This is a genomic window from Halomarina pelagica (assembly GCF_024228315.1).
Lineage (GTDB): Archaea > Halobacteriota > Halobacteria > Halobacteriales > Haloarculaceae > Halomarina > Halomarina pelagica.
The window spans coordinates 1,936,601-2,045,352 of the sequence record NZ_CP100454.1; the positions used below are offsets into that span (position 1 = coordinate 1,936,601).

General features: G+C 68.8%; 118 protein-coding genes and 1 tRNA gene (2 of these 119 running past the window's edge). 52 read left to right on the plus strand and 67 right to left on the minus strand.

Annotation, left to right across the window (positions count from 1 at the left end; genetic code table 11):
• From phoU to NKI68_RS10060, 9 genes are all read right to left on the minus strand, one after another.
• On the minus strand, positions 1 to 306 hold the 5' portion of the coding sequence (gene phoU / locus NKI68_RS10020) for a phosphate signaling complex protein PhoU (protein WP_254542913.1). The gene continues 381 nt to the left of window position 1, outside the view; only the first 306 of its 687 coding nucleotides appear in the window; its start codon is at positions 304 to 306; the stop codon falls past the left edge of the window.
• Positions 275 to 1,048: a phosphate signaling complex PhoU family protein gene (locus NKI68_RS23795; RefSeq protein ID WP_368410945.1), complete on the minus strand. Its 774-nt coding sequence runs from the start codon at positions 1,046 to 1,048 to the stop codon at positions 275 to 277. The genes phoU and NKI68_RS23795 overlap by 32 nt, the downstream gene beginning before the upstream one ends.
• On the minus strand, positions 930 to 1,808 hold the full coding sequence (gene pstB / locus NKI68_RS10030) for a phosphate ABC transporter ATP-binding protein PstB (protein ID WP_254546418.1): 879 nt from the start codon (positions 1,806 to 1,808) through the stop codon (positions 930 to 932). The genes NKI68_RS23795 and pstB overlap by 119 nt, the downstream gene beginning before the upstream one ends.
• A 22-nt stretch (positions 1,809 to 1,830) precedes the next feature.
• Entirely contained in the window at positions 1,831 to 3,435 is a 1,605-nt protein-coding gene (gene pstA, locus NKI68_RS10035) for a phosphate ABC transporter permease PstA (protein WP_254542915.1), read from the minus strand.
• A complete protein-coding gene (pstC, locus tag NKI68_RS10040) occupies positions 3,435 to 4,415 on the minus strand; it encodes a phosphate ABC transporter permease subunit PstC (protein WP_254542916.1) in 981 nt (326 codons plus the stop codon). The genes pstA and pstC overlap by 1 nt, the downstream gene beginning before the upstream one ends.
• A gap of 60 nt (positions 4,416 to 4,475) precedes the next feature.
• Positions 4,476 to 5,504, minus strand: a complete 1,029-nt coding sequence (locus tag NKI68_RS10045; protein ID WP_254542917.1) for a PstS family phosphate ABC transporter substrate-binding protein — start codon at positions 5,502 to 5,504, stop codon at positions 4,476 to 4,478.
• Between the two features lie 177 nt (positions 5,505 to 5,681).
• Positions 5,682 to 7,511 carry an alkaline phosphatase PhoX gene (locus NKI68_RS10050; RefSeq protein ID WP_254542918.1) on the minus strand — a complete coding sequence of 610 codons (1,830 nt, stop codon included), beginning with the start codon at positions 7,509 to 7,511 and terminating at the stop codon, positions 5,682 to 5,684.
• A 133-nt stretch (positions 7,512 to 7,644) separates the two neighbouring features.
• Positions 7,645 to 8,364, minus strand: a complete 720-nt coding sequence (locus tag NKI68_RS10055) for a metallophosphoesterase family protein (protein ID WP_254542919.1) — start codon at positions 8,362 to 8,364, stop codon at positions 7,645 to 7,647.
• 2 nt (positions 8,365 to 8,366) lie between these two features.
• Positions 8,367 to 8,936 (minus strand): IMP cyclohydrolase, encoded by a 570-nt coding sequence (locus NKI68_RS10060; protein WP_254542920.1) that lies wholly within the window; start codon positions 8,934 to 8,936, stop codon positions 8,367 to 8,369.
• A 116-nt stretch (positions 8,937 to 9,052) separates the two neighbouring features.
• On the opposite strand from NKI68_RS10060, the gene NKI68_RS10065 reads away from it, so the two are divergent.
• The 4 genes from NKI68_RS10065 (at position 9,053) to NKI68_RS10080 (ending at position 12,496) form a co-directional block, all read left to right on the plus strand.
• Positions 9,053 to 9,125, plus strand: a tRNA-Gln gene (locus NKI68_RS10065).
• A 140-nt stretch (positions 9,126 to 9,265) separates the two neighbouring features.
• Positions 9,266 to 9,793 (plus strand): zinc finger Ran-binding domain-containing protein, encoded by a 528-nt coding sequence (locus NKI68_RS10070; protein WP_254542921.1) that lies wholly within the window; start codon positions 9,266 to 9,268, stop codon positions 9,791 to 9,793.
• Between the two features lie 49 nt (positions 9,794 to 9,842).
• Entirely contained in the window at positions 9,843 to 11,345 is a 1,503-nt protein-coding gene (locus tag NKI68_RS10075) for a glutamate-cysteine ligase family protein (RefSeq protein WP_254542922.1), read from the plus strand.
• Positions 11,346 to 11,395: 50 nt separating this feature from the next.
• Positions 11,396 to 12,496, plus strand: coding sequence for a flippase-like domain-containing protein (locus NKI68_RS10080; protein ID WP_254542923.1), 1,101 nt, complete (start codon positions 11,396 to 11,398; stop codon positions 12,494 to 12,496).
• A 13-nt stretch (positions 12,497 to 12,509) separates the two neighbouring features.
• Here the strand turns inward: NKI68_RS10080 and NKI68_RS10085 are convergent, their stop codons facing one another.
• The 6 genes from NKI68_RS10085 to NKI68_RS10110 all read right to left on the minus strand — a co-directional run bounded on the left by NKI68_RS10085 (position 12,510) and on the right by NKI68_RS10110 (position 19,225).
• Positions 12,510 to 13,388 (minus strand): SDR family oxidoreductase, encoded by an 879-nt coding sequence (locus NKI68_RS10085; RefSeq protein WP_254542924.1) that lies wholly within the window; start codon positions 13,386 to 13,388, stop codon positions 12,510 to 12,512.
• Positions 13,389 to 13,452: 64 nt separating this feature from the next.
• Positions 13,453 to 14,316 carry an ABC transporter ATP-binding protein gene (locus tag NKI68_RS10090; RefSeq protein ID WP_368410946.1) on the minus strand — a complete coding sequence of 288 codons (864 nt, stop codon included), beginning with the start codon at positions 14,314 to 14,316 and terminating at the stop codon, positions 13,453 to 13,455.
• A 59-nt stretch (positions 14,317 to 14,375) separates the two neighbouring features.
• A complete protein-coding gene (locus tag NKI68_RS10095) occupies positions 14,376 to 15,500 on the minus strand; it encodes a FecCD family ABC transporter permease (protein WP_254542926.1) in 1,125 nt (374 codons plus the stop codon).
• Between the two features lie 118 nt (positions 15,501 to 15,618).
• Entirely contained in the window at positions 15,619 to 16,803 is a 1,185-nt protein-coding gene (locus tag NKI68_RS10100; protein WP_254542927.1) for an ABC transporter substrate-binding protein, read from the minus strand.
• A 122-nt stretch (positions 16,804 to 16,925) separates the two neighbouring features.
• Positions 16,926 to 17,969: a HEAT repeat domain-containing protein gene (locus NKI68_RS10105; protein WP_254542928.1), complete on the minus strand. Its 1,044-nt coding sequence runs from the start codon at positions 17,967 to 17,969 to the stop codon at positions 16,926 to 16,928.
• A gap of 77 nt (positions 17,970 to 18,046) precedes the next feature.
• The gene (locus NKI68_RS10110) at positions 18,047 to 19,225 is read right to left on the minus strand and encodes an ABC transporter substrate-binding protein (RefSeq protein WP_254542929.1); all 1,179 of its coding nucleotides are present in this window, start codon (positions 19,223 to 19,225) and stop codon (positions 18,047 to 18,049) included.
• A 212-nt stretch (positions 19,226 to 19,437) separates the two neighbouring features.
• Between NKI68_RS10110 and NKI68_RS10115 the strand changes: the two genes are divergently transcribed.
• Positions 19,438 to 19,986 carry a Rieske (2Fe-2S) protein gene (locus NKI68_RS10115; RefSeq protein ID WP_254542930.1) on the plus strand — a complete coding sequence of 183 codons (549 nt, stop codon included), beginning with the start codon at positions 19,438 to 19,440 and terminating at the stop codon, positions 19,984 to 19,986.
• Positions 19,987 to 20,044: 58 nt separating this feature from the next.
• Here NKI68_RS10115 and NKI68_RS10120 read toward each other — a convergent pair whose 3' ends face one another.
• From NKI68_RS10120 to NKI68_RS10155, 8 genes are all read right to left on the minus strand, one after another.
• A complete protein-coding gene (locus NKI68_RS10120; RefSeq protein WP_254542931.1) occupies positions 20,045 to 20,590 on the minus strand; it encodes an SLOG cluster 4 domain-containing protein in 546 nt (181 codons plus the stop codon).
• A 1-nt stretch (position 20,591) separates the two neighbouring features.
• A complete protein-coding gene (locus NKI68_RS10125; protein ID WP_254542932.1) occupies positions 20,592 to 21,332 on the minus strand; it encodes a beta-ketoacyl-ACP reductase in 741 nt (246 codons plus the stop codon).
• Between the two features lie 244 nt (positions 21,333 to 21,576).
• Positions 21,577 to 21,963 carry a PIN domain-containing protein gene (locus NKI68_RS10130; protein WP_254542933.1) on the minus strand — a complete coding sequence of 129 codons (387 nt, stop codon included), beginning with the start codon at positions 21,961 to 21,963 and terminating at the stop codon, positions 21,577 to 21,579.
• Complete coding sequence (locus NKI68_RS10135) at positions 21,960 to 22,235, minus strand: AbrB/MazE/SpoVT family DNA-binding domain-containing protein (protein WP_254542934.1); 276 nt, start codon at positions 22,233 to 22,235, stop codon at positions 21,960 to 21,962. The genes NKI68_RS10130 and NKI68_RS10135 overlap by 4 nt, the downstream gene beginning before the upstream one ends.
• 391 nt (positions 22,236 to 22,626) lie before the next feature.
• Entirely contained in the window at positions 22,627 to 24,381 is a 1,755-nt protein-coding gene (gene phaC / locus NKI68_RS10140) for a class III poly(R)-hydroxyalkanoic acid synthase subunit PhaC (protein WP_254542935.1), read from the minus strand.
• 9 nt (positions 24,382 to 24,390) lie between these two features.
• Entirely contained in the window at positions 24,391 to 24,969 is a 579-nt protein-coding gene (locus tag NKI68_RS10145) for a poly(R)-hydroxyalkanoic acid synthase subunit PhaE (protein WP_438267774.1), read from the minus strand.
• 30 nt (positions 24,970 to 24,999) lie between these two features.
• Positions 25,000 to 25,647, minus strand: coding sequence for a hypothetical protein (locus NKI68_RS10150; protein WP_254542936.1), 648 nt, complete (start codon positions 25,645 to 25,647; stop codon positions 25,000 to 25,002).
• On the minus strand, positions 25,640 to 25,948 hold the full coding sequence (locus NKI68_RS10155) for an AbrB/MazE/SpoVT family DNA-binding domain-containing protein (protein ID WP_254542937.1): 309 nt from the start codon (positions 25,946 to 25,948) through the stop codon (positions 25,640 to 25,642). Before NKI68_RS10155 ends, NKI68_RS10150 begins: the two co-directional genes overlap by 8 nt.
• 197 nt (positions 25,949 to 26,145) lie before the next feature.
• Here NKI68_RS10155 and NKI68_RS10160 point away from each other — a divergent pair, with 197 nt between their 5' ends.
• Positions 26,146 to 26,754 (plus strand): MaoC family dehydratase, encoded by a 609-nt coding sequence (locus NKI68_RS10160; protein ID WP_254542938.1) that lies wholly within the window; start codon positions 26,146 to 26,148, stop codon positions 26,752 to 26,754.
• 65 nt (positions 26,755 to 26,819) lie between these two features.
• Here the strand turns inward: NKI68_RS10160 and cgi121 are convergent, their stop codons facing one another.
• Together cgi121 and NKI68_RS10170 are read right to left on the minus strand one after the other, a co-directional pair.
• Positions 26,820 to 27,320: a KEOPS complex subunit Cgi121 gene (cgi121, locus tag NKI68_RS10165; RefSeq protein WP_254542939.1), complete on the minus strand. Its 501-nt coding sequence runs from the start codon at positions 27,318 to 27,320 to the stop codon at positions 26,820 to 26,822.
• The gene (locus tag NKI68_RS10170) at positions 27,320 to 29,572 is read right to left on the minus strand and encodes an ATP-dependent DNA helicase (protein ID WP_254542940.1); all 2,253 of its coding nucleotides are present in this window, start codon (positions 29,570 to 29,572) and stop codon (positions 27,320 to 27,322) included. Before NKI68_RS10170 ends, cgi121 begins: the two co-directional genes overlap by 1 nt.
• Positions 29,573 to 29,676: 104 nt before the next feature.
• Between NKI68_RS10170 and NKI68_RS10175 the strand changes: the two genes are divergently transcribed.
• Positions 29,677 to 29,922: a ferredoxin gene (locus NKI68_RS10175; protein WP_254542941.1), complete on the plus strand. Its 246-nt coding sequence runs from the start codon at positions 29,677 to 29,679 to the stop codon at positions 29,920 to 29,922.
• Between the two features lie 54 nt (positions 29,923 to 29,976).
• On the opposite strand, the gene NKI68_RS10180 is transcribed toward NKI68_RS10175, so the two are convergent.
• Entirely contained in the window at positions 29,977 to 31,053 is a 1,077-nt protein-coding gene (locus NKI68_RS10180) for a phosphotransferase family protein (protein ID WP_254542942.1), read from the minus strand.
• Positions 31,054 to 31,744: 691 nt separating this feature from the next.
• On the opposite strand from NKI68_RS10180, the gene NKI68_RS10185 reads away from it, so the two are divergent.
• Complete coding sequence (locus NKI68_RS10185) at positions 31,745 to 32,389, plus strand: class I SAM-dependent methyltransferase (protein ID WP_254542943.1); 645 nt, start codon at positions 31,745 to 31,747, stop codon at positions 32,387 to 32,389.
• Positions 32,390 to 32,496: 107 nt separating this feature from the next.
• Here NKI68_RS10185 and mdh read toward each other — a convergent pair whose 3' ends face one another.
• Positions 32,497 to 33,411, minus strand: a complete 915-nt coding sequence (gene mdh / locus NKI68_RS10190) for a malate dehydrogenase (protein WP_254542944.1) — start codon at positions 33,409 to 33,411, stop codon at positions 32,497 to 32,499.
• Positions 33,412 to 33,621: 210 nt separating this feature from the next.
• Between mdh and NKI68_RS10195 the strand changes: the two genes are divergently transcribed.
• Positions 33,622 to 34,332 carry an Sjogren's syndrome/scleroderma autoantigen 1 family protein gene (locus tag NKI68_RS10195; protein ID WP_254542945.1) on the plus strand — a complete coding sequence of 237 codons (711 nt, stop codon included), beginning with the start codon at positions 33,622 to 33,624 and terminating at the stop codon, positions 34,330 to 34,332.
• A 37-nt stretch (positions 34,333 to 34,369) separates the two neighbouring features.
• Entirely contained in the window at positions 34,370 to 35,302 is a 933-nt protein-coding gene (locus tag NKI68_RS10200) for an alpha/beta hydrolase (protein WP_254542946.1), read from the plus strand.
• On the opposite strand, the gene NKI68_RS10205 is transcribed toward NKI68_RS10200, so the two are convergent.
• The 3 genes from NKI68_RS10205 to NKI68_RS10215 all read right to left on the minus strand — a co-directional run bounded on the left by NKI68_RS10205 (position 35,303) and on the right by NKI68_RS10215 (position 39,602).
• The gene (locus tag NKI68_RS10205) at positions 35,303 to 37,783 is read right to left on the minus strand and encodes a DEAD/DEAH box helicase (RefSeq protein WP_254542947.1); all 2,481 of its coding nucleotides are present in this window, start codon (positions 37,781 to 37,783) and stop codon (positions 35,303 to 35,305) included.
• A 138-nt stretch (positions 37,784 to 37,921) separates the two neighbouring features.
• Positions 37,922 to 39,109, minus strand: coding sequence for a cation:proton antiporter (locus NKI68_RS10210; protein ID WP_254542948.1), 1,188 nt, complete (start codon positions 39,107 to 39,109; stop codon positions 37,922 to 37,924).
• A complete protein-coding gene (locus tag NKI68_RS10215; protein ID WP_254542949.1) occupies positions 39,102 to 39,602 on the minus strand; it encodes a cation:proton antiporter regulatory subunit in 501 nt (166 codons plus the stop codon). The genes NKI68_RS10210 and NKI68_RS10215 overlap by 8 nt, the downstream gene beginning before the upstream one ends.
• Positions 39,603 to 39,728: 126 nt before the next feature.
• Here NKI68_RS10215 and NKI68_RS10220 point away from each other — a divergent pair, with 126 nt between their 5' ends.
• On the plus strand, positions 39,729 to 40,508 hold the full coding sequence (locus tag NKI68_RS10220) for an SDR family oxidoreductase (protein ID WP_254542950.1): 780 nt from the start codon (positions 39,729 to 39,731) through the stop codon (positions 40,506 to 40,508).
• A 19-nt stretch (positions 40,509 to 40,527) separates the two neighbouring features.
• Here NKI68_RS10220 and NKI68_RS10225 read toward each other — a convergent pair whose 3' ends face one another.
• The 13 genes from NKI68_RS10225 to NKI68_RS23565 all read right to left on the minus strand — a co-directional run bounded on the left by NKI68_RS10225 (position 40,528) and on the right by NKI68_RS23565 (position 53,631).
• Entirely contained in the window at positions 40,528 to 41,103 is a 576-nt protein-coding gene (locus tag NKI68_RS10225) for a dolichol kinase (protein ID WP_254542951.1), read from the minus strand.
• A gap of 4 nt (positions 41,104 to 41,107) precedes the next feature.
• The gene (gene glyS, locus NKI68_RS10230; protein ID WP_254542952.1) at positions 41,108 to 42,886 is read right to left on the minus strand and encodes a glycine--tRNA ligase; all 1,779 of its coding nucleotides are present in this window, start codon (positions 42,884 to 42,886) and stop codon (positions 41,108 to 41,110) included.
• The gene (locus NKI68_RS10235) at positions 42,883 to 43,731 is read right to left on the minus strand and encodes a CBS domain-containing protein (RefSeq protein ID WP_254542953.1); all 849 of its coding nucleotides are present in this window, start codon (positions 43,729 to 43,731) and stop codon (positions 42,883 to 42,885) included. The genes glyS and NKI68_RS10235 overlap by 4 nt, the downstream gene beginning before the upstream one ends.
• A gap of 193 nt (positions 43,732 to 43,924) precedes the next feature.
• Positions 43,925 to 44,248 carry a hypothetical protein gene (locus NKI68_RS10240; protein ID WP_254542954.1) on the minus strand — a complete coding sequence of 108 codons (324 nt, stop codon included), beginning with the start codon at positions 44,246 to 44,248 and terminating at the stop codon, positions 43,925 to 43,927.
• 2 nt (positions 44,249 to 44,250) lie between these two features.
• On the minus strand, positions 44,251 to 44,649 hold the full coding sequence (locus NKI68_RS10245; RefSeq protein ID WP_254542955.1) for a MarR family transcriptional regulator: 399 nt from the start codon (positions 44,647 to 44,649) through the stop codon (positions 44,251 to 44,253).
• Positions 44,650 to 44,862: 213 nt separating this feature from the next.
• Positions 44,863 to 45,456 carry a DUF7529 family protein gene (locus tag NKI68_RS10250; RefSeq protein WP_254542956.1) on the minus strand — a complete coding sequence of 198 codons (594 nt, stop codon included), beginning with the start codon at positions 45,454 to 45,456 and terminating at the stop codon, positions 44,863 to 44,865.
• 51 nt (positions 45,457 to 45,507) lie between these two features.
• Positions 45,508 to 45,963: a DUF7555 family protein gene (locus NKI68_RS10255; RefSeq protein ID WP_254542957.1), complete on the minus strand. Its 456-nt coding sequence runs from the start codon at positions 45,961 to 45,963 to the stop codon at positions 45,508 to 45,510.
• Between the two features lie 3 nt (positions 45,964 to 45,966).
• The gene (locus tag NKI68_RS10260; RefSeq protein WP_254542958.1) at positions 45,967 to 47,547 is read right to left on the minus strand and encodes an ABC transporter ATP-binding protein; all 1,581 of its coding nucleotides are present in this window, start codon (positions 47,545 to 47,547) and stop codon (positions 45,967 to 45,969) included.
• On the minus strand, positions 47,544 to 48,893 hold the full coding sequence (locus NKI68_RS10265; protein WP_254542959.1) for an ABC transporter ATP-binding protein: 1,350 nt from the start codon (positions 48,891 to 48,893) through the stop codon (positions 47,544 to 47,546). The genes NKI68_RS10260 and NKI68_RS10265 overlap by 4 nt, the downstream gene beginning before the upstream one ends.
• Complete coding sequence (locus tag NKI68_RS10270) at positions 48,890 to 50,392, minus strand: ABC transporter permease (protein WP_254542960.1); 1,503 nt, start codon at positions 50,390 to 50,392, stop codon at positions 48,890 to 48,892. Before NKI68_RS10270 ends, NKI68_RS10265 begins: the two co-directional genes overlap by 4 nt.
• A 2-nt stretch (positions 50,393 to 50,394) precedes the next feature.
• Positions 50,395 to 51,465 (minus strand): ABC transporter permease, encoded by a 1,071-nt coding sequence (locus NKI68_RS10275; protein ID WP_254542961.1) that lies wholly within the window; start codon positions 51,463 to 51,465, stop codon positions 50,395 to 50,397.
• A 163-nt stretch (positions 51,466 to 51,628) separates the two neighbouring features.
• Positions 51,629 to 53,500, minus strand: a complete 1,872-nt coding sequence (locus NKI68_RS10280; protein WP_254542962.1) for an ABC transporter substrate-binding protein — start codon at positions 53,498 to 53,500, stop codon at positions 51,629 to 51,631.
• A complete protein-coding gene (locus NKI68_RS23565) occupies positions 53,497 to 53,631 on the minus strand; it encodes a hypothetical protein (protein WP_256562580.1) in 135 nt (44 codons plus the stop codon). The genes NKI68_RS10280 and NKI68_RS23565 overlap by 4 nt, the downstream gene beginning before the upstream one ends.
• 198 nt (positions 53,632 to 53,829) lie before the next feature.
• Between NKI68_RS23565 and NKI68_RS10285 the strand changes: the two genes are divergently transcribed.
• Both NKI68_RS10285 and NKI68_RS10290 read left to right on the plus strand, forming a co-directional pair.
• Positions 53,830 to 53,988, plus strand: coding sequence for a DUF7556 family protein (locus tag NKI68_RS10285; protein ID WP_254542963.1), 159 nt, complete (start codon positions 53,830 to 53,832; stop codon positions 53,986 to 53,988).
• 51 nt (positions 53,989 to 54,039) lie between these two features.
• Entirely contained in the window at positions 54,040 to 54,687 is a 648-nt protein-coding gene (locus tag NKI68_RS10290; protein ID WP_254542964.1) for a DUF502 domain-containing protein, read from the plus strand.
• A 3-nt stretch (positions 54,688 to 54,690) separates the two neighbouring features.
• Here NKI68_RS10290 and NKI68_RS10295 read toward each other — a convergent pair whose 3' ends face one another.
• Entirely contained in the window at positions 54,691 to 55,524 is an 834-nt protein-coding gene (locus NKI68_RS10295; protein WP_254542965.1) for a proline dehydrogenase family protein, read from the minus strand.
• 48 nt (positions 55,525 to 55,572) lie between these two features.
• The gene (locus tag NKI68_RS10300) at positions 55,573 to 56,925 is read right to left on the minus strand and encodes a cytochrome P450 (RefSeq protein ID WP_254542966.1); all 1,353 of its coding nucleotides are present in this window, start codon (positions 56,923 to 56,925) and stop codon (positions 55,573 to 55,575) included.
• Positions 56,926 to 57,042: 117 nt separating this feature from the next.
• Between NKI68_RS10300 and NKI68_RS10305 the strand changes: the two genes are divergently transcribed.
• Together NKI68_RS10305 and NKI68_RS10310 are read left to right on the plus strand one after the other, a co-directional pair.
• A complete protein-coding gene (locus NKI68_RS10305) occupies positions 57,043 to 57,582 on the plus strand; it encodes a CDP-2,3-bis-(O-geranylgeranyl)-sn-glycerol synthase (RefSeq protein WP_254542967.1) in 540 nt (179 codons plus the stop codon).
• A gap of 910 nt (positions 57,583 to 58,492) precedes the next feature.
• Positions 58,493 to 58,681, plus strand: coding sequence for a DUF7470 family protein (locus tag NKI68_RS10310; protein WP_254542968.1), 189 nt, complete (start codon positions 58,493 to 58,495; stop codon positions 58,679 to 58,681).
• On the opposite strand, the gene NKI68_RS10315 is transcribed toward NKI68_RS10310, so the two are convergent.
• The 3 genes from NKI68_RS10315 to rnz are packed head-to-tail and all read right to left on the minus strand — an operon-like array spanning position 58,678 to position 61,901.
• The gene (locus NKI68_RS10315) at positions 58,678 to 60,681 is read right to left on the minus strand and encodes a DUF460 domain-containing protein (protein ID WP_254542969.1); all 2,004 of its coding nucleotides are present in this window, start codon (positions 60,679 to 60,681) and stop codon (positions 58,678 to 58,680) included. The genes NKI68_RS10310 and NKI68_RS10315 overlap by 4 nt on opposite strands.
• Before the next feature lie 42 nt (positions 60,682 to 60,723).
• Entirely contained in the window at positions 60,724 to 60,912 is a 189-nt protein-coding gene (locus tag NKI68_RS10320) for a hypothetical protein (RefSeq protein WP_254542970.1), read from the minus strand.
• 53 nt (positions 60,913 to 60,965) lie between these two features.
• The gene (gene rnz / locus NKI68_RS10325) at positions 60,966 to 61,901 is read right to left on the minus strand and encodes a ribonuclease Z (RefSeq protein WP_254542971.1); all 936 of its coding nucleotides are present in this window, start codon (positions 61,899 to 61,901) and stop codon (positions 60,966 to 60,968) included.
• Between the two features lie 79 nt (positions 61,902 to 61,980).
• On the opposite strand from rnz, the gene NKI68_RS10330 reads away from it, so the two are divergent.
• From NKI68_RS10330 to NKI68_RS10340, 3 genes are all read left to right on the plus strand, one after another.
• Entirely contained in the window at positions 61,981 to 62,484 is a 504-nt protein-coding gene (locus NKI68_RS10330) for an SHOCT domain-containing protein (RefSeq protein ID WP_254542972.1), read from the plus strand.
• A gap of 111 nt (positions 62,485 to 62,595) precedes the next feature.
• On the plus strand, positions 62,596 to 63,828 hold the full coding sequence (locus tag NKI68_RS10335) for a DUF4382 domain-containing protein (protein ID WP_254542973.1): 1,233 nt from the start codon (positions 62,596 to 62,598) through the stop codon (positions 63,826 to 63,828).
• A 72-nt stretch (positions 63,829 to 63,900) separates the two neighbouring features.
• On the plus strand, positions 63,901 to 64,896 hold the full coding sequence (locus NKI68_RS10340; RefSeq protein ID WP_254542974.1) for an AAA family ATPase: 996 nt from the start codon (positions 63,901 to 63,903) through the stop codon (positions 64,894 to 64,896).
• A 7-nt stretch (positions 64,897 to 64,903) separates the two neighbouring features.
• Here NKI68_RS10340 and NKI68_RS10345 read toward each other — a convergent pair whose 3' ends face one another.
• On the minus strand, positions 64,904 to 65,047 hold the full coding sequence (locus NKI68_RS10345; protein ID WP_254542975.1) for a rubrerythrin-like domain-containing protein: 144 nt from the start codon (positions 65,045 to 65,047) through the stop codon (positions 64,904 to 64,906).
• Between the two features lie 110 nt (positions 65,048 to 65,157).
• Complete coding sequence (locus tag NKI68_RS10350; protein ID WP_254542976.1) at positions 65,158 to 66,120, minus strand: methyltransferase domain-containing protein; 963 nt, start codon at positions 66,118 to 66,120, stop codon at positions 65,158 to 65,160.
• A gap of 118 nt (positions 66,121 to 66,238) precedes the next feature.
• Between NKI68_RS10350 and NKI68_RS10355 the strand changes: the two genes are divergently transcribed.
• Entirely contained in the window at positions 66,239 to 66,799 is a 561-nt protein-coding gene (locus NKI68_RS10355) for a TATA-box-binding protein (protein WP_254542977.1), read from the plus strand.
• Positions 66,800 to 66,838: 39 nt separating this feature from the next.
• The gene (locus NKI68_RS10360; RefSeq protein WP_254542978.1) at positions 66,839 to 67,201 is read left to right on the plus strand and encodes a DUF7473 family protein; all 363 of its coding nucleotides are present in this window, start codon (positions 66,839 to 66,841) and stop codon (positions 67,199 to 67,201) included.
• Between the two features lies 1 nt (position 67,202).
• On the opposite strand, the gene hisG is transcribed toward NKI68_RS10360, so the two are convergent.
• Both hisG and NKI68_RS10370 read right to left on the minus strand, forming a co-directional pair.
• Positions 67,203 to 68,048 carry an ATP phosphoribosyltransferase gene (gene hisG / locus NKI68_RS10365; RefSeq protein ID WP_254542979.1) on the minus strand — a complete coding sequence of 282 codons (846 nt, stop codon included), beginning with the start codon at positions 68,046 to 68,048 and terminating at the stop codon, positions 67,203 to 67,205.
• A 91-nt stretch (positions 68,049 to 68,139) separates the two neighbouring features.
• Positions 68,140 to 68,301 carry a DUF1059 domain-containing protein gene (locus NKI68_RS10370; protein ID WP_254542980.1) on the minus strand — a complete coding sequence of 54 codons (162 nt, stop codon included), beginning with the start codon at positions 68,299 to 68,301 and terminating at the stop codon, positions 68,140 to 68,142.
• Between the two features lie 185 nt (positions 68,302 to 68,486).
• On the opposite strand from NKI68_RS10370, the gene NKI68_RS10375 reads away from it, so the two are divergent.
• The 3 genes from NKI68_RS10375 to hjc all read left to right on the plus strand — a co-directional run bounded on the left by NKI68_RS10375 (position 68,487) and on the right by hjc (position 72,047).
• Positions 68,487 to 69,785, plus strand: coding sequence for an amidohydrolase (locus NKI68_RS10375; RefSeq protein ID WP_368410823.1), 1,299 nt, complete (start codon positions 68,487 to 68,489; stop codon positions 69,783 to 69,785).
• 220 nt (positions 69,786 to 70,005) lie between these two features.
• Entirely contained in the window at positions 70,006 to 71,367 is a 1,362-nt protein-coding gene (locus tag NKI68_RS10380; protein ID WP_254542981.1) for an adenosylhomocysteinase, read from the plus strand.
• A gap of 194 nt (positions 71,368 to 71,561) precedes the next feature.
• The gene (gene hjc / locus NKI68_RS10385; RefSeq protein WP_254542982.1) at positions 71,562 to 72,047 is read left to right on the plus strand and encodes a Holliday junction resolvase Hjc; all 486 of its coding nucleotides are present in this window, start codon (positions 71,562 to 71,564) and stop codon (positions 72,045 to 72,047) included.
• Here hjc and NKI68_RS10390 read toward each other — a convergent pair whose 3' ends face one another.
• Positions 72,048 to 72,764 (minus strand): SWIM zinc finger family protein, encoded by a 717-nt coding sequence (locus tag NKI68_RS10390; protein WP_254542983.1) that lies wholly within the window; start codon positions 72,762 to 72,764, stop codon positions 72,048 to 72,050.
• A 240-nt stretch (positions 72,765 to 73,004) separates the two neighbouring features.
• Between NKI68_RS10390 and NKI68_RS10395 the strand changes: the two genes are divergently transcribed.
• The gene (locus NKI68_RS10395; protein WP_254542984.1) at positions 73,005 to 73,208 is read left to right on the plus strand and encodes a DUF7472 family protein; all 204 of its coding nucleotides are present in this window, start codon (positions 73,005 to 73,007) and stop codon (positions 73,206 to 73,208) included.
• Between the two features lie 143 nt (positions 73,209 to 73,351).
• Here the strand turns inward: NKI68_RS10395 and NKI68_RS10400 are convergent, their stop codons facing one another.
• Positions 73,352 to 74,338, minus strand: coding sequence for a DNA primase large subunit PriL (locus NKI68_RS10400; protein WP_254542985.1), 987 nt, complete (start codon positions 74,336 to 74,338; stop codon positions 73,352 to 73,354).
• A 159-nt stretch (positions 74,339 to 74,497) separates the two neighbouring features.
• On the opposite strand from NKI68_RS10400, the gene NKI68_RS10405 reads away from it, so the two are divergent.
• On the plus strand, positions 74,498 to 75,091 hold the full coding sequence (locus tag NKI68_RS10405) for a DUF7474 family protein (protein WP_254542986.1): 594 nt from the start codon (positions 74,498 to 74,500) through the stop codon (positions 75,089 to 75,091).
• 18 nt (positions 75,092 to 75,109) lie between these two features.
• On the opposite strand, the gene NKI68_RS10410 is transcribed toward NKI68_RS10405, so the two are convergent.
• Together NKI68_RS10410 and NKI68_RS10415 are read right to left on the minus strand one after the other, a co-directional pair.
• Positions 75,110 to 75,346 carry a hypothetical protein gene (locus tag NKI68_RS10410; RefSeq protein WP_254542987.1) on the minus strand — a complete coding sequence of 79 codons (237 nt, stop codon included), beginning with the start codon at positions 75,344 to 75,346 and terminating at the stop codon, positions 75,110 to 75,112.
• 264 nt (positions 75,347 to 75,610) lie between these two features.
• On the minus strand, positions 75,611 to 76,354 hold the full coding sequence (locus NKI68_RS10415) for a DNA polymerase sliding clamp (RefSeq protein ID WP_254542988.1): 744 nt from the start codon (positions 76,352 to 76,354) through the stop codon (positions 75,611 to 75,613).
• Positions 76,355 to 76,576: 222 nt separating this feature from the next.
• Between NKI68_RS10415 and NKI68_RS10420 the strand changes: the two genes are divergently transcribed.
• Together NKI68_RS10420 and NKI68_RS10425 are read left to right on the plus strand one after the other, a co-directional pair.
• Positions 76,577 to 77,206: a hypothetical protein gene (locus tag NKI68_RS10420; protein WP_254542989.1), complete on the plus strand. Its 630-nt coding sequence runs from the start codon at positions 76,577 to 76,579 to the stop codon at positions 77,204 to 77,206.
• A gap of 72 nt (positions 77,207 to 77,278) precedes the next feature.
• The gene (locus tag NKI68_RS10425; protein ID WP_254542990.1) at positions 77,279 to 78,043 is read left to right on the plus strand and encodes a 23S rRNA (uridine(2552)-2'-O)-methyltransferase; all 765 of its coding nucleotides are present in this window, start codon (positions 77,279 to 77,281) and stop codon (positions 78,041 to 78,043) included.
• A 12-nt stretch (positions 78,044 to 78,055) separates the two neighbouring features.
• Here the strand turns inward: NKI68_RS10425 and NKI68_RS10430 are convergent, their stop codons facing one another.
• The 5 genes from NKI68_RS10430 to tatC (NKI68_RS10450) form a co-directional block, all read right to left on the minus strand.
• Positions 78,056 to 78,256: a hypothetical protein gene (locus NKI68_RS10430; RefSeq protein WP_254542991.1), complete on the minus strand. Its 201-nt coding sequence runs from the start codon at positions 78,254 to 78,256 to the stop codon at positions 78,056 to 78,058.
• 101 nt (positions 78,257 to 78,357) lie between these two features.
• A complete protein-coding gene (locus tag NKI68_RS10435) occupies positions 78,358 to 79,083 on the minus strand; it encodes a queuosine precursor transporter (protein WP_254542992.1) in 726 nt (241 codons plus the stop codon).
• Positions 79,070 to 79,252 carry a ribbon-helix-helix domain-containing protein gene (locus NKI68_RS10440; RefSeq protein WP_254542993.1) on the minus strand — a complete coding sequence of 61 codons (183 nt, stop codon included), beginning with the start codon at positions 79,250 to 79,252 and terminating at the stop codon, positions 79,070 to 79,072. The genes NKI68_RS10435 and NKI68_RS10440 overlap by 14 nt, the downstream gene beginning before the upstream one ends.
• Before the next feature lie 144 nt (positions 79,253 to 79,396).
• A complete protein-coding gene (locus NKI68_RS10445; RefSeq protein ID WP_254542994.1) occupies positions 79,397 to 79,792 on the minus strand; it encodes a hypothetical protein in 396 nt (131 codons plus the stop codon).
• A gap of 170 nt (positions 79,793 to 79,962) precedes the next feature.
• On the minus strand, positions 79,963 to 81,897 hold the full coding sequence (tatC, locus tag NKI68_RS10450) for a twin-arginine translocase subunit TatC (RefSeq protein ID WP_254542995.1): 1,935 nt from the start codon (positions 81,895 to 81,897) through the stop codon (positions 79,963 to 79,965).
• Between the two features lie 210 nt (positions 81,898 to 82,107).
• Here tatC (NKI68_RS10450) and tatC (NKI68_RS10455) point away from each other — a divergent pair, with 210 nt between their 5' ends.
• Together tatC (NKI68_RS10455) and NKI68_RS10460 are read left to right on the plus strand one after the other, a co-directional pair.
• The gene (tatC, locus tag NKI68_RS10455) at positions 82,108 to 82,995 is read left to right on the plus strand and encodes a twin-arginine translocase subunit TatC (RefSeq protein ID WP_303657478.1); all 888 of its coding nucleotides are present in this window, start codon (positions 82,108 to 82,110) and stop codon (positions 82,993 to 82,995) included.
• Between the two features lie 107 nt (positions 82,996 to 83,102).
• Positions 83,103 to 83,717, plus strand: coding sequence for a histidine phosphatase family protein (locus NKI68_RS10460; protein ID WP_254542996.1), 615 nt, complete (start codon positions 83,103 to 83,105; stop codon positions 83,715 to 83,717).
• Here NKI68_RS10460 and larE read toward each other — a convergent pair whose 3' ends face one another.
• Positions 83,718 to 84,566, minus strand: a complete 849-nt coding sequence (larE, locus tag NKI68_RS10465; RefSeq protein WP_254542997.1) for an ATP-dependent sacrificial sulfur transferase LarE — start codon at positions 84,564 to 84,566, stop codon at positions 83,718 to 83,720.
• Positions 84,567 to 84,750: 184 nt separating this feature from the next.
• On the opposite strand from larE, the gene NKI68_RS10470 reads away from it, so the two are divergent.
• From NKI68_RS10470 to NKI68_RS10530, 13 genes are all read left to right on the plus strand, one after another.
• Positions 84,751 to 86,724 carry a MutS-related protein gene (locus tag NKI68_RS10470; RefSeq protein WP_254542998.1) on the plus strand — a complete coding sequence of 658 codons (1,974 nt, stop codon included), beginning with the start codon at positions 84,751 to 84,753 and terminating at the stop codon, positions 86,722 to 86,724.
• 100 nt (positions 86,725 to 86,824) lie between these two features.
• Positions 86,825 to 87,946, plus strand: a complete 1,122-nt coding sequence (locus NKI68_RS10475; RefSeq protein WP_254542999.1) for an ORC1-type DNA replication protein — start codon at positions 86,825 to 86,827, stop codon at positions 87,944 to 87,946.
• Positions 87,947 to 88,627: 681 nt separating this feature from the next.
• Complete coding sequence (gene eif1A, locus NKI68_RS10480) at positions 88,628 to 88,915, plus strand: translation initiation factor eIF-1A (protein WP_254543000.1); 288 nt, start codon at positions 88,628 to 88,630, stop codon at positions 88,913 to 88,915.
• Between the two features lie 72 nt (positions 88,916 to 88,987).
• A complete protein-coding gene (gene rio1 / locus NKI68_RS10485) occupies positions 88,988 to 89,845 on the plus strand; it encodes a serine/threonine-protein kinase Rio1 (RefSeq protein WP_254543001.1) in 858 nt (285 codons plus the stop codon).
• A 44-nt stretch (positions 89,846 to 89,889) separates the two neighbouring features.
• Entirely contained in the window at positions 89,890 to 90,768 is an 879-nt protein-coding gene (locus NKI68_RS10490; RefSeq protein WP_254543002.1) for a winged helix-turn-helix domain-containing protein, read from the plus strand.
• Positions 90,769 to 90,851: 83 nt separating this feature from the next.
• Positions 90,852 to 92,117: an MFS transporter gene (locus tag NKI68_RS10495; RefSeq protein WP_254543003.1), complete on the plus strand. Its 1,266-nt coding sequence runs from the start codon at positions 90,852 to 90,854 to the stop codon at positions 92,115 to 92,117.
• Between the two features lie 358 nt (positions 92,118 to 92,475).
• A complete protein-coding gene (locus tag NKI68_RS10500) occupies positions 92,476 to 93,726 on the plus strand; it encodes a tryptophan--tRNA ligase (RefSeq protein ID WP_254543004.1) in 1,251 nt (416 codons plus the stop codon).
• 53 nt (positions 93,727 to 93,779) lie between these two features.
• Complete coding sequence (locus NKI68_RS10505) at positions 93,780 to 94,475, plus strand: hypothetical protein (RefSeq protein ID WP_254543005.1); 696 nt, start codon at positions 93,780 to 93,782, stop codon at positions 94,473 to 94,475.
• 59 nt (positions 94,476 to 94,534) lie between these two features.
• Positions 94,535 to 94,714 (plus strand): hypothetical protein, encoded by a 180-nt coding sequence (locus tag NKI68_RS10510; protein WP_254543006.1) that lies wholly within the window; start codon positions 94,535 to 94,537, stop codon positions 94,712 to 94,714.
• 168 nt (positions 94,715 to 94,882) lie between these two features.
• Positions 94,883 to 95,377 carry a GNAT family N-acetyltransferase gene (locus NKI68_RS10515; RefSeq protein WP_254543007.1) on the plus strand — a complete coding sequence of 165 codons (495 nt, stop codon included), beginning with the start codon at positions 94,883 to 94,885 and terminating at the stop codon, positions 95,375 to 95,377.
• Positions 95,378 to 95,416: 39 nt separating this feature from the next.
• A complete protein-coding gene (locus NKI68_RS10520; RefSeq protein ID WP_254543008.1) occupies positions 95,417 to 95,965 on the plus strand; it encodes a KH domain-containing protein in 549 nt (182 codons plus the stop codon).
• 125 nt (positions 95,966 to 96,090) lie between these two features.
• Positions 96,091 to 97,386 carry a phenylacetate--CoA ligase PaaK gene (paaK, locus tag NKI68_RS10525; RefSeq protein ID WP_254543009.1) on the plus strand — a complete coding sequence of 432 codons (1,296 nt, stop codon included), beginning with the start codon at positions 96,091 to 96,093 and terminating at the stop codon, positions 97,384 to 97,386.
• Between the two features lie 109 nt (positions 97,387 to 97,495).
• The gene (locus NKI68_RS10530; protein WP_254543010.1) at positions 97,496 to 97,957 is read left to right on the plus strand and encodes a MaoC/PaaZ C-terminal domain-containing protein; all 462 of its coding nucleotides are present in this window, start codon (positions 97,496 to 97,498) and stop codon (positions 97,955 to 97,957) included.
• Between the two features lie 113 nt (positions 97,958 to 98,070).
• Here NKI68_RS10530 and NKI68_RS10535 read toward each other — a convergent pair whose 3' ends face one another.
• The 3 genes from NKI68_RS10535 to NKI68_RS10545 all read right to left on the minus strand — a co-directional run bounded on the left by NKI68_RS10535 (position 98,071) and on the right by NKI68_RS10545 (position 100,382).
• Positions 98,071 to 99,438: a hypothetical protein gene (locus NKI68_RS10535; RefSeq protein WP_254543011.1), complete on the minus strand. Its 1,368-nt coding sequence runs from the start codon at positions 99,436 to 99,438 to the stop codon at positions 98,071 to 98,073.
• A 401-nt stretch (positions 99,439 to 99,839) separates the two neighbouring features.
• A complete protein-coding gene (locus NKI68_RS10540; protein ID WP_254543012.1) occupies positions 99,840 to 100,031 on the minus strand; it encodes a hypothetical protein in 192 nt (63 codons plus the stop codon).
• Between the two features lie 135 nt (positions 100,032 to 100,166).
• Complete coding sequence (locus NKI68_RS10545; protein ID WP_254543013.1) at positions 100,167 to 100,382, minus strand: hypothetical protein; 216 nt, start codon at positions 100,380 to 100,382, stop codon at positions 100,167 to 100,169.
• 146 nt (positions 100,383 to 100,528) lie between these two features.
• On the opposite strand from NKI68_RS10545, the gene NKI68_RS10550 reads away from it, so the two are divergent.
• Entirely contained in the window at positions 100,529 to 101,404 is an 876-nt protein-coding gene (locus NKI68_RS10550; protein ID WP_254543014.1) for an amidohydrolase family protein, read from the plus strand.
• Between the two features lie 275 nt (positions 101,405 to 101,679).
• Here NKI68_RS10550 and NKI68_RS10555 read toward each other — a convergent pair whose 3' ends face one another.
• Positions 101,680 to 102,420, minus strand: coding sequence for a hypothetical protein (locus tag NKI68_RS10555; RefSeq protein WP_254543015.1), 741 nt, complete (start codon positions 102,418 to 102,420; stop codon positions 101,680 to 101,682).
• Between the two features lie 202 nt (positions 102,421 to 102,622).
• Here NKI68_RS10555 and NKI68_RS10560 point away from each other — a divergent pair, with 202 nt between their 5' ends.
• The 6 genes from NKI68_RS10560 (at position 102,623) to NKI68_RS10585 (ending at position 106,382) form a co-directional block, all read left to right on the plus strand.
• Positions 102,623 to 103,210, plus strand: coding sequence for a hypothetical protein (locus NKI68_RS10560; RefSeq protein ID WP_254543016.1), 588 nt, complete (start codon positions 102,623 to 102,625; stop codon positions 103,208 to 103,210).
• A gap of 193 nt (positions 103,211 to 103,403) precedes the next feature.
• Positions 103,404 to 104,006, plus strand: coding sequence for a hypothetical protein (locus tag NKI68_RS10565; RefSeq protein WP_254543017.1), 603 nt, complete (start codon positions 103,404 to 103,406; stop codon positions 104,004 to 104,006).
• On the plus strand, positions 104,003 to 104,347 hold the full coding sequence (locus NKI68_RS10570) for a hypothetical protein (RefSeq protein WP_254543018.1): 345 nt from the start codon (positions 104,003 to 104,005) through the stop codon (positions 104,345 to 104,347). Before NKI68_RS10565 ends, NKI68_RS10570 begins: the two co-directional genes overlap by 4 nt.
• Positions 104,348 to 104,353: 6 nt before the next feature.
• Positions 104,354 to 105,106, plus strand: coding sequence for a hypothetical protein (locus tag NKI68_RS10575; protein ID WP_254543019.1), 753 nt, complete (start codon positions 104,354 to 104,356; stop codon positions 105,104 to 105,106).
• A 34-nt stretch (positions 105,107 to 105,140) separates the two neighbouring features.
• Positions 105,141 to 105,944 (plus strand): hypothetical protein, encoded by an 804-nt coding sequence (locus tag NKI68_RS10580; protein WP_254543020.1) that lies wholly within the window; start codon positions 105,141 to 105,143, stop codon positions 105,942 to 105,944.
• A 54-nt stretch (positions 105,945 to 105,998) separates the two neighbouring features.
• A complete protein-coding gene (locus tag NKI68_RS10585) occupies positions 105,999 to 106,382 on the plus strand; it encodes a PaaI family thioesterase (RefSeq protein WP_254543021.1) in 384 nt (127 codons plus the stop codon).
• 6 nt (positions 106,383 to 106,388) lie between these two features.
• Here NKI68_RS10585 and NKI68_RS10590 read toward each other — a convergent pair whose 3' ends face one another.
• Entirely contained in the window at positions 106,389 to 107,027 is a 639-nt protein-coding gene (locus NKI68_RS10590) for a helix-turn-helix domain-containing protein (RefSeq protein ID WP_254543022.1), read from the minus strand.
• Positions 107,028 to 107,109: 82 nt separating this feature from the next.
• On the opposite strand from NKI68_RS10590, the gene NKI68_RS10595 reads away from it, so the two are divergent.
• The 3 genes in view from NKI68_RS10595 to paaC are tightly spaced (at most 2 nt apart) and all read left to right on the plus strand, a layout consistent with a single transcriptional unit that may run on beyond the window.
• Complete coding sequence (locus tag NKI68_RS10595; protein WP_254543023.1) at positions 107,110 to 108,048, plus strand: Phenylacetic acid catabolic protein; 939 nt, start codon at positions 107,110 to 107,112, stop codon at positions 108,046 to 108,048.
• A 2-nt stretch (positions 108,049 to 108,050) separates the two neighbouring features.
• Positions 108,051 to 108,380 carry a 1,2-phenylacetyl-CoA epoxidase subunit PaaB gene (gene paaB / locus NKI68_RS10600; protein WP_254543024.1) on the plus strand — a complete coding sequence of 110 codons (330 nt, stop codon included), beginning with the start codon at positions 108,051 to 108,053 and terminating at the stop codon, positions 108,378 to 108,380.
• A protein-coding gene (gene paaC / locus NKI68_RS10605; RefSeq protein ID WP_254543025.1) for a 1,2-phenylacetyl-CoA epoxidase subunit PaaC crosses the window boundary here: on the plus strand, positions 108,380 to 108,752 show its start. The gene runs 470 nt beyond the window's last position; 373 of the gene's 843 nt are visible here — the first part of the coding sequence; its start codon is at positions 108,380 to 108,382; its stop codon lies off the right edge, out of view. The genes paaB and paaC overlap by 1 nt, the downstream gene beginning before the upstream one ends.

The window sequence follows — 108,752 nt, forward strand, 5'->3', positions numbered from 1 at the left end:
CGCGAGGTTGGCCGCCAGGTCGGCGATGCGTTCGAGGTCGGTGATGATCTTGAACGAGGCCGCCACGAAGCGGAGGTCGCCCGCGACCGGTTGCCGGAGCGCGACGAGGTCGATGCACCGGCGCTCGATGTCGAGGTACTGCTCGTTCACCACGTCGTCGCCGTCGTGGACGACGCGTGCGCCGGTCTCGTCGCCCTCCGCCAGCGCGTCGAGCGCGAGTCCGAGGCGGTCGAGGACGAGGTCGGCCATCTCTTCGACGTCGGCGGCCAGTTCGTCAAGTTCGTGCTGAAGCCCGTCGCGTGTCATATCGATCGGTCAACCCGTCGTCGCTGGTCGCGGCGTATAGTACCCGCCCGGCGATGGTAACGGCGTGGATCCCGACCCGCCGAAGGTCGCCCACGGCGAGGGCGGTCGCGACGAGGCGGCCGCCCGCGTCGCGACCGCCCGGCGCGTCCCCCGACTCGCCCGACGCGCCCGACCGCGCGAGCGCCTCGGTCGCGTTCGCGCAGAACCGGTCGAGGCGCTCCCCGCGTCGCACCGTCCCGTAGCACGGCCCGTCGTCGTCGGCCAGGGCGGAGTCGCGACCGTCCGCCGCCGCGAGCCGTCGGTAGGCGTCGACCGCGGTTCCCAGCGTCCCGACGGCGAGTTCGCTCAGGGCGCGGACGTCGACCGGGCCGAACCTCCCGCCGTCGGTGGCGAGGGCGTACTGCCCGAAGCGGTCCGCGAGGGCGGACAGCCCCCGGCACTCGGCGGCGACGGCGAACGAGGAGAGGAGGAAGCGAAGGTCGCCGGCGACCGGGTTCTGGAGCGCGATCGTCCGGACGCACGCCCGCTCGACCTCGGCGCACCGCGCGTCGAGGTCGCGGCTTTTGACGACGCGGTCCGCGCGCTCGGCGTCGCCCTCGACGAACGCGTCGAGGGCCGTCCCGTCACCCGAACTTGCCGGTGATGTAGTCCTCGACGCGCTGGCTCTCCGGGTTCTCGAAGATCTTCTGCGTGTCGTCGAACTCGACGAGTTCGCCGCCGGTGAGGAAGACGGCGGTCTGATCGGAGATGCGCGCCGCCTGCTGCATGTTGTGCGTGACGATGATGACGGTGTACTCCTCGGCGAGTTCGTCGATGAGGTCCTCGATCTTCGAGGTGGCGATGGGATCGAGCGCGCTCGCCGGCTCGTCCATCAGCAGCACCTCCGGGTCGGGGGCGATGGCGCGGGCGATGCAGAGGCGCTGCTGCTGGCCGCCGGAGAGGTCGAGGCCGGACTCGTCGAGGCGGTCGCCGACCTCGTCCCAGAGCGCCGCCTTCTTCAGCGCCCACTCGACCTTCTCGTCGTAGTCGCCCCTGTAGCCCTGGATCTCGAGGCCGTAGGCGACGTTGTCGTAGATGCTCTTCGGGAAGGGATTGGGCTTCTGGAAGACCATTCCCACGCGGCGGCGCAGGGCCACCGGGTCCACGTCGTCGTCGTAGACGTTCTTCCCGCCGAGCGAGAGTTCGCCCTCGACGCGCGCGACGTCGATGAGGTCGTTCATGCGGTTGATGCAGCGAAGGAACGTCGACTTCCCGCAGCCGGAGGGGCCGATCATCGCGGTCACGCGCTTCTCGGGGATCGCGAGGCTGATGTCGTGGAGCGCCTGGTCGTCGCCGTACCAGACGTTGATGTCGCGCGCCTCGACGATGGTTCGGGTGGCGTCGCTCGGACGGTCCCGGTCGCGGTCGTCGAGTCCCGCCGTCGGTCCAGTCGCGACGAGGGTGTCGTCGGTCGTGGGGTCCTCGGTCACCGCCTCCGCGTTCGCCTCCTCGTTCGTGGTCATGTTCTCTTGGCTCATTGGTCTGTTACCCTCTTGTCTGATACCTGTTGCGCAGTACGATGGCGGCCCCGTTCATCGCCAACAGCACGACGAGCATGACGACCACGCCCGCGGCCACGGCCGTCTGGTAGAACACCGGATCGGCGTAGACGCCCGCCCACGTGTACACCATCAGCGGCATCGCGCTCGCCTTCGAGAACAGCCCCGAGGGGACGTACCCGCTGTTCGGGGCCAGGATCATGATGAGGGGGGCGGTCTCGCCGATGGCGCGGCCGAGCGCGAGGATGGTCCCCGTGAGGATCCCCGGCATCGCCCGCGGCAGGACGACGTTCCGGATGGTCTGCCACCGCGTCGCGCCCATCCCGTAGGACGCCTGCCGGAGGTCGTCGGGGACCGACCGCAGGGCCTCCTGCGTCGAGATGATGACGATCGGCAGGATGAGCAGCGAGAGCGTCATGCCGCCGACGATGAGCGACCCGGTCGGCAGCGCGACGATGTTGATGAACACGCCGAGTCCGAGCAGGCCGTACACGACCGAGGGGACGCCCGCGAGGTTCGAGATGTTCACCTGGATCAGCCGCGTCAAGCGGTTGTTCGGCGCGTACTCCTCCAGGTAGACGGCGGCCCCGACGCCGAGCGGGAACGAGAGGGCGACGACGACGAGCATCAACAGCACCGACCCGACGAGCCCGGGGTAGAGCCCGGCGGACTCGGGATCGGTGCTCCCGTCGCTCGTCAGGAACTGCCAGTCGACCCACGACTCCGGGCCGGCGAAGCCGAGCTGGTTGACCAGCACCGCGCCGACGAGCGCGCCGCCGAAGACGGCCGCGGGGAGCAGCAGCCCCGAGCGCCGCGCCGGACGCTCGTAGAGGGTCGTCCCGACGTAGAGACCGGTCGGCACGACCGTCGAGAGCGTCAGGACGACGCCGGGCATCGGATCGACCCCGACGAGCGGCGCGAGGACGCCCCCGACGGCGGCGGCGACGAAGACGACGAGCGCGGTCGCCCGCCCCGCTCGTTCGTTCTCGTAGCGGCGGGCGACGTACGCGCCGACGCCGAGCGCGGTCGGCGTCCCGAGCGCCAGGAGCATCATGATCCAGTCGGTCGGGATCACGGGGATCGACTGGACGAGCGGCGGGATCGTCGCCAGCGAGGCGACCGTGACGACGGCGGCGAGACCGAGTCGCTCGGCGTCGCCGGCGTCGCTCCGGAGGCGAGCGTACAGGAACGCGATCGCCGCCGGGATGGCCGCTCCGATCGCGTACGACAGCAACAGGAGCGGCGGGTAGATGTCGATGAACACCATCGCCACGACGGCACCGATCATCAGCCCGTACACCGGTATCGCGACGCTCGCGAGGGCGAACTCGCCGCTCTCCGGGCGGCTCCGCCAGAGGTACGCCGAGACCGCGCCGACCGGGAGCACGAACGTCAGGAAGAACGTGAGATACCACCCCGGCGCGGCGGTCGTCGGCTGGATGGCGTCGAGTCCGACGTAGACGAACAGCACGCTGAGGACGACCAGGCCGAACAGCGTCGCCGCGAGCAGCAGGTACCTGAACAGCGTCCCCTTGGTTCGGCTGATCTGTCCGAACGACTGGATCGTTCCCGTCTCCGATTCGGTCGCCATCAGTACTCCTCCCTGTAGTGCGCCGCGATGCGGTCGCTTACGATGTTCATGACGAGCGTGATCGCGAAGAGCGTGAACCCGATGGCGAAGAGGCTCTGGTACATCACTCCGCCGCCGGCGATGTCGCTGCCCGCGATGTCGACCATCGCGGCGGTCATCGTCTGGATGGACTTGAAGTAGATCGTCGGGTCGGGGTACGGGATCCCGACCGGCCCGAGGTCGATCGTCGCGACCTCGACCATCCGGGGGGTGTTACCCGCCGCGATGGTCACGGCCATCGTCTCGCCGATGGCCCGCGAGAGCGCGAGGATGAACGAGGAGGCGATGCCGGAGACGGCCGCCGGGACGACGATCCCCGTCGAGACGTCGAACTTCGTCGCGCCCATCCCGTAGCCCGCCTGTCGGAGTTCGTCGGGCACGGCGCTCATCGCGTCCTCGCTGATCGAGGAGACCATCGGGATGATCATGATGCCGACGACGATGCTCGCCGAGAGCGCGTTGAAGAAGCCGAGGTCCTCGCCCGTCAGCGACATCACGACGGGTTCGAGCGCCGGCGTGATGTACGCGACCGCGAGGAACCCGTAGACGACCGTCGGGACCCCCGCGAGGATCTCGAGCGCCGGTTTCAGCACGGACCGCGTCCGGGTGCTCGCGTACTCGCTCAGGTAGATCGCCGTCGCCACCCCGAGCGGCAGCGCGATCACCGCCGCGCCGACGGTGATCACCAGCGTCCCGACCACGAGCGGGAGGACGCCGAACTGGGGGTCCGCGCCGAGGTAGAACTCGGTCCCTGTCAGGAACCGCACGATCGAGACGTCCTCGAAGAAGATCGCGGCCTCCGTGGCGAGGAGGACGATGATGCTGACGGTCGTCGCTACGGAGAGCAGCGCACAGGACAGGAAGAACAGCCGAACGATGCGCTCTCGCGGCCCCTTCTCGGCGTTCCGCGTTATACTCTCCGTCAAACTCTCCGTGCCCATTTTGTGTGTGGTATTCGGTCAGATGCGAAAAAGCGCTTCGTTTGTGCGCCAGTTCGATCGTTACTGCTGGATTGCCTCGTTGAGCTGCTTGAGCTGCTCTTTCATCTCCTCCTCGCTGTTCGGGACGTAGCCGACGCGCTCGGCGACGAGTTCCTTGCTCGTGCTCTGCTCGACCCAGTAGCGGGCGAACGCGGCGATGTGCTCCTCCTTGAGCGACTCGATCTTCGGGTAAGTGAACAACGGCCGCGCGAGCGGCTTGTACTTGCCGGACTTGGCGGTCTCGATGGAGGGCTTCACCGGCTCGCCCGACCCGTTATCGATCGCGAGCGCCTTCACGCGCTCTTTGTTCTCGCTGTAGTACGCGAAGCCGAGGTAGCCCATCGCGTACTTGTCGCTCGCGACGCCCTGGATGATCTGGTTGTCCTTCTCGGTCTTCGAGTAGTCCTTGCGGGACTTGCCCTCCTCGCCGACGATGACCTCGGTGAAGTAGTCGAAGGTGCCGGAGGTCTCGGCCGCGCCGAAGAGGTTGAGCGGCTCGTCCGGCCAGTCGGGGTTGACGTCGCTCCACTTGTCCGCGCCGTTGGGCTTCCAGATCTGCTTGAGTTCGTCGACGGTGATGCTGTCGATCCAGTCGGCCTCGGGGTTGACGATGACCGTCACCGCGTCCGTCGCGACCTTGATCTCGTGCCAGTCGACGCCGTTCTCCTTACAGAGCTGCTTCTCGCTCTTCTGGATGGGCCGGCTGGCGTTGTTGAAGTCCGTCTTGCCGACGCAGAAGTAGTTCTGGAAGCCGCCGCCGCTCCCGGTGGAGCTGACGGCGATCTTCACGTCGGGGTGTTTCTTCGTGAAGGACTCCTTGAGGGCCTGCGCCAGCGGGAACACCGTCGAACTGCCGGCGATGTCGATGTTGCCCGAGAGCTTCCCGTCGCTGCCGCCGTCGGTGCCGTTCCCGGAGCCGTTGCCGCCGGAGCCGTTGTCGCCGCTGGGATCGTTCTGCTGGGTACACCCCGCGAGGGTCAGCGCACCGACCGTTCCCGACGCCGCGATGAACTTCCGCCGTGAGATGCCGCGAGTGGAGTCGTCTGCCATCACATCGACCTCTCGCCTTCCGCAATATGAAGCTTCCGAAGTCGGTATATATTTTATTCGTATTTATTGCTTTTTTCTCATAGCGCTATAGGCAACTACGTACCGCTACCGAGCTATCACTATGCGGGAGTATCGCAACGTTCACGAAAAAACTGGAATCGGCGGGAGTCCGTGCGGCTACGCGTCGCCGGGGTCGAAGACCCAGATCATGTTGTTCTCGTGGAGGTCCGTGTCCTCGCCGATGAGTACGCGGCCGTCCTTCATCACGACGATGTTGTCCGGGTTGGCGATGGTGTTGTCAGTGTCGAGTTCGGTCATCCCCGTCATCGCGAGCGCCTTCGCCATGCTCATCGTGCCCTTGATGAGGCCGCTCTCGCCCTCGTCCTCGTTCGTGGGGTTGTAGGGGCAGGACGTGCACGCCTTGCTGTTGGACTCGGGGTTCGCGTCGTAGGGACAGCCGCCGCAGATGTTGGCGTCCGGCCCGCCGGTCACGATCGGCTCCATCCGCGAGACGTCGTAGTCGCGCTCCAGCTTCATGCGGTAGACCGCGCCGTACTCGTTGCCCTCGAGCTGGATCTCGCCCTCGCCGTCGGCCATCGTCTCGGTGACAGCCGACATGGCCATGTACATGTAGTCGCCGGGCTCCGCGTTCGGCGCGATGTTGACGCCCTCCATCTTGCGGAACTCCATCGTCGCTCCCTTCGCCTCGGCCGCCTTGCGCGTCTCGAGGAACGCGACGCGGTCGTCGTCGGCCTCGCCGTTCGCCCACGCCTCGACCGCCGCGTCGGTGACGTAGGAGGTCTCGCCCTCCGTGTAGTCGGCCTGCGTGACGTCGTCGTACTCGGCGATCCACGAGGCGATCTCCGCCTCGTCGCCGTGCGCGAGTTCGACCCACTCGAGATCGAAACCGACGGTGCTGACGTCGGTGCCGGGTTCCTGCGCCGCGCGCGCGGCGTAGAGCGTCCCCGAGGAGAGGTCGCCCGCCTCGTCGGCGACGAACTTGTAGAAGCCCTTGCCCGTGCCGTCGGAACTCGCGTAGACGGTCCGCTCGTCGGGCATGACGACGGCGTTCTCGTGGGCGCTCCGCCCGAGCGTGAAGCGCTTGACGGGCGTCGGATCGTCGGTCCGGGGCTCGGTGATCTCGACGATGTAGCCGTAGCGGTAGGGGTTCGGGTAGTTCTCGGCGAAGACGCCCTCCCCGTTCGGCTCGTACCCGAGGTACTTCGCGAGGTTCTCGACGCCGCCGACGTAGTCCCACTCGGGGTCGTTCCAGACCTCCGTGTCGGTGTGCGCGTAGTTCTCCTCGGCGCTGAGCGGCGTGCCCCACGGCGAGACGGTGCCGAAGCAGTTCACCCAGGTCCCCTGCACGTCGCGGAAGTCGACGTTCGTCGACTCGGTCACCTTGTAGGGACCGTACTTGCCCACCTGCTCGACGCGGAGTCGGCTCATCAACCCGGGACGGCTCTCCCAGTTCGTGAAGACGTAGTAGCCGCCCTCGGCGTCGGGAATCACGCCGTTGAAGTCGGGGTCGGTCCCCTCCGTCAGGGGTTCGCCGTCCGGCGTCAGCGGAACGCCGAGCGGTTCGTCGTCGTCCGTGGGGTCGCCGCCCTCGGCGAGCACCTGGTAGCGCCCGTAGGCCGTCCAGACGCGCTCGGCCATCGGTTCGCTCTTCGGGAGCTGGACGCTCTCGAAGTCCTTCGGGAGGCGATCCATGTCCAGGCCGAAGACCGCGCCGACGGACCCGCGGTCGAACTGCGCGAACATGTTGTCCCGGGCCGGGTGCTGCACGTTGAAGAAGAAGTCGCCGTCGTCCGTGACGAACATCCCCGTGATCTCCGCGCCGGTCACCGTCGTCGCGAAGCGGTTGAGCGTCGCACCCTCCTGTTCGATACCGCGTCCGTCCTTCTCGTCCCTGTCCGCCGCCACCGCACCAGTCCCGGCCGCACCCGCCGCTGCCAGCGTCGCCAGCAGTTTGAGGGCACCGCGCCGGTTCATCTCTCCGGGCATCACACTCTGCTCGTACAACTAATCATATGAAGATACCGTAATTATTATCAATTAGACTCTGTATCTATCTATTCGACTCTGAACGGTCAGAGGTCTCGGTAGCTCTCGGGAGCCGGACGACCGCCGACGCGCCTCACCGTCCCCTCCGGAGGCGTCCGGCGATCGCGTCGGGGAGGTCCGCGTCGCGGACGGCGCGCTCGACGGCGTCCACGTCGTAGGCGACCCGCCGGAGGTCGACGCGCTCCCGGTCGAGATCGAGCACCGCGTAGGCGGCCCTGGGGTCGCCGTCGCGCGGCTGGCCGACGCTCCCCGGATTGACGACGAGCCCCGTCGGGAAGCGTCGGACTCCCTGGACGTGCGTGTGACCGAGCACGAGCACGCGCTCGTCGCCGAGGAGGTCCGCCGAGAACAGGTCGGGGTAGACGTAGCGGTCGGGGTCCGCCGGGTGCCCGTGGGCGACGCGGACCCGACCACCGAACGCCCGGCGGGTCTCCGGCAGGGCCGCCAGCCACGCCACCTGCTCGTCGGTCAACTCGTTCCGCGCGTGTTCCAGTCCCGCGCCGGCCATCCCGCCGCCGAACGAGGCTCCCGCGGCGAGCACCCGGTCGTGGTTCCCCCGAACGGAGACGAGCGGTTCCTCGGCCGGCCCCGGCTCGGATCCCCCGTCCGATCCGTCGGCTACCCTCGCGTCGGGCGTCCACTCGCGGAGCGCCTCGACGCACTCGGCGGGGTGCGGCCCGTAGCCGACGACGTCCCCCGCGCAGACCAGCGCCGCGACGGGCGGCAGGTCGGCGAGCACCGCCGCCAGCGCGACCGCGTTCGCGTGGACGTCCGAGAGGAGGCCGACGCGCACCGTCACTCGTCGACGATCGCCGTCTCGACGCCGTCGCCGACCGTCACGCCCGCGGCGCACACCGCGTGCTCGAAGTCGGCGTCGTAGACGGCGCGGGCGGCGTCCGCGGCGGAGTCGGCGTCGAGCGCGAACGGTTCCGGCGCGTCCCGCTCGTACGTGGCGACGAGCGTCGGCTCGTCGACGCGCTCGACGAGGAGCGCGTCGCGGCGCACCGTCGCGACGTGCGCCTCGTCCTCGGCGACGACCCCCGCGATGCGCGGCGTGTCGTAGTCGTCCTTCTCGAAGTCGAGCGCGAGCAGCGAGAGCGCCAGCGCGTCCCGCGCCGGGTAGCCCATCGCGCGCTTCTCCGCGATCGGGTCCACGTGCGAGCCGTTGCCGACGACGGCCTCCCCGCCGACCGTCCGCAGGCAGTTGTACGAGACGTAGGGGTTGTCCGTCCCCGGCGCGTCCGGCGTGGGCGCGACGGTGAGCGCCCCCTCGCGCTCCACGATCCGGCGGTCGGGAAACGACCGAGAGGAGACGCGGTAGGCACCGATACCCGGTCCGACGACGACGAATCGGCCGACGTACATACGCGTGAGGCGTGCCCGCGGCGAGGTACGTCTTTCTACTCGGCGTCCCGTCGGGCGGTTCGCCCGGAATCACGAAGCTTTAATACCTCGGTCCGTTACTCGGATACTGCAACCGGAGTTCCATGGGGTAGCGGCCAATCCTGTCGGCTTCTGGGGCCGACGACCCAGGTTCGAATCCTGGTGGAACTACTCTCTTCCGTCGTTTCGACTGCGAGCGAACGACAGCCCAGTCTATCGATCTCCAGTCGAAACGAGGGGGTTCGAGCGTCCCCTCCTCCGTCTACCGACACACCGATTCGCTCATCGTCACCGGCGGTGTATCCTCCCCGATGAGCCGGGGTCGCGGATCGGGTCGGGGATCGACCGGCGGGTGGCGGGCCGCAGAGGGGGGCGTTCCCCCCGGCGGCGACGCGGAGGAGTCGGCGTCGAGTCGGGGCGACGACGTTCGCGTCCGTCCCGGCGGTCGGCCGCCGCCGATCCCCGACGTGGTCGAGTGGCGATGTCCACACTGCGGGATGCACCACCCGCGCAACGCGCCGCCGTGCAGTCGCTGCGGTAACCCGACGCTCGACCGCGTGGCCGTCGCCCTCGACCCGCCGGAGCGGGCGGCCGGCCCGCGCGAGCGCCTGGCGGAGGTCGGCCGCGCGGCGGTCCCCATCGCCGGACTGATGCTCGCGGTCGTCGGCGGTGCGATCGTGCTCTACGGTGGCCTGATCGGGACGAGCACCGCCGCGTACGTCGCCTCCGGGCGGCTCCCGTCGAGCGCGCGACTGCTGGTCGTCGCCGGCGTCGCCGTGCTCGCGATCGGGGCGTTCCTCCTGTTCACGGGGACGCGGTATCCCCCCGATCGCTTCTGACGTCGCGCGATCCCCGACGTTGAAATCCCCCCGCGGCGTGGGGGACGGTATGTCCGGGGCAGATCTCGCTTCGCAGGTGGCCGAGGTACTCTCGGTCGACCCGAGCGAGTTCCACGCGCGCGTCGACGACGAGGTCGAGGCGCTCAAGGCGGCCGTCAGCGAGGGGACCTTCGACAACCCGCAGGGTATCGTCGGTCTCGAGTACGAGTTCTACGGCGTCGACACGGAGACGGACGCGCTCAAGCGCGTCCCCCGCCCGCTGCTCGAGTACATCGGCTTCGAGAAGGAACTCGGCCTGCACAACGCCGAGATGCAGACCACGCCCCAGCCCTTCTCGGCGTACGGGCTGGACGCGCAGGCCGCCGAGGTGCGCGCGCGCCTCGACGCCGCGCTCCGCGAGACGCAGACCCACGGCATCCGCCTCGTCAGCGACGGCATCTGGACGGTCCCGCCGGTCGGCGAGACCGCCACCTCCTACCTCGCCGACAGCGTCGAGGACGACGGCGTCCGCATCGCGACGAACATGAGCGACGCGGTGCGCTACCACGCGATGGCGAACGTCGAGGCGCGCATCGAGATGAGCCTCGACGTGCCCCACGTCGCCCTCGACGCGAAGACGGTGATGCCCGAGAGCCTCATCACCTCCATCCAGCCCCACTACCAGGTGTCACACGCCCCCGACCTCCCCGAGTACCTGCGCTATGCGATCCGCATCGCCGGGCCGCTGCTCGCCCTCGGCGTCAACTCGCCGTTCCTCCCGCCGGACCTCTACGACGAGGACCCCGAGACGGTGCTCGAGGAGTGCTGGATGGAGAACCGGATCCCGGTCTTCGAGTCGATCTTCAACACCGGCGACGGGGAAAAGGTCCGCCTGCCGCCCGACGTCGACACCGTCGAGGAGGCCATCGACGACATCGCCGCCGACACGACCGTCATCCCGATGCTCCTCGACCCGAGCGGCCGCTACGACGACCGCTTCGCCCACCTCCGGCACAAGCACGGCTCCTACTGGCGGTGGGTTCGCCCCGTCTTCGACGGCGCGACCCGCTCCGCGGCCAACGCCCGCATCGAGTTCCGCCCCCTGCCGGGACAGCCGACCGTCCACGACGCCATGTCCCTCCTCGCCGTCTACGCGGGCCTGCTGGAGAGCCTCCCCAAGCGCGAGCACCCCGTCGCGTCGCTCCCCTGGGAGACCGCCGAGGAGAACTTCTACGCCGCGGTCCGCGACGGTCTCGCCGCGGAGTTCACCTGGATCACGGGCGGGGGCGACGAGACGAGCGACGCGTCGGTCGTCTACGACGACCTGCTCGAACACGCCCGAGACGGGCTCTCGCTGCGCGGTCTCGACGACGACGAGATCGAACGGTACGTCGGGCCGCTGGCCGAGCGCGTCGAGCGCGAAACGACGCCGGCGCGCTGGAAGCACGACCACGTCAGCGCCGCCGTCGAGGCGGGAACGCCCTTCGCCGAGGCCGTCTGGGGCATGCAGGCCGAGTACATCGAAAACCAGAAGCGGACGCTCATCGAGGGGTCGTTCCTCGACTGGCTCTGAGCGCCACACAGCGCCGCACGCCTTTTCCCCCCGCCGCCGTCTTCTCAGTCGTGCAACAGGTAGACGAGCGGTCGGTCGCCGGTCGCTCGATCGGTCGGACGGTCGCCCCCTTCGCGCTCGCGCTGGTCGCGCTCGCCGGCCTCGTGGTCGCGATGGGTCCCGAGACGGTCGCCGCGGAACTCGCCCGGCTCGACCCGACGACGTTCCTCGCGGCGCTGGGAATCGCGCTGTTCGCCGTCGTCGCGTGGGGCGACGCGCAGCGCCGCCTGTTCGTCTCGGCGGGCGGACGCGCACCTCTCGGGCGGTTCTCCGCGGCCTACTCGCTCGCGGTGTTCGAGCGACTCGCGCTCCCCGCCGGCCACGCCGCCGGGCCGGCGCTCATGGCCCACGCGCTCGACGACGAGGCCGAGACGGGGTTCGACCGCGCGCTCGCCGCGACGAGCGCCGCCGAACTGCTGAGCCTGCTCGCCTCGCTGCTGCTCGCGGGCGTCGGCCTCGTCGCCTACCTGCTCGCCTCGCTGCTGCTCGCGGGCGTCGGCCTCGTCGCCTACCTGCTCGCCGCACCCGCCTCGGCCGCCCTGCGCGACGTGGAACTCGGCACGCTCGTCGCGTCGGTCGTCCTGGCCGCCCTGCTGGCCGCCGTCTGGTACCGCCGGGGGACGGTCACCTGGGCGCTCGCCGGGACCGCGTCCCTCCTGCGCGGGTCCGTCGGCCGCGTCTCCCCCCGTACCTACGACGCCCTCGACCCCGAGCGCGTCGAGTCGGCGGTCGAACGCTACTACGACACCCTCGGGGCAGTCGCCGGCGACCGGCGTGCAGTCGCGCTCGCCGTGCTCGTCTCCGCGGTCGGGTGGGTCTGCTACTCGCTCCCGCTTACCGTCGGCGCGAGCGCGCTCGGGCACGCCGTGCCGCTGTCGCTCGCGCTGTTTCTCGTCCCCGCCTCGGGGCTCGCCAACGCCGTCCCCCTCCCCGGCGGTCTCGGCGGGGTCGAGGTGGCGCTCGCGGGGGCGCTGGTCGCGCTCGCCGGCCTCGCCGCGCCGGAGGCGGCCGCGGTCGTGCTCGCCTACCGGCTGTGTACCTACTGGGGGCACCTCGCGCTGACGGGGCTGGTGGCGCTGGTGGGCGTGACCCGGTGGGGGATCCGGCCGTGACGCACTCGGGCGCTCACTCGTAGGTGAGCGTCATCCCGCCGTCGTGGAGCACGTCGCCGCCGTCGAGGAAGCGCGAGTGCTCGGAGAAGCCCATCACGAACAGGTTCGCCACCTCGTAGGGCTCCATCAACTCCTTGACGCGGGCCTGGCCGAGCAGGACCTCTTCAACCGCCTCCTCGACGGTGATCCCCCGGCTGTCGGCCGTGTCCGGGAGCTGTCTGGCGACGAGTTCCGTCTTCACGTAGCCAGTCGAGACGGAGAACCCCCGCACGGTCCCCTCGCCCTCCGCCGCGATGGACTGGGTCAGCCCGCGCAGGCCGAACTTGAGCGTGTTGTACGCCACCTTGTCCCGGGTCACGTAGTGGCCGTGGACCGAGGCCATGTTGCCGACGACGCCGACCCCGTCCGGGTTCTCCCGGAAGTGGGGAACGCAGCGCTTCGAGAGCAGCAGCGGCGCGCGCAACATGATCCGGTGCATCAGGTCGTAGCGCTCCATCGGGAACTCGGCGAGCGGGGCGATGTGCTGGATGCCGGCGACGTTCGCGAGGTACCGGAGGTTCCCCTCCTCGGCCGCCCGGTCGACCATCCGTTCCACCGCGTCGTCGTCGGTCAGGTCGCCGGGGACGGCGACGATCCGCCCGGGCGAGCCGAGGTCGTCGCGTTTCGCTCGGACCTCCGCCAGCCCCTCCTCGTCCACGTCGGTCGCCACGACGGTCAGCCCGTTGTGCGCGAGCGCGAGCGCCGTCGCCCGCCCGATGCCGTTCCCCGCCCCGGTCACCAGCGCGACGTTCTCCGCCGCGAACGCGGGGTCCGGCACCGTCAGCAGGTCGTCGGGCGCGATCTCGCTCGGGCCGTACTCCTCTAAGGCTTCCTCGGCGGTCATGTCGGCCATGGTCCCGCTAGTCCGGCGAGGAGGATATATCCCGCCGACCGAGTCGCCCGCCGGCCCCCGTCCGTCACGGGTCGGGGCCGTCCCCTTCGAGCGGTCGCTTCGGGACGATCTGGAGGTTCGAGCCCTCCTCTACGACGGCGGCGTCGACCCTGAAGACGTCCGCGAGGAGTTCCTCGGTCACGACGTCGCGGGGCGGCCCCCAGTCGTACAGCGCGCCGTCCTTGAGCGCGATCAGGTAGTCCGCGAACCGGGCCGCCTGCGCGATGTCGTGGAGCACGGTGACGACCGTGACGCCCTCCTCCTCGTTGAGGCGCTTTACCGTCTGCATGACCCGGAGCTGGTGGTGGAGGTCGAGGAACGTCGTCGGTTCGTCGAGCAACAGCACGTCCGTGTCCTGGGCGAGCACCATTCCGATCCACGCGAGCTGTCGCTGTCCGCCGCTCAACTGCCCGATCTCCTCGTCCCGGAGGTGGTCGATCCCCGCGAGCGAGACGGCTCGCTCGACCGCCCGCCGGTCCTCGTCGGTGACGCTATCGAAGAACCCGCGGTGGGGATACCGCCCGTGGTAGAGGAGGTCCTCGACGGTGATGCTCTCCGGGGAGTCGTTCTGCTGGGAGAGGTGCCCGAGTTCGCGGGCGAGTTCCTTCGATCCGTACTCCCGGACGTCGCGCCCGTTGAGCGCGACCACCCCGCGGTCGGGGCGCAGGTGGTTCGAGAGCGCCTTCAACAGCGTCGACTTCCCCGACCCGTTCGGGCCGACGAGCGCCGTGATCTCGCCCCTCGGGACGACGATCCGCTCGCACTCCACGACCGGCTCCTCGCTCGTTCGGTAGCTGAGCGACAGGTCGTCGCCCAGCAGCGCCGAGTCGACGCCGACGGTCCCCTCCGATGGGCGATCAACGTTCGATCCGTCGACCGTCGCGTCCATCGGAATACCGCCGTCCTCGCGAGCCCGTTCACCTCCGTCGTCGGCGTTCTCGTCGGCCATTAGATCTCACCCAGCGTTCCCGTCCGCCGCATGAGATAGAGGAAGTACGGCCCGCCGATGAGGCCGGTCAGGATGCCGACCGGGAGTTGCCCCGACGAGCCGAAGAGCACCTGCATGCCGAGACGCGCGCCCACGTCGGCGACGACCATCAACGCCGGGCCCACGAAGACGCAGCCGAGCATGAGTCGCTTGTAGTCGCTGCCGACGATGTTCCGGACGACGTGCGGGACGATGAGCCCGACGAAGCCGACGATCCCGGCGACGGCGATCGCCCCGCTGGCGGCGACGATGGCGACCCCGGAGAGCGCGAACCTGACCCGTTCGACGGGCATCCCGAGCGAGCGCGCGGTCCGCTCGCCGAGCAGGAGCAGGTTCAGTTGCCGGGAGCCGACGAGCGCGAACAGGATCGAGAGCGCCGTCCACGGGAGCGCCAGGCGGACCTGCTCCCAGTCGACGCCCGTGAGCGATCCCGTCGTCCACGCGATGGCGGTCTGGACGACCCCGAGGTCGTCCGCGAGGAAGAACAGCCCCGTCTGGAGCGACTGGAACACCGTCCCGACGATGACGCCCGCTAGGACGAGCCGGACTGGGCTGGTGCCCCCCTTCCAGGCGATCACGTAGACGAGCAGGAACGCGATCGCCCCTCCCGCGGACGCGATCAGCGGGAGGAACGGCGCGAGGCCGCTGAAGACGACCAGCGTGAGGAGGATCGCGAGGCCGGCACCCGAACTCACCCCCAGGATGTACGGGCTCGCCAGTTCGTTGCGCGTCACCGCCTGGAAGATGGCCCCCGACACGGCGAGGTTCATCCCCACGAGGATCGCGACGAACACGCGGGGGAGCCGGATGTTCCAGACGATGAGGCTCCGGTCGTTCATCTCGGGGATCTCACCCCCCAGGAGGAACCCCTCCCAGGCCGCGGGATCGAAGACGACCTCCGGGTTGAACACGGCCAGCCAGGCCTCCTGAAGCGTCATCGTGTACGCGCCGAAGCTGACCTGCACGAGACCGCCCACCACGGTGACGACGATACTGCCCACGATCAGCGAGACGAGGGACGCGTCGATCCACTCGAACCGCGTCCCGTGTCGTCGCCGCGTCTCCCCTGCGGTGTCGCTGTCCATCTGTCTCTGCTTTCGGTAAGCCTAAACTCCAAATAGGGGTTTCGGTATGTGAGAGGCGCGGGGGTCGGGAGTACGGAACGGGGTTCCGAGGGACCCGTCACGCGGCGAACGTCGACCGTCAGAAGTCGCCCTTGACGATGTCGGCGACGCGCCCGCGATCGAACAACTGCTCACCGCTCGTGACGTCCCCGAAGACGTCGGGAAACAGCTGCTGGGCCGCGCGTTCGGTCAGGAACAGGTTGTGGATCGGTCCCTGGTAGAGGTAACCGCCGCGGTAGACGCGACCGTTCTTCACGGCCGTCAACTCGCGCCCGACGGGGTGGTTCCGCATGAACTCGAGGACCGTGTCGCGGAACTCCGCCGCGGATTTCCGCTCGTGGCCACGGACCAGGATGACCTCCGGATCGACCTCCATGAGCGCCTCGTAGTCGAGTTCGCCGCGGTCGGTCGTGCTGATCCCCTTCACGCCGGTCCCCGCAAGCGCGTCGCCGACGCCGAGGTCGCGCCACTGCTTCTTGCTCGTCCCCTTGTCGTTGAGCCGGTACGGGGAGAACGTCTCGGGTTCGTCCGTCCCCTCGTACGTGAGCAGCACGCTCGGGCGTTCGGAGGCCGGCGGGAGCCGTCGCTGCACGTCCGCGACGAACTCGTCGTGGAGCGCCTCGAACGCCCTGTACCGCTCTTCCTCCCGAAACACCTCCGCGACCTTCTCGAACGCCTGATAGAGCGTGTAGTACCGATAATCGTGCCACGCGTCCTCGCGCCGGAAGATCAGGTTCCCCACGAACGGGCCGACGTTCTCGGCGATCTCCTCGACGTCCGCCCGGTCCCAGTCGAACCAGTTGACGAGCATCTCCGGGTCGTACAGGTGAACGTCGTTGTCGAGTTCGTAGAACTGCTCCTTGGTCCGGACCTCGGGGTGTCTCTCGATCCGGTCGCGGTCGACGCTCACGCCCGGCAGTTCGTCGTAGACGTCGGTGTAGTACCGGTCGGCTCCGCCGATTCCGGTGATGCCGTCCGCCCGCCCGAGCGCGACGGCCATGTCCGCGTAGTCGCCCCCGTACGGGATCCACCGTTCGGGGACGGACTCGAACGTGACCGTCCCCATCGGCTCCATCGCCACCGAGTACGACTCGTCGCGTTCCGCGGTGTCGGTGCCGTTCGCGTCGTCCTCCGCCCCGGTCGGCGTCGACCCCTCGGTGTCGGATCGGCCGGCGCACCCGGCGAGCGCCCCCCCGACCGCGAGGCCGGTTCCGGTCCTGATGAAGCGCCGACGCGTCGGATCGGCCCGTCTCTTCTCGACCATTGGAATTAGGCTCGCCTAAACCGACATAGTCGTTTCGACTTTTAGGTGTGCCTAAACGAGTCGGTCGGGCGAACGCGAGGCGGGGACCGGGATCGCCTCGAGCGCTCCCGCGGCGGTTTCGACTACCCGGGCGGGAACGGGACGCCGCACGCCGGACAGAACGGCGGCCGGGCGTCCACCCCCTCGCCGCAGCGCGGACAGGCCCGTCCGTCGTCGGGAGAGGGGTTCGCGATCTCCTCGGCGATCGACTCGGTCCCGTCGGCGATACCCCGGAGCGTTCCGATCCCCCCGCGATCGCCGTTCGCGTCGGGGTCGTCCTCCACGCGGTTCCTCGCGAATCGCGCGCGTTCGGCCACGAACGCGTCTTCGTCGTCGGAGCGGGCGGCGAGGCGGTCCGCCGCGGGAGCGATCGAATCCGGGCGCGGCCCCGCGATCAGTCCGAGCGCCTCGGCCGCGCGACCGCGAACGAACGGGACCTCGTCGTCCAGCCGGGCGGTCAGGGCCGCCGTCGCGGCGCGAACGTCGCCCGGGTGGGCGGTCGCGACCGCGGCGAGCGCCGTCACGAGGTGGTAGCGCACCAGGTCGTCCTCCGCGTCGAGGTGGTCGACGAGGTCGCTCACGAGGTATCGAAGCGCACGTGGCTCCCCGATCGCGACGTCGGCCAGCGCCTTCGCCATCTTCCGCTCGACCTCCGGCTCGTCGAACGAGAGGCCGACGACGAGGCGGGCGAGCACCGTCGTCGAATCGATCGCGTCCGGCCGACGGCGCGCGAGTAGCCCGAGCGCCTCGGCGCTCCGGGCCCGGACGAAGTAGAAGTCGTCCCTGAGGCGCTCGGTGAGGGCGGGCGCGACCGGCGCGACGGCGCGCGGGGTGGCGGCCGCCACGTCGACCAGGTGCTTGGTCGCGGTCAGGCGGATCGAGCGGTCCTCGTCGTCGAGAAGCGGCCTCAGTAGGGGCGCGAGATGCTCGTGGAGGTCGGATCGCCCCTCGACGACCGGCTTCAGGGCGCGAACGCGCTCCCGTCGCGTCTCGAGCGGTTCCGCGTCCGGCCCGTCGATCAGCGACGCCACGGCGTCCCAGTCGCCCGCTTCGATCGCCGTCCGAACGGAGTCGGGCGGGCGCGCGTCGGCGTCGCGTCGGGGGTCGTCCTCGTCGGGAGTCGGCATCGTGCGTGCACCTCGTACGGCCTGGTGCTCGGAGCAACGACGAGAAGGTTTCCCCCGCCGAGCCGTTCGCCGTCGCGTCAGAAGTCCCCGTTGACGATGTCGGCGACGCGCTTGCGGTCGTACAGCTTCGCGTCGCTGCCGTACAGGTCGGCCGCCAGGCGCTCGGTCAGCACGAGGTTCGTGATCGGACCCTGGTACAGCCCCCCCGCGCGATAGACGTCGCCGTTCTTCACGGCCGTGAGTTCGCTCGCGACCTCGTGGCCCTTCATGAACTGGACGACGGTCTTCTGGAACTCCTCTGCGCTCTTCGCCTCCTGTCCACGGATCAGCAGCACTTCCGGATCGACCTCCAGGAGCGTCTCGAAGTCGATCGCCCCGCGACTCTCGTGGAAGTTCTTGACGCTCGTGTTCGCGAGCGCGTCCTTCACCTTGAGGTCCCGGAGGTGTTTGAAGCTCGTCCCCTCGCCGATCGTGTAGGGGTAGAACTTCTCCGGCGCGTCGCCGCTCCCCCAGACGACGGCCACCGACGGTCGCTCCTTCCGTCCCGGAACGACCGGCGCGAGGTTGGCCTGGAACGTCTCGTGGACCGCTTCGAACGCCTCGTAGCGCTCCTGTTGCTGGAAGACCTGCGCGAGCTTCTCGAAGGCCTCCATCAGGGAGTAGTACCGGTAGTCCTCGTGCCACGGGTAGCCCCGCGAGAAGATGCTGTTGCCGAAGAACGGGGCGACGTTCTTCGCGATCTCGTCGACGTCCTTCCGTTCCCACCCCTTGAACCGGTTCATCAGGAAGTTCGGATCGATGACGTGGACGTCACCGTCGAGCTTGTAGAACTGCTCCTTGCCCACGCTGTCCTGATACAGCGAGACCATCCCGCTCTTGTCGACGCTGACGCCGGGGATGTCGTCGTAGTACTGGGTGTGGTACCGGCTGGTGAGCCAGACGCCCTTGGGCGGTTCCTGCCCGAGCGCGATGCCCATGTCCGCCCAGCTCCCGTTGTTCGCCACCCACGTCTTCGGGACCTGGTCGAACGTGACCTTCCCCACGGGAGCGATCTCGACCGAGTAGGGCGTCTCCTGCCCCCCGGACGTCGACGTTCCGTTGGTCGTGTCGTTCTTCGCCTGGTCGGACGAATTGGCGTCCCCACCCTCTCCGTCGCCGCCGTCGCCCCCGGCACAACCGGCGAGCAGGCTCGCGCCGAGCGCACCGGCACCCGTCTTCAGGAACGTGCGGCGGGTCGAATCGCGGTCTTTCACCATGGGTTTTAGGCCACCCTAAATACACAAAACTATTTTGATTCACGCCGGCAGAGGCGAGAGAACGGACGGAACGTACCAAAATCAGATTAATTACGACGAAATTTTTTCACCGCAAACATCCGAATCGATAGCGCAGGCGGTGCGGTACCGGCAGGGGGTGCCGGGATCCGGTTTCGGAAGGGGTTTCTACGCCCGCCGGACTACGTCGGGGAATGCGCGACTCGGTTCGAGCGTCCGTGGCGTCGGACGGCGAGGACGAGACGGTTCGAATTCACGACGACGCGGGGGAGGTGACGGCTGGCGGTGCCACGTTCCGGTTCGAGATCGACGCCGGTGGCTCCTCTCGAGCCAGCGCGAAACCGCCGGACGGTACCGAGGAGGCCGTTCGGGCCGGCCGACGCGACCCTCGGTACGTCGGGCCGCTCGCGGAGATCCCGTCGAGTAGCACGCTCCGCCGCGAGGCGACGAACGGACGACGCGGTACGGAGATCATCCTGCGACGGGAGGGCGACCGGGTGTTCGCCTGGCGGAACTCCTGTCCCCACCGACCGACGGTCCGACTCGATCCGGGGGGAGGCGCGATCGTCGACGGCGGCCAGCTCGTCTGCCACGAGCACGGGGCTCGCTTCGAGTGCGATGAGGGCGTCTGTACGTCCGGGCCCTGTCGCGGGGACGCGCTCGACCGGATCGACGTCGACGTTCGAGACGGCGAGGTGTACCTCTCGGACGAGCGGTTCGAGGCGTGTCACCGACTCGAGTAGGCCCCCGGGGTCGTCGCCGGCCGTCGCCGGATCGGCCGGTGGCCGCCGACGCGGGCGACTACCCGACCCGACGCTCGACCGACTCGACGGCCTCGGCGGGCGTCTCGACCGCCTCGAACCCGCGGAACCCGCCGAGATCCGCCGCGCCGATGCCCGCGACCGGCCGGCCGAAGTCGAGCGCATGACCCAGTTCCGAGAGCGTCCCAGTCGCCCCGTCGACGGCGATCGCCGCGTCGCCGTTCAACACCACGAGGACGTTCCTCGCGTTCCCCATCCCCGTGGCGACGGCGGTGTCGACGTACTCGTTCGCCGCGCCCGGGTCGGTCCCGGGGAGGATGCCGACCGTCCGACCGCCGTCGCCGTCGGTCGCCGACACGCCTTCGACCCCCGCCCGCTCGTTCCGCGGCGCTTCCTCCCGCCGTACTCCGTCTCGCCGCACTCCCTCCCGCGCGTCGTGCACGCCCCGGCACGCGGCCTCCATCACGCCGCCCAGTCCGCCGCAGACGACGGTGTGACCGCGCTCGCCGAGCAGACGGCCCACCTCGCGGGCCGTCCCGTAGGTCGCCTCGTCGATCCGCCCGCCGCCGATGACGCTGACCCGCACCTCACCACTCCATGCCGCCGTTGACGGCGAGGATCTGGCCGGTCATGTAGCTCGACTCCTCACCCGCCAGAAAGCGGACGATCCCGGACACGTCCTCGACCTCCGCGAACCGCCCGAGCGGAATGCGTTCGAGGATCTTCTCCCGGACGCGCTCGGGGACCTGCTCCAGCATGTCGGTCTCGACGAAGCCCGGCGCGACACAGTTGGCCGTGGACCCCGAGCGGGCCATCTCCAGCGCGATCGTCCGCGTGAACCCGAACATCCCCGACTTGGTGGTGGCGTAGTTGGCCTGGCCGTAGTTGCCCTGCTGGCCGACGACGCTCGAGACGTTGATCAGCCGGCCGTGCTCGGCCTCGAGCAGGTCGTCGAACAGACAGTGTGTGCAGTTGAACATCCCGCCGAGGTTCACGTCGATCACGCGGTCCCAGTCCTCCCGCGTCATGTTCGCGAACGTCCGGTCGACCGTGATGCCCGCGTTGTTCACGAGCACGTCGACCGGACCGAACGCGTCGCGGACCTCCTCGCACATGGCGCGCACGGCGTCGAGGTCGGCCACGTCGGCCCGCGAGGCGATCGCACTCCCGCCCGCGTCCTCGATCTCCTCGACCACCGCCCGCGCCTCGTCCTCCGAGGAACGGTAGTTGACGGCGACGCTCGCGCCGTGCTCCCCGAGTTCGATTGCGATCCCCCGTCCGATGCCGCGCGATGCGCCCGTCACCACGCAGGTCTGCCCTGAGAGCATGGTAACACGATTCACTGGGAGGGAGAAAAAGGTGCGCCGGGGGAGTTCACGCCTCCTCGATGCGGACGGGTTCGCCTCCGCTCATCGAGTACGGTCGATCCGTCGGCAGAACGCCTCGAAGTCCTCCGCGCCCGCCCGTTCGGCGATGCTCTTCGGCGCGCCGACGCGAAATCAGGTCGTGCATCGGGACCGTCACGGTACGCTTCTCGCCCCCCTTCGGATGGCGTACTCGCTCCGGAAGTCGTCACTCGTCTGCGGTCGGTTCCAGCGGCAGGCGCTCGGGGTCGACGTCCTCGTACGCTTTGTCCAACGAGAGGAGGGGGAGACTGCGCGTCTCGGCGGTCGCCGCGTGGAAGGAGTCGAACGGCGTCATGCCGTCCTCGAAGTACGCGACCGCCTTCAGCACGACCTGCTGCTCGTTCTCGTCGCCGACCGGGACGACGTCGAGGAGATTGGCGAACAGGCGGACGTAGTTGAACTGATGGCGCTCCAGGACGAGGAGCAGCTCCAGGTACGCGAACGGCGAGGTGACGACCTCCCGCTCATCGAGGACGTCTTCGGCGCGCTCCTGGAGCCAGTCGTCGTCCTTGGCGATGGCGAGGAGAAAGTCGGTCTCGACGAACACCGTCATTCAGCGGTGTCCTCCGCCTCGCGCTTCGCTCGTTCGATGTCGTCCTCGACCTCCTGTTTCGCGCGCTGAAGCGCTTCCTCCCGCAGTTCCTCTCTCGACGTCCCCTCCAGCGCGTCCCCGATCTCGTCGCGGACGGCCTGGAGCGGGTCCTCGTCGATCGGGATGAGTTCGATTCGGTCCTCGTACTCGACGACGTGGAACTTCTCGCCGTACTTCCGCCTCAGTGTAGCGGACAGGTAGAGGCGGCCGTGCGAGTCGGTTTCGACGGACATATGCGGACGTAGGTATGGCAAGAACAAAGGAGTTATCCCAAAAATCCGGCGAACGTTCCAAGCCTACCCGTCGGCCGGGCACTCGCTCAGGTGACTACCAGGCCAAGTTCCTCGTACGGGATCTCTCCGCGGGTGAACCGGCCGATACATGGCTCTGGCCTTGTCGAGCAGTGGGGGGTGAAACGTCGATCAAACTGGTCAGTCGGTGGATTATACGTTCGTTGCCGTTTTCGCTCTCGTCATGGGACCCTCCAACGGACTCGGTGACGATCGGCTGCGCGATCGGTGAATGCGGTCTCGTACGTGGACCGATCGCGCGCTCAGAACGTCGTCGGAAACGTCGTCGAACCGTCGAGAAGAGGGCGCTCGAGCGCCGCCACGTCTCGATCGCTCACTCCCCGTCTCCGACCTGTTCGAGCCAGGTTTCGGCGCGGGAGACGCCGACTTCGGCGACCTCGGCGACGGTCTCGGCGTCGGCCTCGCGGAGGTCGGCGCGGGTCTCGATGCCGGCCTCGCGCAGGCGCTCGGCGTAGGTGGGGCCGATGCCGTCGACCGACTCGACGCCCGTCTCACCTCCGACCTGTTCGAGCCAGTTCTCCACGCGGGAGATGCCGACCTCGGCGACCTCGGCGACGGTCTCGGCGTCGGCCTCGCGGAGGTCGGCGCGGGTCTCGATGCCGGCCTCGCGCAGGCGCTCGGCGTAGGTGGGGCCGATGTCGTCGACCGACTCGACGTCCGCCTCGTCGCCCGCGACTTGGACGAACTCCTCGCTCGTCGCCTCCGCGTCCTCCGCGATCGCGGCGTCCTCGTCGGGCGCTTCGGCGGCCTCCTCGGTCGGTTCGTCGCTCGGTTCCTCGCTCGCCCCGCCGACGGTCTCCTCGACGGCCCCCTCGTCGCGCTCGACGAGTTCCGTCTGGACGCCCTCGTCGTCCTCGATCTCGATGGTGACCTCGTCGCGGCCGCCCTCGGTCGGATCGACGCGCACGTCGACGCCCTCGCGCGCTGCGGTCTCCTCCGCGGTCTCGAGGACCTCCGGCGACTCGGGCGTCGACTTGTCGTGGTACCACTCGGCGACCTTCGGCCAGACCTCGCGGTGGGAACTGGCCGACACGGAGAGGCCGATGTGGCCGGTCGGGTACTCGATCGTCGTCACGTCGTCGCTGCCCACGATCTCGTTGAACGGCTTCGACGCGCCCGGCGGGATGAGGTGATCGTACTCGCCGAGGATCTGGAGGACGGGCACGTCGATGTTCGAGATGTCGACGCGCGTTCCGTTCAGCTCCAGTTCGTTCCTGTAGAGCTTGTTGTCCTGGTAGATGTCCTCCAGGAACTGGACGTACGCCTCGCCGGCGACGTCGATGCCCTCGCTGAGCCAGCGCTCCATGCGCGCGAAGTTCTCGACGAACTCCTCGTTCTCGAGGTTGTCGTAGAGCCGGGCGTACTTCGAGACGTAGTTGGCGATGGGGTCCATCAGCGCGAACCCAACGTCGAGGAACTCCGAGGGCATGTTCCCGAACGACTCGGTGACGGCGCGCGGATCGTAGTACTCGTCGTCACCCCAGAGTTCGAGCACGCCGCCGCTCCTCTCGAAGCACAGTCCGGCGGCCATCAGCCCGAGGGCGTTGACCTTCTCGGGGTGGAGCGCGGCGTACATCGCCGCCATCGTGCCGCCCATGCAGTAGCCGAGGACGTTGATGGCGTCCTGTCCGGAGCGCTCGCGCACCACGTCGACGCAGTTCTCGATGTACCGGTTGACGTAGTCGTCGAGGGTGAGGAACTGATCGAGCCGGGAGGGTTCGTTCCAGTCGATGAGGTAGACGTCGTGACCCGCCTCGAGTAGCCGTCGGATCACCGACCGGTCCGGCTGGAGGTCGAGGATGAACGGCTTGTTGATCAGCGCGTAGATGACGAGTATGGGGACCTCGTTCTGCTCTTCGGTCTGCGCTTCGTAGTGAAGCAGTTCGAGCTTGTTCTCGCGGTAGACGACCTCGCTCGGGGTCTCGCCCACCTCGACGGATTCGATGTCGTCGAGACGCTCGTCGACGACCTCGGACTTCTCGAACGCGTCCGCGGTCGCCTCGAGGAGCTCTCGCTGGCTGTTCAGCGCCAGCGTGAACGGGTTGGGGTAGGGCTCTCCTTGTGCCATGATCTCAACTCACTCTACGAGGTCGATGAGCTTATCGAGTTTGTCTTCGACGCGCTGCTGGCGTCGTTCGAGTTCGACCAGGCGCTCGCCGACCTCGTCCACGTCGTCGCGGGTGGGGAGACCGAACCGCGTGAGCGTCTCCTGGCTCACCTCGTCGGCCTCCTGCTGGAGTTCCATCATGGTCTCGACCATGTTCCCCTGGGCGGCGGCGAACGCGCTCGTCCCCATGACCTCCTTGAACGCCTCGTTGGCGCTACGGAGCCAGATGTCGCGAAACTCCGTGAACGAGACGTCCTCGCCCTCGGCGGCGTCCACGACGCGCTCGTACATCGTGTCCGCGGCGTCGATCCACACCTCGTAGGCCCGGTTGTACGACTCGAAGCCCTCCGTGATGTCGTCCTCGTCGGGTACCGATCCCTCGATGGCGTCGGCCCACGTCTCCATGAGGCGAGCCTGGGCCTCGTAGTTCTGTTCGACCGAGTTCATCATCGCCTGATTCATCTGCTCGACCATCCGCGTCCAGCGCTGCTGTGCTTCCTGCGCGTCCATTCCGGTCCTGCGGTCCTGTGGGTTCGTGGTGTTGCTCATGGGTCCCTCATCGTGTCGCGTTCGAGCGACTCACTCGTCGCTCTGCTGAACGCGCTGTTGCATCTGCTCTATCTGCTCCTGCATCTGCTCGACCTGCTGGCGGTACTGATCGAGCTGCGTGTCGACGCTCTTCTGGAACTGCTCGGCCTGCTGCTGGAACTGCGACTGCGTCTCCTCGGCCTGCGACTCCATCTGTCGCTGGAGTCGCTCGAACTGATCGAGCGACTCGTCGAGGATCGAGACCGTCTGGTTCTCGACGTCCCTGTGGGCGTCGAGCAGCAGGTCGATCTGTTCGTCGAGGGCGTTGAGGTACTCCTCGCTGAACTCGCCGTAGCCCTCCGCGCTCTTCTCCAGTTCGTCCTCCGCGGTGTCGAACGCGTCGGCGTGGGCCTCGAGGAGCGTGCTGAACTGCTCGTCGACCGCGCGACGGATCTCGTTGACGTTGCTCCCGGCGCTCGGGACGGCCGTCGCGACGGCGTCGAGGTAGGCGTGGGTGGCGCGCCGCGCCATCTCGACGCTGCTGCGCTGGGCCTCCTCCTGCCCGTCGAGGCTGTCGAGCGCCGCTTCGTTCAGGTTGCGCTGGAAGTCGAGCGAGCGCTCGAAGGCGCGCTGGCCCTGCTTGATCGTCGTCCGCTGGAGTTCGAATGCCGTGCTGATCGGGGTCGTGTATTCACTCATTGGTGTCACCTCTGGTGCGTTTGACGGGAACGATGACCGTCTGTACGATGTCGCCTTCCTCGATGTCGAGGGCCTCGCGCTCGGCGTCCGGAATGCTGATCCGACCGGCGCTCTGGACCCGCGTCTTGAACGTCGCCGTCTGACTCATCGCCTCCAACTGCGAGGGGAACCCCGTCGCGTTGCCGTCGAGCAACCGTCGGAGGAACTCCTGCTGACGGTCGAGCGTCCGCTCGCTCGCCTCCTGGAGTCCCTGCGTGAACATCGCGGGGGGCCACATGGCTCCATCGCTCTCGTTTGACATCGTCGTTCCTAGCAAGCCACCACACACGGTTAAACTTTGCCCACCAAAACCATTCGTTACCATGGATAACCATTCGGTGGTGGGAGCCTGGAGCGCGGCGGGCGCGCTCGGCAATCAGTATAGCGTCTTCGGGACGCCTCGACGAAGCGAATAGGCCGCGGCTTTAATACAGTATGAGTAGAATAGGCACTATCACGATGAGCTCCACCTCGTACTCGCTTTTCAATACGTGGTCTCGGACCTCCGAGCACCTCTTCAATAGCGTTCTCGCGGCGAACCGCGCCGCAGCGGCCGCCTTCGGCGTACCGATGTCCGACCTCGACGGCGTCACCGCCGAAGAGCGCATCACTCCCGGCGAAGACCTCGAGGAGTGGGACGTCGACCGCTCGACGCGGACGCGGGGCGATCTCTCCGTCGGCGACCGCATCGAGTTCACCAAGACCGTCACCGGGCGCGACGTCGAGCGCTTCGCCGCGGCCAGCGGCGATACGAACCCGATCCACCTCGACGAGGGCTACGCGGACGAGACGCGGTTCGGCGGCCGGATCGTCCACGGGATGCTCGTCACCGGACTCATCTCCGCGGCGCTCGCGCGACTGCCCGGCAACGTCATCTACCTCTCGCAGGACGTGCAGTTCCTCAAGCCGGTCCGCATCGGCGACCGGGTCACGGCCGAGGTGGAGGTCGTCGAGGACTTCGACGACGAGCGCTATCGCCTCGCTACCCGCGTCTTCGACGCCGACGGCGCGACCGTCGTCGACGGCGAGGCGGTCGTCCTCATCGACGAAGCGCCGACCCCGGAATAGGCAGTAGGCGGTAGGAGAACGCAGCGAACGCCCCGAACGCCGACCGCCGCGCGCTATCTCTCGACTTACTTCTCGACGGTCAGCAACGCGACGCGCTCGCAGACGAGCGCTTCGAGGTCCGCGTCCGTCGCCGCCAGTTCCGCGTCGGTGACGTCGAAGTACTCGCGGACGCGCGCGTCGTCGTAGTCGCCGAGCGTCGCCGCGGGCGTCACCAGTTCCTCGACCGCCTCGGCGGCGTCCGCCTCCGCCCGCCGCCCGTCGCCGTCCACGACGACGACTACCGGTCGGTCCTCACCCTCGCGCACCCCGAGTTCGAGCGCCCGGTCGATCTGGCGACGGCCGGCGGCGTACAGGAGGATCTCGACGCCGCGGTCGCGCGCGATGGCCTCGCCGCGCTCCCGGGCGCGGTTCGCCAGCTCCACCGCCCGTCGGAGGTGGCGCTCGCCGACGACCATCCGCGCGTCGAACGCCTGCACGGCGCAGCCGTGTTCCTCGCCGATTGCCGCGAGCGACGCGACGAACGCGTCCACGTCCTCGACCGTGACGGTCCCCTCGACCAGCCGCATCAGAAGTCACCGAGGCTGGCCTGATCCTCGTCCTCCCGCTCGGCTCGCTCGGTGGCCCCCTTCGGCGAGACGGGCGCGGCCTCCGGATCGGCCGTGACGCCGTCCATCGAGGGATCCTCGCGTCCGGCGTTCTCGAGGATCGTCTCCGCGGTCCGCCGCCGTCCCCGGAGTGCCGCGAGCACGACCGACTTGTCCGCCTCGCGGAGGTCGGCGCGCGTCTCGACGCCGGCGTCGTGGAGTCGGCGGGCGCGCTTGCGGCCCACGCCGCGCACCCTCGCCAGGTCGATGAGTTCCTCGCGCACGCCGTGCTGGACGCGCACGCGCGCCTCCCGGATGGCCGGCGTGAGCCCCACGTCGAGTTCGCCCGCCAGGCGTTCGGCCGCCCCCAGCAACCACTCGGCGGTGTCCACCTTCCCGCGCACGTCGCCCGGACCGACGCCGTACCGCTCGGCGATGCGATCCTCGTCGACCTCGCTGGCCCAGTCTTCGAGCATCCGGGCGGTCTTGAGCGCCGACAGCCAGTCCTCGAACCGCCCGTCCTCGAACTCCGAGGGCATCGCCCCGAGGAACTCCGCCTCGCGCTCGTAGGCGAGCATCGTGTACTCCTCCCGGTCGCCCGAGCGCAGGTAGAGTTCGTACATATCGGGGGTTCGACAGACCAGGTGGTACAGCCCCATCGCCGTCGGGTCGGCGGCCCCGCGAAGCCCGTCGATGATCTCCGCCGCGCTCATCGGATCGAGGTAGAGCCGGGAGACGGTGTGTCCGAGGGTCGTCGCCGTGAGGTCGTCGCCGTCGCGTTCGAGGAACTCGTTCGCCACGAGGTAGGCGATGACGTTGTCGGTGACGGCCTCCAGTCGTCCCTGCTCGGTCGTCTGCGTCGCGTAGAGCGTCCGATCGAGAAACGAGAGCAGCCCTTCGCGCGAGCCGGCGAAGCCGGAGGCGACGGTGGCGAGCGCGTGCGTCCGCAGGGCGGGTTCGGCGGCGAGCTTCGAGCGCACCGCCTCCGGGTCGGCCCAGATGTAGCGCTCGAACAGTTCGTCGAGTTCGTCGTGGCTGTTCGCGAGCAGCAGCGCCTCGCCGTAGGGGTCGAGCCCCGGCCGCCCCGCCCGGCCGAACATCTGGTGGACCTCGAGCACCGAGAGCGGGGCCATCCCGCCGACGCTCCCGTCGTACCGCCGCCAGTCGCGAACGACGACGCGCCGAGAGGGCGTGTTCACGCCCGCCGCGAGCGTGGGGGTGGCGGCGACGAGCTTGATGAGCCGGTCGCGGAAGGCGCTCTCGACGAGCGAGCGGTGCTCGCTCGCACACCCCGCGTGGTGGAAGGCGGCCCCGCGCTCGACGCACGCCGCGAGGTCGTCGCTCGTCTCCGTGTCGCTCACCTCCCGGATCTCCGCCGCCACCGTCTCGAGGCGCTCTTCCTCCTCGCCGGTGAGCGCCGCCGCGGTGACGCCCGACAGTCGCTCGGCCGCGGCCTCGGCGTTGCGTCGGGAGTTGACGAACACGAGCGTCGAGCCGCCGTCGTCGAGCGTCTCGCGGGCGATCGCCGCCGTCGGGCGCTCGGAACTCCGGACCGTCAGCTCCCGCGTGTCGCCGTCGTCGAAGTGCAGCGCCTGGCCGTAGTGGACCCCCGTGCGGAGGTCGATCGGCCGCCAGTCGGAGTCGACCAGCCCGGCGTCGAGCCACTCGGCGATCTCCTCGGCGTTGCCGATGGTGGCCGAGAGCGCGACCGTCTGGAGGGCCGGGTTCCGCCGCCGGAGCTTCGCGAGGGTGACCTCGAGCGTCGGCCCGCGGTGGGCGTCGTCCACGAGGTGGACCTCGTCGGCGACCACGCAGGCGAGGTCGTCGAGCCAGCGCGCGCCGTTACGGACGAGCGAGTCCACCTTCTCCGAGGTGGCGACGACGACGTCGCAGGACGCCAGCCAGTCGCCGTCGGACTCGTAGTTGCCCGTCGAGACGCCGACGGAGAGGCCGTACTCCTCGAACCGGTCGAACTCGCGCTTCTTCTCGCTCGCCAGCGCCCGCAGCGGGACGATGTACAGCGCCCGCCCGCCGCGCTCGACGCTCGCGAGCATCGCCAACTCGGCGACGAGCGTCTTCCCGCTGGCCGTCGGGACGGAGGCGACGAGGCTCTCGCCCTCCGTGACGCCCTTCTCGACCGCCTCGGCCTGCGGCGGGTAGAGTTCCTCGATGCCGTCGTCGCGGAGGTGCCCCGGCAGCCAGTCCGGTACCCCCGAGACGTCTGCGACGTTCATTACCGACCCCTTGTTCGTCTCCCGATTTAAAACGTCGGAGAGGCCGCGCCGGAAGTGGAACCGGCACCGTCACCCCTTTCTCGCCCACGGATCTACCACCGCGTATGAGAGTCGAGTTCGACCGCGACACCTGCATCGGGATGTTCCAGTGCGTCGCCGAGTGGGACAGGTTCGAGAAGGACACCAGCGAGGGGAAGGCGGACCTCGACGGGAGCGAGGAGGTCGAGGAGAACGTCTTCGTCCGCGAGGTGCCGGAGGGCGAGGAGTTCGACGCGAAGTTCGCCGCGCGGGTCTGCCCCGTGGACGCCATCACCGTCTACGACGACGACGGCGAGCAGGTCGTCCCGTAGTCGCGCGCGGCTTTCGCTGACTTTCCCGAACCTCGATTTTCGACCGGACTGTGTTCAGTAGTGCAGCCGAGCCTTCTCCCGTATCGTCCTAGCTGCAGCTTCGACTTGTTCGGAAGTCGCGTCTTGGAACCCCAGCCACATTTCGAGATTGTTCATCGACCGGGCGAGCGAGAGCAACTCGTACAATTCGCGATGCTTCTTGAGTTCGTAGAGGACGGTATCCGAGCGTACATCACAGTATCCCTCGAGGATCGCAGAGCGGATGATCTCTGTATTGTCGGGGGAGTCGGGCAGTAAGCGCCACTGACCGCCGTTCAGGCTCTCCTCGATCAGCACTAGGTCGTATCCCGGGGTGACGGACAGCGAGAACGCCCAGTCGAGCATTGCGGTGATCTCGCCGGTTTCAGGATCGTGACGGACGTTCTCGAGCGAGTTATCGATGTGTCCAAGCACTGGTTCGAACGGGCCATCGAGACGTTCGATTCTCTCGCCGAATACCTGTGCAATCTCAGGGAGGAGGTCCGCAAACCGGCTGTTCTCCACGCCTTCTAATGTATTATTCGTCCACGAACGAACCTGCGCCTGCCACGACTCCGTTGGGCTGACGACGAGAAGCTGGTCAACGGATGTCGACGGACACTTCCCACGGAGCGTTGTGTCGGGATTCCGTTGCAAAAAGCCGTAGGTATCAAAGGCATCGAGATCGTGGAGTTCGGCGATGTATCGCCCGGATTCCCGCGCGACGTGCTCGAGTATTCCCTCGGAGACTGTGTGCATCTCTGTTCGCTCGATGGTCGTCCCCGGGACGTACTCCATTAGGAAGAACGGTGACGGCAGCTCGTCGTGTTCGTCAACGGCACCGTACACTTCGGATACCGGTATCGATGTGTTGGCTCCGAGGATTCGGACGATACGGGCCTCGGTATCGATACCGTGGCTCTGTTCGTCGGGACTCGATTTCAGAACGACACGCTTCTGTCCGGATGGCGTATCGACTGTTAACAGGTGGACGGGGAGATAGCCCCCCTTGGCGGGGGTGTGGTCGCTGACAGACCACGAGGGCTTGACTGTTCGAACCATCTCACTGATGGTGGTGGTGCAAATCGGTTCGTCGGCCGCGTTACTGGTCATTGATTACTGGCATCTGCGTGATCGCTCGGCGAATGATTCGATAAACAACTGTAATCCACGTGAGAAAGTAGAGGACCACAGGCCCCCCCAACGTGCTCAGCAGCCGCTCATTGGAAGGCGACTTTGCGCATTTAACACGTCGGAAGGGGCTTTCAGTTCATCAGTTACCATACCACTGAGGGTGAATACTACTTGTAACTGTTGGCGAGATCGGGTTGACTTTACGCTCTGCACAGGCTTTTCAGGGCAGGTTCTGATCACTCTGCAGAGTAGGGCTGGTACCTCACGATATATCCGGTTTTAATCCCCAGACCGGTCCGAAAACGTTGATGATGGGGGGATCCTTCTACGGTATCGCCAATGAGATGGCGTTAGAACTCGGGACAGATTCGTCCGTTCACGATATGCACTACGCGTGTTGAGTCTTCATCCCGACGTCCGGTTAGCCGACGAGGAAAGCGGTGACTTTCGGATCGTCGGTGCGACGGCGCTTCCCCACGACGTTCATCGTACAATAGGAGACGATACCGGTGTTGACCCGGTGGAGCCGCTCCCAGAAGTACGACCGACTAACGCTCTGTCTCTACTGTTAGACATGACACGTGTCCGTCGCATGCCCACCTTACTTAATATCAAACCTTAATAATTAATTGTCCCAAGGCATATTATGATTGTTCCTGATTGTCAAAATATGTCCCCTAGGGAAAGCGGCAGTGACCCACGGACTGTCGTGTATAATGGCGTTGCAGTCCCAACTACTTCTCCCGAGCAGAATCGAGACTACTGGCCCGAGTTTGAAGAAGGAACGAGCGGAGCGCTGCGCCGTGTGGTGGATCGAGGCGATGATGTTGTCGTGGTCGGCGGTGGAAAAGGGATCACGACAGTCGTTAGCGCGCGGATGGCGCGAATCGAAGGAAGCGTAACGACGTACGAGGCGAACTCGGAGATGATAGAAACCCTCCAGCATACTCTCAAAGTCAACCAGGTCTCTGATACCGTGACCCTGCACCACGCCGCTATTGGGCCCGTGTCTGAACAGGCAATAGAGATGTTTGGACCCAGTGATGGCGACCAATTCACTTCCGCTGATCTCCCTGCCTGCGATGTTCTAGAACTTGATGTTGAAGGGAGCGAGGTAGACATTCTCCGTAATATGGACTGTCGCCCGCGAGCTATCGTCGTAGAGACGCACGAACCAATCGGTGTTCCACCAGAGGACGTGGCAGAAGTACTCGAGGAAATCGGCTATGAGATCACAAATCGGACGCCTGCGGGGTTGAACAACAAACTCATGGTGCTCACTGCTGTTCGGAAACAGAACGTTGAGGGAGAATAATCTGACCGCAGGAGAACTGGTTGACTAGGGGCAACTCAAGGCTTCTGCTTCTCGATCAGGAGTTCTATTGACGGGACTGCATCGCCCCCCAAGCCGCGATTCGGGACCTACTCGATCTTCGCGTACTGATCGGCGAGCTTGTCCGCCGCCTCGCCGAACTGCTCGCGCTCGAACTCCGAGAGGTCCCACTCGACGACCTCCTCGACGCCGTTCTCGCCCAGTTTCACGGGGACGCCGAGGCCGACGTCGCTGTGGCCGTACTCGCCGTCGAGGACGACCGAGCCGGGGAGCACCTCGCCGGTGTCGCGCAGGACGGCCTCGACCATGTGGCCGACGCCCGTCGCCGGGCCCCACTCGGTCGCGCCCTTGCGCTCGATGACGTTCATCGCGGACTCCTGGAGGTCCGAGAGGATGCGCTCGCGCTCGTCGTCCTCGAACTCGAAGTCGCGCCCGTCGACGCGCACCTTGGAGAAGACCGGCACCTGCGCGTCGCCGTGCTCGCCGAGGATCGTCGCCTCGACGTTCCGTACGGGGACGTCGAACTCCCGGGAGAGCACGTAGCGGAAGCGCGCGGAGTCGAGGCGGCCGCCGAAGCCGATGACCTGCTCGCGTGGTCGGTCGCCCGTCTCGTAGAGGTGGCGGTTGAGCAGGTCCACCGGGTTCGAGGTGGTGATCGAGACGAAGTCGTCGTTGTACTCCGCCAGCGAACTCCCGATGTCGTCCATGATGGGCGCGTTGTCGCCCGCGAGGTCGATCCGGGTCTGCCCCGGCTTGCGCGGAATGCCGGCCGTGATGACCACCACGTCGGACCCGGCGGTGTCCTCGTAGGTGCCCTGCCGAACGACCGTGTTCGCGTCGTAGGCGATCCCGTGGTTGACGTCCGCCGCCTGCCCGACGGCCTCGTCTTCCTTGTCGGGGATGTCCACGAAGACGAGTTCGTCCACGACGTCCCGGAGTGCGATGTTGTATCCGGCGGCGGCACCGACCGTCCCTGCCGCACCGACCACGCTAACTTTCGTCATACCACGTAAATCTGCACGTGGCCAGCCGTTAAATGCGTCGAAAACTGGCCTTAGTGCGCCTTCTGCCGATATTTAATTCGACGAACGTCGATACCACGGCCGCCGAACGGGGACCGGCTTCCCCGCCGTCTCGGCGGGCACCTCCGCTCCCGTCTCCCGCGACCGTCGCGGAGGATCACGCTTTTCGGGTCCGCCCCCCTGTCCTCCCCCATGAGCGAATTCGACAAGGAGGCCGAGCGCGAGAAGCTTCGGAAGCAGTTCGCCGAGGACGACCGCAAACGCGCCTCGACCGAGCGCATGAGCGAACTCCTGCTCAAGGGCGCGACGATGACCAACAAGCACTGCGACGCCTGCGGCGACCCGATCTTCCGCTGGCAGGACGAGGAGTTCTGCCCCACCTGCACCGCCGAGGGGCAGGAGCGGGCGGCGGGAGAACGGGCGGCGCAAGGACGAACGGAAGAGCAGCGCGCGGCGGAGGAGGCGACACCACCGCGACCCGCGGAGGCGGACGGCGACCCGACCGCGGTCGAGTCGCCCCCGTCGGGCGAGACGGTCGACGTGGGGGAGATCGACGTCGAACCGCCCGAACGATCGGGATCGCCGGAACCCCCCGAACCGCCGGAATCGCCGGAGTCGCCGGAGCCATCCGCGACCACCCGGTCGGTGCGCGATCCTCCCTCCGGACCGCAGGAGTCCGCCGCGTCCCAGCGGACGCCGGGTGCCCCGAACGCGGAGGCGGGAGCGTCGCCCGGTCGCTACGCCGACCTCTCCGCGGCCCGCGAGTCGCTCGCGCGGACGGTCACGCGCTTCGCGGAGGAGGCCGAGGCGGCCGACGACCTCGCGCGCGCACGCGAGTTCCTCGCCGCGGTCGGGGACGCGGCGGACGCGCTCGCGGCCGTCCGCCGGGCGGAACGGCGCTGACCGATAGTATATACGATCGGTCGCCCACCCTCGGGGCATGACGCGCACCTTCGAGGAGATCGGGGCCGACGACGGAACTCGCCTCCGCCTGTGGCGGCGGGGCGTGGACAACGCGAGTGCGGTCCTCTTCGTCCACGGCGCGACCTACCCGGGGCGGTCCGTCTTCGCACTTGCCGCCGACCCCGGCGGCGAGTCGTGGCTCGCGGCCTGCGCCCGCGCGGGGTGGGCCGCCTACGCGATCGACCTCCGCGGGTACGGCGACAGCGAGGCCCCGTCCGAACTCGACGCGCCGCCCGCGGCGAACGAACCGGTCGTGCGCGCGGACGTCGCGGCCGAGGACGTGGCCGCCGCGCTCGCGACGCTCCTCGACCGCCACGAGCGCGTCCACCTCGTCGGCTACTCGTGGGGGTCGATGGTCTGCGGCCGCCTGCTCGCCTCGCGCGCGGTCGAGGTCGCCTCCCTGACGCAGTTCGCGCCGGTCCACGCCTTCCCCGACGGGGCGGACGACCTCCTCGACGGCGACCCCGACGCCTACCGCGTCGTCACGGCCCCGGAGGTGCGCGACCGCTGGGACGCGCAGTTCCCCGCCGGCGTCGCGCCGTCGTCCTACCGCAGCGAGGGCACGGTCGAGGCGTTCTGGCGCTCGCTCCGCGACTCCGGGCAGGCGGCAGACCGGAACGGTGCGCCCGCGGTCCGCGCGCCAAACGGGACGCTCGCCGACATGGCCGCCGCCGCGGCCGGGACGCCCGCCTACGACCCGGCGGCGATCGACGCCCCGGCGCTCGTGGTCCGCGGGTCGTTCGACGCGACCGCCACCCGGGCGGACGCGCTCGGCCTCTACGACGCGCTGGGCGCGGCGGGTCGGAGAGAGTACGCGGAGGTCGCGGGCGGGACGCACTTCCTGACCCTCGAACGCCGACGGACGGCTCTGTTCGACATCGTGTCGGGGTTCCAGCGCCGCTACGAGTAGTCAGGCGTAGTCGCTGCCGACGACCTCGCGGATGCGCTCGGCGGTCACCTCACCGACGCCCTTCACGTCGAGCAGTTCCTCCTCCGTGGCGGTCATGACCGCCTCGACGCTCCCGAAGTGCTCGAGGAGCGCCCGCGCCGTCACGGGTCCGATGTCCGCGATCGCGCTCACGACGTACTGCTGCTGCTCCGCGAGGGTCTTCGCGGCCTTCTCGCCGTGGACGCGCACCTCCCGGTCGTCCTCCTCCTGTTCGCGCCGGGCGATCACCTCGAGCAGGTCGGCGGTGTCCCGCTCGCCCTCCGTGCGGAGGACGCTCGCGCCGAAGTCGACGGCGAGCGAGGCGAGCGCCCCCCGGATGGCGTTCGGGTGGACGTTACGCGCGCCGTAGAGGTCCTCGCCCTCCACGACGACGACGGGCCGGGAGTAGTGGCGCGTGGCCTCCTTCACCTGCTCGAACAGCGAGCGGTCGCCGCCGACGAGGGTGTCGAGGAAGTCAGAGACGGACTTGCGCTCGACCACCACGCGATCGGAGAGGACGTAGTCGCCCACGGCGAGCGTCTCGAGGCGGGTGGTGATGCCGTCGCGCGTCGAGAGGTCGCGGGCGATGGTCGCGTCGAGTTCGCGCTGGTCGGCGACGATCTCGACGGTTCCCGCGTCCGCGTCGCCCTCGGCGGTCGCGACGACGCCCTCGTCCGCGCGCTCTTCGCGGTCGCCGCCTCCCGAACCTTCGTCCGCAGGTTCGTCCGCAGCGAACGCGTCGAGGCCGGGCTGGCCGTCGCCGTCCGTCCCCGTGTCCCCGTCCGCCCCGCCGTTCGCGCGGGCGGTTTCCTCGGACTCGCCGTGGGCCGTCGGAGCGCCCGCGCCCGCGTCGGGCGCGTCGGCCCCCCCGCCCGCTTCCTCCCCGTCCGCGAAGTCGCCGAGGCTCCCCTGCCCGAGTTCGCGGTTCACCTCGCTCGCGACGCCCTTGAGCGCGCGAAGCTCCTCGCGCATGCGCTTCTCCTCGCGCCGGGAGATCCAGAAGTACGCCTCGTCGCGGGTGTCCTCCGCCAGCAGGACGTGGACCTTCCCCTCGCTCTGCCGGCCGGTGCGCCCCTTGCGCTGGATGGCCCGGATGCCCTTCGGGACGGGTTCGTAGAACAGCACGAGGTCCACCTCGGGCACGTCGAGGCCCTCCTCCGCGACGCTGGTCGAGACGAGTACCTGGAACTCGCCGCGCCGGAAGGCGTCGAGGGTCTCCTGCTGTTGTTTCTGGGTCATCCCGTCCGAGCCCTCCTTGTCGCCCTGGCCGACGAACTTGTGCGTCTCGAAGTGATTCGAGAAGAACTCGGTGAGGGTCTCGGCGGTGTCGCGGGACTCGGTGAAGACGATGACGCGCTCGCCGCCCTCGATGCCGAGGGTCTGGGCGAGGAGGATGCGCGCCCGGCGGAACTTCGGGTGGAGGTCGTCGTACGCCTCCGCGCGGCGCATCGCCTCCCGGACGCGCGGCTCGCTCACGAACCGCTGGGCGGCCTTCGACGCGCCGGAGGAGCGCGCGGCGTTGCGCTGGCGCTCGAAGTACCGGCGGAGGGATTCGACGGACTGCGTCTCGACCAGTTCGACCGCCCGCCGGAGCTTCATGATCTCGGCGTGCGCGGACATGCCCTTGTAGCCGTCGCCGTCGTCGTCGTTGATCATCCGCTGGAGCTTCCCGCGGATCTCGTTCAGGTCGCGCTGGGACACGTCCGGCCGCGTCGAGTTCGTGACGCCGAGGCGCTTGAGCCGCTCTAGGCGGTCCGCGATCACCTCGTTCAGCGCGTCACGGATCTCGATCACCTCCTCGGGGAGTTCGACGTGCTCCCACTCGATGTCGGTCTCGTGGGTGTAGTCGCTCACGTCCGAGTCCGCCTCGGTCATCACCTCCACCTCGCGCAGGCCGAGGTTCTCACAGACGGTGAGGATCTCCTCCTCGTCGCCGCCGGGGGAGGCGCTCATCCCCGTCACCAGCGGGTCCGCGGCGTCCTCGTGGTAGCGCTCCGCGATGTAGCAGTAGGCGTAGTCGCCGGTCGCGCGGTGGCACTCGTCGAAGGTGAGGTGGGTCACCTCCCGGAGCGAGATGCGGTTGCCGACGAGGTCGTTCTCGACCACCTGCGGCGTCGCGACGACGACCCGCGCGCGCTCCCAGAGTGCGGCGCGGTCGTCCGGCCTGACCTCGCCGGTGAACACCACGACCTCCTCGTCGGGCACGGAGAGCGCCTCGCGGTAGAAGTCGGCGTGCTGCTGGACGAGGGGCTTCGTCGGCGCGAGCAACAGCGCCCGCCCGCCGGCGTCGTGGAGCCGCTGGGCGGTGACGAGCAGGCTCACCGCCGTCTTGCCGAGCCCCGTGGGGAGGCAGACGAGCGTGTGCGTCCGCAGGGCCGCCGCCGCGAGTTCGAGCTGGTACTCGCGGCGCTGGAGGTACCCCGGCGTGAGCAGCGGTCGGTCGACGCCCTCGGTTGCCGCCATTACGCCACCGTTCCGCCCCATGCCGAATAAGGGTTCGTACACCGGGGTGAAAGTGTCCCCCTCGAACCGGGCGTCCCGGTTAGCGCCCCTCGTCCGACGACCCGACGCCGGCCGTCCCCTCGACCGGATCGACGACGGTCACTCCGTCCCGGGAACGAACCGCGCGAGCGAGTCGGCGTACTGCATCAGGAGCGTCCCGAGGACGCTCATCACGAGCACGTAGCCGACGGCGAACGCCGGGATCGTCTCCGCGAGGACGGCGCTTCCCCCCGCGCCGGCGACGAGCGCGGCGATGATGAGCGAGAACTCCCCGCGCGTGACCATCCCGGTCCCGACCCTGACCGACCGCGTCGCGTCGAGGCCGTAGTACCGGCGTCCGGTGAGGTAGCCCGAGAGGAGCTTCGTCGGGGTCGTGACGGCGACGGCGAGCGCGAGCAGCGCGGCGGTAGCCGCGACCAGCCGGGGGTCTGTCGTCAGGCCGATCCAGAAGAAGAACACGGCGGCGAAGACGTCCCGCAGGGGGACGAGCAGGCGTTCGAGCTTCTCCACGTGCGCGGTCTCGCTGAAGCCCATCCCGACGAAGAAGGCGGCGACGGCCTCGCTCACGCCGATGGCGAGCGCGACGCCCGCGACGAGAACGGTCACGGCCACAGCCCGGAGGATGAACAGTTCGGTCGAGTCGACGGCGAGGTAGCGCTCGAACAGCGCGTCGCCCCGCGCGACGCCCGCGAGGAGCACGAGCAGGAACGCCATCGCGGTGCCGACGCTCATCACCGCGCCCATCAGGTCGCCGCCGCCGAGGACGACCGCCGAGAGCACCGCGAGGTAGAACGCGATGGCGAGGTCCTCGAAGACGAGCGTACTCAACATGGGTTCGCTCTCCGGGTTGGCGATCCACCCGAGGTCGATGAGCGACTTGGTGATGACGGCGCTCGAGGAGATGTAGACGATCCCGCCGAGGACGAACGCCTCGGTGAGCGACCAGCCGACGAGCAGGCCGAGCGCCATCCCGACCGGGAAGTTGAGCGCGGCGTCGAGCGCGCCCGCCCTCGTCATCCGGTCGCGCCCCTCGATCAGGCGGTCGATGCTGAACTCGAGGCCGAGGAAGAACAGCAGGAAGACGATCCCGAGTTCGGCGACGATCGTGACGAACTCGCCGTCCCGGATGGCGGGCAGTCCGACTGCACCGAGCACGGCGTCGTTGACCAGGATGCCGGCGACGATGTACAGCGGGATGACCGACACACCGAGTCGGTGGGCCCCCGCCCCGGCGAGGGCGATGACCGCGAACATCGCGCCGATCTCGAGCAGCGACGTCTCAGCCATCGAGTTCCGCGTCCCCGGCGACCACGTCGTCGAGCTTCCGACAGGCGTCCCGCGACCCGAGGACGACGAGCGTGTCCTCGGCCCGGATCTCCGTCTCGGGGTCGGGGTTCGTCAGCGTCTCCTCGCCGCGCTGGATGGCGATGACCGAGACGCCGAGCGCCTGCCGGAGGCGCGACTCCGCGAGCGTCCGCCCCGCGAGCGGCGACCCCTCCTGCACCTTCGACCACTCGATGAGCGTGTCGTCGGCGAGGACGGTGTCGATGGAGTCCGTCCGGATGGGCTGGAAGTACGCCCCCTCCATGATGGTCCCCACCTGCCGGGCGAGCCGGTCGGTCAGTTCGAACAGCTTCTCCGCGTCCGCGCCCTCCTCGCGGCGGAGGAACAGCTCCCGCTTTCCCGTGTTGTGGATGATGATGACGAGTCGCGTCTCGTCGTCGAGTTCCACCTCGAACTTCTTGCCGACGCCCGGGAGGTCGGCCTCGTAGACCGTCATAGCGGAGAAAGCGTCCGCGCCGGCAAAGGCACTTCGCTGCGATTCGCTGGAAATCGGGCATCGCGCCGGACACTCCGCCCCTTCGACAAAAGTGATTAGATAATTGACACCGGACTGTGGCTCGCAATGCCAGGGCTTCTCACGGATCGGGCGGCGGTCGTGACGGGCGGATCGAGCGGGAACGGGCGGGCGATCGCGACGCGCTTCGCGGAGGAGGGTGCGGACGTGGTGGTCGCGGACGTCCAGGCAGACCCCCGCGAGGGCGGCGATCCGACCCACGAAATAATCGAATCCGAGACCGACCGGAGCGCGACGTTCGTCGAGTGCGACGTGACCGACCGCGCGTCGCTCGACGCGGCCGTCGACGCGGCCGACGACTTCGGGGGTATCGACGTGATGGTGAACAACGCCGGGATCCTCGGTCCCGTCGCCGAGATCGGCGAGATCGACTACGAGGGGTACCGTCAGTTGATGGACGTGAACCTCGACGGCGTCTACTTCGGCGCGCAGGCGGCCGCCCGGAGAATGAAGGAACGGGGCGAGGGCGGGAGCATCGTGAACATGTCGAGCGTCGCGGGCATCGTCGGGTACCCCGAGATCACCCCCTACTCCGCGGCCAAGGGGGGCGTCAGGCTGCTCACCTACGCGCTGGCGGGCGAACTCGGCCAGTACGACATCCGCGTGAACGTCATCCACCCCGGCGTCATCGAGACGGCGATGACCACGGAGGACATGCCGATGATCGGCACCCAGGAGGGGGAGGCGATCCGGGAAACCCTCCCGATACAGCGCTACGGGACACCGGAGGACGTGGCGAACGCCGCCGTCTTCCTCGCGAGCGACCTCGCGAGCTACGTCACCGCCGAGTCGATACTCGTGGACGGGGGAATGGTCAACACCGCCTGACGCCGCGCACGACGGCGGCTCAGGCCGCCATCAGGAACAGGCCGGCGGTCATCGCCGCGCCCGCCGCGAGCGGGATGGTGAGGTTGTCGTCGATGACGTAGCCCCGGACGACGGGCTTCACGCCGTCGGCGAGCGTCGCGGCCAGCGCGCCGAGGACGACGGCGGCGGGGGAGGCCACGAACGAGACGGCGATGAGCGCGCAGATCGCGAACATCACCAGCAGGACGGACGCGTTCTTGACGGCGCGCAGTTCGCCCGATCCGAGCAGGCCGCTCACCGGGTCGGCGAGCGCGAGCATCAGCATCGCCGCCGCCGCCACCCGGGGGACGAACAGCAGCGACGCGCCCGCCATGCTCAGCATGTAGAGGGCGTACCCCGCGAGGTTGTCCCGCTCGTACTCCCGCGTGAGCTTCTCGAACACCCAGAGGTCGACGACGCCCGACAGCCGCAGGGCCTCGAATCCCAGCGCGGAGAGCGCCCCGGCGACGAAGACGGCCTGCACCCACGTCCACGGGATGAGGCCGTACGCCCACGCGAGCGGGACGCTCGCGCCGCTGGCGTGGACGAGTCGGCGCTCGACCTCCGGGTCGACCATCGGCTCAGTCCTGCGTCGCCTCGTCGGGCGCTTCGGCGCGCGCATCGTCGAGCGATTCGAACGACGCGCCCGCGCGAAGCGCTGCGACGCGCTCGGGGAGCGCGTCGATCGGGACGCGCACCTGATCGGTCGTGTCGCGGTCGCGCAGCGTCACCGTGTCGTCCTCCAGGGACTCGTAGTCGACGGTGACGCAGTAGGGCGTGCCGACCTCGTCCTGGCGGCGGTAGCGCCGGCCGATGGTGCCGGAGTCGTCGTAGTCGACGCCGGTCCCGGCCGCACGGAGGTCCTCGACGATCTCGCGGGCGCGGTCGTCGAGGCCGTCCTTGCTCATCAGCGGGAGCACGGCGACGGTCGTCGGGGCGAGTTCGGCGGGCAACTCGAGGTACGTCCGCGCCTCGCCGTCCACCTCGTCCTCGCGCAGCGCGTGGTCGAGGACGGTGTAGAACACCCGATCGACGCCGAACGAGGGCTCGACGACGTGGGGCGTGACGTGCTCGCCCGCCTCCGTCACCTCCTCGACGGCGAACCCCGCGGCCTCCGTGGGGATCTCGTACGCCTCGCCGTCGACCTCGACGGTGACCGCCTCGCCCTCGAAGGCCGACTCGTCGGTCGCTGCGAGACGCTCGAGTTCCTCGGCGACGTCCGCGGCCGCGCCGCCGAACTCCGGGCCGAGCACGCTCATGTCCGGGTCGACGGTGGCCCGCTCGACGGTGATCGGCTCGTCGTACTGCCGGAAGACGGTGAAGTCGTCGTCGGCGTGCTGGCCGTGCTTCGTGAGGTCGTAGTCGCCGCGGTAGGCGAAGCCGGTGATCTCGATCCAGTTGCCGTCGAGTTCGGCCTCGGCGTCCCAGCAGTCGCTCGCGTAGTGGGCGCGCTCGCCGGCGAGGTGCTGGCGGTAGCGGAACCGCTCCATGTCGACGCCGACCCGCTCGTACCAGTCGCGGGCGACGCCGAGGTAGTAGGCCACCCACGGGCTGCCGATGACGCCCGACTCGACGGCCTCGCCGATCGTCGTCGTCTCGATGCCGCCGTCGTCGGCGCGCTGGGCCTCGGCGGAGTACAGCGGCACCTCCACGTCCGCGACTCTGTGGAGCGGCGGTTCGTCGCGCTCGGGGTCGACGAAGTGCTCCAGTTCGGCCTGGGTGAACTCCCGGACGCGGATGAGCGAGCGCCGCGGGCTGATCTCGTTGCGGTAGGCCGTGCCGATCTGGCCGACGCCGAAGGGGAGCTGACCGCGGGCGTACTCCTTCAGCCGGGGGAACTCGACGAAGATGCCCTGTGCCGTCTCCGGGCGGAGGTAGCCCGGCGAGGCGCTGCCGGGGCCGATGTTCGTGGCGAACATGAGGTTGAACTCCGACACCTCGGTGCCCGCGAGCGACGCGCCGCAGTTCGGGCACGCCAGGTCGTGCTCGGCGATGAGGTCCGCCACCTCGGCGGTGGGGAGGCTCTCGGCGTCCTCGATGTCCGTCGCGTCCTCGACCAGGTGATCCGCCCGGTGGCTCGTTCCGCACTCGGGGCACTCGACGATCATGTCGTCGAAGCCGTCGAGGTGGCCCGACGCCTCGAAGACCGCCTCCGGCATGATCGTCGGGGCCTCGATCTCCACGTGCCCCTCGCGGGTGAGGAAGCGATCGCGCCAGGCGTCCTCCAGGTTGCGCTTCAGGGCGGCACCCTGCGGGCCGTAGACGTAGAAGCCCGCGACGCCGCCGTAGGCCTCGCTGGCCTGGAAGAAGTACCCGCGGCGTTTCGCCAGTTCGACGACGTCCGTGTCACCCCGCGTCATAGCGCCTTGAGGAGGTCCATGTCCTGGACGATGCCGACGAGGTCGCCGCCGTTCACCATCGGGACCTGTTCGATGTCGTTCGAGAGCATCAGCCGAGCGGCGCGCTGGGCCGTCTTCGTTCGGGAAACCGTCACGATCTCCTCGGTCATGAAGTCCGCGACGGTACCCTCGGGAAAGACGACGTTCCGGGTCGGGACGTAGCGGTTCCCCACCGCCTTGATACCCTCCCACATCCACTCGTCGTCCTCGTCGGCCAGGGATTCGCCGGTGTCGCCCTCGCCCTCGACGATCTCGGCCACCTCGATGAGGTCCGTGTCGGTGAGGATGCCGCACACGTCGCCCTCGTCGTCGAGGACGATGCCGTACGAGACCTCGGCGTAGGAGAGTTCGCGCTCGGCGGTCAGGAGCGGCGCGCCCGCGTAGAGGCAGTTCACCTCTGGGGTGGCGAGCGGGCCGACCTCGCTCTCGCCGTCGGCGTCGCCCGCGGCGATGGCGCGCACCACGTCCGTGATCGTGATGATGCCTTCCAGGCTGTCCCCCTCGACGACGGGAACGCGTCGAGCGCCCGTCTCGCGCATGAGGTGGGCGAGCTCGTCGAGCGTGGCGTCCGCGGTCGTCGTCGGGCCCTCCTCGACGAGCAGCGCGAGCTGGTCCTCGTCGGGCTGTTCGATCAGCGCCTCGCGCGACACCAGGCCGCGAAAGACCTCCTCCTCGTCCTCGCCCTTCACGACCGCGACGGCGGAGAACTTGCCCGTCCGGAGGTATTCGAGGGCGTCGTCACGATTGCCCGGGAGCGACACCGTCACCACGTCCTCCCGCGGCGTCATGGCGTCTGCGACGTTCATACGTCTTCGTCACCTCCCGCGTACTAAACCCCTTCACATCCGTGCCGACGATCCGCACGCACGGGACGGTGCTTCGTTTCCGTAGTCTTCTCGGGCGAGGTGCCCTCCGGCGGATCATTCCGAGTCGACGACTGCTCGACGGCGCTCGTCGCAAGCGGTTTCGAGCGCGACACGGGTCGTGCGCGCGAGGACGTTACTCCACGCCGCAGATCGCGGCTAGCTCAGCGACTGCGCGGTTCACCTGCTCCGATCGGAGAACGCCGGCGACGGACCGGATCGTATCCTCTTTCACGATCACGGGATTCCAGGGCTTGACGTAGCTCCGCTTCGGCAGGTCGCCGATCACCCAGTCGTCGTCGACGATCGGGATCGCATCGTCTAACGCGGTCGTCGTGATCGCGAGCCCGACGTGCTCCTCCTCGTGGAACGGATGCGTGTCGGTCGAGACGAGGAGAAACGGGCGGTCGTAGTCCGCGAACAGCGCCGGATACCACACGACTTCGCCGCGTTCGTGCACCGTCATCCCTCCGCGCGCCGTTCCCTTCGCCACTCCTCCAGTTCGGCCTCGTCCGCTTCGTGCTCCTCCGGATCGACGTCGCTCCACCCGTCGTCGCCGTACCGATCGCGGAGCGCCTCCATACTGAGGAGCATTCCCTGGTAGGCCGCGATCCGATCGTCCTCGCCGATCGCCCAGTACGGTTCCTTGTGTCGGACGAGCCCCCGCTCGTGGAGTCGCTGGAGCGTCGGGCCGACGCTGCCCTTCGGAATCCCCGTCGCCTCGGCGATCTCGCTCGGCGTGAACCCCACGTCGGGGTGCCCGAGGAGAAACGTGAGGATCTTATGCGGGTTCGACTCCTCGGTCGGCGTCCAGTTCAACTCGTCGGCCTGCTCCTCGTAGTCGTCGAATCGAACCGGCATGATGTATCTCTACGTATTCAGATGTACCGAATCGTATTCAGCGTTCGGTGTCACGTGCTGCTGTCCGTCGGCGTGGAACCCGTCGTGTAGTGTAGTAATAGATAGCGCAGGCGCGACTCGGGTGTCTCGTTCATCGCCGCTCCGCCTCGCACGACTTGCGCGCGAGCGCTCGCATCGACGGCGTTCACCGGGCGACGCGCCGCCGACCGCTCGTCACTCCCCGTCGTCCTCGATCCCGAACCGCTGTCGCGCCTCGGGGAAGAACAGTTCCCACTCCTCGTGTCGGAAGCTCCCGAGCGGGGTCTTATCGAGCGTCTGGACGTGCGTGTACATCTCGTCGCGCTCGATCGCCGTGCGGATCATCCCCTGGGCGAACGCGAGTTCGTACCCGCCCGCGAGGACGATGGCGACCTTCGGCTCGTCGGCGTACAGCACCGTCACCTGGAAGGCGCTCCCGCCGGCCTCCGTCCGGTAGACCTCGTAGCGGCCGAACCCGCCGAGTTCCGTCACCTCGCCGTCGTCGCTCTCGGGCGACGCGCCGGTACCGCGCTCGAACGCCTCGCGGAGGTCGTCCGCGTGGTTGTCGGGGACGACGTGGACGAGCCCGAAGCGCTCCGACTCGCCGGCGTCGGGGTTCGTGGGCGCGGTGTGACCCGCCGCGACGGCGGTCACGTCCCAGCCCTCCGCCTCCAGTTCCGACTCGATGGCGCGCATCTCCTCGATGGTCGCCTCCCACGCGCCCTTCAGCCGATCGGCGTCGTTCGCGAACCGATCGGCGTACTCCGTGTCTTCACCGATTTCGGGCATAGGTGCCCCTGAGGCGGTGACGCGGTAAAACCTGTTGTTCGATCGCCCACGTCAGGCGATGGTGACGCCGAGGACGAACTCCATCGCGGCGGAGGTGGCGAGGATCGTCACGCTCGCCAGGAGGAGTTTCGCGGCGTCCGAGAGCCGTTCCTCGGGCGCGAGGCGGTATCGGTCGCCGAGGAGGGCGACCGTTCGCTGGACGAACGCCTGGAAGCCGGTCTCCTCGTCGCGGTTCGACGGCAGGAGCGTCGTCTCGGCGTAGGGCGCGTTCGGCCGGAGCTTGACGCTCGCAACGCCGAACAGCAGGAGCCCGACGACGAACAGCAGGTACTTCACCCCGAGCCAGGGCCGCGCGACGCCGAGGGCGACGTTCGCCGCCGCCGAGAGCGCGACGACCGTGACGGTCAGGACGAGCGCGTACGCGACCGCGTCGAGCGCCTGTAACCCCCTCGAGGGACGGGCGTCGCCCTCGAACGCCCGCCCGTACTCGCGCCCGTCGTCCGTCATCGGCTACCGGACGCGAGCCTGCCGCTCGAGCAGCCGGCCGAACACCGGGTCGGGCTCCTCGTACTCCGCGCGGTGGCGGTGGCAGTAGCTCGTGCGTCCGCTCTCGCTCACCGGGTGGTGCGCCGGGCGCTCGGCGTCGCAGACGCTGCCGAACTCCTCGCGCATGTACTCGCGGGCGGCCCGCTCGTCGCCCGCGCGGACGTACTCGACGGTCCGCTCGACGTGGCGGCGGATCTCCGGGGGGAGATCGAGGTCGCCCATCACCTCGTGGCGGATCTCGTCGATGTCGGAGAAGCGCGTCTCCATGCCGAGGCGGGCCCTGGCGCGTTCGGTGAGACTCCGATCCGCCCTCGCGCGCTCGCGGAGGATCTCCCGGAGCAGTTCGACGGCCTCCCAGACCTCGTCGTCGAGGTCCCGGTACTGCTCCGGACGGATCTTCACCGGGCAGCGCGTGCTGAACGGACAGCCGACCGGCGGGTCGCGCGGGCTGGGCGGCGTCCCCCGGAGCGTGACGCGCTCGCGGGTCGCCGTCGGGTCGGCGTCGGGGATCGCCGACAGCAGCGAGTACGTGTAGGGGTTCTTCGGGTTCTCGAACAGCTCCTCCGTCTCGCCGATCTCCATGACGTGACCGAGGTACATGACGGCCACCCGATCGCAGATGTGGCGGACGACGCTCAGGTCGTGTGCGATGAAGAGGTAGGTCAGTCCGAACTCGTCCTGGAGGTCCTCCAGCAGGTTCAGGATCTTCGCCTGGACGCTCACGTCGAGCGCCGAGACGGGCTCGTCGAGGACGATGAACTCCGGCTCCAGGGCGAGCGCCCGCGCGATGCCGATGCGCTGGCGCTGCCCGCCGGAGAACTGGTGGGGATAGCGGTAGTAGTGCTCCTCGCGGAGACCGACCGTCTCCAGCAGTTCGCGGACCCGCGCGCGGCGCAGTCGCGCCTTCGAGACGCGCACCGTCACGGTCACGTCGACGGCGTCGCCCCGATCGCTGACCGCGGCGGTCGCGTCCTCGTCCGGGAGGGGGATCCCCTCGCGGACCGACGCGCTCGCCGATCCCCCCGAGAGGGTGACGACGACGTCGGCGTCGGAGACGCCCTCCGGGACCGGCCGGCCGTCGCCGGAGACGGTCACCTCGCGGTCGCCCGCGCCCTCGACGCGGACCGAGAAGTCGGGCCAGTCGTGGACGTCGAGCGGTTCCTGGACGATCTCGCCGACCGTCATGCGATCGTTGAGGCTGGATTCGGGGTCCTGGAAGACGATCTGTGCGTCCCGCCGCCAGTGCTTGAGCTTCGACCCGGAGAACGTGGTGATGTCCTCCCCGTCGAAGAGCACCTCGCCGTCGGTCGCCTCCTCCAGGCGGACCAGCGTCCGCCCGAGGGTCGTCTTCCCGCAACCGGACTCGCCGACGAGACCCAGCGTCTCACCCCGCTCGATCCGGAAGGTCACCCCGTCGACCGCCTTCACGGGCTGGGAGCCGAGCAGTCCGCCGCCCTCGTAGTAGGTCTTGAGGTCGTTCACTTCCACGAGCGCGTCGCGCTGTTCCGTCGTCTGGGTCGGTTGCTGGACGAGTTCCTCACTCACGATCGGTCACCTCCGTCGGCCGCGCGGTCGTCGCGTTCGCGGTGGTAGGCCACCGCCTCCTCGCGGCTCCTGTCCTCGGGGTAGAGGAGACACGCCGCGGTGTGGTGGGCCTCGCCGTCGCTCACGTCGACGTTCACCGGGTGGACGACGTCGCAGGCGTCGAACGCCTGCGGACAGCGCGGGGCGAACCGACAGTACGTCGGCTCCTCGTTCGGCGTCGGCACGTCGCCCTCGATGGTCCGCAGGCGCTCCTCGCCCGCGTTCCGCCCGGGGATGGATTCGAGCAGCCCCTGCGTGTAGGGGTGTTTCGGCGCGGCGAACAGCTCCTCGACCGGCGCGCTCTCGACGAGTTCGCCGGAGTACATCACGTTCACCCGGTCGGCGACCTCGGCGATGACGCCCATGTCGTGGGTGATGAACATGATCGAGAGGTCGCGCTCCTCCTGGATCTCCTCTAAGAGTTCGAGGATCTGCGCCTGGATGGTCACGTCGAGGGCGGTCGTCGGCTCGTCGCAGATGAGCAACTGCGGCTTGCACGCGAGCGCCATGGCGATCACCGCCCGCTGGCGCATCCCGCCGGAGAACTGGTGGGGGTACTCGTCGACGCGCCGCCGGGCGTCCGGGATGGAGACGGCTTCGAGCAGGCGGATCGCCTCCTCGGTGGCCGCCTCGCCCGTCTTGCCCTGGTGGAGGCGGACCGCCTCCTCGATCTGGTTACCGACGGTGTAGACCGGGTTGAGCGACGTGAGCGGGTCCTGGAAGATCATCGCGATGCCGCGCCCCCGGAGCGCCCGCAGCGCGTCCGCCGACGCCTTCGTGACCTCGACGTACCCGCCCGGCCCGTCGCGCACGACGAACGCGTCGTCGTCGACGACGCCGAGGCGGGCGGCGTAGCCCCGCTCGACCAGGTCGCGCATGTCCACGAGCCCCTCGCGGACGAGCAGCGTCGCATCGCGCCGGTCGTCCGCGCCGTCGGTGAGCCGCTCGGGCGTGACGCCCCGATCGAACAGCCGCTCGACCAGCGCGACGACGTCGTGGTCCCGGCGCAGGTCGTCGAGGTCGACCGTCCGCTCGGGGAACCGCTCTGCCAGCCGGTCGACCGTCGCCTCGTCGCTGAAGCGGATGCTCCCGCCCATGACCCGGCCGGGGGAGTCGATCAGCCCCATGATGGAGCGGGCGGTGACCGACTTGCCGGAGCCGGACTCGCCCACGATGCCGACGGTCTCGCCCGGCCGGATGTCGAACGAGATGTCGTCGACGGCGCGGATGGTCTCCTTGTCCGTGAAGAACGTCGTCCGCAGGTGCTCCACGGAGAGGACCGGCTCGCGGCCGAGCTGGAGGCTCATCCGCCACCTCCGGCGACCGCGGCCTCCTCGGCCGCGCCACCGCCGCCCTCGCTCTGCGGGTCGATCGCGTCGCGGATGCCGTCGCCGAGCGCGTTGAACGCCGTCACCACGAGCACGATGAGGATCCCCGGGACGAACGCGATGTGCCACGACGCGGTCGTGACGTACCCCCGCCCGTCGGCGACCACCTGTCCCCACTCGGGGGTCGGCGGGTTGATGCCGATGCCGAGGAACGACAGCGCCGACGTGGTGATGATGACGCCGCCGATGGTCATGGAGGCGTAGACGAGCAGGTAGCCGAGGATGTAGGGGAGCATGTGCTTTCGCATCGTGACGGTCGGACGCTGCCCGTAGCTGCGGGCGGCGTCGACCCACTCCTGTTCGGACACCTGCATCGCGGGGCCGCGGATCAGCCGCCAGATGCCGGGCCAGTAGATGAACCCGAACACGAGCGCGATGAGCAACCCGCCGTTGTAGAAGTCACCGAGCCAGTGGTCGGCGAACACGACTGACATGAGGATGAGCAGCAGGATCGCCGGGATGGCCTGGATCGAGTCGCTCACCACCACGACCGACAGGTCGGCGAGTCCCTTGTAGTAGGCCGTCAGCAGGCCGAACGCGACCGCGATGAAGCCGCTGATGCCGATGGCGAGCAGGCCGACGAACAGCGACACGCGCGCCCCGTAGGCGAGCTTGGTGAACATGTCGCCGCCGGGCGTCGGTAACGTCCCCAGCGGGTGGAACCGGCCGTACTGGTCGTACTCGCCGATGGTGACCGTGTTCTCGGGGTTGCTCCCGCCGGTCGACGCCGTCGCGAGGTTGGCCTGACCGTAGTTCGTGGTCTTGACCTCGCCGGCCTCCTCGTCGAAGTACTTCAGTTCGGCACCGTACGGGTCGATCGCGTCGTCCTGGTAGGTCACCGGCGAGAGCGTCGGCGCGAACAGCGCGAGGCCGACGAACAGCACGACGACGACGAAGCCGAACTGCCCCCAGCGGTGGGTGCGGAGTCGGCGCACCACGTCGTCGCGGGGCGTCCAGTCGGCGTAGCGGTAGTGCGTGACGAACACCTCGTACCCCTTCCAGATCCAGTAGAGGAAGAAGAACACGTAGGCGTAGACGAGCACGAAGCGGATCGCCCACGCGATCGCGGGCGGGAGGCCGAGGAAGGTCCCGACGTACCCCCGCCCCGGCACCTCGTACCCCTGGTTGGGGATGAGGTCGCGCGAGAGCAGCGTCGGGATCTGCACCGCCGCGTCGCGCAGCCCGTCGAGGAACCCCTTCGCGGCCTGGATGCCGCCCGTGATGTCGACGACGCCGTTGATCAGGCCGCCGCCGATGTCGACGACGAACTTGAGCACGTCGATGGTGATCGACAGGAGCGCGCCGACCTCGACGAGCACGAGCAGGGCGAACACGGCCCCCCACGCGAGCGCCGGTCGCGGGTTCTGACGGATCCGTTCGCGCAGCGGCCGTTCTTCGGTGTAGCGTGTCTCGCTCATGGTCATTCGTACCCGATCCGCGGATCGATCACGGTGTAGAGGAAGTCCTGCAGGATGTTCATGCCGAGCGTGATGAGGACGAAGACGAAGATCAGCGCCCCGGCCAGCGGGAGGTCGCCCTGGGTCACCGCCTTGAAGAACAGGTTCCCGAGGCCGTTGATGCCGAACACGGCCTCGACGACGACCGACCCGCCGATGAGGAGGAACGCCTCCGCCGTGATGACCGGTACCAGGGGAATGAGCGCGTTGCGGAAGACGTGCTTCCAGACGATGACGCGCTCGGAGAGGCCCTTCGCCCGCGCGGTCTCGACGTAGTTCGAGTTGATCGTCTCGAGCACCGCGGTCCGGCCGATGCGCATCTCGTTACCCATCGACGCCGATCCGAGCACGAGCGCCGCCGGGAGGATCTGCTTGATGGCACCGATCAGGTTCTCGAACCCCTCCGCGTCGAACGTCGGGACGACCCCGTCGAACTCGACGATACCGAGGTTGTTCAACGGCGGTGCCGTGATGACGTTCGTCTCGACGATGAACTCGCTCCAGTCGAGCACGCCGTTGGTGAGTTCGCTGGAGTTGACGAGCATCGCGGCGAGGATGATGCCGAGCCAGAAGTTCGGCATCGCGCGCCAGACGATCCCGCCGAACGAGGCGGTGTAGTCCGCCGACGTGTTCGGGTTCAGGCCAGCGTAGAAGCCGAGCGGGATACCGACGAACAGCGCGACGAGCACGGACCAGAATCCGAGCCAGATGGTGCGCGGCGCGCGGCTGGCGATGAGGTCGGTTACGGGAGTTCCGCGGGTGATCACCCACGACTGCCCCAGGTCGAACGTGAGCAACCCCGTCATGAAGTCGATGTACTGCTTCCAGAGCGGGACGCGTTCACCGTTCTCGTTCAGAATGCCGATACTCTTCGCGACGGCGATCCGATACTGCGGGTCGTTGTTCAGTCCGACGATGGCCGAGACCGGGTCAGTCGGGCCCACCCGTATGATGAGGAAGGCGAGCGACATCGAGAACAGCAGGATCGGAACGACGAGCACGAGCCGTCGGAGGAAGTAACTCCACCGGCTCATGGCCCGTCACCGCCGTCGGTTCGCTGGCGTACACGGCAGGTGGCGTGTACGCTACCGCGGTCGCTGCAGGTGTGAATCATTGTAGCGTGTCGCTGGGTTTTGTGTTGCGGCAATTATGTCTTTCCATCCTCCGAGCGAGGACGAAAAAGCGGGGCGGCGGTCCCTAGCTGCTGCTGTTGTTTCCGGTGGGCGGCGCGTCGGTGGACTTGGGCTGCGCGTCCTGTTCGATCCAGAAGCGGTTGTACTTCTGGCGCGACGGCCCCATCGCGCCGAACTTGGGCGCGTGGAGGTAGTCGTAGCTGAAGCGCTCGGTCGCCCCGTGGAAGGTGTTCACGAGCACGACGTCCTCCCAGTTTGCCTCCTCCATCTTCAGGTAGGCCGCGTTGCGCTTCTCCTGGGCCTCCTTCGTCGGTTCGAGGTTGTTGCTGATCGTCTTCCAGGCCTCGGCCGCCTTCTTCGACGCGGCCGTGGGCTTGTCGCGCCCCCAGTTGGTGTAGGTCAGCACGCCCGTCTTTCCGGTGTAGGTGTTCGGCGGGTTGATGAGCTGCAGGAAGTTGTCCGGGGCCGGCCAGTCGGCGATCCACCCGAGGGTGTACGCCTGGAGGTTACCCTTCTCCCCGCGTTCGAGCAGCGTCGCGAACTCCGCCTGCTCGATCTTGAGGTCGATGTAGGCACCGCGGAGCTGCTGCTGGAGGATCTGGGCGATCTGCTTCCACGTGTCGGAGACGTAGTGGGTGAAGGTGACCGAGATACGGTTGTTCTCGCCGTAGCCGGCCTTCTCCATGACCTGCTTCGCCTTCTCTACCTGCGACTCCTTGCCGTAGGGGTAGGCCTCCTCGACGTGGCTGTCGTACCCCTCGCCCGCGCCGGGGAAGATGAGCGGCGGCGTGAGGTGGTAGCCGGGCTCGACGCGGCCCTTGTAGACCTGGTTCGCCAGTTGCTGCTGGTCGGTCACGTACGCGACCGCCTGTCGGACCGGCTTCGGCACCTTCGAGGTGTTGAACGCGAAGTAGAACGTGGAGACCTCGGGGACCTTCAGGTAGTTGACCGTCTCGCCGTTCTCGAGGGGGCCGTACTTGCCGATCGTGCGACCCTGTTCGTCCTTCTCCTCGTCCTTGATGTTGCTCCGCTGGTACTTCGGCGTGGGGATGGGGAACGAGTCGACGTTCTTCCCCATCGCGTAGTTGAAGACCGCCTGGTCGTTCTCGATTACCTGCCAGTGGACCTTGTCGACGTAGGCCGCCTCGCCGTGGTAGTCCTCGAAGCGGCTGGCGTCGGCGGCCGTCCCCTTCTCCCAGCTCTCGAACACGAACGGCCCGGCACCGATCGGCTTCTGCTGGGCGAACTGCTTGTACTGCTTGCTCGGATCGCCCTTATCGTTCGTCTCGTCCTCGATCTTGCCGACGATTCCCTCGGGGACCGCCGCGAAGGAACTGTAGGCGAGCATCTGCAGCGACGCGTGGAACGGACGCTCGAGGTTGACGACGAGCGTCTTGTCGTCCTCCGCCTCGACGCCGAGCGTCCCCGGCTTGTAGTTGCCCTCGCTGTCCTTCTCGTGGGTCACGCCGAGGGAATCCAGGAGGAAGTACGCCCGCTCGGAGTGGGGCGACGCGGCGAGTCGCTCGAAGGAGTAGACGAAGTCCTGCGCGCGAACCGGATCGCCGTTGTGGAACGTCGCGTCCTTCAGCGTGAACGTGTACTGGGACGCGTCGTCGTTCGTCTCCACCTTCTCGGCGAGGAGTTCTTCGACCTCGGTCTCGCCGTTCGGGTAGTTCATCAGCGGGTCGAACACCTGCTGGACGACCTGGCCCGAGGCCGTGTCCGCCGCTGCCACCGGGTCGAACGTCGTGATCGTCGAGTTGATCTTCCGATACTCGCCTCCCTTCTGCGGTTTCTGGTTTCCGTCGCCGTCACCGTCGCCGTCGCCGCTCCCGTCGTCGTTGCCGCCCATGCAGCCCGCCAGCGCCGCGGCGGTCGCCGCGCCGCCGGTCGCCTGCAGGAACCGACGCCGTGATACGCCGTTATTGTCTGTCATTCCAAATCCTCGTATTTGATTATGATTGATAAGCTTGCCGTTGTCGCGTCGCCGGCGGAACCGTCCGTCAGCCGCGACTCGTCGGCGTCGTTCGCGTCCGTCAGCGTCCTTCCCGTGTGATATGCGTCCACACGAACTCCACGTAGCGGTTCTCGTAATATACCTTCTCTGTTATGTAAAAACCCGATTTCACCAACGCTCGGAAACGGCGTCTTCGACCGAATTCGGGCGTTAGAAGTGTGATAACGGGGGTATTAGTACTGTCGACCCGTTTCAACGAGGGTTCCGTTCCGACATGTTTATTACGGGATGTTAGCTAGTGTCACGTCATGGAGCCGAACACGGCGTCGGCGTCCGGCGGGGACGTCGAGTGCGAGGTGATGGCGGCGATCGACGATCAGCGGCTCGTCATCGCGGACCTCTGTCGTGACGGCGCGTGGCTCGCCCTCCCGCTCTCCCAGGCCCTCTCGCTCGAAGCGTCGCGGTGACGGACCTTCGAGGAGGAAGACTGATAATCCGGTGGCGTTTTCACACCCCCAATGGCCCTCTCCGGTTCGTGGAAGCGCGACTTCGCCAGCGGCGTCATCGTCCTCGCTCCGGTCCTCGTCACCCTCTACATCCTCAAGTGGCTCTTCGACAAGGTGGCCGCCCTGGGGATCATCGACGTCGAACCGGGGACGCTCCCGGCGGGGTACCGGTGGTCCGCCCCCTACCTCGAAGTCGGCCTCCTGCTGCTCGTCTTCGTCCTCCTCACGTTCTCCGTCGGGTACATGATGCGGACGACGTTCGGGAACGTCGTCGAGGAGAGCATCGACTCCGCGATGAACCAGCTCCCCGGCCTCCGGGTCGTCTACAACGCCTCCAAGATGGCCGTCGAGACCGCCGTCTCGGGGCCGGAGGACCTCCAGAGCCCGGTCAAGGTCGAGACGTGGAACGGCCTGCGCATGACCGCGTTCAAGACGGGCAAGGTGACCGACGACGGCAACGAACTCCTCTTCATCCCCACGTCCCCGAACATCACCACCGGGTTCGTCGTCGAGTGCACCCCGGGGCAGTACGAGGAGACCGGCGAGACCGTCGAGGACGCCCTCACGCGCGTGCTCTCGGCCGGCTTCGGCGACAACAAGGACGGCGGCATCCCCATCGCCGTCAACGAGGAGGACGCCGAGCGGCGGACGCTCAACTGAGGTTCAGACGCCGGCGACGGCCCGGAGCGCGAACACGAGGTTCTCCTTTCGCTCCATCACCCGCCGGTAGAAGTAGGAGAACCACCTGTCGCCGTAGGGGACGTACTGGTAGACCGGGTACTCGCGGGCGAGTTCGACCTGCGCGTCCTCGCGGACGCCCATGAGCATCTGGATCTCGAAGTCGGTGCCGTACTCCCCGTGCAGTTCGATCGCGCGGTCGATCATGGCGGGGTCGTGGCTCCCGACGGCGACCGTCCCGTCGTACTCCCGAAAGAGGTACTCGAGGTGCTCGCGGTAGGCCTCGTTGACCGCGGGTCGGCCCTTCAGCGCGATCTCCCGCGGTTCGTCGTACGCGCCCTTCACGAGCCGTATCTTCCCCGGCGACGCGACCAGCCGCTCCAGGTCCTCGCGGGTGCGCTTCAGGTTCGCCTGCACGCAGAGCCCCATCTCGGGGTGCTCCGTCACGAAGCGCTCGAAGGCGTCGATCGTGTCGTCGGTCGTCGTGTGGTCCTCCATGTCGATCCAGACGAACACGCCCTCGCGCTCGGCGGCCGCGACGACGTCCCCGAGGTTCTCCTCGAACGTCTCGGCGTCCACGCCGAGGCCGATCTGCGAGGGCTTCACCGAGATGCACGCGCCGACGTCGGCCCCCGCGACGTCGGCGACGAGTTGCCGGTAGGTCGCCGCGTCCTCGGCGGCCGGTTCCGGGTCGCGGTAGTGCTCCCCGAGCAGGTTGATGATACTCCTGACGTTCCGCTCTCGCAACCGACGGGCGTGTTCGAGCACCTCCGCTGGCGTCTCGCCCGCGACGAACCTCCTCGCGATCGGGGGGATCATGGCTGGTGGGTTCTGCCGGTCCCCACTTGAGGCCTCCTCTTTCCGCGCCTACCGCTCGTGGACGACCATCTCGACCCCGTCCTTCGGGCGGGTCGTGATGCTCGCCAGCAGGTCGAGATCGGTCGACGGCGGCAGTTCGAGGTGGTACCGCCGCGCGACCGTCGCGAGCACGAGGCGCGCCTCGAGCAGCGCGAAGCGGTCGCCGACGCAGCGCCGCGGCCCGCCGCCGAACGGGAAGTAGGCGTAGCTGGGCAGCGACGCCTCGAAGTCGGGCGTCCAGCGCTCCGGCCGGAACGCCATCGGGTCGTCGTACCACCGCGGGTCGCGGTGGACGGCCCACTGCGGCATCGAGACGGTGACGCCCGCCGGAACGCGGTACCCGCCGATCTCGTCGTCCTCGACCGGCTCGCGCACGATCCCGTGGACCGGCGGGTAGAGGCGCATCGACTCCCGGATCACCCGCTCCGCGTATCCGAGGTCGTCGAGGTCCGCGAGCGTCGGGACCCGCGCCCGTCCGATCCCCCCGCCGTCTGCGAGTACGCGGTCGAGTTCGTCGACCAGCCGGCCCTCGACGCTCGGGTACTGCGCGAGGAGGTACCACGTGAACGACAGCGCGAGCGCCGTCGTCTCGTGGCCGGCGAGCAGGAGCGTCATCACCTCGTCGCGGAGTTGCTCGTCGCTCATCCCGCGTCCGCGCTCGTCGATCGCCGCCGCGAGCATCGAGATCACGTCGTCGCCCCCCGCGCTCCGCCGCTCGTCGATGATGTCGTAGACGACCTCGTCGAGCGTCTCGACCGCGCGTCGGTAGCGCCACCGGCTCGGCGTCGGCACCCGGTCGGGGACGTAGAGGTCGTAGACGTCCTCGGAGTGCTCCATCACGACGTCGAGCGCCCGTCCCACGCTCGGCGCTTCGTCGCGGATGTCGACGCCGAACAGCGCGTCGGCGACGATCTCGAGCGTCAGGCCCATCATGTCCTCGTGCACGTCACGGCGCTCGCCGTCGCCCCAGGAATCGAGCATGCGCTCCGCGTAGTCGGTCATCGTCCCCGCGTAGCGCGCGATCCGGTCGGGGTGGAACGCGGGCTGGACGAGGTGGCGCTGTCTCCGCCACGTCTCGCCCTCGCTGTTCAGCAACCCGCGGCCCGTCACCGGGCCGAGTAACCGCTGGAAGAGCGCCCCCTTCACGTAGTTCCCGTTGTTGTGGACCAGGACGTACTCGATGTCGTCGGGGTGGGTGAGCTGGTAGAACGGCCGGCCCGCCGTCTCGATGTAGACCACGTCGCCGTGTTCCTCCGCCGCGCGGGTCGTGAAGCCGAACGGGTCGCGGGCGTACGCGACCGTGTTGCCGAGGATGGGGAGGCCGTCGGGACCGGGAGGTCGGGGACCGAGCGTCTCGCTCATAGTCGTAGCTTCGCCGCGCGACGTATCACGGTTTCGCGCCGGTCCGCGCTCGCCTTCCCCGCTCTCTCCCGTCCCGTTCCACCCCCCTTTATATCCGCACTCCGAGGAGCGGAGCGTATGCTAGAGGCCGTGGCTCGCGCCGTCTGGGCGATGCTCCCCGCGTACGTTCCGAACAACGCCGCCGTCCTCTTCGGCGGCGGCCGCCCCATCGACGGCGGCCGGACGTGGAACGGGAAGCGCCTCCTGGGCGACGGCAAGACCTGGCGGGGGACGGCGGTCGGCACCCTCGCGGGCGCGCTCCTCTCGCTCCTGCTGAACCGCGTCGCCGGGCGCGTCGAGGGGCGGACCGGCTGGTCGCTCCCCCGGTTCTCTCTCCGCACCGGCCTCGCGCTCGCGTTCGGAGCCATGCTCGGCGACATCGCCGGCTCGTTCTACAAGCGCAGGACCGGCCTCGCCCGCGGCCAGATGGCCCTCGGCCTCGACCAGCTCGACTTCGTGGCGGGCGCGCTCGGCCTCGCGCGACTCCTCGCCCCGCGCTGGTTCGACCGCACGTTCACGCGCCCCACCGTCGCCGTCGTGCTCCTGCTCACGCCCCTCCTGCACGTCGTCGCGAACGCCGTCGCGTACCTGTGGGGGCTGAAGGACGAGCCGTACTAGACCACCTTTTGCTGCGGTCGTGTGCGGCCGACCCGCTTCGCGGTCGGCCGCGACTCCCTGGCAAAAGCTGGATCAAAACCGCGCCTCACCCTCTCAGTCGCTCCGCTCCTTCGAGGGATTCGGCGCGTCCGCTCGCTCGTTTCACTCGCTCGCGGTACGGTGCGCTGGCGTCGGCAGTAATGAACTCGATCTACCGTCCGTACCTTTATACCGGAGAACGGGACCAGAGGCTCCCGTGACGTGACGTTCGTCGCGGGGCGCTTCGCGGTTGCCCGCCACCTTTTGCTGCGCTCGCCCGCCAGCGACACGCTTCGCGGTCGCTGGCGGCTCGCTGGCAAAAGCTGGATCAAAAGCCAGCGTCACCTCCTCGGGCACTCGCTTCGCTCGCGCCCTCGAAGGTTCCTTGGCCCGCTCGCTCCCTTCGGTCGCTCGCGGCTGCTGCGCTGGCGTCGGCGGTGGTGGGCCGGGCCGGTCGTCCCGTCCGTACTTTTATAACGGAGAGCGGGACCAGAGGCTCCCGTGACGTAACGTCCGTCGCGGGGTGCCTGCGGTTGTGCGACGCCACGCCCCGCGAGCAGCGCCGCGGCGTCGCCTGCACGCCCACGTTTTACTGTGCTCCCTCGCGCTCGCTTCGCTCGCGCTCGGTCGCTGGCAAAACCTGGACCAAAACCGCGCCTCACTCCCATCGCCGGACTCGCGGTGCTCGTCCGGCGTGCTCCCGCTCGCCTCCGGCTCGCGGGAACTGCGGTCGTTCGGCGCGTCCGCTCGTTCGGCCGTCGGCCTCACTCGCGGGTGCGTAACACCGCGCCCCGCGACAGACCCCGACCGGCGTCGCCTGTTCGCCACTCCCGTCCTCGTAGAGCGACGGCGACACTTACACGCTTTTGGCCGTCCGCCGGGCAGGACCGGTATGTTCGGTAAACTCGGTCGAACCGGTTTCGCGGGGCTGCTCCTGCTCCTCGGCGGCCTCGCAGTGCTCGCGCTCGAGAGCCTCCTGATCGCCGGCGGCGTCGCGCTCGTGCTGGTCGGACTGCTCCTCGTCGCGAAGGGCCTCGTCGGGACGATGCTCTCGGCGTTCGGGATGGAGGGGATGTTCTAGCCCGACCCGCCGGTCCCGTCGGCGCGGCTGGGATCGTCGTAGCCCGCGCGGTGCTCGCTGATGAGGCGGTCGACCATCGCGCCCTTCTGCTGGCGACGGCGCTCCTCGGCGCGCTCCTCCCAGTCCGCGATGACCGCCTCGACCTCGGACTCGGGGGCGATCGCGAGTTCGTCGATCTCCTGGATAGACACGTCCTCCGCGGGACCGACGGGGATCTCGTGCTCGAACAGCACCTCGTCGGCCGCGTCCGAGAGGCCGCCCTTCCGGAGGACGACCCGCGGGTTCGTCGCCGCCAGTCGCTCCGCGGTGGATCGCCCCGCGCCGCTAGCGTCGCGGAGGAAGACGACGTCCCCCTCAGCGAGGCCGAAGCTCCCGTCCGCGGCCTCGATGGCCCCCTTCGTGAACTGCTCGACCACCTTCACGGGGACGAGGTCGCGCCGGCCCTCGGCCACGTCGGCGAAGTTCGAGTGATCGAGCTTCCAGAGCGTCTTCAGACGCTCGAGCTTCTCCTCGAGCGCCTCGGTCGCCTCGCGCTCCTCCGACAGCTCGCGCTTCAGACGCTCGTTGTCGCGTTCGAGCCGGGTGACGGCTCGGCGCTCGCGCGCCTCGCGGCGCTCCTCGCGTCGGGCCTCGCTCAACTCGCGCTCGTACTCGGCGATCTTGTCGTTCTTCGTCGAGACGGTCTCGCGGAGGTTCTCCACGTGCGATTCGAGGCGATCGATGCGCGACTCGAGGTGCTTGATGCGCTTCTCCTCGGGGGTGAGTTCGCGCGGAGCGTGCTCCTCTGTCTCCTCCTCGGTCGCCTCGTCCTCGGTGAGGTCGTCGACGACGGCCTCGACGGACTCCCCGCCGGAGACGACCCGCGCGATCACCTCGCCGCGGTCCATGGTCGCGGGCACCTTCCGGGCGATGCGCTCGAACTGATCCTCGTGGTGGTCGAACGCGAACAGCGCCGCGGCCATCGCGTCGCGCTCGTGGTCGTTGTCGTATCCGATCTCGCGGGTGCGGTGCTGTTTCGAGTCGATCGGGAGGTCGCGCTCGGGCGTCCAGGCGGCGGCGTCGAAGCTCCGGCGGATCTTCTCGACCGTCTCCGGCATCGGCGTCACGTCGGCGGCCACGACGATCGGCCGGCCGCGCTCGACGATCCACTCGATCACCTCCGCGGTGTCGGCCGTCCGGGTCGAGAGCACGTCGAGCACCTCCCCGCCGAGGCCGACGACGGCGACGGCGGTGGTCGTCCCGGGGTCGATCCCGACGAGGACGCGGTCGCGGCGCTTCGCCAGCGGCCGGAACTCGATACCGTCGCGCCGCTCGCGCTCGATCTCGACGCGCACGTCGCCTCGCCGGAGCCGCGAGACGGGGATCTCGTCCGGCCGGGCCTCGACGGTGAAGACGGCGTTGGCGAGGCCGCCGTACTTCTCGGTTCGATCGACCTCGTAGTCGAGGCCGGCCTCGCGGAGGGTGTCCTCGACCTCGCGGGCCTTCCCCTGGACGTTGCCGTGGATGCGCCGCGTGAAGCGGTCCTCCGACCAGCCGCCCTTGCCCGTCGAGCGGCCGCGGGAGACCTTCACGGTGGACGTGTTCGTGAACGCGCTCACCTCGTGGCCCACGTTGGCGGCGGCGAGGCGAGCGGCGGCCTCGGCCTCCTTCATCGGTTTCTTGCCGTAGGGGACGCCGTGGCGGGAGGCGACGCGGGAGAGCGGTTCGGGGCGCTCCGCGCCCGTCACCTGCACCAGCTTCGTCTCCGAGGGGAGGTCGCGGAGGAGGTGTACGAGCGCGTCCTTGTCGGCCGCTAGCTCGTACACGTTGTCCGTCGCGACCATCGCGGGTCGCTCGCGGTCGATGAGCCGCCGGAGCTTTCGCAGGGAGACGACGTCGCGATCGACGTGCTCACCGTCGAATGCGACGACGGCGTAGGAGGGGGCGTCGCCGCGGACGTCCCCGCTCTGGACGTCGACCCCGAACACGACCGCGTCGAGCGCACTCGTGCGGGTACTCACGGGTCGGGCTAGACCGCGTACCGATAAAAACCTCCTGACGGTTCACCCGTCGGGCGACCACTCACAGGCCGTCCCGTAGACCAGCGCCTCGTCCTCGACCCACGCGTGCAGACAGGCGTAGTTGCAGAACCCCCCGACCGACTCGCGCTCGCCGTCCGGCCCGCCGGTCGCTTCCTCCACGAACACCGGATCGTAGCGCGCGAGATCGCTGCCGCAGTACGCACACTCCATGCCTACGGCTACGGGACGGACTGACGAATACGCGACGCTCGCGTGCGGAGTCGCTACCCTTCCGACTGGGGCTCCTCGGGGTACGGCACGTCGAGTTCCTGGCCGTCCTCGGCGACGAACACCTCGCCGTCGAAGACCTCGCGGGCGTCCTCCAGGAGAGGCGTGGAGTATCCGCCGTAGCGCGTCGAGACGTGGGTGAGCGCGAGGCGCTTCGCCCCGGCGCGGGCGGCGACGAGGGCGGCCTCGCGGGCCGTCGAGTGGCCCGTCTGGGGCGCTCGCTCGGCGTGGTCGTCGGCGAACGTGGCGTCGTGGATCAGCAGGTCGGCGTTCGCGGCGGCCTCGACGGTCGCCTCGACGGGCCGCGTGTCGCCGGTGTAGACGAGGTGGCGGCCGGGGCGGGGCGCGCCGACGACCTGCTCGGGTCGGACGACGGTGCCGTCGTCCAGTTCGACTGGCTCGCCTGCGTGCAGACGCGAGAACATGGGGCCGACGGGGACACCGAGTTCCTCCGCCCGTTCGCGGTCGAACCGCCCCTTGCGTTCGTCCTCGATCAGAGCGTAGCCGACCGAGATGGTGCGGTGTTCGGTTCGGAAGGCGCGCACCTCGTAGTCGTCGGCGCGCAGCGCCGCCTCGCCCGGGCGCACCTCGTCGATCCGTACCGGGTAGGAGGGGTTCGTGTTCGTCGCGCGGAGGAGGCGCTCCACGTCCCGCCGGGTCCCCGGCGGGACGTGAACGGCCAGGGGAGCCTCGCGGTCGTTGAAGTCCCACGTCTGGCAGAGACCGGGCAGGCCGAGGACGTGGTCGCCGTGGAGGTGAGAGAGAAAGACGTGCGAGACGTCGAAGCCGGTCCCGAAGCGCATCATCTGGCGCTGGGTCCCCTCCCCGACGTCGAAGAGGAAACGCTCGCCCTCCCGACGGACGAGGACGGCGCTCGTGTTGCGCTCGGTCGTCGGGACGGCCCCGCTGGTCCCGAGGAACGTCACGTGCATACACCCACTCGCCGCGGCGGTCCTATACTCGCTTCGAAAGCGCGCGAAGGTTTTTCGCTCGCGGCGGCGATGGGAAACCATGAGTCCCCTCAGCGAGCGCGCTCGCGAGAAGATCGTCGAAGTCCTCGCGCTCGCCATCCTCGGGGTCGGCCTCCTCGATCTGTTTCTCGGCGTGTTTCCCGAGATCCCGTTCTTCGTCGTCTGGATCGTCGGCTACGCCGTCCTCCTCCCGATCGTCGCCCTCCTGCTCGGCGTGGAGGACGAGGACGAGTCGTTCGTCGACGGGATCGAGCGCGCCGCGGACGACGTGGCTCGCGAGATCGAGCGCGTGACGGGGACCGGCTCGCGGAGCCGTAACGGAACTGACGGGGATCGACGCGACCGCGGGGAGTCCACCGGCGACGTCGGCGACGCGATCGAGACCCTCCGCGCACGCTACGCGCGCGGCGACCTCACGGACGAGCAGTTCGAGCGGAAACTCGACCGCCTGCTCGAGACCGAGTCCCCCGAGTCGGCGGCCGAGTGGCGCACCCGTGAGCGCGAGCGCGAGCGCGAACGTGAGCGGCTCGACGAGCGTTCCTGACGGCACCGTTCACACCGTTCACACCGTTTAATCGGACGACTGCGACGGGATCGAACGCTTCCGAACGACCGGCCGACTTTTTGTAGGAATACGTGACTACCTCGAAACGCGATGAGATCACTCAGCACCGCGCTGCTCGTGGGGCTGGTCGTCCTGGCTGGCTGTCTCAGCGGGACGCCCCTGACGAGCGGTACGAACGGCGATACCGACCCCGACGACGCGGGGTCGGCGCAGATGGGAACCGTCAACGTGTACGTGAGCGACCAGCCGAACGCCATCGAGGCGTTCTCGCACCTCAACGTGACCATCACGGAGGTGGGCTTCCGGACCGCGAGTGGCGACGCCGGCAGCGGGGCGAACGTCTCCGGGAACGCCTCGACGAACGCGTCCGATGACGCCTCGACGAACGTCTCCGATGACGGCAACGACACCGCCTCGAACGCGAGCGCGAACGGTTCCGCTCGCGCCGACGGCGAGGCGGAGGCCGATACGAGGGGCGCGTGGCGCATCTACGACGTGGACGACCGCCGCGTCGACCTGACGGAACTGCGGGGAGCGAACGCGACCCTGCTCGGTAACGTCTCGGTACCCGAAGGGACGTACACCGGCGTCTACGTCGAGGTGAGCGAGGTGAACGGAACCCTGGAGAGCGGCGACCGGGTGAACGTGAAGCTCCCGAGCGGTCGCCTGCGCGTCCACGACCGCTTCACCGTCGGCGGCGAGGGCGAGAGCGAGGTCGACTTCGTCTTCGACATGACCGTGTTCGAGGCGGGCAAGAGCGGGAAGTACGTCCTGAAACCGGTCGCCGAGGAGTCCGGTGCGGACCAGCCGTTCCGGACGATGGCGACGGGTGAGACGGGCGTCCGCGCCCGCTTCGTCGGTCCGGTCGAGGCGGGCGAGCGGGCGACCGTGAAGGTGACCGGGCCCGGCGGGCCCGTCGCCGACGCCGCGGTCTACGTGAACGGCGAGGAGGCCGGAACGACCGGCGGCGACGGCACCGTCTCGGTCGCGCTCCCCGACGGTCAGCGCGAGGTCGAGGTCAGCGTCCAGGTATCCGGGGGCGGCGACGCGACGGCGACGGTGTCGCTCGACCTCGCGGTGCGCTTCGGGGCGGACGGCGTGATCGGAGCCGCCGCCGACGGCGGCGACGGTGAAGGAGGGGCGACCGCGAACGGTGAGGAGAGCGCGAACGGCGAAGCGAACGCGAGCGCGGAGGTCGGAGCGAACGCGAGCGTCACGGGCGGCGACGACGGCGACGGCGGTGCCGGCGACGACGGTGACGACGCGCGCGCCGACTCGGCGGTGGCGGTCGGGGTGAGCGCGAACGCGAGCGCCGAGAACTGACGGACGCGGCGCTCCCGCGAACGCCGTGCGGCGACCGACCGATTCATACCCGTTCGACGGTTCACGTCGGGCATGGACGGCCCGCTGTGGACCGAAACGCACGCGCCGACGCTGGAGGACCTGCCGCAGGCGGAGGTCCGCGACGCCCTCCGGCGGGCGGTCGACGAGCCGATGAACCTCGTGTGCTACGGTCCGCGGGGTGCGGGCAAGACCGCCGCCGTCCGCGCGCTGGCGCGGGAGGCCCACGACTCCGAGAACGACCTCGTCGAGTTGAACGTCGACGACTTCTTCTCGCGGACGAAGACCGAGATCAAGAACGACCCGCGCTTCGCGTCGTTCCTGGTCGGGCGCTCCCGGATGTCCAAGCGGGACATGATCAACCACGTCCTGAAGGAGGCGGCCGCCTACGCGCCCGTCTCCGGGACGTACAAGACGATCCTGCTCGACGACGCGGGGACGATCCGCGAGGACTTCCAGCAGGCGCTGCGCCGGGTGATGGAGCGCCACCACCGGACCACCCAGTTCGTCATCGCGACGCGCCAGCCCTCGAAGCTCATCCCGCCGATCCGTTCGCGCTGCTTCAACGTCCCCGTCCGCGCTCCGACCCACGACGAGGTGGTGTCGGTCCTGCGTGACGTCGTCGAGGCGGAGGGGGTCGAGTACGAGGGCGACGGCCTCGAGTACGTCGCGGGCTACGCCGACGGCGACCTCCGGCGGGCGATCCTCGGCGTGCAGACCACCGCGGAGACCGCCGGCGCGGTGACGATGAACGCCGCCTACGAGGCGCTCGGCGACGTGGGTCTGACCGGGAAGGTCGCGGAGATGCTCGACGACGCGGAGGCGGGCGAGTTCACGGACGCCCGTAACACGCTGGACGCGCTGCTCATCGACGAGGGCTACAGCGGGGAGGAGATCCTCGGGGACGTGCTCCGCGTCGCCCGCTCGCGCCACTCCGGGCGCGAACTCGCGCGGCTACACCGCCTCGCTGGCGAGGTGGACCTCGATCTCGCCGACGGGACGAGCGACCGCATCCACCTCGCCCACCTGCTCGCGGAACTCGGCAGGTAGCGGTAGCTCACTCGTTGCGCGGCACCGCGAGGTTCCTGAGGTACCCCCCGCACTTCCGGCAGAGCCGCCCGTGCTTCGCCGTCTCGTACCGCGCCTGACAGTCCATACACTCGTAGTAGGGGTCTGCATCCCCCGTCCCCTGCGAACCCATGCCCGGTGTAGTACGCCGGTCAATGTTAAACGTTACCGTATAGCACATATTCGGGGACGATCTCGGAGGCCGACCGCCGGCGCGGCGTCCGAGGAGTCGCGGCGGGACGGTCACGCGAGGACGAGGACGTGTCTGTCGAGCGACCGGTGGACGCGCCGTTCGAACGCGCGCTCGACGGTCCAGCCCGCCGCCTCCGCCGCCTCGCGCCACGGGCGGTCCGCGACGAGCACGCACCGGGGTGCGACCCGCCGGGCCTCCGCGAGCGCGTCGCCGACCAGGGCGTCGAGCCCGCCGACGATCTTCGACTGGCGGCCGTAGGGCGCGTCGAAGACGACGGCGTCGACGCTGTCGTCGCGCAGGGGGAGGCGCGTCGCGTCGCCGCGGAGCGTCTGTGCGGCGGCGGGACCGAGGAAGTGCGCGAGGTTCTCTCGCGCGCCGCGGACCATCTTCCGCTGGGCGTCGAGGCCGATCACCTCCGCGCCGACGAGTCCGCCCTCGACGAGCACGCCGCCGGTACCGCACATCGGATCGAGCACCCGCGCGCCGGGACGCGCTCCGGCGACGTTGACCAGCGCGCGGGCGAGCATCGCGTCCATGCTCCCGGGCTGGAAGAAGGGTCGGTCGGTGGGGCGGCGCGCGGCGAAGTCCCGCGGCGTCTCCACCTCGAGCCACCCCAGCGCGCAGGTGTCCCCCGAGAAACAGGCGCGCAACTCGTGGTCCGGACCGTCGAGGTCCACCTCGAACCCGCGCGCGACGAGGACGCTCCCCAGCTCGCGCTCGGCGCGTCGCGTGTCCACGCCCGTCGTCCCCCGGACGTCGCGCGCGCGGACGGCGACGGTCCCCTCGCGGTCGATCCGCGCGGCGTCGAGGAGTGCACGCGCGTCGGCGACGTCGGCGTCGGTCGTCCCGACGAGCGCGCTGACGCGGCGGGTGTACGCGAGCGACGCGACGCGCTCCGTGACGCCGCGCGCCGTGGCGAGACCGGGGGCGAGCGGCCGCACGTCGGAGCAGGCGCTCGCGGCTTCGCACCGCGCGAAGGGATCGTCCTCGCCGACGAGTTCGAGGAGGTACACGGGTTGACTCGCCGACGGACCCGTATCAGCGTACCGAAACCACCGGTCGTGGGATCGACCTGTCAGAGCATCCCCCACACCTTTATAAAGGTTAAATACGTGTTTTAAGTCGAAATACATGCCCGACCCCAAGGAAACCATCAATATCGAGAACGTGGTGGCCTCGACCGGCATCGGCCAGGAGCTGGACCTGCAGAGCGTCGCGATGGACCTCGAGGGAGCCGACTACGATCCGGAGCAGTTCCCCGGCCTCGTCTACCGGACGCAGAACCCCAAGTCGGCCGCCCTCATCTTCCGCTCCGGGAAGATCGTCTGCACCGGCGCGAAGAGCACCGACGACGTCCACGAGAGCCTCCGCATCGTCTTCGATAAGCTCCGCGATCTGGAGATCCAGGTGGACGAGGACCCCGAGATCGTCGTTCAGAACATCGTCACCTCGGCCGACCTCGGCCGGACGCTCAACCTGAACGCCATCGCCATCGGTCTCGGCCTCGAGAACATCGAGTACGAGCCCGAGCAGTTCCCGGGACTCGTCTACCGCCTCGACGACCCCGACGTGGTCGCGCTGCTGTTCGGTTCGGGGAAGCTCGTCATCACGGGCGGCAAGAAGCCCGAGGACGCGGAGCAGGCGGTCGACAAGATCGTCTCGCGGCTCGAAGAACTCGGCCTGCTCGAGTAACCGAGCGTGTCCCCTCTCCGGAGTATCGACGCGCTAGCGGTGCAGCAGGTGACGCCGACCGCCGGCGGGCCGCTCGCGCTCGTCGGCACGTTCGTCCTCCTCTCGCTGCTGTTCGCGCTCACCGCGCACGTCGCCGCGCGCTACGTCCTCGGCGACGTGCCGTACTCGCGGGCGCTGTTCGTCGGCCCCGTCCCGGCGGCGGTGACGCTGCTGCTCCAGCAGTACCCGACGTGGGCGATGATACTCGTCGGCGTGCTCGGCGACTTCCTCGCCATCCGCTTCGTCTACCGCGTCCGCGCCGCGGTGGGGGGGCTCATCACCGTCGTCCACTACGCGGTGACGGTCATCCTCAGCATCATCGTCTACTTCGTGATCCTCACCCTCTCGACCGCGCCCGCGTAGCTCACTCCACGAGCCGTTCGATCTCGGTGACGAGGATGCCGCTCGCCCCCTGCTCGCGGAGCTTCGCGATGGTCTCGAAGACGTCGCGCTCGTCGACGACGACGTGGACGGCGAGCATCCCCTCGCCCGCGATGTCCATCACGGTCGGCCCACCGAGGCCGGGGATGACCCCCTCGACCGCCTCGAGTCTGTCCTCGGGGACGTTCATCATCAGGTAGCGCTTGCCGCTCGCGGCGAGGACGGACTCGAGGGCCGTCCGCACCTGCTCCACCTTCTCGTCGCCGACGGCGTCGGAGCGGGCGAACAGCCGGACGGAACTCTCCATCACCTCCTCGACGATCCCGAGCCGGTTCATGCGGAGGGTGGTCCCGGTGCTCGTGATGTCCACGATCGCGTCCGCGATGTCGACGTGCGGGGTGAGTTCCGTCGCCCCCGAGACCTCCGCCACGTCGACCGCGACGCCGCGCTCCTCGAAGAACCGGCGCGTGACCCGCGGGAACTCCGTGGCGACCGTCCCCCCCTCGAGGTCCGCGACCGACTCGACGGCGTCGTCCTCGGGGGCGGCGAGGACGAGCCGACACCGCCCGAACCCCAGATCCAGGAGGTCCACGAGGTCGGTGCCCGACTCGCGCTGCATGTCGAGGCCGGTGACGCCGACGTCCGCGGCCCCGTCGGCGACGTACTCGGGGATGTCGGCGGCGCGGACGAACAGGACGGTCACGTCGGGATCGACCGTCTCCGCGTACAGCTTCCGGTCCGCGCCGTCGACGAGGTGCAGGCCGGCCCGTTCGAGGAGATCGATCGTCGGCTCGTGCAGGCGGCCCTTGTTGGGCACGGCGATTCGCATACCCGCGTCTCGCGGCGACGGGGGAACTGTCTTTCCCTCGGCGCGCGGTGGGACGGTGCCCGACGCTCGATACCGCCCTCCCGGGAGGCGCTCAGACCTGCTTTATGTTGTCCCGGATCTGCTGCTCGTCGACGTTCATGTCCGGGTGCTCGTTCCGCGCGTGCTCCTGCACCTGGTTCATTACTTCTTCCTCGCTCTCTCCCTCCGCCGTGTAGTCGCAACCATCCACGATGCAGTCGAACTGGTACGCCATGATGCGTCTCCCCGTTTCCTCCGCGACGACGAAAGCGGTCAGCCTGCATACACAGCGCGTTAATGTACGTTGCCAAAACTTATCGCTGACTTAACATCGGTTCGAAGGACGGCGTTCGCACTCCCGGCCGCCGTCGTCCGGCGAACAGTCGATAGTATAACGCCCCTCCCGGGGGTAGCGCGGGTATGACCACACTCGGCATCACCGACGGTCTCGTCCTCCGGCCCGACATGCGCGTCGAGCGGGCGGACGTGCTCGTCGATCGGGAGGCGGGCGAGATCGTGGACGTCGCACCCGAGGTCGGGGAGGGCGCGGACGAGCGACTCGACGCGAGCGACGCGCTCGTCGCGCCCGGGCTCGTCAACGCCCACACGCACGCGGCGATGACGCTCCTGCGCGGCTACGCCGACGACAAGCCGCTCGAGTCGTGGCTCCGCGAGGACGTCTGGCCCGCGGAGGCCGAACTCACCCCCGACGACATCGCCGCCGGGACCCGCCTCGCCGCCCTGGAGATGATCCGCTCCGGGACGACGGCGTTCGCGGACATGTACTTCTCCGAGCCGCGGGTCGCCGACGTGGTGGAGGAGGCGGGCCTGCGCGCGCGCCTCGGTCACGGGGTCGTCACGGTCGGCAAGGACGAGGAGGCGGCGTGGGCGGACGTGGAGGAGAGCCTGCGGGTGGCCGACGCGGTGCGCGGGGTGAGCGACCGTATCGAGACGGCGTTCACGCCCCACAGCCTCACCACCGTCGGCGAGGAGTACCTCCGCGATGGCGTCGAGCGCGCCCGCGAGCTGGGGGTGCCCGTCCACGTCCACGCGAACGAGACGCGCCACGAGGTCGACCCCATCGTCGAGGAGCGCGGCGTCCGCCCCCTGGAGTACGCCCGCGAGATCGGCCTGCTCGAACCCGAGGACTTCCTCGCCCACTGCGTCCACCTCGACGCGACGGAGATCGACCTGCTCGCCGAGACGGGCGCGAGCGCGATCCACTGTCCCGCGTCGAACATGAAGCTCGCGAGCGGCATGGCACCCGTCCAGCGCCTGCTCGACGCCGGCGTCAGCGTCGGTCTCGGGACCGACGGCGCGGCCTCGAACAACGACCTCGACCTCTTCGGGGAACTGCGCGACGCCGCGATGATCGGGAAACTCGCCGCTGACGACGCCAGCGCGGTCGCCGCGCCCGACGCCGTGCGGATGGCGACCGCGGGCAGCGCGGACGCGATCGGCCTCCCCGGGGGCCGGATCGAACCCGGCGCGGCCGCCGACTGCGTCGTCGTCGGCCTCGACGCGGCCCACCTCACGCCCGTCCACGACCCCGTCAGCCACCTCGCGTACGCCGCGACCGGGAGCGACGTTCGACACACCGTCTGCGACGGCCGGGTGCTCATGCGCGACCGCGAGGTGCTCACGCTCGATCCCTGGACGATCCGGACCGAGGCCGAGGAGCGCGCCGAGGCGCTCGTCGAGCGCGCCGAGGCGAACTGACCGCCGGACGACGCGGTTTCGGCGCGCGGCGAGGACGGCGAGGACGGCGAGGACGGCGAGGACGGCGGCGGCGACGGCGGCCGCGACGACGGCGGCAGCGACGCGCGTGGTGACGGGCGACGGGAGCGCCGATCGCCGCACCGGCGGCGGGAGCGGTGCCCGACTCCGTCCCGCGCGGCGACCCGGTAGCGTTTTCCCCGCGTCCCTCACTTGTCCGAACATGTCGTATCCGCCGATCAGCGAGCGACTCGACGACCCGCGGGGGGCGCGCGAGGAGGGCCGACGCAAGATCGACTGGGCGAGAGGGCACATGCCCATCCTCGCGGCGCTCCGCGAGGAGTTCGAGGACCTGCGTCCGTTCGAGGGCCAGCGCATCGCGATGGCGATGCACGTCGAGGCGAAGACCGCGGCGCTGACGGAGACGCTCGCCGCGGGCGGGGCCGAGATCGCCATCACCGGCTGCAACCCGCTCTCGACGCACGACGACGTGAGCGCGGCGCTCGACGCCAACGAGAACATCACCTCCTACGCCCGGCGCGGCGTCGAGGGCGAGGAGTACTACGACGCCATCGAGGCCGTCATCGACCTCCGGCCGACGATCACCGTCGACGACGGCGGCGACCTCGTCTTCCGCATCCACGAGGAGCACCCCGACCTCGTCGACGGGATCATCGGGGGCTGCGAGGAGACGACCACGGGCGTCCACCGCCTGCGCGCGATGGACGAGGACGGCGCGCTCCGGTACCCCGTCTTCGCCGTCAACGACACGCCCATGAAGCGCCTGTTCGACAACGTCCACGGCACCGGCGAGTCCGCGCTCGCGAACATCGCCATGACGACCAACCTCTCGTTCGCCGGGAAGACGGTCGTCGTCGCGGGCTACGGCGACTGCGGCCGCGGCGTCGCCAAGAAGGCCGCCGGGCAGAACGCCCACGTCGTCGTCACGGAGGTCGAACCCCGTCGCGCGCTCGAGGCGCACATGGAGGGCTACGAGGTCCTGCCGATGCGCGAAGCCGCAGCGAAGGGCGACGTGTTCGTCACCGTGACGGGCAACCGCGACGTGATCACGCGGGAGCACTTCGAGGCGATGGAGGACGGCGTCCTGCTCGCCAACGCGGGCCACTTCGACGTCGAGGTGAACCTCGACGACCTCTCGGACCTCGCCGCGAACGTGCGTGAGGTCCGCGACGGCGTGATGGAGTACGAACTGGACGACGGCCGCCGGCTCAACGTCCTCGCGGCGGGCCGCCTCGTCAACCTCGCGGGGCCGCTCGCGCTGGGCCACCCCGTCGAGGTGATGGACCAGTCCTTCGGCGTGCAGGCGGTCTGCGTGCGCGAACTCGTCGCCGCCCACTCCGGCGGCCTCCGCGACCGCCTCGCCGAGCGCCTCCGCGAACGGCTCGGGCGCTCCGACCGACTCGAGGCCGTCGGCGAGGACACCTACGGACCGGGCCTCCACGAGGTGCCCGACGCCCTCGACCGCGAGGTCGCCACCGTGAAGCTCGCCGCCGAGGGGATCGACATCGACTCCCTCACCGACGAGCAGGCCGACTACGTGGACGACTGGCGACACGGGACCTGATCCGGCCTCCGCCCCCGCCGCGCGTCCTCTCTCTCGTCGCGCGTCCTCTCTCTCGTCGCGCGTCCTCTCTCTCGTCGCGCCCACCTTCCGGCGTTCCCGCGGAGCCGTCGCGACCGCTCGAAACCGCCGTCGGGCGGCCGCGTCGTCGTCGGAAGTCGACTGGTTTATCCGCGCCGCGGCGCGAGTGAGACTGAATGTCGAACGCGAAAGGGGACCGGCGCGAGCGCGAACTCGTCAAGCTGTTCGACGAGCGCGGCTTCGCCGTCATGCGCGCGCCCGCGAGCGGGAGCGCCACGGCGCGCGAGCTACCCGACGTGCTCGCGGGGAACGGCGACGTCTTCTACGCCATCGAGGCCAAGGCCTCGGCGGGACGGCCCATCTACCTCACCGGCGAGGAGGTCGAGGCGCTCGTCTACTTCGCCCGCAACTTCGGCGCGAAGCCGAAGATCGGCGTTCGATTCGACCGGACCGACTGGGCGTTCTTCCACCCGGCGGCCCTCCACCGGACCGACGGCGGCAACTACCGCGTCAAGAAGGAGACCGCGCTCGAGGACGGAGAGACCATCGAGGAGCTGACCGCGACCGAGGACGACGACGACGGTCCCGGCGTCCGCGCGGTCCTGCGCGCGCTCAGGGCCGACGAGATAACGCTCGACGAGGCCGCGGCGATGCTCGAGTGATCAGTTCCGGGGGACGATCGGCGTCCGGTCGCGCTCGCGCGGCGCGACCCGCTCCAGCCGTGAAAGCGGGAACGAGTACCGCCTGAGGCTCTCGAACGGCGTCTCCGGGTCGGCGGAGAACGGGTAGACCACGCGGACGACGGGATCGTCCGCGGGGTAGCGCTCGTTGCCGGGGTAGTCGGCGACGGTCGTCTCGTTCCCCGCGAGCGCCGGCCCGGGCGCGGCGTCCCCGCCGCGTTCGTCGCCCCGGTCGCGCCCGTCATCGTCGCGCTCCTCTCCGTCGCGCTCCCGCGCCTCGGGGGCCTCGACCGCGTCCGCTCCTCGACCGTCGAACGCCGAGAGCGTCTCCTGTCTCGGCGGGAGGACCGTCTCGTCGGCCCGGTCGTCGGTCGTCTCCGCGACCACGACGAACGCGCCCGTCTCGCGGTCGCGGACCGTCGTCCCCGGGAGCAGGTAGCACTCCTCGCAGATCGCGGGGGCGTCCTCGCGGACGAAGGCGTCGCGGCCGCAGGCGCGACACTCGACGTCGAGGTAGCCCGGCGCGGGGACTCGACCCCCCGTTATTTCGAGTGCAACTCGGCGGACGTGCTTGCACCGCTCGCCGCGGAACTGGTTGTCCGGACAGGAGCAGACCCCGTCCACCAGGTCGACGGTGTAGGTGTTTCCGCTCTGACTGTGAACGTCGTATATGCCGCCACCGCGGGCGCTAACGGCCATCTTCTCGGTCCAGGCTCGGGCGGCCCTCGGATCGAGACGACGGGTGTCGGGGGCGAGGGCGACTCGCGGTGACGCTGGTATGATCTCGGCTTGCGTCATGGTTTCGTGTCGGGAGCGCGACTCGATCGCTCCACGGGAAACGTAGGTTCCCGAGGTGCATTAGTCGCTCGCCCGCCGAGGCAAGCGAGGAAACCGGTCGGCTTCGAAGCGTTTTTGCTCCGTCCGTGGAAACCGCGCCGCATGGCTCTCGAACGGGAGGCGCTCGTGGAAATCGTCGTCTCCGTCGCAGCCGTCGGGCTGTTCATCGCCGTCATCGTCGGCATCGGTGTGACCTACAACGGCGCTACCGGCCTCTCGAACGAGGGAGCGCTCGCGCTCGTCGGCAGCATCGCCGGCTTCGTGATCGTCATGTCGCTGCTCGGGTACGCGCTCTCGCGTCGCTGATCGTCACCGATCTGACCGTCGCTGACCGTCGCTGACCGTCGCTGACCGTCGGCGATCCCCGCCGATCGTCGCTCACCGAGAACCGTCGAGGCGTCGGATCGAGGCGAACCGTCGACTGTCGACCGTCGACGCGGCGTCCGCCGTCAGTCCAGTCGCTCGGCGTAGTACTCGAGCGGGTGGGCGATGGACTCACAGAGCGTATCCGGGTTCACGCAGTCGCCGAGCGCCTGCATCGTCGTGCAACCGGGGGGATCGAACGGGCCGCCTTCGCCCGCCAGTCGCTCGACCGCGTAGGCGAACGACTCCTCCTCCCTGCCGGTCGTCTCGACGATCTCCTCCTCGTCCATCCCGACGCCCGCGAGGAACGTGATCAGCGCGAACCGCGAGTGAGCGGGGAGGTCCGCCCCGGCGCGCGCCTCGGCGAGCAGGTGTTCGACGCAGGGGGGGAAGGCGTCGGGCGTCGGGGCGGCGTCGAACGACCGGGGGTAGTTCCGACTCGACAGCGACCGGGTCACGCGCCGGACCGTCGGTTCCAGGGGGTCAGCGATGGGGTCCGGGACCTCGAACGGGAGCCCCGACGCGACGCGCTCCTCGCACGCCTCGCGCAGGAGTTCGTACAGTTCGGCGCGGGTCACCGCGACGGTCCCGTCCGCGAGCGACCGCCGGACGAGCGCCCACTCCGGGCCCGACGGCGCGAGGCGGAGGTAGGTGCCGACGGCGACCCGGTGACCGTCTGCCGTCTCGCGCACGTCGTCCGCGAGGTCGAACTCGCAGAGGAAGTCGTCGAGCGACAGGTCCGAACCGCCGAGGGTCGATCGCCCCTCGAACTCGTCGGTGAACCGCTCGTAGGCGGTCGACGCCTCGGCGGCGGCGTACTTCTCGACCGCGCCCGGCACGTCGAGCAGGGAGACGATCACCCGGGCGATCGGGTAGGAGAGCACCTCGACGCGGGGGGTGACGTGCTGGTCCGTCCGGACGGTTCCGCCGACGAGCGCCAGTTCGACCCGCTCGCGCCCCCGTTCGACGACGGTTCGGTCCTCGCGGACGAGCGTGGCGAGGTCCACGCCCGCGGCTCCCACCGCCTCCCGAGCGGCGTCGAGGAACGGATACCGGGCGTGAAACGTATCCATACCCCCTCATCCGGTCGGGATCGGTTAAGCGCTCTGAAGCCGATCGAACGGCGGAACCGACGCACGAGCGACCGTCGGGTCGAACGGATCGACCGTCGGGTCGGACGGATCGTCCGCCGAGTCGAACGGTCTATTAGCGCGCACGACGACGTACGGCCAGTGCCGCGGTTTCGCTACCCCTGCCCGGACTGTCGCTCCACGAACAGCCTGCACGACCCGGACTGCCGGTTCGACGGGACGCCGTGGGAGGACGTCGAGAAGGCCTACGTCGACATCCTGGGCGTCCTCGCCGCCGGCGCGACGACGGAGGGACGCCTGCGCGAGGCGGTCGACGGCCCGTGGGATCGCGTCCACTCCGCCGCGTTGAGCCGACTGCGACGCGACCAGCGCGTTCGCGAGACGCCCGGCGGCGCGCTCGAACTGCTCTCGCCGGCCGAGTACCGGGAGGAGGTCGCCGTCCCCTCCGAGGAGTCGCTCCGGACCATCTACGAGCACGGGAGCGTGCCGGGCTGTCACGACCACGCGATCTTCTCGCTCGTGGCCTACTACCGCAGCGTCGGCTTCTCCTGGCAGGAGACCCGCGAGCGCGTCGTCGACTGGCTCAGGGAGAGCGGGACGTGGGCGCGCGGCGGGTTCGAGGAGTCCTCGCCCGAGGAGATCGTCGACGCGAAGCGACACGTCTACGCCCAGGCGTACGGCTGGCGGCAGGCCGCGCGCGAGGCCGCCGCCGTCATCGAGCGGAGTCTGGGCTGACTGTCCCGCGAGCGGACGCTATCGCGGCGGCCGCCACGCCCGGAGCGTCTCGCGCCCGCCGACGGCGGTCGATCCGAGGCCGATCGCGACGAGGAGCGCGGCGCGCGCGAGCGGCCCGCCGGACGCGCCGCACACCGGGACGGACGCGACGGTCGTGACGCACCCGAGGGCGAGGAGCGTGCCGACGACCAGGAACGACGCGCCCAGTCCCAGCCCGAACGTACCGCCGAGAAACTGGAGGTGGGGGGAATCCATGGTGGTGTCTCCGCCAGGTCCCGCTTAAGCGGATCGGCCGTCGTCTGACGCGCAGCGGACGTCTGGCGCACGATCTCGGGTCGACGGGCGATCCCGGGGTCGACGGACGACCACGGTCGAACCGTCGCGCGCGGCGACCGGCGGTGGTGGGGACGGTGGTACGGCCGGCGGACCGCGAACGGTACGGCCGACTGCGGACGACGGGGCCGCAGTGCGACGCAACGCGAGAAGGGAGAGGGGGGCCGGACTGCGATCGGCGCGTCGTCAGTCGCTCTGGATGCGGGGGGCGAGCATGTACGTGACGTGGCCCTGCCCCTCGGCGATGTCGAAGTGGATCTTCACCGGGAACTCCTGGCCGAGTTCCACGGTCACCTCCCCGTCCTTGGGGAGCGCCTTGTTCATCTCCTTGAGGTAGTCGAGGCTGAACAGCGAGCGCGCCTCGCCCGCGGTGAGGTCGATGAGGTCCTCGCGGTCGAGTTCGAAGTGGACGTCGTCGGTGTCGCCCTGCGCGTCGACGTAGAAGTACTCGTCGTCCGCCTCGACGCCGAGGGCGATGTGGTCGCTCACCATGTCGGCGGCCTTCACGGCGCGGTCGATGTCGCGTCCCTCGACGACGACCGTCGCCGGCAGGTCGAGGTCCGGGAGGTCGGGTTCCTGACGGATGGAGTCGGGATCGATGAGCGCGAGGGTGTACTCGAGGCCCTCGATCTGGATGTGGAGCTTGCGCGTCTCCTCGTCCAGTTTGAACTGGACGAGCTGGTCCGCGCCGGCCATCTTGGCGATGTCCTCCAGCCGCGAGAGGTTCACGCCGATGACGCCGCCGTCGGTTTCGTAGGACTCGAAGGCGGCCGCCGACAGCGAGAGGTCCACCATCCCGACGTTGGCGGGATCGACGGCCCTGATCGTGAGTCCGTCGTCCTCCAGTCTGATCTTGCACTCGTCCACCAGCACGCTGACCGAGTCGAGCGCGGCCCGGAGCGTCCCCGAACTCACGATAGCCTTGAACATGAACGCGACTTACCCGCGACGGGGTAAAAACATGAACGGTTCACGCGCGTGCGAGCGCGAGGACGACCGCGGAATGGCGACCCGCCGTGGAATCGCCGCCGGATCGACGGAGCCGGGAGATCGTCACGCCGCGGAACGCCACGGCACGGTGATACTTGCACCACCGATTCAGTGTCATTCGAGTGGACAAGAGTGAAATGATAGCCGCGAGTGCAGTCGAACATGACTGTTGGTGATTCGGTTTCTCGACGGACGCTGCTGGCCGGTGTCGGCGCGACGCTCCTCGGCGCGGGTTCCGCGAGCGCGCAGGAAAACGGGAGCGGTAACGGCACGAACGCCACCGGCGACGGGGCCGAGGAACGCGTCGACACGTCTGCGATCATGCCCGAGCGACCCGCGGGCGAGAACACCGACTACACGGGGATGTTCGTCCACCTCACGAACAAGCTGAAGAACGTGGACGTCCAGGGCATCGAGCAGTGCGAGGTGGCGAACTGGGACCCCGACGAGACGGAGGTGTTCGAGATCCAGCTGGTCGACAAGGTCGGGAACCGCGAGGAGATCTACGGCTCGTCGATGTACTTCCCGAACAACCTGAACCTCGCGCCCGGACAGCTGTTCGTCATCGACAACCAGCAGCCCTGCACGAACGGCTACCTCGGCGTCCAGCTCTCGGAGATCCTCGCCGAGAACGTCACCCGCGGGTTCGCCGGCAACGGGACGCGGGCGGAGGGCGAGGAGGGAGGCGGCTCCTCGGGCGCGTTCGGCCCCGGGTTCGGTCCCGTGGGCGCGCTCGGCGGTATCGCGGCCGTCGGCTACGCGCTGGCGCGGCGCGCGGGGGGCGACGAGTGAGGTAGGTCAGGGAGCGGGGCGAACGAGGGGTGAACGAAGGGCGTATCCGGAGGCCTCGCGTACTCCGGGCAAATGGCCCGGAAGGACGACTACTACAACCGCGCGAAGCAGCAGGGCTACCGCTCGCGCGCGGCCTACAAGCTGAAGCAGTTGAACGAGACGGCGGGGCTGATACAACCGGGCGACACGGTGGTCGACCTCGGGGCGGCACCCGGCGGGTGGCTACAGGTCGCCGCGGAACTCGCCGGGGAGGGGGGCACCGTCGTCGGCGTCGACCTCCAGCGGGTGAAGCCCCTCGACGGCGTCGAGACCGTCCGCGGGGACATGACCGAGGAGGAGACGCGCGAGCGGATCCGAGAGGCGCTCGACGGGCGGGAGGCGGACGTCGTGCTCTCGGACATGGCCCCGAACATGAGCGGCGAGTACTCGCTCGATCACGCCCGGTCGGTCCACCTCGCCCGGATGGCCTTCGAGACGGCCCGCGACCTCCTCGCGCCGGGCGGGGACTTCGTCGCCAAGGTGTTCGACGGCCCGGACGTGCGCGACCTCAGGCGCGACGTGGAGCGGGAGTTCGACTACGTCCGCGAGGTGCGCCCGGAGGCCTCGCGCAAGGAGTCCTCGGAACTCTACCTCGTCGCCAAGCGCCGGCTCACCGCGCCCGTCCGCGCCGGCGACGAACTCGACGTGGAGGTCGAGGACGTGGGGAACGAGGGCGACGGCATCGCCAAGGTCGAGGGGTTCACGGTGTTCGTCCCCGGCACCGAAGCGGGCGAGTCCGTCCGAGTCCGCGTCGAGGACGTGAAACCGCGCTTCGCGTTCGCGACGCGGATCGACTGATCCCGTACTGTCTCAGTTCGACAGCCAGGCGTACGTCTGTAGCGCGCCGAAGACGAGCGCGAGCAGGCCGTTCTCCACGACGAGCAAGAGGCTCGCGTCCACGGCCCGCGCGACGACCGCCGTCGCGCCGAACGCGGTGGCGAGCGCCAGGTTGTACTTCGCGAGGACCGTCCAGCACTCCTGATCGAGGTCGACGAGGCCGTCGCTGGTCACGAGGGGGAGACGGACGGGGGAGACAAAAGCCCGGGGCCTGCCGAGGTCGGGTGGCGCGTCGGGTGCTGAGTGGCCGGTGTCGGCACCGTTCGATTCCGGGATCAGTCGCCGAGGGCGGGTTCCGCGCGGGCGTTTCGCGCGCGCACCGTCCCGACGACGGCGTAGACGAACGGCGTGTCCACGACCGCGATGAGGAGCTTCAGGAGGTACTGGCCGACGATCAGCGACGCGAGGACCCCGCCGGGGAGCGACTGGCCGCCGAGGAGTTCGGGGGCGAGCCAGAAGGCGACGCCGACGAAGACGAACGTATCCAGCAACTGACTCGTCGCGGTCGAGCCGACGTTCCGCAGCCAGAGCGCGTCGCCGTCGGTCCACTCGCGGAGGCGGTGGAAGACGAGCACGTCCCAGTTCTGGCTGACGAGGTAGGCGAGGAGGCTCCCCGCGACGACGTGGGTACTCGCGCCCAGGACGGTGGCGAACTGCTCGGGCGGAACGCTCGACGGCGCGGCGGGCGCGAGGATCGTGCTCCAGACCAGCGCGAGCAGGACGAGGTTCATCGCGAAGCCGACGTTGACCACCGCCTGCGCGGTGCGCTTGCCGTACAGTTCGGCGACGCAGTCGCTCGCGAAGAACGTGAGCGCGTATGCCAGCGCCGCCCCCGGCAGGACGAGCGCGTCCCCCGTCACCGGCAGGGAGAACGGGAGCGCGAACGAGAGCACCTTCGAGGCGGTGAGCTGGGCGGTGACCAGCGCCGTCACGAACAGCGCGACGAGCGCGAGCGCCGGGAGGGGGACCGCGAGCCCGTCGGCGCGGCTACGCCGACTCATCGTCCTCCAACCGCCCGTGACGGGCGTCGATGTCGTCGAGGAGGTCGAGCGTCTTGCGGATCGAGGCACGGATGGCGTCGCTGCGGTTGACGAACTTCCCGTCGTCCCCGACGTGCGCGTCGAGGTCGTCGAGCAGCTCCTTCGGTATCTCGACGCTTATCTTGGGCATATCCGAGGATTACCCCACGCATACGAAACGGCGTCGATGCGACGCGCGGCGCGGACGGCGTCGGTTCACGCGACTCGCCGCTCGCGGTCTCCTCGATGTGCGTCGGTCGCACGGCTGTCGCGACGGACGACACCTCGGCGCGGTTCACCCCTGATACAGACGGAGGAGTTCGCGCCCGGCGTATCCGGCGACGAACCCGACGGCCGCGCCGGCGAGACAGACGCCGCCGACGACGAGGAGGGCGTCGACGAGCGGATCGGTGGCGACGGCGAAGACGGCGAACAGCGTCGCCGGGAGGAGACCGATGACGACGCTCTCGATGAGCCCCCCGCCCCGGGCCGCCGAGACGAGCGAGGCGAGCGGCGGCGTCCCGACGAGCAGCCAGGGCAGGACGGCACCGTAGAGGAGGGTCCCGATGACGAGCCGCGAGGCGACGACCACGACGGCGACCACCACGAGCGCCGCGGCGTACACGCCCGTGACGAACCAGTCGCGGTGGTCCGCCTCGCCGTGGAGGAGCGTCTCGACACCCCCGCTCATCGGGCGCGACACCCCGAATAGACCGCCGGACGCACCCCCGGGTGACCCCCTCCGCGGTGTGACGGCACCGCCGACGGCCCGGGCGGACAGATCGGGAAGTGGGACAGACGACGCTCCATACCAGTCCCCTGTATCGTCCTGGTTGATAAGGTTTCAGGGCGCTCGACCGATCAGTCCGCCCGCTGGCCGGTCGAGCGGGCGGACCGGCGACCGCCGAGGGTGTAGAGCCACAGGAGGCCGAGACCGATGAAGTACGCCCCGATCAGGGGGACGCTGAACAGGAGCATCGTGAACACCCCGCCGGGGACGGCGAGCGCGGTGACGGTGAAGATACCGACCACCACCTCGCGCCAGCGACCCCGCATGGCGCGGTAGGGGACGAGACCGCCGCGGTGAAACAGGAGCATCGTCGAGGGGACGATCCCGAGCAGGCCGACCCCGATGGTCGTGAGGAACACGAGCCACCCGAAGCTGTTGATGCGGTACTTGATGATCATGTCGGAGTTGATGACGTCCCACGCGAGCCAGGAGATGACGTTCGGGGCGACGACGGCGTAGCCGACGACGCTGCCGATCACGAGGGAGACGAACGTCGTCACGCCCCACGTGAACAGCACGCCGCGCGACCCCGAGACGAACCCGCGCGTCTCGAGCGCGGGCCACGCGTAGTAGAGGACGAGCGGGATCGTCGTCACGAACGCGACGACGGCGGCCACCTTCATCTCGAAGACGAGCGCCTCGACGGGGTGGAGTACGGCGATGTCGACCACGTCCTTGTCGACGAACGCGGGGAGGCGGCGGAGGAAGTCCTGCCGGAGGACGTCGATGCCGCCCTGGTAGAGGGCGGTGAACACGGCGGCGAGGACGATCAGAAAGAGCGCGACGATGCGGAACGACTTCGACGCGAGGCTACCGATGATGAACTGGAGGTCGTAGAAGTAGCCGCCGATCTCGTCCTCGCTCCGCTCGTCGTCGCTGAAGGCGTTGACCACGCCGGTGGTCGTCCGGGTCACGACGTCGGAGTCGTCCCCCTCGTCGGGGGTCGTTCCGTCGGGGACCGCCTCCGCCTCGGCGGTCGGGGCGGTCGTCCCGTCACCCGTCGACGCCTCCCCCTCGCGCGCCGCCTCGACCTCGTCGAAGCGGTCGAGGATCGCCTGCGCCCGGTCGTGGTCGCCCTCGTCCATCGCCGTCCGGGCGTGGCCGAGCGCCTCCTCCTCGGTCATCTCCGCGAACGCCTCCGGCGGGGCGGCGCGAACGCCGGCCGCGTCGAGCGTCGAGAGGTCGATGTCGGCCGGATCGCCGCTGCCCCGCCGCGCGCCGTCGCGCGCGGCGTGTGCGCCGCGCGCGGCCTGGATGAACCGCGAGAACAGCAGGCCGACGACGTAGAGGGCCGCCATGGGGATGGCGACCAGCATCATCGAGAACGGTTCGGGCGACCCGTTGATGACCGAGGCGAGCACGGCGATGGCGACGAAGGCGTGCCGCCACTTGTCGCGGAACGTTCGATACTGGACGATCCCGGCGTACGTGAACGCGCTCATGAGTAGCGGGAGCTGCGCCGCCAGCCCCATCGCCAGCGAGAGGATGACGATGAACTGGGTCCACTTGACGATGGAGTAGGTGGGGGTGAACCCCGACCGGATGGCGTTCCTGGCGAAGAAGTCGAACAGGATTGGAAAGAGCAGCCCGAACGCGTAGGCCACGCCGCCGGCGAACAGCACGAGACCGAACAGCGCCAGCACGGCGACCTTCCACCGGGCCACCGGCGCGTTCGGGATGAGCCCCCGTTCGCGGAGCGGCTCGCGCGCGAAGTAGAGCAACACCGGGAGCGCGATCAGCCCGCCGACGATGAGCGCCATCTTCACCTGCAGGAGGATGACGTCGAACGGCGTCACGGCGATGACGGACGCGCCCTCGGCGAGCAACCGCGCCTTCAGGAAGTCCCAGACGTAGAGGTTGATGAAGTAGAACGAACCGAGGAACCCGACGAGGAAGACGATGAACACCTTCTGGAGGTGCGTCTGGGCCGTCCGTAGCATCGCGGCGACCGTCTGCCGCCCGTCGTCGATAGCCCGTGCGGTATCCTCGTCAATCACGCTCGACACACTCGACCTAGCCAACTTGCCGTTATCAATCTTTTCGGTCGCGGGAGCGACGGCCGGCGGTGGACGGGCGAGGACGGTCGGCGGTGGCGGCCGGCGGTGGACGGGCGAGGACGGAGGCGGCGGTCGGACGCTGGCGGTCGGGGCCACTGCCACGCCGAACCCCCGCGGAGGTGAGAAGGCTTACAATCGCTGGGCCACCTACGGCGGATAATGACCGGCGACACGCGCCCGAACGGGGATCGGGGCGCGGATTCGAGCGACGAGCGAGCCGAGGACCGGGAGCCACCGGTAGCGCCGACGCCGGACGGTGGCGAGACGGTCCCGGAGTCGACGCCTCCGACGCCCGAGCCGGATCCGTTCCTCGACGGGCCGGAGAGCGACCAGGAGATGCCGCTGGCCGACCACATCGAGGAGATGATCAACCGCCTCGGCGTGGTCGTCATCGCGATGACGGTCGTGGCGGCCGTCGCGCTGCCGTTCTCCGACCAGCTCATCAACGCCATCTGGTACGGCATCCTGGGCGACATCGCGAGCGACGTGGAGGGGATCCGCCCGCACGTCTACCAGCCGCTCGCCCTGGTGCTCGCCCGCCTCAAGGTGGCCACGCTCGCCGGGTTCGTCGTCGCGCTGCCCGTGTTCGTCTACGAGACCTACCTGTTCATGCGCCCCGGACTCTACCGGCACGAGCGGCGGTACTACCTCGCGGCGGTGCCGACGAGCCTCGTGCTCGCGTTCGTCGGCGTCGCCTTCGCGTTCTTCCTCGTCCTGCCCGCCCTGTTCATCTACTTCGTCAGCTACTCGCAGGGGGCCGCCACGATCGCGTTCGGGCTGACCGAGACGTTCAACCTCATGCTCATGATGATGGGCTTCTTCGCCGCCGTCTTCCAGATACCCCTGCTGATCTTGCTGGCCGTGATGATGGGGCTCACCAGCCGCCGGTGGCTGGTCCGGCGGCGGCTCTACTTCTGGGGCGGCTTCGTCGGCGTCGCGCTGCTGTTCAGCCCCGACCCGACCGGGATGGCCCCCATCATCGTCGCCCTCACGATGGTCGTCCTGTTCGAGGGGACGCTGTTCCTCCTGCGCTGGGTGGATCGATAGCGCCTCACCTCGCTCACCTCCCTCACCTCTCGTCCACCACCTCTCCGCTCTGCCCGCCGCCTCGCCGACCCCACAGCACATATCCCCCGCCGTCGAATCGCGGAGCGATGGCGACGGTCATCCTCATGCGACACGGGGAGACGACGTGGAACCGCGACCGACGGATGCAGGGCTGGGCACCGGTTCCGCTCACCGAGCGGGGCGTCGAGCAGGCGCGGGCGGCCGGACGGTACCTCGGGGAGCGGTACTCGATCGACCGCGTCGTCTCCTCGGACCTCCTGCGCACGCGTCAGACGACGGCGCGCGTCCGGGAGGCGCTCGGGGACGTGCCCGTCACGTTCGCCCGGGAGTGGCGCGAGCGCAGCGTGGGCGTCTACCAGGGCCTCTCGTACGACGACATGCGCGAGCGGTTCCCCGAGTTCGGCCTGGGCGAGGAGGCGGCCCACGCCGCGGACCGAACGCCCGACGGCGGCGAGAGCCTGGAGACGGTCCGCGAGCGCGTCCTCGAGGGGTGGCGCGCGGTGCTCGAGCACGACGGGACGACGCTCGTCGTCACCCACGGCGGCCCCATCCGACTCGCCCTCGGGCACCTGAAGGGTCACACCATCCCGGACGCCCTGCTGAGTCATCGAGTCGACAACTGCTGTCTGAACGAGTTCGTCGTGGCCAGCGACCCGGAGATCCGAGTCGAGAACGGGACGCCGTGGCGGGACTCCGCCTGATCAGTCCGAGGTGGGGTACTCGGCGTCGAAGATCGAGACCGCGTCGTTCGCGGGGCTGACGCTCCCGGTCTCGTAGCCGTCGAGGTCGAGGGTGACGTGGTCGAACCCCGCTTCGCGCAGGTGTGCGCGCGCGGCGCGGACGAAGTCGGCGTCGAGGGCCTTCTCCAGTTCGTCCCGGCCCACCTCGATGCGCGCGAGGCCGTCGTGGTCGCGCACGCGGAACTGTCGGAAGCCCCACGCCCGCAGGAGGCGCTCGCCGCGCTCGACCCGGGAGAGGCGTTCCTCGGTCACCTCGACGCCCGTGGGGATGCGCGAGGAGAGGCAGGCCATCGAGGGCTTGTCCGCGACCGAGAGGCCGTACCGCTCTGCGATCTCCCGGACTTCGGACTTTTCGACGTCGTGGGCGAGCAGCGGCGAGAACACCTCCAGTTCCTCGACGGCGCGCAGGCCGGGGCGGTGGCCCTCGCCGGGGTCGCTGGCGTTCGTCCCGTCGCAGACCGTCCCGATGCCGAGTTCCCGCGCCCGGTCGAACATCTCCCCGAGGCGCATCGTCCGGCAGTGATAGCAGCGCTCGCCGTCGTTCGCGACGAAGTCGGGGTTGTCCAGTTCGGAGAACTCCACCACCTCGTGTCGGATACCGATCTCCGCCGCGACCCGGCGGGCCTCGTCCAGTTCCTCGGCCGGCAGGGTCTCGCTCTTCGCCGTGCAGGCGACCGCCCGATCCCCCAGGGCGTCGTGTGCGATGGCGGCGACGACGCTCGAATCGACGCCGCCCGAGAAGGCGACGAGCGCGCCGTCGCGCTCGGCGAGCGCGTCGCGCGCGGCGGCCAGTTTGTCCGCTACGTCCATGGGCGGCGTTCGGCGGGGGGAGAGAAAAGCCCACTGTGTGCGGGGCGCTCGCGGTCGGACGGCGGTCGAACGGCGATCCGACCGCCGGAACCCCCGCAAATCGAATCGTCGGGGGCCGAGCGCGAGCCGCGCTCCCGGTGTCGGGAGCGTTGCAGTTTTGCCGCGTCACCGCAACGACCCCGGTATGGACCTGGAGGCCATCCCGGGCGTCGGCGCGAAGACGGCCGAGCGACTGGCCCACCTCGACGACGCCGAGCGGGCGCTCCGCGAGGGCGACGTGGCGGCGCTCGCCCGCGCGCCGGGCGTCACCGAGGGGCAGGCCGCGCGCATCGCCCGGGGAGCGATCCGGGAGCGCCACGGCGACGCGAGCCGGTTCCTCCGGACCGACCGGGCGCGCGAACTCTACGACGACGCGCTCTCCCTCCTCCGGGAGCGGGCCGTCACCGACTACGCGAAGCGCCGCCTGGAGACGTTCTACCCGAGCGCGTCGCGCTCGCGGATCGAGGAGGTGCGGTCGTTCGTCGCCGAGGCGACGGAGCGCGCCCCCGACCCGGCCGTGCTCGACGTGCTCGCGGGCGTCTCGCCGCTGACGGACCCCGCCGGTCTTCGGGTGCGCGAGCGCTGTCTCGCGACCGGCGACGCCGAGGCGTACGCCCGCGCCGAGCGCGAGTTCCCCGAGCTGAGCGTCGAACTCGTCGAGGACGCGGCCGACCTCGCGGAACTCGCCCGCGGCTACTCGACGGTGATCGCGCTCGACGAGGGGTTCGCGGGGCTCGACCTCCCCGGCGACGTGCGCGTGCTCCCGGACGCCGAAGACCGGATCGAGGAGGTGCTCCCCGAGCGCCTGCTCGCGTTCTTCGCGGAGAACCGAGAGCGCCTGCTCGCCGCCGCAGACGTGCACGAGGCGGCGGGCCTCGACCCGCCGTGCGACCTCGACGCCCTCCGGGACGGCCTCTCGCGCATCGAGGCCGACGGAACGGTGAGGGGCGACGAGGAACTCGGCCGCCTGCAGGACGCCGTCTCGGACGTCGACGCCGCCGTTTCAACCGGCGAGAGCGTCGCCAACGACCGCCTGCGCGAGGCCATCCAGACGCGCGACGTGACCATCGAGGGCGCGGACCTCCTCTCGCTCGTCGAGCAGGGCGCGCGCGTCGACGCCCTGCTCGACCGCGAACTCGCCGACGAGTTCGACGAGGCGGTCGCGGCGGCCCGCGAGCACGTCGTCGACGCCCTCCGACTGCGCGACCACGCGGACCTCGCCGAGCGGGCGTTCCCGGACGACCCGACGTTCCCCGTGAGCCACGACGAGGAGGCCGTCGCGCGCCTGCGGACGGAACTCGCCGCCGCGCGGGACCGCCGGGCGGCGGCGCTGAAGGCGGACCTCGCCGCCGACCTCGCCGCCCTCAGAGCGCCGGTCGAGGACCTCGTGCGGGACGCCCTCGAACTCGACGTGGAACTCGCGGTGGCGCGGTTCGCCCGCGACTTCGACTGCGCGCTCCCGGCGTTCGGCGGACGGGGTTTCGAGATCGAGGGCGGGCGCTCGCCCCTGCTCGACGTGCCGTTCGAGGAGGTGGACCCCGTCGACTACGGGGTCGAGGGAGTGGCGCTCCTCTCGGGGGTGAACAGCGGCGGGAAGACCTCCACCATCGACCTCGTGGGCCTCACGGTCGTGCTGGCGCAGATGGGGCTGCCCGTGCCCGCGGAACGCGTCCGCCTGGAGCGGTTCGACGCGTTGCACTACCAGGCCAAGAGCCAGGGGACGCTCGACGCGGGCGCGTTCGAGTCCACCCTCCGGGAGTTCGGCGGCCTCGTCACCGACGAGGGGAACCGCCTGGTGCTGGTGGACGAACTGGAGAGCATCACCGAACCCGGCGCGAGCGCGAAGATCATCGCCGGCATCCTCGAATCGCTCGACGAGCAGGGCGCGACCGCCGTCTTCGTCTCGCACCTCGCCGGCGAGATCCGCGAGGCGACGGGCTTCGACGTGCAGGTGGACGGCATCGAGGCCGCGGGGCTGGTGAACGGCGAACTGGAGGTGAACCGCTCGCCCGTGAAGGGGCGGCTCGCGCGCTCGACGCCGGAACTCATCGTCGAGAAGCTGGCGACCGCAGAGGAGGACGCGTTCTACGACCGGCTGCTCGGGAAGTTCGCGGAGTGAGAATCGGGATCCCGATTACGGTAGAGCGCGGGATGGTCGTCAGCCACGGGCCCGACACCGGACGAAGGATTAAGTAGTCCGGGGAGTCTGGTGAAAGTGAATGGCGGACGATGAGATGCTCTCGTGGGACGAGTCGGTCTTCCGCGACGAGCACGTCTTCGAGATCGACTTCCTCCCCGAGACGTTCCGCCACCGCGAGGAGCAGATGCAGAGCCTGAAGTACGCGCTCAGGCCGGCGGTGCGCGGCTCGCGCCCGCTGAACGTGATGGCGCGCGGGCCGCCCGGGACGGGGAAGACGACGGCGGTCCAGAAGCTCTTCGGCGAACTCGCGGCCGTCTCGGACGTGAACGTCGCGCGCGTGAACTGCCAGGTGGACTCGACGCGATACGCGGTGTTCTCGCGGCTGTTCGAGGAGATGTTCGACTACGAACCGCCGACGAGCGGCATCTCCTTCAAGAAGCTCTTCGGGCAGATCACCGACCGCCTCGTCGAGGAGGACGAGGTGCTGGTGGTGGCGCTCGACGACGTGAACTACCTGTTCTACGAGGGTGAGGCGAGCGACACGCTCTACTCGCTGCTCAGGGCGCACGAGGCCCACACCGGCGCGAAGATCGGCGTCATCATCGTCTCCTCGGACCTCGACCTCGACATCATCGAGGAACTGGACGAGCGCGTCCAGAGCGTCTTCCGCCCCGAGGAGGTGTTCTTCCCGCGGTACGACGAGCGCGAGATCGCGGACATCCTGGAGGAGCGCGTGAAGCGGGGGTTCCGCGAGGGCGTCGCCGGGCTGGACGTGCTCGACCGCGTCGCGGAACTCACGGCGACGACCGGCGGGGACCTCCGGGTCGGGATCGACCTCCTGCGCCGGGCCGGCCTGAACGCCGAGATGCGCGCGAGCCGCACCGTCGAGGTGGAAGACGTGGAGGAGGCGTACAACAAGTCGAAGTACGTCCACCTCTCGCGGCACCTCCAGGGGCTCTCGGACTCCGAGGTCGCGCTGGTGCGCGTCGTCGCCGAGCACGAGGGCGAGCGCGCCGGAGACGTCTACGAGGCGTTCTCCCAGGAGACGGACCTCGGCTACACGCGGTACTCCGAGCTCATCAACAAGCTCGATCAGCTCGGGATCATCGAGGCGGAGTACACGAGCGTCGACGGCCGCGGGCGCTCCCGACAGCTGTCGCTGGCCTACGACGCCGACGCCGTCCTCGAACGCCTCGACTGAGGGGGCGGCGTTTCGACTGGAGAGTACGGAACGCGACGACGGTTCCCGCGCACCCGAACGCGAGAGCGCAGGGGAAACCGACCGCGGGAACCCTCCGGCGAGCGACCGAGACGAGGGGAGCCGAACGAGGAGCGGTCGGTTCCGCGTCCGCAACCGCGAGCGAGGCCGACGGCCGAGCGAGCGGACGTGCCGAACCTCCCGAGTGAAGCGAGGGGGTGAGGCTCGGTCTTAGTCGAGGTTTTGCCGGCGATCGAGCGCGAGCGAAGCGAGCGCAGTAAACGGTGGGCGTGCAGGCGACGCCGCGGCACTGCTCGCGGGGCGTGGCGTCGCACAACCGCGAGCGCCCCGCGACGGACGTTACGTCACGAGGGGCTCTGGTCCCGCTCTCCGTTATAAAAGTACGGACGGGGACGACTGGCCCGGTCCACCACCGCCGACGCCAGCGCGGCACCCGCGAGCGAGTGTAGCGAGCGAGCGGACGCGCCGAACCCCCGAGCGAAGCGAGGGGATGAGGCGCGGTCTTAGTCGAGGTTTTACACACGATTGTGCGCATCGCGTACGTATCTCTGACCCTCCTCGGAGAGGTCTTCGCGCAGGAGGACACGGTGTTTCTCGTCGGGGAGGCGGGGTCGCGCTCGGGCGTTTGCAAAGTTTAACCGTGCGCCCCACAAACGGGGGGACATGAGCGACAGCGGTAGCAGGAAGAACCTGCGAATGCCCGACGAGGGCGAGGTGTTCGCCGTCGTCACGAACATGCTCGGGGCGAACCGCGTGAAGGTTCGCTGCATGGACGGCAAGGAACGCACCGCTCGCATCCCCGGTCGGATGCAGAAGCGCATCTGGATCCGCGAGGACGACGTGGTCCTCGTCGAGCCGTGGGACTGGCAGGACGAGAAGGCGGACGTCGTCTGGCGCTACGACAAGCAGGACGCCGACCAGCTCCGTCGGGAGGGGCACATCCAGGCGTGAGCACATGACGCCCCACCCGCGGAGCGGCGAGGGCGGCGATCGAACCCCCTTCTGTGACCGCGAGGCCGGCCGATGACCGACGAGTACGGCCTGCTCGACACCGAGGTCGTCGACGCGCCCGGCGACGAGTGGGAGGAACTCGACGTCTCGGACACCGAAGCCGATCGCATCGCGCGCAAGCGCGACCGCGAGTTCCTCGAGTTCAGAAAGCGCCTGAAGGACGCAGATCAGTTCAAGGTGGAGGAGTCGGTGTTCGACGACGCCACCTTCGCCGCCATCTACAAGCTCGTCCAGGACGGCCACATCGACGCCTTCGGCGGCCCCATCTCGACGGGCAAGGAGGCCTCGGTCTACACCGCGCTCGGGCCGGACGGCACCGTCGCGGTCAAGGTGTACCGCATCAGCGCGAGCGACTTCCGCCAGATGCGCGACTACCTCGACGGCGATCCGCGCTTCTCCGGCATCGGCAGCGACAAGTCGAAGGTCGTCCTCGCGTGGGTCCGCAAGGAGTTCGCCAACCTCCAGCGCGCCCGCGAGGCGGGCGTCCGCGTCCCGGTGCCGATCGCCGTGGAGCGCAACGTCCTCGTGATGGAGTACGTCGGCGACGACGGCGGTCAGCGCGGCCGCCGTCTCGCCGAGGTGCGTGTCGAGAACCCGCAGACCGCCTACGAGGTGGTCCGCGAGTACGCCCGACGGCTCTACGGCGCGGGGCTGGTCCACGGCGACCTGAGCGAGTACAACCTCGTCGTCCACGACGGGGAACTCTACGTCATCGACCTCGGGCAGGCGGTGACCGTCCACCACCCCAACAGCCGCGAGTTCCTCGAGCGCGACTGCCGGAACGTGGCGAACTTCTTCGCCCGACAGGGCCTCGACGTGACGACCGAGGACGTGCTCGACTACGTCACCGAGGCCGACCCGGAGCCGTAACCGTAGACGACACAGCCATGCCCGCCCGCTCGCAAGTGGGAGTGATGAGCGAGACGAGCGACGGACCCGGCGTCAGCGTCGACCGCCTCCCGCCGGAGCGGGCGTTCGCGCTCCTCGGCGACGAGACGCGGGTGCGCATCCTCCGCGCCCTGAGCGAGACGCCGACGGAGCCGACCAGCTTCTCCGCGCTCCGCGAGCGGGTCGGCGCGCCCGACTCCGGTCGGTTCAACTACCACCTCTCGAAACTGGTCGGCCACTTCGTCCGTCGGAGCGACGAGGGATACGAGCTGACGCTCGCGGGAATGCAGGTCGTCGGCGCGCTCCTCGCGGGCACCTACACGGCCGAGGCGACGACCTCGCCGATCGACGTGGACGACCCGTGTCCGGAGTGCGACGAGCGCCCACTGGTCGCCGAGTACGAGGACGAACACGTCCGTATCGGCTGTCCCGCCTGCGAGGAGTGGTACAACCGGTTCTCGTTTCCCCCGGGGGCCGTCGACCAGTACGACCGCGAGGAACTCCCCGTGACGTTCGACCGGTGGATGCGGACGGTCTTCGCCCGGATCGTCGCCGGGTTCTGTCACACCTGCGCCGGTCGGCTCTCCGGTCGTCTCCTGCTGGAGGACGGCGAGTCGCCCCGCGTCGAGTATCGGTGCGACCGCTGCGGCGACGTCGCCACGGGGTTCGCCGCGCTCCCGGTGTACTACCACGCCGCGGCGCTCGGATTCTACGCCGACCACGGGATCGACGCGATGACGACCCCATCATGGCGGGTCACGGCCCGCCACGAGGCGTTCGAGATCACCACCGTCTCCGAGGACCCACCGGCGGTGCGCGTCGAGATCACCGTCGATGGCGAGACGCTCGTCGCGCACGTCGACGCGACGGCGACCGTGACCGCCGTCGAGCGAACCGCCGGCTGACCGACCGAACCGAACTTCTGTCCTCCGACAGACAGAAATTACGTTCTGGATACACTTATTCCGGATCGGTGGGCAGCGGAGGTATGCTCGAACTGGCGAGGTATCCGGACTTCGTACGGCTGTTCGTCGGACGGGTCGTCACGAACGCGGGCGACAGCGTCTACTACATCGCGTCGATGTGGCTGGTCTACGATCTCACCGGGTCGACGTTCTACACGGGCCTCGCTGCCTTCCTCGCGATGCTCCCGACGACCCTCCAGTTCCTCTTCGGGCCGCTGGTCGATCGCACGCCCCTGCGCCCCCTGCTCGTGACGACGCAACTCGCGCAGGCAGGACTGGTGGCAGCGATCCCGCTCGCGGCGTGGACGGGGTACCTGTCGGTCTGGCTCGTCCTCGCGGTAATGCCGGCGCTCTCGCTGCTGAACCAGCCCGTCTACCCGGCGCAGTCGGCGGCGCTTCCCCGCATCGTGGACCGGGAGGACCTCGTGGCCGCCAACTCGGCGTTCTCGCTCAGCTACCAGGGCGTCGACGCGGCCTTCAACGCCCTCGCGGGGTTGCTCGTCGCGCTCGTGGGGACGACCGTCCTCTTCCTGCTCGACTCGCTCTCGTTTCTCGTCGCCGCCCTCGCGTTCGCCACGCTCCGCGTCCGCCCGCCGACGCGCGATCCGTCGCCCGGCGGCGCGGACGACGCGGTCGACGGCCGCGTCGCCGTCGACGGAGGGAAATCGTCGTACCTCTCGGAGCTGCGGGTCGGCGTCGACTTCGTTCGGGGGTCGGTCATCGCGCGGATCCTCGTCGGTGCGGTGGTCACGAACCTCGCGTTCGGTGCGGCGATGGCCGTGCTCCCCGCTTACGGCGACTCCCTCGGCGGGGCGACGGCCTACGGACTGCTGACGGCGAGTGTCGGCGGCGGCCTCCTCGTCGGCGCGCTCCTCGCCAGCGCACTTAGGCGGTTTCCGTTCGGTCGGCTCGTCGTCGTCGGCCTCTCGATCAGCGCGGTGCTGTGGGTCGCCGCCGTCGCGCTCCGCTGGCTGCCGGGGACGGTCGCGCTCCTCCTCCTGTCGTTCGTCCCCGTGGGCGCGACCAACGTCCTGCTGCTGTCGATGACGCAGGTGCTCGTCCCCGAGGGCCTGCTCGGGCGGGTCACGGCCGTCATCACGAGCGTCGCCGCCGGCGCGACGCCGTTCGGTGCACTCCTCGGCGGGGCCGCCGCGGACGCGCTCTCGGCGTCGGCCGTCATGGCCGCGACGGGCGTCTCGTTCGCACTCCTCGCCGCCTACTGGCTGCTGTCGCCGCGCCTGCGCCGGCTCCCCCGCGTCGACGCCGTCGAGACGGTCGCGCTCGACTAGGGCAGTGTCGAGAGGGAACTCGGCAGGCGTCGTAGAGAACGCCCTCGAAAGCCCCCGCGTTCTCGATCCCTCTCAGTCCCTCCCGGCGGTTCGATGGCCCACCGTCATCCGCCTCGACCCCTCGACGGCGCGGTCGCAACCGTTTTTTCGCTCGGGCGACTCGCTTCGAGCATGACCGGACTGCGCCGCTGGCGCTGGCGCGCCCCCTCGCCAGCGGACAGTCCCGATCCGGTCGCCGGCGCGGCGTAACCGCGCCGACGGCCGGTCGGCGCTCCCTTCGCTCCCGTTTTCCCTCCCGAACCGTCACCGACCGCGACGCCGTCCGTCGCTCACGGACACAGACATAGACCAGACACAGATGCCCACCGATCACGATCCGACCGACTCGTCCGACTCGTCCGATTCGGCCGACGCCGTCGAACCGGACGACTTCGACGTCACTCCCTACGCCGTTTCGGGCGAGGTGGACTACGAGAGACTGCTCGCACGCTTCGGCGCGGACGCGCTAACCGACGACCAGATCGATCGCTTCCCCCGGCCGCCCCACCCGCTCCTCCACCGGGGCGTATTCTACGCCGGCCGCGACGTGGACCGCCTGCTCGACGCGATCGAGGCCGACGAGCCGATCTCGATCGTCACCGGGATCGGCCCCTCCGGGCCGATGCACCTCGGACACGTCCTGCCGTTCTACTTCGCGAAGTGGCTCCAGGCGGAGACCGGCGCGCACGTCTACGTCCCGCTCTCCGACGACGAGAAGTACCTCTCGAAGGACCTCTCGCTCGCCGCCGTGCGGGCGTACGCGCGCGAGAACCTCAGAGACCTCCTCGCGGTCGGGTTCGACCCCGATCGGACCCGGATCGTCGTGGACACCGCGGACGCGGACGTGATCTACCCGCTGGCGACGGCGCTCGCGAAGCGCGTCACGCCCGCGACCGTGGAGGCGGTCTACGGCGAACCGGAGAACGTCGGGATGGGGTTCTACCCGGCGGTGCAGGCGACGCACCTGTTGCTCCCGCAGTTCGTCCGCGGCCCGCACGCGACGACCGTCCCCATCGCCGTCGACCAGGACCCGCACGTGCGCCTCTGTCGCGACGTCGCCGCGAAGGAGGTCCTCGACGCGGAGAAGCCGGGGGCGCTCCTCTCGCGCTTCCTCCCGAGCCTCGGCGGGCCGGGCAAGATGAGCGCGTCCGACGAGGCCCTGAGCATCGACCTGACCGACGACCGCGAGACGGTCCGCGAGAAGGTAATGCAGTACGCCTACTCCGGCGGGCAGTCGAGCGTCGAGGCCCACCGCGAACTCGGCGGCGACCCGGAGGTGGACGTCGCCTACCGCTACCTCCACGCGTTCTTCGAACCTGACGACGCAGAAGTCGAGCGGCTGGCCCGCGAGTACCGCGCCGGCGACCTCCTGACGGGCGACCTCAAGGCCCGCGCCGCCGAGCGCATCGCGGACTTCCTCGACGCCCACCAGTCGCGCCGGCCGAGCGACGCGGAACTGGACGGGGCGCTCGAACCGTACCGCCTCACCGCCGAGGAGCGCGAGCGGGCGCTCGCGGCGGTCGGGCTCGGTCCCGGCGTGCGGACGCTCGACGTGGAAGAGGACGAGTGATCCCGGCGTAGAAACTATTTTGTCCGTGAATGTACTCGTGAGAGTAGAACCGCATGGTCGACGAGGACGTCTCCGCCGACGAAACAGGGCACGAGGACCCCGCCGTCCCGGAGGCCGAGAGAGCCGACGCTTCGACGAGCGACGCCGGCACCGTTGGTGCTGACGACGCCGACGGCGCGACGGGCGACCGCTCGTGGAGTCGCGTCACGCCATCCCCCGACGTTCACGAGCAGTCTCTCGACGAGGCGCTCGCCGAATCGCACCTCGTCATGGAGCGACAGTTGGAGCAATCCTACGACCTCGCGACGACGGCCGGCTCCCTCGCGAAGCTCACTGGAGTCCTGTTCGGTGCGGTCGTGGCGCTCGGTCGTCTCCGCGGGCTCGGCATCTTCGATCCGTGGCTCGGGGTACCCGGGGTCGTTCTCTTGCTGGCTGCGTTTGCACTGTTCGTGATCTCGAGTAGCGGCGAACAGCCGCGCATCGGCGCGAGCGCCCACCACCTGGCAGAGACGCCGGGGATGGACCCGATAGAGGCCAAACGCGAACTCCTCGAGGTGTACGTCGGCTCGCAGCTCGTCAACGAGGAGAACATCGCCGGGTTGCGAACGGGGGTCTTCTACGGCCAACTCCTCCTCATCGGCGGGCTGGCGCTCTTGCTCGCGAGTCTCGCCGTCGATCCCATCGTATCGCTCGTTGGTGGTATCGCGACCGTCGTCGGGGACGTACTCGTCGCCGTCGTCACGGTGTGACGACGGCGATGTACGACCACCGGAGCGCTTTTGACGTTGCTCACGTATGTGTATCTAACATGGCATCGCACGTGGAACATCGACGACGCGACCGCCGCGAAGACGAGCACGAGGCGTCCAAGCGCGAACGCACTGCTCGCGCGAAGGGTGACGACCGCATCGCGGTCACGCCAGCGCCGAAGATCGCGCGCGTGCTGTTCTCGAAGCTCACGGGCCGGTCGAAGCGCGACGACGAGTGACCTCGGTCCCGCTCTCGATGAGCGTCGTTCTCTTGTCGAAGCTCGCTTGTACCGCCTCACCGCCGAGGAGCGCGAGCGGGCGCTCGCGGCGGTCGGGATCGCCCCCGTCGTGCGAGAAATTGACACTGTCTGGTAAGACTGAATCCGGTCGCCTCCGACTCCTCGCGCATGACCGACGTAACGGTCCGTCCCGCGACGCCCGACGACGTGCCCGGCATCCGCCGGATCGCCCGCCGCGGCTGGGAGGCCGCCTACGGCGGCTTCCTCGCCGACGACACGATCGAGCGCGCCCTGGCCGAGTGGTACGACCCGGCGTTCGTCCGCGTCGCGATCGAGCGCGACGGGACGATCTACCGCGTGGCCGTCGCGGACGGCGAGGTGGTGGGGTACGCCACCGCGGGCGTCGACGGGACAGACGGTCACCTCACCTCGCTCTACGTCGATCCCGGTCGGTGGGGCGAGGGGATCGGCACCCGGCTGTTGGAGGCGATCCGCGACCGCCTGCGCGAGCGCGGAGCCGAGCGGCTCGAGATTCGGGTGCTCGCCGAGAACGAGGTCGGTCGGGGGTTCTACGAGTCGCGGGGGTTCGAGCCGGTCGAGGAGGCAGAGACGGACCTGTTCGGCGCGAGCCGTCGGGAGGTCGTCTACGCCGGGTCGACCTGACGGCGAAGGCTTGAAACCGATCGGGACGGTAGCACCTCCATGCAGCACGTGACGATTCCGCAGGACCGCATCGGCGCTCTCATCGGCGAGGGCGGCGCGACGATGCGACGGATCGAGGATCGGGCGGAGGTGCGACTCGACATCGATTCGGAGACGGGCGCGGTCGCCGTCGAGAGCGTCGGCGACACCGTCCTCGGGCTGATGGGCCCCGACGTCGTTCGAGCCATCGGCCGCGGGTTCGCCCCGGAGGAGGCGCTCTCGCTGCTCGACGACGACATGCGGATGCTCGACCTCGTCGACCTCGACGCCGCGACGCGCAACAAGAACGACCTCCGCCGTCAGAAGGGACGGCTCATCGGCGAGGGCGGACGCACCCGTCAGCTCATGGAGGAACTCACCGGCGCGTCGGTCGTCATCTACGGCTCGACCGTCGGGATCATCGGCGGCCCGGAGCAGGTCCGCACCGTCCGCAGCGCGGTGGAGATGATCCTCGACGGCGCGCCCCACGGCGCGGTCTACTCCTTCCTCGAACGCCGCCGCAGCGAGATGAAGCGCGAGGGACTGAGCTACCACGAGTTCTCGGGCTGATCCTCTCGTCCAGTCCGCCGGCGGATCGAGTCACGCGATCCAACGGACGCCGAACCGGCCTCCCCGTCGCGTTTCACCGCCGAGCGCGCCCGCACACTTTTCGCGTCCGCCTGCGACCCCCTCCCATGGTCTGGAACGACATCGAGACCGCCCCCCGCGAGACGGTCCGAGAGCTGCAGGACGACCGCTTCCGGGAGGTCGTCGCCCACGTCTACGAGAACGTCCCCTTCTACCGCGAGCGGCTGGACGAGGCCGGCGTCTCGCCCGCCGACGTCGAGGGCGTCGAGGACATCGGCCGCCTCCCGTTCACCACGAAGGAGGACCTCCGGGACACCTACCCCGACGGGATGTTCGCCGTCCCCGAGGACGCGATGCGCTGCATCCACGCCTCCTCCGGCACGACCGGGAAGCCGAAGATCGTCGGCTACACCCGCGGGGATCTCGACCTCTGGCGGGAGGTCATGGCGCGCTCGCTGACCGCCGCGGGCGTCGAGCGGGGCGAGACCGTCCAGAACGCCTACGGCTACGGCCTGTTCACCGGCGGGCTCGGGGTCCACCACGGCTGCGACGAGCTCGGCGCGACGGTGATCCCGATCGGCGGCGGTCAGACCAGCCGTCAGCTCCAGTTGCTCTCCGACCTGGGGAGCGAGACGCTCACCTGCACGCCCTCCTACGCGCTCTACCTCGCGGAGCGGGCCGACGAGCGGGGCGTCGACGTTCGGGACCTCCCGCTCTCGACGGTGATCTTCGGCGCGGAGCCCTGCACCGAACCCATGCGCGAGGCCATCGAGGAGCGCCTCGGCGTCACCGGCGTCGACATCTACGGCCTCTCGGAGGTGATCGGCCCCGGCGTCTCGATCGAGTGCGCCGAGGCCCAGGACGGCCTGCACCTCTGGGACGACCACTTCTACCCGGAGGTGATCGATCCCGAGACCGGCGAGGTCCTGGAGGCCGGCGAGGAGGGCGAACTGGTACTCACGACGCTCACGAAGGAGGGTCTGCCCGTCCTGCGCTACCGCACGGGCGACGTGACGCGCCTCCGCTTCGAGGAGTGCGACTGCGGGCGCACGACGGCGCGCATGGACAACGTCACCGGGCGGTCTGACGACCTCATCATCGTCCGCGGGGTGAACCTCTACCCGAGCGAGATCGAGGCGACGGTGCTCGACATCGACGGCGTCGAGCCGCAGTACCGCATCGACCTCCACCGCGCGGCCGAACTCGACGAGATCGAGATCACCGTCGAGCGCGCGGCCGACTACGACGGCGACCCCGAGGACCTCCGCGAGCGGGTCCAGCGTGCGCTCGACGCGCAACTGGCCTTCTCGCCGGACGCGGTGCGCGTGGTCGACCCCGGCGGCATCGAGCGCCAGGAGACGGGGAAGGTGAAGCGCGTGTACGACCACCGGACGACGGGCTGAATCGCCGCGTCGGTCTCCCCGGTCGCGGGCGCGCTCGCGGTCCGCGCCGGCCGCCTCGCGCCGGTCGCCGGGCGGTAGTTTCATATCTCGGTCGTCGGACTGGTAGCGTATGGCGTACAGCTACGAGCCGCACTACTTCGAGGACATGGAGGTGGGAAAGACGTTCGAGAGCGCCGGGCGAACGATCACGGAGGCCGACTTCGTCTTCCACTCCGCCTTCGCGGGCGACTGGACCGAACTCCACACGAACAAGGAGTACTCGGAGGAGGGGCCGTTCGGCAGGCGCATCGGCCACGGCCCGATGACGTTCATCGTCACGACCGGCCTCGTCCAGCGCTGCGGCTTCGTCGAGCGCACCGTGATCGCCTTCCTCGGGATGAACTACATGGACATCGAGAACCCGATCTTCATCGGCGACACCGTGCAGGCGGAATTCGAGGTCACCGAGCGGCGCGAACTGAGTAGCCGCGACGACGCCGGACTGGTCGTGATCGACGCCCACACGACCAAGCAGACCGGCGAGGAGGTGTTCGCGGGCGACATGAAGTTCCTGTTCAAGCGGCGGGAGTAGCGCGTCCTCCACGTTTCAAAACGCTATTTACCCCCGACAAACGCTGTCACTGCGAGCACGTCGAAAAAACCGACGAAAACACGCTCTCCGAATCTCCGCCACGATCGGATGGCTCACTGCCGAAAGTCGTAGCTCGGTTCTGTTCCGACCGTAAACGTAACCCCCCAACTACCGGTCTTGGTCTGCGTGCTACCGTTGGGAGTGGTGAACGTCGATATCCACGGCTCTTCGTGCTGTTGTCCATCTTGGGGGTAACCTGCGGTGACGCTGAAACCGATGAGGTTCTTGCTACCTTCGATAGTGGTCGTCTCGTTTTCACCAGGGTAAGTCTTGGTCATCGTCGTTAGAACGCCGTCATCGGTTCGATAGACCTTCTCGATGAAGAGCACGCCGTAATCATTGGAGCTGATCGTGTAATCGCCCGTAATCGCCTCACCATCGATCGACTCGCTTCGATTGAACTCGAATCCCGCTTCACCATACATGTCCTCGATATTAGCGGAAAAGAGCGTCTTATCGTTTTTTTCGAAGGAGAGAGCTAGTCCACTTCCGTAACTCGTCATGTGTGCCCTGATCGAGTTAACGTCCGACGGCGCATACCGCGTGTACTCGCCGTATATGTTCTCGTGGAGATGCCCATCGACCGAAAGGACGGTTGGCGTGGGTCCCGGTGTGTTGTCTATACTTACTGCATACGGATAACCGTCTCCGCAGTTGGGCCGTTGATCAGTCGCTCCCCCGCTCTTTGCGACGACCACATCATCGACTTTCACGAGGGCTTTACCATCGATCGTAACTGTGTGGAGTTCTCCCGTGAATTTGTACGAGTCGTAGCCGTCGCTGACCTTCCCCGAGAGGGTACTCCCGTCGGCGCTGAGTTCGTCGTTGGCAGTCCCGCCGCGGACAGGTGTAATCTCCCCCGATACGGTAACCTTGTAGCCCGATACATCGGAACTCTGCCCGTCGATGACTAGCGTGTGAGTCCCATCATCAGGGGTGCTGTCTACGTCACACGAGGCACTATCGGAACCGTCGCCCGAGGACCCGTCGTCCGTCTCAGTCGGCGTGTCGGTGGGCGTTTCGGTTGGCGTCTCCGTGTCTGATGGGGTTTCGGTCGGCGTCTCCGTCTCCGTCGGCGTGTCCGCCGGCGTCTGGGTCGTCGTCCCTCCCTCGTCGGTCGTGTTCGAGTCCTCGACCGAGTCGTTCGCCGGCGTGGGGGTTTCGTCGTCCGTCGACGCGTTCTCGCCGCCCGCGTCGGTGAGGGTGTCGGTCGAGTTGACCGTGTCCGCGGTGTCGTTCGCGGGGACCGAGGCGCCGCCGCCGAACAGCCCGGAGGCACCCCACAGGGCGAACGCGCCGACGGCGACGACGATCACCGCCGCCGCGACGACGACGACGGTCATCCCGCCGATCGATTCGAGTATGCTGGCGTCCGCGCTGGCACCGCCGCCGGAACGCGAACGACGCCTGTCTGATGGCATCACGCGCGACGACTCTTGTACCAACAATAAACGCTCACGACCGTTTACTCGGGTAGCGTGTTCTTACCGAACATAAAGGTGCGAAAACACGACATTCCCTAATTATCTACGATACGTGATAGAAATATAACCCGCCGGATCGTCGGGGATCTCCTCCAAGGGGGTGCTCGACCGCGGGTGGGACGTGCCGCGTCGGTGGACGTGCCGCGTGCGCCCGTTCGAGAGCGCCGACGAGGTGCGTACCGGTCGGTCTCGGTGCGCACGTTCGCGTGCCCCTCTCACGTCGACGCGTGGTAGGCGTGATACCGCCGCGCACGGAGGGTCCGGTGCGTCGTCTCGCCCGCGGCGGTCGGGGGTGGCGGTCGGGGGTGGCGGTCGGGGGTGGCGGGTCTGGCGGACGGTCAGCGACGACCCGTGGAGGAGCGCATGAAGACGATGCCGTCGGCCGATCCGACGAGCTTTCGCCGGGAGTCACACTCCGACTGTCGTCCGAGGAGTCGGCGGGCGAGTCCGACGGTTCGCTCGGCGCGGGAGGGGCATGCGTTCGAGACCGTGAGCGTGGTCGACCGGTGGGGATCAGGGTCGGCGGCCATGCTACCGCTTGGACGTCACCTCTAATAAACATGTCTGTGCCGAGTACAGAAAGCTTATTACGATTGAATTGTCCTTCTGTCACTCCCGACGGGACGACGATCGCGCTCGGCCGGGGGTTCGAGAACCCTGCCCGGTCACACGCGGACCGTCAGCGTCGTGTCGAACAGGGCGAGATCGAGGTCGTCGTTCTCGTCGACGCGGGCGTATCCGACGTGGCGCGTTCGGGGCAGCCGTCGGAGGTCGTAGTGACGGCGTACTTCCGCGTCGATGCGCGGGAAGTGAGCGCCGATGAGGTCCCCGCTCCCGCGCAGGGTGATCCCCTCGGGACCCGCCAGTATCGCGTATCCCATACCCGTGACGAGGTGCGCCGCACCATAAACGTTCCCTAATACGTGTATGTTCTGATATTGGGACAGTATCGAACGTCGACTGTCGTCTATCCGATAGCGCCGTTCGACGTCGAACACTTTTGGCCTCGTACCGCAACCCTCCGTACATGCTATCCGTCCTCGAACAGGAGCGCGAACCGCGTGCCGTCGACGTGCACGCCCACCAGCCGACCGCCGAGTTCCTCGAAGACGCGGGCGGCGAGATGATGCGCGACGCGGCGCGGAAGTTCGGCACGTCCATCGAGACGTGGGACTACGACGCTATGCGCGAGGAGTACCGCGAGGCGGGCGTCGGCCGCGCGGTCCTCCTCGGCTGGGACGCGGAGACCAACACGGGGAACCCGCCGGTTCCGAACGATTACGTCGCGGAGGTACGCGACGAGCACCCCGACTTCTTCGTCGGCTTCGGGGGAGTGGATCCGCTGAAGGACGACTGCGTCGAGGAGGCGATCCGGTGCGTCGAGGACCTCGACCTCTCGGGGTTCAAGTTCCAGCAGATCGCCCAGGGGTTCGATCCGAGCGCACCCGAACACGAACCGCTCTGGGAGACCATCGCCGACCTCGGCGTGCCCGTCGTCTTCCACGGCGGGTCGTCGACGCTCGGCGCTGGCGCACCCGGGGGACGTGGGCTCAAGCTCAAGTACGGGAACCCGATGCTGATCGACGACGTGGCGGCGGACCACCCCGACCTGCGGATCCTCGTCGCCCACCCGGCGTTCCCGTGGGAGCGAGAGCAACTCGCCATCTGCCAGCAGAAGGGGAACGTCTACATGGACCTCTCGGGGTGGCTCCCGAAGTACGTCGACGAGCAGGTGCTCCACTACGCCGGCACCGTCCTCGAGGACAAAGTGATGTTCGGCACCGACTACCCCATGATCCGCCCCGACGCGTGGCTCGACTCCTTCGAGCGGCACACCGACTTCCCGGAGTCGGTACAGCGAAAGATCCTCTGGGAGAACGCCGAGGCGTTCTTTGAGTGGTGAGACGTTCTCGTGCCGCCGGATTCGACACGGGCTTCCGGGTTTCGGCCACGCTGACATCAACCTCGACACTCGGAGCGGTTTAATCCTGTACTATGCATTTCTGCCCGGATCATTCGTAATCACTGGCCGCATCGGTCGTATCTATCCGGATCAGTTACCGGATATTCCACGCTAGTTGCGCGAATCGACGTACCTCGTCCCCTCAACTGCGGTCCCATGATCGCGATCCTCGTAAGACGAGAATCGGGGAGTGTACCGAGGCAGGCCTAACAGAGTCAGCAACACCAGACGTCGTCTGCATCGCTTTCTCTGACGGTTGCGTACGCACCTTCCCACGAACTACTCGAATTGTTCACGTTGAAGTTGATACCACCACTTGGCGAGACGCCAAAGCTCGCGAGACTCGCACTGTTCCACGTATGGAGGTATTCACCACGGACATAACGCTCTTGGCTCGTTGAAAGCTCCTCGATGCGGCAGCCGACGTAACCATACCACGTCGTGTTCGTCGTGATTGCCCACTTGTCGTTGAACCAGTGATCGAAGCCGTTTGGTTCCGACTCCTCGAAGCCGATGTGACGACTATCGTTACAGTACCACGTATAGTCCACGATGAGGTAGTGGTCGTCGTTCCATCCGACACCGATATGGTCCGCGTTCCCTTCGCCTGCGAACTGGTGGGTTTCGATGTCGAAATAATAGTCGACATAGGTATCGACCTGACCGCCACCGTGGAATCGCGTCAGCGTGATATCGCCCGTGATCTCGTCGGTATCGATCTTCTGCGTCGTCACACCACCATTCTGCGTTGTTGTGGCGTCACTCCCATTGCTCTCATTCGCCAGCGTGATCGTTGAGTCGCGATTCGGGAGCGCATCGACCGTTCGTTGCGTAGACACCGTAGCACCGTGCTTCGTGAGATACTCGACGAAATTTGCGTGGTTATACGTCCGGTCACGAACGTCGAGGGCGTTTTGGTAAATTCGCTCATGTCGCGGGAGGCGGGCGCTCGTCATGGGAAGCGCACTGAGTGCGACGCTCGTCGCTCCTAGCTCCGCTAGAAACGAACGTCTCCGATTGTTGATTGTCTTTCCTGGGGCATTCTAAACGTCGTCAACATCTTACCGTAGGAGATATTATACGCTTCTATAATTAATGTCTAGATTGTGTAAATTAGCGCGATACTGTTATTTAGTAATGTGACGTCTACCAAATGAGATGATCTCACGCCGCCGATTCCTCGAGGTAGGAGGAGTGCTTTCCCTCGGAGGACTCACCGCACTCAGTGGCTGTACCGCACTCGCAGATAGCATCACACCCGTCGAACCGCGGGTCAAACAGTCCTGGCAATTCGAAACCGACGCGTCAATCTTCGGGGACCATCCCCGAGGTGAGGTTCCGCAGGCACTCACGTTCGGAACCGTGATCCGAGATGCCGATGACTGGAACGCCCTCCGTTCGGAGTATTGGATAGAACGAACGGATCCTGCGAGCGTGAACTCGTTCACCACGGTGGACTTGGGGACGTCCTTCGTGGCGCTGTTCGGCGTGGTGCTCCCGCGTGGATTGGTGATGGATCCTGTCCGGGATACACTCTCCGAACAGCGACTCAGTCTCACGGCACGGATTATCGACGAATCAGAGATACGTCAGCGCCGCCAGTATCGTCCCTCCGAGTCAGCCGACGATGACGGGTGGTACGTCGCGAATCTGATCCGCGAGTACCGCCGTGACGGGGTAGTCCCTGAAACACTCGCGGTGACGCTTCAACAGCAGACCGCAACTACGCCCGACGAAGAGCCGTAACGGAGTTGCGTTTATATTGCAGCGTGCTAGTGGTGCGGCGATCTCAACTATCGACCAACCGATCCGTGCACGGATCGGTTGGTGACACCTAACCATCGGTGAATCAGAGTATTGTTTGATTGATTTCACCGACGTCAGACCTTGCGAGTGCAACCCTAACCGCTTTGCGGATTTCCCGCGCAGTTCTCGTAGCATGAAAGACACCCACGCGAGCGGGACGGACGCCACCGGCGAGCGAGTGCTTACCGACGGCGGCGAGGCCGAGGCGGCGGAGGAAGAATCGGACGAGGAATCACAGGAGGAAGAATCACAGGAGCAATCGGAGGGAGAGGAGGAGGAACAGGCCGAGGGGGGAGACGAGGAGTCGGCGGAGGCAGAGCAGGCGGGCGAGGGAGAGGAGACGAACGTCCTCGACCTCGACCTCCACGGCCTCGACCTCGACCTGCTCGGACTGGAGGTACATCTCGACGAGGTCGACCTCGACGTGATCGCGGTCGAGGAGGAAGGGAACCTCGTCGGAAATCTCCTGACGGCGGTGGCGCACCTGCTCGACGGCGGCCTCCAGGACCTGCTGAGCGGACTGCTCAACCCGCTCGACGGCGTCGGTGAGCGGCTCTCCGACGCGATCTCCGGGTTCTTCGATAACCTGTCGGGTTCCGCGTCGAACGCGCTCAAGGACGTCCCGGTGCGCGAGATCTTCGTTCAGGTGCTCGTCGGCGTCATCAAGCAGCTGCTGAGCAGCGATTCGTCGAAGAGCGGGAACGGCGAGGACGCGGAGGCAGAGGCGGAAGCATGAGCGAGGCGCTGACAGACCGTATCGATTACGGTGAACTCCTCGACGAGGTCGACTTCGAGGAGCTGTTCGCGGGCACGCAGTGGGAGGGCGTCTTCGCCGAGAACGGTGCTCCCGCCGACGGTGACGAGATCCTCTCGGGCGAGGATGGCGTCGGTGCCTCCCTCGGTGCCCGCATCGGCGAACTGCTCGGTGCCCTGCTCGGGGCGGCGCTCGGCCGCGTCGTCGGCGAGACGCTCCTCGCCGAACTGCTCGCCGACGACGCCGGGAGCGAGGAGGCCGACGACGGCGGTGACGGTGACGGTGACGCGGACGACGAGGGTGATGGCGACGATGGAGGGTGAGACGCGATGAGTGACGACAGCTCGATCGGCGATCTGGTCGCGGAGGAGCTGAGCGACGCCGTCGCGACCGACGAGGTGGCCGAGGAGGTCGGCCGGCAACTCGGCGCGCGGGTCGGTCGGGAACTCGGGGCGAACGTCGGAGCCGCCATCGAGGCGGCCATCGTCGAGGGTCTGCGAGAGGGACGCTCGCTCGGCGAGGTGCTCGCGGACGCGAAATCGAGAGTCATCGAGAGCGTCCGCGACGTGCTCACCGACCGCGAACTCCTCGAAGCGCTCTCGACGGCCATCCGCGAGATCGCCACCGAGGAAGCCGTCGGCCAGCTCACGAGCGCGGCGAAGTCGACCGCGGAGACGGCATCGGACGCCGCGGAGGGGGCGGCCGAGGCCGCGAGCGACGCGGCCGACTCCGCCGCCGAAACCGCCGAGAGCGCGGCCGAAGACGCGACGGAGGCGGCGTCCGATGTGACCGGTACGGCCGAGGAGGGTGGCGAAAGCGCGGCGGAGTCGACCGAGGACGCGACGGAGTCGGCCGAGGACTCGGCGGAGTCGGCCGAGGAGGGTGGCGAGAGCGTCCCGGAGGCGGAATCGATCCTGCCCGACGACGTCGCGTCGCTTCGCGAGGAGACGTTCCGCGAACTGCTCGAGGTGATGTCCTACCGCGAACTCCAGTCGGTCGCGAAGGGAGTCGGCGTGAAGGCCAACCTCGAACGCGAGGAGATGACCGACCGGATCGTCGAGGAGTTTACGGGCGACGAATAGTTGCGCGCGGGCGACCAAGGGGACGTGATCGACCATGGACGACGAACTATCCGACCGGATCGGCGAGGTGCTCGGGGACGCCGAGGCCCTCCTCGACGAGGGGGGAGCGTCGCGGACCGACGAACTCCACGAGGTCGCGGAGACGGCCTCCGGGCTGGTCGACGAGGCCGACTCGGTCGCCCTGCTGAAGGCGGTCGGTCTCACCGACGACGACGGCGAGGCCGACTACGCCTCCGTCCCGGAGGCGCTCGCCAAGGGCGACCCCGACCGGGTGCTCGACCTGGAGCGCCTGCTCCGGCTCTCGAAGCTCGCGCGCATATGGGAGGACGACGAGGCCGAGGACCTGATCGAGGACCTCCCCGACCTCTTCGCGACCGCCGCGGACGCCGATGCCGGCGACGAGACCGACGCCGCAGAAACCGCCGAGGCCAGCGACGAAGCGGAGGGAGAACCGGCAGAGGTCGAAGAACCGGTGGAGGTCGAAGAACCGGCGGAGGCGGAGGGAGCGCGGGAAGCGGGGGAGGAGACGGACGAGGGGGACGACGGGGACGCGCTGCCGGACTCGATCGACGGGTTCCGCGACGCGCTCGACCGAACCACCGCCGTCCTCTCGGGCTTCGGCTCCGACGAGGGCGAGGAGGAAGGGGAGGCGGAGGACGACGAGGAGGATGGCGACGGGGACGACGGCGGACTGACCGAGAAGATCTCGGATCGCTCGTCCGGCGGGCGCTCGCGCCCGCGGTTCTCCTCCGCCATCTCGACGGTGCCCTCGTCGAAGCGCCGCGACATGTTCTCGACGATGTCGCCCGGGCGCAACCGCGACGAGGACCGGGACTGAGTGCTACCCGACCTCCGGGGGTAGGTACTACCTCGCCCGGACCGAACGCCGGGCATGGACGTGGATCAGCTCTTCGCCTCGATGCCGTTCGCCGACCTGCTGGGGATCGAACTCGCCGACGCGGGCGACGGACGCGCCGAGGGTCGCCTCCCGATGCGCGAGGGCCTCTCGTGGAACCCCGAGGAAGCGACCGCCCACGGCGGCGCGGTGTTCGCGCTGGCCGACACGGTGGGCGGTGCGGCGCTCGCCTCGCTCGTCGGTCGGCCGACGCCGACCGTCGACATGCGGATCGACTACCTCTCACCGGCCCGGCGCGATCTCGTGGCTCGCGCCGAGGTGGTTCGAGAGGGTGGTTCCGTCGGTACCGTGGACGTGACCGTCGAGGACGCCGAGGGGACCCGGATCGCGGAGGCGCGCGGGGTGTACAAGACGGGCTGAGAGAGGTTACGCGAACACCTGCTCCAGCAGTGCGCGCTGCGCCCGCCGAAGTCGTTCGAGGAAGGCGGACTTGCTGATCCCCAGGTCGTCGGCGACGGTCGCCGCGTCAGCCCCCCGCGGCACGTCGAAGTAGTCGCGCTCGAGGGCGGCGCGGAGGGCCTCCTCCTGGCGTCCGGTGAGGTTCCACCGCCGGGCGACCGGCTGGTCGTCCTCCTCGCCGAGGGGGTAGACGCGCTCTAAGCTCACGCCCACCGTCTCGCCCGCGCGGCTCATCACCCCCGAGAGCACGTCGTAGCCGACGACCGCGCCGGTGATGCGGGCGTCGCCGTCGCGGTAGGAGAGCGACTCGACGACGAGGCCGACGCTGACGAGTTCGTGGACCACGCAGGGGTGCTTCGAGAGACAGCGGTAGCTGTACCGGCCGTCCACCCGCGAGCGGTGGAGGTAGCGGATGCGCGGGTCGGCGTCGAGCGTCTCGGCGAGACGGTCGTCGTCGGGCGCGGAGAACTGCAACAGGGCGTAGCCGTCGGCGCGCAACTGTGGCGGCCGGGCGTCGATCGTCACCGGGACCGACCGCGAGGCCGCCGCCAGCGGGCAGTCGTCGCCCGTCACCCCCACCTCGACGACGAGACACTCCGAGATCACGTGGCTGATTGGCACGGGTGGTATATAAAGCCCGCTCATATGGGGGGTAACCTGTATGGTAATCCGTTACAAATTATCCGCCATGGACTTGGAGGAGGTCGAGCGACGGGCGGGTCCGCGGGAATTCGGACCGAAGGACGACATGCCCGAGGAGTACCGCAGGGCGGCGACGCGGATGATCCAGTTCCACGCGAACTCGGAGATCATGGGCGCGTACATCGAGCGGCCGTTCATCCGGCAGTCGCCCAGCCTGGAGCGCAAGCTCGCGGTGAGCGCGCAGGTGCAGGACGAGATCGGCCACGGGCAACTGCTCTACCGCGCGGCGGAGAACCTGGGGATCAAGACGCGCGAGGAAATGCTCGACGAACTGGCGAACGGCGAGGGGAAGTTCCTCAACTGCTTTCACTACCCGCTCGCCGACTGGTACGAGCTGCCGATGATCATGTTCTTCGTCGACGGCGCGGCGATGCGCCGGCAGGCCACGCTCAAGCGCACCTCGTGGGAGCCGTACGCCCACGCCATCGACAAGATCTGCTTCGAGGAGGGCTTCCACATCAAGCACGGCGAGGACATCCTGAAGGAACTCGCCACCGGGTCGCGCCGCGACCGCGAGCGCCTCCAGGAGGCGTTCGAGCTGTGGTGGCCGCGCATCCTGCAGTTCTTCGGCCCGACCGACGACCGATCGACGCACAACGACTTCTCGACGGCCGTCGGGCTGAAGACGATGAGCAACGACGAACTCCGGACGGCGTTCCTCAACGTCTACCTCCCGAAGGCCGAGAAGTACGGCCTCGAACTGCCGGAGACGCCCGAGGTGTGGTACGACGAGTACGAGGAGCGCTACCGCGTGAACGAGGACCAGCTCGACTGGGAGGAGTTCGGTCTCATCGCCCGCAACCAGTTCCCGCAGGGCGTCGGCCAGATCGACAAGCGCCACCGGACCCAGGAGGCCGTCGAGTGGGTCCGCGAATCCCTCGAGACTCCCGGCGCGCCCGGCACGACCGGCGCGGCCGCCGACTGACCATGATCTGGGAGGTGTTCAGACAGGAGCGGCGGAAGGACTACCACGTCCACGTGGGCAACGTCCACGCCCCCGACCGGGAGATGGCGCTCACCTTCGCGCAGGTGATGCACGCCCGCCGGAAGCCGGCCAACTCGCTGTGGGTCGTCCCGAAGGACGAGATCGCGGAGGTGGACGCGAGCGAGACTGCGTTCGGCGGCGCGACGAACAAGAGCTACCGCTGGGCGACGACGTTCGCCACCGACGAGACGTTCGCCGAGGAGATCGAGGCGTCACAGCGGGAACAAGAGCGCGCCGAGCGGAGCCGCGCCGAAGCGCGGGGTGAAGAGTGATGGCGACCGCGACGCTCCCCGGTCCGGCGGACCTCGACGAGCGCGAACGGGCGGCCGTCGAGGCGCTCCTCCGCGCGCTCGCGGACGACGAGTACGTCGCCGCCGAGCGCTACATCGACTGGCAGGTGCGCGGTCCCACCCTGGAGGCCGACATCTCCATCGCCAACATCGCGCAGGACGAACTCGGCCACGCCCGCCTCTGGTACGACCTCCTCCAGGACTTCGGCTACCGCGAGCGGGACCTCATCTGGGAGCGCGAGCCCGACGACTTCCGGCACGCGACGCTGCTCGAACTGCCCTTCGAGCGCGGCGACTGGGCCGACTGCGTCCTCCGGTCGTACCTCTACGACGTGGCGGAGTACCTGCGACTGG

Bases quoted from the DNA above. Each gene is read 5' to 3' on its own strand.
- pstB (WP_254546418.1), bottom strand. From the start codon at position 1,808: ATGACCACGAACGAGGAGGCGAACGCGGAGGCGGTGACCGAGGACCCC.
- pstA (WP_254542915.1), bottom strand. From the start codon at position 3,435: ATGGCGACCGAATCGGAGACGGGAACGATCCAGTCGTTCGGACAGATC.
- pstC (WP_254542916.1), bottom strand. From the start codon at position 4,415: ATGGGCACGGAGAGTTTGACGGAGAGTATAACGCGGAACGCCGAGAAG.
- NKI68_RS10045 (WP_254542917.1), bottom strand. From the start codon at position 5,504: ATGGCAGACGACTCCACTCGCGGCATCTCACGGCGGAAGTTCATCGCG.
- NKI68_RS10050 (WP_254542918.1), bottom strand. From the start codon at position 7,511: ATGCCCGGAGAGATGAACCGGCGCGGTGCCCTCAAACTGCTGGCGACG.
- NKI68_RS10060 (WP_254542920.1), bottom strand. From the start codon at position 8,936: ATGTACGTCGGCCGATTCGTCGTCGTCGGACCGGGTATCGGTGCCTAC.
- NKI68_RS10070 (WP_254542921.1), top strand. From the start codon at position 9,266: ATGAGCCGGGGTCGCGGATCGGGTCGGGGATCGACCGGCGGGTGGCGG.
- NKI68_RS10075 (WP_254542922.1), top strand. From the start codon at position 9,843: ATGTCCGGGGCAGATCTCGCTTCGCAGGTGGCCGAGGTACTCTCGGTC.
- NKI68_RS10085 (WP_254542924.1), bottom strand. From the start codon at position 13,388: ATGGCCGACATGACCGCCGAGGAAGCCTTAGAGGAGTACGGCCCGAGC.
- NKI68_RS10090 (WP_368410946.1), bottom strand. From the start codon at position 14,316: ATGGACGCGACGGTCGACGGATCGAACGTTGATCGCCCATCGGAGGGG.
- NKI68_RS10095 (WP_254542926.1), bottom strand. From the start codon at position 15,500: ATGGACAGCGACACCGCAGGGGAGACGCGGCGACGACACGGGACGCGG.
- NKI68_RS10100 (WP_254542927.1), bottom strand. From the start codon at position 16,803: ATGGTCGAGAAGAGACGGGCCGATCCGACGCGTCGGCGCTTCATCAGG.
- NKI68_RS10105 (WP_254542928.1), bottom strand. From the start codon at position 17,969: ATGCCGACTCCCGACGAGGACGACCCCCGACGCGACGCCGACGCGCGC.
- NKI68_RS10110 (WP_254542929.1), bottom strand. From the start codon at position 19,225: ATGGTGAAAGACCGCGATTCGACCCGCCGCACGTTCCTGAAGACGGGT.
- NKI68_RS10115 (WP_254542930.1), top strand. From the start codon at position 19,438: ATGCGCGACTCGGTTCGAGCGTCCGTGGCGTCGGACGGCGAGGACGAG.
- NKI68_RS10125 (WP_254542932.1), bottom strand. From the start codon at position 21,332: ATGCTCTCAGGGCAGACCTGCGTGGTGACGGGCGCATCGCGCGGCATC.
- NKI68_RS10130 (WP_254542933.1), bottom strand. From the start codon at position 21,963: ATGACGGTGTTCGTCGAGACCGACTTTCTCCTCGCCATCGCCAAGGAC.
- NKI68_RS10135 (WP_254542934.1), bottom strand. From the start codon at position 22,235: ATGTCCGTCGAAACCGACTCGCACGGCCGCCTCTACCTGTCCGCTACA.
- phaC (WP_254542935.1), bottom strand. From the start codon at position 24,381: ATGGCACAAGGAGAGCCCTACCCCAACCCGTTCACGCTGGCGCTGAAC.
- NKI68_RS10145 (WP_438267774.1), bottom strand. From the start codon at position 24,969: ATGAGCAACACCACGAACCCACAGGACCGCAGGACCGGAATGGACGCG.
- NKI68_RS10150 (WP_254542936.1), bottom strand. From the start codon at position 25,647: ATGAGTGAATACACGACCCCGATCAGCACGGCATTCGAACTCCAGCGG.
- NKI68_RS10155 (WP_254542937.1), bottom strand. From the start codon at position 25,948: ATGTCAAACGAGAGCGATGGAGCCATGTGGCCCCCCGCGATGTTCACG.
- NKI68_RS10160 (WP_254542938.1), top strand. From the start codon at position 26,146: ATGAGCTCCACCTCGTACTCGCTTTTCAATACGTGGTCTCGGACCTCC.
- cgi121 (WP_254542939.1), bottom strand. From the start codon at position 27,320: ATGCGGCTGGTCGAGGGGACCGTCACGGTCGAGGACGTGGACGCGTTC.
- NKI68_RS10170 (WP_254542940.1), bottom strand. From the start codon at position 29,572: ATGAACGTCGCAGACGTCTCGGGGGTACCGGACTGGCTGCCGGGGCAC.
- NKI68_RS10175 (WP_254542941.1), top strand. From the start codon at position 29,677: ATGAGAGTCGAGTTCGACCGCGACACCTGCATCGGGATGTTCCAGTGC.
- NKI68_RS10180 (WP_254542942.1), bottom strand. From the start codon at position 31,053: ATGACCAGTAACGCGGCCGACGAACCGATTTGCACCACCACCATCAGT.
- NKI68_RS10185 (WP_254542943.1), top strand. From the start codon at position 31,745: ATGTCCCCTAGGGAAAGCGGCAGTGACCCACGGACTGTCGTGTATAAT.
- mdh (WP_254542944.1), bottom strand. From the start codon at position 33,411: ATGACGAAAGTTAGCGTGGTCGGTGCGGCAGGGACGGTCGGTGCCGCC.
- NKI68_RS10195 (WP_254542945.1), top strand. From the start codon at position 33,622: ATGAGCGAATTCGACAAGGAGGCCGAGCGCGAGAAGCTTCGGAAGCAG.
- NKI68_RS10200 (WP_254542946.1), top strand. From the start codon at position 34,370: ATGACGCGCACCTTCGAGGAGATCGGGGCCGACGACGGAACTCGCCTC.
- NKI68_RS10205 (WP_254542947.1), bottom strand. From the start codon at position 37,783: ATGGCGGCAACCGAGGGCGTCGACCGACCGCTGCTCACGCCGGGGTAC.
- NKI68_RS10210 (WP_254542948.1), bottom strand. From the start codon at position 39,109: ATGGCTGAGACGTCGCTGCTCGAGATCGGCGCGATGTTCGCGGTCATC.
- NKI68_RS10215 (WP_254542949.1), bottom strand. From the start codon at position 39,602: ATGACGGTCTACGAGGCCGACCTCCCGGGCGTCGGCAAGAAGTTCGAG.
- NKI68_RS10220 (WP_254542950.1), top strand. From the start codon at position 39,729: ATGCCAGGGCTTCTCACGGATCGGGCGGCGGTCGTGACGGGCGGATCG.
- NKI68_RS10225 (WP_254542951.1), bottom strand. From the start codon at position 41,103: ATGGTCGACCCGGAGGTCGAGCGCCGACTCGTCCACGCCAGCGGCGCG.
- glyS (WP_254542952.1), bottom strand. From the start codon at position 42,886: ATGACGCGGGGTGACACGGACGTCGTCGAACTGGCGAAACGCCGCGGG.
- NKI68_RS10235 (WP_254542953.1), bottom strand. From the start codon at position 43,731: ATGAACGTCGCAGACGCCATGACGCCGCGGGAGGACGTGGTGACGGTG.
- NKI68_RS10245 (WP_254542955.1), bottom strand. From the start codon at position 44,649: ATGCCGGTTCGATTCGACGACTACGAGGAGCAGGCCGACGAGTTGAAC.
- NKI68_RS10250 (WP_254542956.1), bottom strand. From the start codon at position 45,456: ATGCCCGAAATCGGTGAAGACACGGAGTACGCCGATCGGTTCGCGAAC.
- NKI68_RS10255 (WP_254542957.1), bottom strand. From the start codon at position 45,963: ATGACGGACGACGGGCGCGAGTACGGGCGGGCGTTCGAGGGCGACGCC.
- NKI68_RS10265 (WP_254542959.1), bottom strand. From the start codon at position 48,893: ATGAGCCTCCAGCTCGGCCGCGAGCCGGTCCTCTCCGTGGAGCACCTG.
- NKI68_RS10270 (WP_254542960.1), bottom strand. From the start codon at position 50,392: ATGAGCGAGACACGCTACACCGAAGAACGGCCGCTGCGCGAACGGATC.
- NKI68_RS10275 (WP_254542961.1), bottom strand. From the start codon at position 51,465: ATGAGCCGGTGGAGTTACTTCCTCCGACGGCTCGTGCTCGTCGTTCCG.
- NKI68_RS10280 (WP_254542962.1), bottom strand. From the start codon at position 53,500: ATGACAGACAATAACGGCGTATCACGGCGTCGGTTCCTGCAGGCGACC.
- NKI68_RS10285 (WP_254542963.1), top strand. From the start codon at position 53,830: ATGGAGCCGAACACGGCGTCGGCGTCCGGCGGGGACGTCGAGTGCGAG.
- NKI68_RS10290 (WP_254542964.1), top strand. From the start codon at position 54,040: ATGGCCCTCTCCGGTTCGTGGAAGCGCGACTTCGCCAGCGGCGTCATC.
- NKI68_RS10295 (WP_254542965.1), bottom strand. From the start codon at position 55,524: ATGATCCCCCCGATCGCGAGGAGGTTCGTCGCGGGCGAGACGCCAGCG.
- NKI68_RS10300 (WP_254542966.1), bottom strand. From the start codon at position 56,925: ATGAGCGAGACGCTCGGTCCCCGACCTCCCGGTCCCGACGGCCTCCCC.
- NKI68_RS10305 (WP_254542967.1), top strand. From the start codon at position 57,043: ATGCTAGAGGCCGTGGCTCGCGCCGTCTGGGCGATGCTCCCCGCGTAC.
- NKI68_RS10310 (WP_254542968.1), top strand. From the start codon at position 58,493: ATGTTCGGTAAACTCGGTCGAACCGGTTTCGCGGGGCTGCTCCTGCTC.
- NKI68_RS10320 (WP_254542970.1), bottom strand. From the start codon at position 60,912: ATGGAGTGTGCGTACTGCGGCAGCGATCTCGCGCGCTACGATCCGGTG.
- rnz (WP_254542971.1), bottom strand. From the start codon at position 61,901: ATGCACGTGACGTTCCTCGGGACCAGCGGGGCCGTCCCGACGACCGAG.
- NKI68_RS10330 (WP_254542972.1), top strand. From the start codon at position 61,981: ATGAGTCCCCTCAGCGAGCGCGCTCGCGAGAAGATCGTCGAAGTCCTC.
- NKI68_RS10335 (WP_254542973.1), top strand. From the start codon at position 62,596: ATGAGATCACTCAGCACCGCGCTGCTCGTGGGGCTGGTCGTCCTGGCT.
- NKI68_RS10340 (WP_254542974.1), top strand. From the start codon at position 63,901: ATGGACGGCCCGCTGTGGACCGAAACGCACGCGCCGACGCTGGAGGAC.
- NKI68_RS10345 (WP_254542975.1), bottom strand. From the start codon at position 65,047: ATGGGTTCGCAGGGGACGGGGGATGCAGACCCCTACTACGAGTGTATG.
- NKI68_RS10355 (WP_254542977.1), top strand. From the start codon at position 66,239: ATGCCCGACCCCAAGGAAACCATCAATATCGAGAACGTGGTGGCCTCG.
- hisG (WP_254542979.1), bottom strand. From the start codon at position 68,048: ATGCGAATCGCCGTGCCCAACAAGGGCCGCCTGCACGAGCCGACGATC.
- NKI68_RS10370 (WP_254542980.1), bottom strand. From the start codon at position 68,301: ATGGCGTACCAGTTCGACTGCATCGTGGATGGTTGCGACTACACGGCG.
- NKI68_RS10375 (WP_368410823.1), top strand. From the start codon at position 68,487: ATGACCACACTCGGCATCACCGACGGTCTCGTCCTCCGGCCCGACATG.
- NKI68_RS10380 (WP_254542981.1), top strand. From the start codon at position 70,006: ATGTCGTATCCGCCGATCAGCGAGCGACTCGACGACCCGCGGGGGGCG.
- hjc (WP_254542982.1), top strand. From the start codon at position 71,562: ATGTCGAACGCGAAAGGGGACCGGCGCGAGCGCGAACTCGTCAAGCTG.
- NKI68_RS10390 (WP_254542983.1), bottom strand. From the start codon at position 72,764: ATGGCCGTTAGCGCCCGCGGTGGCGGCATATACGACGTTCACAGTCAG.
- NKI68_RS10395 (WP_254542984.1), top strand. From the start codon at position 73,005: ATGGCTCTCGAACGGGAGGCGCTCGTGGAAATCGTCGTCTCCGTCGCA.
- NKI68_RS10400 (WP_254542985.1), bottom strand. From the start codon at position 74,338: ATGGATACGTTTCACGCCCGGTATCCGTTCCTCGACGCCGCTCGGGAG.
- NKI68_RS10410 (WP_254542987.1), bottom strand. From the start codon at position 75,346: ATGGATTCCCCCCACCTCCAGTTTCTCGGCGGTACGTTCGGGCTGGGA.
- NKI68_RS10415 (WP_254542988.1), bottom strand. From the start codon at position 76,354: ATGTTCAAGGCTATCGTGAGTTCGGGGACGCTCCGGGCCGCGCTCGAC.
- NKI68_RS10420 (WP_254542989.1), top strand. From the start codon at position 76,577: ATGACTGTTGGTGATTCGGTTTCTCGACGGACGCTGCTGGCCGGTGTC.
- NKI68_RS10425 (WP_254542990.1), top strand. From the start codon at position 77,279: ATGGCCCGGAAGGACGACTACTACAACCGCGCGAAGCAGCAGGGCTAC.
- NKI68_RS10435 (WP_254542992.1), bottom strand. From the start codon at position 79,083: ATGAGTCGGCGTAGCCGCGCCGACGGGCTCGCGGTCCCCCTCCCGGCG.
- NKI68_RS10440 (WP_254542993.1), bottom strand. From the start codon at position 79,252: ATGCCCAAGATAAGCGTCGAGATACCGAAGGAGCTGCTCGACGACCTC.
- NKI68_RS10445 (WP_254542994.1), bottom strand. From the start codon at position 79,792: ATGAGCGGGGGTGTCGAGACGCTCCTCCACGGCGAGGCGGACCACCGC.
- tatC (WP_303657478.1), top strand. From the start codon at position 82,108: ATGACCGGCGACACGCGCCCGAACGGGGATCGGGGCGCGGATTCGAGC.
- NKI68_RS10460 (WP_254542996.1), top strand. From the start codon at position 83,103: ATGGCGACGGTCATCCTCATGCGACACGGGGAGACGACGTGGAACCGC.
- larE (WP_254542997.1), bottom strand. From the start codon at position 84,566: ATGGACGTAGCGGACAAACTGGCCGCCGCGCGCGACGCGCTCGCCGAG.
- NKI68_RS10470 (WP_254542998.1), top strand. From the start codon at position 84,751: ATGGACCTGGAGGCCATCCCGGGCGTCGGCGCGAAGACGGCCGAGCGA.
- NKI68_RS10475 (WP_254542999.1), top strand. From the start codon at position 86,825: ATGGCGGACGATGAGATGCTCTCGTGGGACGAGTCGGTCTTCCGCGAC.
- eif1A (WP_254543000.1), top strand. From the start codon at position 88,628: ATGAGCGACAGCGGTAGCAGGAAGAACCTGCGAATGCCCGACGAGGGC.
- rio1 (WP_254543001.1), top strand. From the start codon at position 88,988: ATGACCGACGAGTACGGCCTGCTCGACACCGAGGTCGTCGACGCGCCC.
- NKI68_RS10490 (WP_254543002.1), top strand. From the start codon at position 89,890: ATGAGCGAGACGAGCGACGGACCCGGCGTCAGCGTCGACCGCCTCCCG.
- NKI68_RS10495 (WP_254543003.1), top strand. From the start codon at position 90,852: ATGCTCGAACTGGCGAGGTATCCGGACTTCGTACGGCTGTTCGTCGGA.
- NKI68_RS10500 (WP_254543004.1), top strand. From the start codon at position 92,476: ATGCCCACCGATCACGATCCGACCGACTCGTCCGACTCGTCCGATTCG.
- NKI68_RS10505 (WP_254543005.1), top strand. From the start codon at position 93,780: ATGGTCGACGAGGACGTCTCCGCCGACGAAACAGGGCACGAGGACCCC.
- NKI68_RS10510 (WP_254543006.1), top strand. From the start codon at position 94,535: ATGGCATCGCACGTGGAACATCGACGACGCGACCGCCGCGAAGACGAG.
- NKI68_RS10515 (WP_254543007.1), top strand. From the start codon at position 94,883: ATGACCGACGTAACGGTCCGTCCCGCGACGCCCGACGACGTGCCCGGC.
- NKI68_RS10520 (WP_254543008.1), top strand. From the start codon at position 95,417: ATGCAGCACGTGACGATTCCGCAGGACCGCATCGGCGCTCTCATCGGC.
- paaK (WP_254543009.1), top strand. From the start codon at position 96,091: ATGGTCTGGAACGACATCGAGACCGCCCCCCGCGAGACGGTCCGAGAG.
- NKI68_RS10530 (WP_254543010.1), top strand. From the start codon at position 97,496: ATGGCGTACAGCTACGAGCCGCACTACTTCGAGGACATGGAGGTGGGA.
- NKI68_RS10535 (WP_254543011.1), bottom strand. From the start codon at position 99,438: ATGCCATCAGACAGGCGTCGTTCGCGTTCCGGCGGCGGTGCCAGCGCG.
- NKI68_RS10540 (WP_254543012.1), bottom strand. From the start codon at position 100,031: ATGGCCGCCGACCCTGATCCCCACCGGTCGACCACGCTCACGGTCTCG.
- NKI68_RS10545 (WP_254543013.1), bottom strand. From the start codon at position 100,382: ATGGGATACGCGATACTGGCGGGTCCCGAGGGGATCACCCTGCGCGGG.
- NKI68_RS10550 (WP_254543014.1), top strand. From the start codon at position 100,529: ATGCTATCCGTCCTCGAACAGGAGCGCGAACCGCGTGCCGTCGACGTG.
- NKI68_RS10555 (WP_254543015.1), bottom strand. From the start codon at position 102,420: ATGACGAGCGCCCGCCTCCCGCGACATGAGCGAATTTACCAAAACGCC.
- NKI68_RS10560 (WP_254543016.1), top strand. From the start codon at position 102,623: ATGATCTCACGCCGCCGATTCCTCGAGGTAGGAGGAGTGCTTTCCCTC.
- NKI68_RS10565 (WP_254543017.1), top strand. From the start codon at position 103,404: ATGAAAGACACCCACGCGAGCGGGACGGACGCCACCGGCGAGCGAGTG.
- NKI68_RS10570 (WP_254543018.1), top strand. From the start codon at position 104,003: ATGAGCGAGGCGCTGACAGACCGTATCGATTACGGTGAACTCCTCGAC.
- NKI68_RS10575 (WP_254543019.1), top strand. From the start codon at position 104,354: ATGAGTGACGACAGCTCGATCGGCGATCTGGTCGCGGAGGAGCTGAGC.
- NKI68_RS10580 (WP_254543020.1), top strand. From the start codon at position 105,141: ATGGACGACGAACTATCCGACCGGATCGGCGAGGTGCTCGGGGACGCC.
- NKI68_RS10585 (WP_254543021.1), top strand. From the start codon at position 105,999: ATGGACGTGGATCAGCTCTTCGCCTCGATGCCGTTCGCCGACCTGCTG.
- NKI68_RS10595 (WP_254543023.1), top strand. From the start codon at position 107,110: ATGGACTTGGAGGAGGTCGAGCGACGGGCGGGTCCGCGGGAATTCGGA.
- paaB (WP_254543024.1), top strand. From the start codon at position 108,051: ATGATCTGGGAGGTGTTCAGACAGGAGCGGCGGAAGGACTACCACGTC.